The organism is Sphingomonas sp. DMC6 (genome assembly GCF_056314225.1).
This window is the reverse complement of sequence record NZ_JBQUYT010000005.1, coordinates 55,990-171,332: the sequence shown is the minus strand read 5'-3', so window position 1 is coordinate 171,332 and position 115,343 is coordinate 55,990. Positions and strand designations below refer to the sequence as shown.

The following is a 115,343-nucleotide window of genomic DNA, read 5'->3' as shown; positions in this document are numbered from 1 at the left end:
TCATCGCCAGCCAGGCGGTGATCTCGGGCGCCTTTTCGGTCACGCAACAGGCGATCCAGCTCGGCTTCGTGCCGCGCCTGCGCATCGACCACACCAGCGCCTCGACCGCGGGGCAGATCTACATCCCGATCATCAACTGGGCGCTGATGGTGATGGTTATCCTGCTGGTGCTCTCGTTCCAGACCTCGTCGAACCTCACGGCGGCCTATGGCATTGCCGTAACCGGCGCGATGCTGATCGACAATTGCCTGCTGGGCGTCGTGCTGTTCAACCTGTGGCACTGGAAGAAGCGCTATGCGATCCCGCTGCTGCTGCTCTTCTTCACGGTCGACTTCGCCTATTTCACTGCGAACCTGACCAAGGTGCCGGACGGCGGCTGGTTCCCGCTGATGGTCGGCTTCCTGGTCTTCACGCTGCTGACCACCTGGGCCAAGGGCCGCAAGCTGATGATCGAGCGGCTGCGCGAAAGCGCCATGCCGGTGCAGATCTTCATCGATTCTGCCGCCAACGCCGCTACCCGCGTGCCCGGCACGGCGGTGTTCATGACCTCCACGCCCGACGGCGTTCCGCACGCGCTGCTCCACAACCTCAAGCACAACAAGGTGCTGCACGACCGCGTCATCCTGCTGACCGTCAAGATCAGCGACGTGCCTTATGTGCCGGAGGAAAAGCGGCTGATCGTCGAGGATCTGGGCAAGGGCTTCCACCGCATGATCCTCTATTATGGCTTCATGCAGGAAGCCGATGTGCCCGCGGCGCTGAAGCGGGTCGATGCCTGTGGCGGCGAGTTCAAGATGATGGAAACCAGCTTCTTCCTCGCCCGCCAGACGCTGTTGCCGTCGCGGCGGCCGGGCATGGCGATCTGGCGCGAAAAGCTGTTCGCCTGGATGTTGCGCAACGCCGAAAGCGCGATGGAGTTCTTCCGCCTGCCCACCAACCGCGTGGTCGAACTGGGCAGCCAGGTGGAGATTTGAGCGGTGGGGGCGCGCCCCTCATTGTCACGGCCTTGTTCGGCAAGGCCGATCAGGCCTGGTTCGATGCGCTACGCCGGGCGCATTTCCCGCCCGAGCGAAACCAGCTCGACGCGCATCTGACCCTTTTCCACCATTTACCGCCCTCGGTGGCGGACGAACTGAAGCATCGCCTTACGCAGGAAACGCGCGGTCTGCGGGCGCCACAGGCGCGGGTGACGGGCCTCATGTCGCTGGGGAAGGGCGTCGCCTACCGGATCGAGGCACCCGCACTGGATGCGATTCGCGATCGCTTGCTGGATGCCTTTGCGGGACTGCTGACACCGCAGGATGCAGGGCGCTGGCGCCCGCATGTCACCATCCAAAACAAGGTGACGCTGGTGCTCGCCAAGGCGCTGCTGGGGGCATTGAGCCGCGATTTTCGCCCGCGCGAGGTAGAAATCGCCGGGCTCGCGAGCTGGTGGTATCGCGGCGGCCCGTGGGAAGCACATTCCCGCCACATGTTCGCTTGACTGGCGCGCGGGGAGGCCCTAAGCGGCGCCCTCGCTTCCGGGGCGGAGTAGCTCAGTTGGTTAGAGCAGCGGAATCATAATCCGCGTGTCGGGGGTTCAAGTCCCTCCTCCGCTACCATTCCCAAGGCGCTGATTATAAACAAAAACCGCGCAGTTGGTTGTGGGATTCAGGCGGACGCCTGAGGCGTTTTTGGGAAGATTTTTGGCAAAATCAGCCGGACTCCAGCTTGAGGATCGCCGATTCAGCCAGGCGCTGACCCCTGCTCAGATAATGGGAATCAAGGGTTCCCCTCAGCGTGCGCAGCGAAAGGCGGGTGCCGTTTTGGGTCTCCGGCGGCGTGGTGCCGAGCAAGGCGCGGGCCGCGATTTCCACACCTGCGGGTGTTGTGAAGTTTAGGAAGTTTAGGCTCACGCGCGCATGTGCGCGAGACAGCAGATCGTTGGTCCGGCAGGTGCAAAGAGCGGCGCCTTGTGTGGGCAATTCGAACAAATAGGAAACAATTTGGGATGGGCAAGGGGAACGCGGGCTGTCGGGAAATGAGGGATGGGAGCGAACCGCATTCTGAATGGGCATCGTAAAAAAGCCCTCGGTTTCATGCATCACAGGTTGGATAGGCGTGCGGATAGAACGCACTTTGAGATCCAAGCGGAACGCATGGGCATCTTGCTGCCCCCGCGGAGCTGCGCAGGGGCAAGCCGGGGCGGCGGTTGCATAAGTCAGATCCCCCAGCTAGGAAATTGCGAGTGATAATGATTCGCAAATAAGGGGGCGCGGTGAACAGACTGGTGTTAGGTGGACTGGTGGGCGTTTCGATCGCTGCCGGAAGCGCTTCGGCGCAGCAAGGGCCCGACGGGCGCACCGCAGAGCCGGCGGTGGTCGCCGGGACGGATGCCCGAACCGCGCAGGACCAGCCGAACCCGCAGGAGATCGTCGTCACGGCAGACCGGCGCAGCACGTTCAGCGCCGACTATGTCCAGGCCGGCACGTTCCGTGATTCCCGCCTGCTCGACACGCCGCTGACGGTCGCCATCCTCACTCGCTCACTGCTTGATGCGCAGCAGGTGCAGTCGCTGGGCGGAGCGATGCGCAACACGCCGGGCGTGACCGAGGCGCAGATCAACACCAGCATCTACAGCAATCTCTCGATCCGCGGGATTCCGGTCAACAATTTCACCAATGTCCGCTGGAACGGCGTGCTCCCGGTCATCAACCTCATCGAGCAGCCGATCGAGAGCAAGGACCGTATCGAAGTGCTGAAGGGGGCGGCGGGTCTCTATTACGGCTTTGCTGCTCCGTCCGGGATCATCAACCTCGTCACCGAGCGTCCGACCGCGCAGCCGGTGACCCGCTTCGCCGTCCATGGCGATGCGAACGGATCGGTGGGTGCCGATGTCGATGTGGGCCGGCGTATCGGCGATGTCGGGTTCCGCGTGAATGCAGGCAGTTCGCTGCTGCGTACCGGCGTGTCGCGTACCGATGGCGAGCGGTTCTTCACCACCGGCGCGTTCGACTGGCAGGCGAGCGAGCGGCTGAAGGTGCTGCTCGACGCGGAATATATCTACAAGACCATTTCCGAGCCGGCAGTGATCAGCCTCACCGCGGTCAAGGGCGCCATCACACTGCCGCCGATACCGCCGGCCTCGCGCAATCTTGGCGACCGCTGGATGCAGGCGCGGGGGCGTGAAACCAACCTGCTCGCGCGCATCCACTATCAGCTTGCGTCCGACTGGCGGCTCGCGCTGGCCGTGGGGCAATCCTATCTCACCCGCGACCGCGCCTTCTCGTCGTTCGGCGCCTATGATCTCGCGACGGGGAACGGGCGGCTTACCGTCGCGCAGACCAGCGGCAATGATTATACCAGCCGGGTCTATCGGGGTGACCTGTCGGGCCGCATACGAACGGGGCCGGTGGTGCACGATATTCTGGTGGGCGTCGCCTACCAGACCCGCGACGGCGCCGTGCCGACCGCCGTCCGGCGCAGCTTTGCCCAGAATCTCTATGCGCCGGTATCGATCGCGCCGCAGCCTGGCGCGCCGCGCATCATTCCGAATCCAACGCAGACGACCGATCTGGGTGTCTATCTGTTCGACCGTGCCTCGCTCGGCGAGTGGCTGCAGGCGACGATCGGCTATCGCAAGACCGAATATATCGATGAAAGCCGGATCAGCCGGCTCCGGATCACGCCCGGCACTTTCTCTTACGGAGTGCTGGTCAAGCCGGTGCGCTGGGTCAGCGTCTATGGCAATTACATCGAGGGCCTGGAGCCTGGCCCGGTCGCGCAGCAGATCGCGAACAATGCCGGTGAGATATTGCCGGCGGCGGTCAGCAAGCAGAAGGAAGCAGGGGTGAAACTGGAGCCCCTGCGCGGGCTGGTGCTGACCGGCGGCTGGTTCCGCATCAGCCGTCCTTCCGCCTATCTCAACAGCGCCAATTTCTTCGTTCAGGATGGCCAGGCGGTATATGAAGGCGGCGAATTCGGTGCGGTGGGCGAACTGACGCCGCACCTTTCGCTTTCCGCCAGCGCGATGACGCTGGATGCCACCCAGCGCTCGGGTGCCGCCAGCGTGGTCGGCAAGCGGATCGAGAATGTCGCTCGCTTTTCCGGCTCCGTCTTCCTCGAATACCGCGTGCCGCAGCTTCCCGATCTGCGCCTTTCGGCGGGCATGTTCCATGTCGGCCCCCGCGCGGTCGATGCGCTCAACCAGGCGTTCGTGCCCGGCTATGATACCTTCGATCTGGGGGCGAGCTATGGCTTCGCACTGCTCGGCAAACGCGCGACGGTGCGCGCCTATGGGCAGAATGTCACTGGCAAGCGATATTGGGCGGCCACGGGCTCCGACCTGCTCGCACCGGGCCTGCCCGCGACCGTGCGACTATCGCTCGACATCGCGCTGTGAGGCGGCGGCGGGGGCGGCGCCTAGGCGATGCCCAGCGCCTGCCGCTCAGCGTCGGTGAAGACCCTACCGCGCGTGAGAAAGCGTTTCTCGCGGCCATTGTCGAGGCTGAACATGCCCCCGCGTCCTTCGACCACGTCGAGGATCAACTGGGTGTGCGCCCAGGCCTGCCCCTGCGCCTTGCCGATATAGACCGGCACGCCGTCGACTTCGCCGAGCAGCGTGTCGCTGTCGCCGGTGATGAACTCGCCGGCCGGGTAGCACATGGGCGAGGAGCCGTCGCAACAGCCGCCCGACTGGTGAAAGAGGATCGCGCCGTGATCGGCTCTGATCTCGCGGATCAGGGCAATCGCCGCCGGCGTGGCGATCACGCGTGCGACGCTGCTCGTCCCGTCCTGCATGGCCCTTGCTCCTGCCGTGCCGAAACCGCGCAGGCGCCCGGCCCGCAAACGGACCGGGCACCCGCAGGCCGGGATCAGAAGAAGCCCAGCTTCTTCGGGCTGTAGCTGACGAGCATGTTCTTCGTCTGCTGGTAATGATCGAGCATCATCTTGTGCGTCTCGCGGCCGATGCCCGACTGCTTGTACCCGCCGAACGCGGCATGTGCCGGATAGGCGTGGTAGCAATTGGTCCATACCCGGCCCGCCTGGATGGCGCGGCCGAAGCGGTAGCAGGTGTTCGCCTCGCGGCTCCACACGCCGGCGCCCAAACCGTAGAGCGTGTCGTTGGCGATGTGCAGCGCCTCGTCCGCGTCCTTGAAGGTGGTGACGGATACGACCGGACCGAAGATTTCTTCCTGGAATATCCGCATCTTGTTGTGTCCGCGGAACACGGTCGGCTGGACATAATAGCCGCCCGCTAGTTCGCCGCCGAGGTCGGCCGCCTGGCCGCCGATCAGCAGTTCGGCACCTTCCTGCTTGCCGATGTCGATATAGGACAGGATCTTCTCGCGCTGTTCCGACGAGGCTTGCGCCCCGATCATCGTCGCGGGATCGAGCGGGCTGCCCTGCACGATCGCAGCGACGCGCTGCAGCGCCTTTTCCATGAAGCGGTCGTAGATCTTTTCGTGGATCAGCGCGCGGCTGGGGCAGGTGCAGACTTCGCCCTGGTTGAGCGCGAACATCACGAAGCCCTCGATCGCCTTGTCGAGGAAGTCGTCATCCTCGCGCGCCACGTCCTCGAAGAAGATGTTGGGCGATTTGCCGCCCAGTTCCAGCGTCACCGGGATCAGGTTCTGGCTGGCATATTGCATGATCAGCCGGCCGGTGCTCGTCTCGCCGGTAAAGGCGATCTTGGCGATGCGCGAACTGGACGCGAGCGGCTTGCCGGCCTCCAGACCGAAGCCGTTGACGATGTTGAGCACGCCGGGCGGAAGCAGGTCGCCGACGATGTCGATCCATACCATGATCGAGGCGGGCGTCTGCTCGGCCGGCTTCAGCACGATGCAGTTACCCGCGGCAAGCGCCGGCGCCATCTTCCACGCAGCCATCAGCAGCGGGAAATTCCACGGGATGATCTGGCCGACCACGCCCAGCGGCTCGTGGAAATGATAGGCTACCATATCATGATCGATCTCGCCGATCGAGCCTTCCTGCGCGCGGATAACGCCCGCGAAATAGCGGAAATGCTCGATCGCCAGCGGCACGTCGGCGGCCATGGTCTCGCGGATCGGCTTGCCGTTGTCCCATGTCTCGGCAATCGCCAGCCGCTCCAGATTTTCCTCCATCCGGTCGGCGATGCGGTTGAGAATTAGCGCGCGTTCGGCGACCGAGGTGCGGCCCCAGGCGTCCTTCGCCTTGTGCGCGGCGTCCAGCGCGGCCTCGACATCCTCCGCCTGTGAGCGGGCGATCTCGCCCACTACCTTGCCGGTGACGGGGCTGACATTCTCGAAATAGCGGCCGGCAACCGGGGCAACCCAGCGGCCGCCGATGAAATTGTCATAGCGCGCGGCGAAGGGCGCCTTGAGCCCGGTGACAAGCCGATCCTGAACGATGGCGTCCATGTGCCTCTTGATCCTCTTCCTAGCGGTGAAGGCGCCGTGGTCCGGCGTCTCTGCTGGGAGGATAAGTCCGATAATCGGTTCGGCGAAAGCCGTGGGGCGGCGATTGATCGGGGCACCTGTCTCAATCGCGAGACAGGTCGACAGCGGATTATGCTAGTGCTTGATCCCTGCCCGCGCCAGCCGCCGGTACAGCGTCGCGCGGCCCACGCCCAGCAGCCGCGCCGCCGCGCTGGCATTGCCACCGGCCCGGGCAAGTGCCTGGCGAAGGACGGTGCGGTCGCCGTCATCGAAGCCGGGAATGCTGTCCTGCCCCAGCAACTGGCCGACCGAGCGCGGCACGGCGCGTGGATCGTCGATGCCGAGACGGATTCGTGCGGCACGGGTAGCGCCGACCACCATGTCGTCCTTGTCCGCCGCGAGCAGCGCCGTGCCGCCGGAAGCATCGTCGGAAAGGAAGAGGATGCGGTGGCCGTCGAAATGGCTGCAGAAATAGTCGCGCTCGATCCGGCGCGCCGCGTCGCGGACGATCGCCGCGATCATTTCCGCCATGGCCGGACCGTGATCGTCGCGGCAGCTCGACACGTCGAGCGCCGCCACCAGCCGGCCGTGCGGATCGTGCACTGGCGCATCCATGCAGCTGATGCCGATATTGCGGGTGGCGAAATGCTGGTCGCGATGGATAACTACCGCGCGATCTTCGGCAAGGCAGGTGCCGATGCCGTTGGTGCCTTCGTGCGCTTCGTCCCAGCGCCCGCCTTCGACCAGCCCGGCATGGGCGAACCCGGCGGCGTCGCTTTCCTCCACGCGCCGGGCGAGGATCACGCCGTCGCGGTCGCTCAGCAGGACGCCACATCCGGATCGGCCGACATAGCGGAACGTCTGGTCGATCACCGGCGCCGCGATCGCCAGCAGCGCATCGTGCGCGGCGCGCCGTTCAGCGAGTGCGGTCTCGTCTAGTCGGACGCGGCCGGGATGGCGTTCGGGATCCAGACCATGGCGGAGCGCCGACCGGCACCAAGACGCGGCGATCGCCGACTGCGCAGGCAGGGCGGCGGAATGAATCGCGTCGAACACGCGATCGGCGTGTTGAGGCCCGTCGGACATCGCTTCTCCTGGCGCGATCTTCTGCCCCGTACTCGTGCTTGTCAAATCCGGGAATTTGCCAGGCGGTTACATGTCCGGCTCGCCGCGCCGCCGCTATAGGGCGAGCGCGATGGTCTGCTGGAGATGTGCCACCATTGCGGTAACGCGGGCAGGGGGATCGGGCGCGTGAACGGCGAAAACACCTGTCTCTTCCGATCCTGCATAGTTTGGCAGCACGCGCTGTAGCGCTCCTTCGGCCAATGCCTGCGCGACGTCCCAGAGCGATCGCAGCGCAATGCCGCAGCCACCGATGGCCAGCTCGCGTACCACTTCGCTTGAATTGGTCCGGACGAAGCTGATGCCCGTTTGCAGGACCGGCCCTTCCGGGCCCTGAAGACGCCAGGGAAGCTGGCTGTCGGTTGCCAGCAGCCGGTGCCGCGCAAGATCGCCGAGCGACCGGGGTTCGCCTGCGGCCTCCAGATATGCCGGGGCGGCACAAAGTACGCGCTGGCTGGTGCCGAGCCGATGTCCGATAAGCCCGGTGCCGACCCGTCCGCTGATCCGGATTGCCAGATCGTGCCGGCCACCCAACAGATCGATCAATTCGTCCGAGAGATCGATCGACAGTTCGACATCGGGATGGGCGGCTAGAAATGCCGGCAGCGTGGGAACGACATGCATTCGGCCGAACGAGGTGGGGGCGGTGATGCGCAATATTCCCCGCACCGCGCTGTGACGACCTGCGATTCGTCCCTCGGCTGCAGCCAGCGCCGCGCGGAGCGGAGCCAGCGTATCGAGCAGCTCCTTGCCCGCCGCGGTCAGTGCCAGTCTGCGGGTGGTTCGCTGTAGCAGCCGCGCGCCCAACCGCTCTTCCAGCCGCGCCAGGCGCTTCGATAGCGCTGGCGGCGACAATCCCCGTGCCCGCGCCGCGGCCGAAATGGATTCAGCAGCGAGGATGTCGAGGAACAGATCATAATCCGGATCGAACATTCGTAACTCGTGGGAATAGATGCTATAAATTATTTCCTTCTACCGCTGAAAATCCGGTCGCGCTACAAGCGTGCTCGGGCAGAGACGAGAGAGGAAGGACAATGGGCGAGATGGTGGAGCGGGCCGGACTTCGGGTTGCGCCGATTCTGGCGGACTTTGTCGAAACCCATGTGCTGCCCGGCACCGGTATCGCTGCCGACGCTTTCTGGCGTGGCGCTGCGGGCATTTTCGAACAGTTCTCCCCCCGTAACCGGGCGCTGCTGGCGACGCGCGACGCGCTTCAGACCACCATCGATGACTGGCACCGGGAGCGAGCCGGTCAACCCCATGATCCGGTCGCCTATGCCGCCTTGCTCCGCGAGATCGGCTATCTGGTGCCGGAGCCTGCGCCGTTCCGGGTCGATCCCCGAAAGGTCGATCCCGAACTGGCGTCGGTTGCCGGGCCGCAGCTGGTCGTGCCGGTGCTGAATGCGCGTTTCCTGCTCAACGCCGCCAATGCGCGCTGGGGCAGCCTGTATGATGCGCTCTATGGTACCGATGCGATTCCGGGCGCGGCAGCGGCGCTGGGCTATGATCCTGCGCGGGGGGCTCAGGTGATCGCCTGGGCCAAGGCGTTCCTTGATCGGGCGGTGCCGCTTGCGACGGGAAGCTGGGCCGATTGGGAGGGAACGGCGCCGACGCTCGCCGACCCGGCGCAACTCGTCGGGCGGGCAGGGGACTCGCTGCTCTTCGTGCGCAACGGCCTGCACATCGAAGTCGTGATCGATCGCACGCACGCGATCGGCAAGAGCGATCCGGCCGGCATCGCCGACATCGTTCTCGAAGCGGCGCTCTCGACAATTTGCGACTTCGAGGATTCGGTCGCGGCGGTTGATGCCGAGGACAAGGTGCTGGCCTATGCCAACTGGCTGGGGCTGATGCGCGGCGATCTGGAAGAGACGTTCGAGAAGGGCGGAAAAACCCTGACCCGGCGCCTGGCACCGGACCGTCACTACGTCGCCCCCGATGGCAGTGCCTTTACCCTGCCGGGGCGGTCGATGCTGCTCATCCGAAATGTCGGCCATCTGATGACCACGCCGGCCGTGCGCCTGCCCGATGGTAGCGATGCACCGGAGGGTATTCTCGACGGGATCGTCTCCTCGGCAATCGCCCTCCACGATCTGAAAGGGACCGGGCCGCTACGCAACAGCCGCGCCGGATCGGTCTATATCGTCAAGCCGAAGATGCATGGGCCGGAGGAAGCCGCCTTCGCCAACGATCTGTTCGATGCGGTGGAGGATATGCTCGGGCTCGCCCGCCATACGCTCAAGATCGGGGTGATGGACGAGGAGCGCCGCACCAGCGCCAATCTGGCGGCGTGCATCCATGCGGTGAAGGATCGTATCGTCTTCATCAACACCGGCTTCCTCGATCGCACCGGTGACGAGATCCACACGTCGATGCAGGCCGGTGCGATGCTGCGGAAAGGCGACATGAAGGCGAGCGCCTGGATCAGCGCCTATGAGGATCGCAACGTCCAGATCGGGCTGGCATGCGGGCTGGCCGGCAAGGCGCAGATCGGCAAGGGCATGTGGGCGATGCCTGACCGCATGGCCGACATGCTGGCGCATAAGATCGTTCATCCGCAGTCGGGCGCGACCACGGCCTGGGTGCCTTCGCCGACGGCCGCGACACTGCACGCCACCCATTATCACCAGATCGACGTCGCGGCCCGTCAGGCGGCGCGTGCCCGTGAGCCGGTCGCGCCGCTCGATGCACTGCTGACCATCCCGCTCGCTCAGGGGCAGAACTGGTCGGCGGAGGAGATCCGCGACGAGATCGACAACAATGCCCAGGGCATTTTGGGTTATGTCGTGCGCTGGGTGGATCAGGGCGTCGGATGCTCGAAGGTGCCCGACATCCACGATGTCGGCCTGATGGAGGATCGGGCGACGCTGCGCATTTCCAGCCAGCATCTCGCCAACTGGCTGCTCCACGGGGTGATCACGCCGGCGCAGGTCGACGAGGCGCTGCTGCGCATGGCGGCGAAGGTCGATGCGCAAAACGCCGGCGATCCGCTTTACCGGCCGATGGCGAGCGATCCGGCGGGGAGCCTGGCATTCCAGGCGGCGCGGGCGCTGGTGTTCGAGGGCGTCGACCAGCCCAGCGGGTATACCGAGCCGCTGCTTCATGCCTTTCGGGCGAAGGTGAAGGGAGTGCCGGCCACCCTCTAGGCGACCATGGTCAATCGAGCGCGACCGACAGCCTCAGGCTTCTGCCGGGGGCGGGCGTGCCGACCGCGTCCCAGCTATGCGTGTCGCCCAGATTGCGTACCGTAACCCGCAGCTTCGCATGGTTGGCGAGCCGATAGCCGACTCCCAGATCGGCCTCGACATGGCCTGCGGTAATGCGTGGCCCGGTCGGAATGGCGCTGTCATTGACATCGCTGTTACCGCGCAGTGCGACATCGGCTTGCCAGCCATGCTGTTGCCAGCCGAGCCGCAGGTTGCCGCTCCAGTCCGGGCGCCCGCGCAGCGGTGTTTCGCTATCGAGCGACAGATGCGTGATCGCACCGCCCAGCGACCAGCCTTTTCCCAGCGCCAGCGCCAGCGCGGCCTCCGCGCCCTGCGCGCCGACCCGTGCGCGGTTTACGATGCGGAACGATGCGGGATCGAAGTCGATCAGATCGTGAAAGCGGTTATCGAACAGCGTCAGGCTGACCCGACCGCCCGGTAGCGGAACTTCGATGCCGGCGTCGATACTGCGGCTCGTCTCGGGCACCAGCGCGGTATTGCCGACCAGCGGATGGCCCAGCGCGTAGAGGCTTGGCCGCTTGTACCCGCTGGCGATGTGCGCGAACAGGCTTGCTCCCGAGGGCGCGGTTTCCCATCGCACGCTACCCCGGCCGGTCCAGTTACCGTTGCCGCGCTCCAGTTTGTCGTACCGAACCGCGCCTCCCAGTGTGAGGCGGGGCGTGGCGTGCAGCACCGCTTCGGCGAAGCCGCTATGTGTCACGCGGGTAAGCGCGAATTTCACCGGCAGGGGAAAGCCGAAATTGAGCGTACCGGTGCTGCGGCCGTTTTCGCGCAGCACCGCGCCGCCCGCCGACAGCGTGAGGGGCCCAAGCTCGCCGGTGACCGCGCCGGTGCCTTCAAAGCGAACGAAGCGGTCGTGCGCCGTTGTCGCAGGAATGCCGGCCAGCACGCCCGGCGCGATTGCCGGTGCGGCACTGTCAGCATGGGCGACCGACCAGGATGCAGTCAGGCTCGGCCGGATCTTGGCTGCCGGATCCCGCGAAAGCGACAGGGCTGCTAGCGACAGATCGCTGCTGCGGTTCTCGCGCGCGCGGTTCACCGCCAGCAGCGGGCCGCCGCTATCTTCAGGGAAACGCGTGCCGCGCATGGTGCCGTAGAGCCCTATCGCCGCGAGCTTGTAACCGCCCAGTGACTGACGGGCACTGCCGAAGAGTTGGTCGCGGCGCAGCGTGCCGGCGGCATCCCCGTCGCCGCTGTCGTAATAGGCACCCGAGGCCAGGATTCCGCCCTCGCGCCAGCCGCTCGACACGCTGGCAGAGGCGCCGCCGCCATACCGGCTGTCGAGCCATCCCCGCGCACCGACGCGAATATCCTGGTTCGCCGGGGAGCGGGTGACGATCTGGACGACGCCTGAAAGCGCATCCGATCCATGAATGGCCGATTCTGCCACGCGGGACACTTCGACTCGTTCGACGATCAGCGGGTCGAGCAGCGTGAAATCGAAGGCACCGCCGGCACTGTTGGTGGGGTCGTTCAGCCGCACGCCATCGATCATAACGGCAGTGAAATTGGGTTCGCCGCCCCGTATCGTAAGAAAGGTACCGCCTGCGGGCCCCCCAGTCGAAAATGCGTGCACGCCGGGCACATCGTCGAGCGTTTCGACCAGCGACGCACTTTGGCGGCGCGCGATTGTATCAGAGCCTATGGTCGCAATGCCCGCGCTATCCCCGGCGCGGGAGGCCGTGACAAAGACATCCTCTTCCCTGTCCGAAGCGACTTGCTGCGCGCGAGCGGCAGGTGCGGCAAGAAGAACTGCGAGCGCCGCCAGGCAGTTGCTTGTTTTCAACGCCGATGCTCAGCGCATTTGCCGGGCAAGCGCCGCGAACCCGATTTCCGCCTCCGGTGCAGGCGACGCTTCGGTAAGCTCGCTGGCTTTTGGCGGTGCGTTGTCGAGGAACCGGTAGAGCAGGGCGCGCTGCCCGCGGGTCAGGTCTCGCGTTACCGGCATGTACCGAAAGTGCTCGAAATAACCGGGATCGGTGAGCTTCTTGATGATCGGCGCATAGGCTCGCACCTGCGCCTCGTCGCCCAGGCGCAGCCAGTTGTCCATGCACGGCGCTATCGCCTCCCAATAGGATAGGACATGGGCATAGACATTGTCCCAGCTGGGTTCGAGCTTCGCAAGGGCGTCATCGCCGGGAAGGACGCGCAGATACATATAGGTGTACACCTGCGGGTTGAATGCGTCCGCCGAGATCGGCACGGTCGGATTGTCGCCCGGCTCGAAGACAAAGGCGCTGACGGTCGGTGCCGTACTGTCGAGCGAGAAGCTGACCATCCCGTTCGCATCGGTTACGGCTGTAACAGGCGTGGTGCTGTTCGATCCGACCTCAATCAGGCTGACGCGAATGCCTGCGCCCGCCAGCTTGCCATATGCATAGACCTGCGCCTGCGCCAATGCCGGCTCGCCCTGGTTGACATAGAGATTGGGTGCGAGCGGGATTGCCCGGAGGGGCGCTTCGGCCAGAAGCGGTGTGGGCGTGTCGTCAATTTCTACCGAAAGAGTCAGTGCGTTCAGGTCGAGCGCGACCTGCGACACGGGGAGAGGCACATCGACGATGCCCGAGGTTGCGAGATAGGCGGCCTGGTCATAGCGGTCGGGCGTCAGTGTCGCGATCGGCACATCGCCCGCCGAGATCAGGAGATTGCCGACATTGGCCTTGTCCGGCGTCACCGTGTTCCACGGAACTGCGTTTGACAGGTCAAGCGCGATCCTGTCGCGATCCACGCGCGCCCAGGCGGTGCCGAACGGAACCTTGCCCAGCCCGTCGCCGATCGCCACCTTCTTGTTCGTGGTGACCAGTGCCCGATCGCCGGGCTCGTGCATCGGGTCCGTGTCCCGCCAGATGCCGGCCGTGCCCACCAGCAGGCTGCGCGCCGGATTGGGCTGGAACCCGCCGGCGGCGAATTTCTCCATCAGCGCCTTGGCCTGTGCTTCGACCTCCTTCGCCACTTCTTCTTTGGAGCCGGTGGCGAGCTTCAGGTCGTCATAATAGATCGTTCGATAGGTGCAGAAGCGAGTCATCAGCCCTTTGACGCCCGGTGCCTCCATACTGGCGCGCAGCGCCTGCAGGGCGGGGGAATCGAAGGCATCGATGGTCAGCGTGTCCGGATCCCAAGCGTAACAGGCCTGCCACAAGACGGAGGCGACGCCTGCGATGAACGCATTCGCGCGATTGGCACTGAAGTTGATGTAGCGGTCGCTCGACCGGCACACCGGGCTGCCGAGGATGCGGCAGCCCCCATCGATGCCGAGATGGATCGAATCGAAGAACAGTTGCGACGTATAGGGGCCATATGGCTCCGCATCGACGAGCATGCCGGCGAAATTGGCCGGCGCGCTTACGAACGGATCGGTCGTGTCCAACCCCGCACCGATGTCGACGCCCGACACGGCGCAATTGTAGAAAAACGATCGATAGGTACCCGCCGGGTTCCAGTTCTGCGTGGGAATCTGTTCGATGGCCGTCTGGCGATATTGCGCGACCTGGTTCGGGCGCAGCGCCTGCCCGTCGAGCTGCGGGTCGGCGTTCACCTCGTCATAATCGGCTTTCCAGGTGTCGTAGGTGTTGTTGTTGGTCGTAACGGGATCCCAGCTGATTTCGCCCGAGAAATAGATCCGGGGGAATTCGAGGATGCTCATGCTACCGCTCCCATATCGGCAACTTCGGTGGTGACGACCGGCTCGAACAGAAACGCCGGGCCCGCGACCAAGCCGTTGCTGAGCGGCGTGTTGAGCGCCTGCATCGCCGCCATGCGGAGATCGAACATTGCGCGTACCGCTACGCCGAGTTGGCCCTGCACTCCGCCAAAGGCCGCCTGCAGCGCGTACACCATCGCCGTGAAGGCGGCATTGCACTTCGCTTGCGCGATCTGGACCGCTTCGGATTCCCGACTGAAATCATAGCGCTCAGGATCGGTGATCGCGGGATAGGCAGCCTTCCAGTCGACGCCGAGCGGCCCGCCCCACATATAGCCGGAGCCGTTCCCGTCAGGCGAAACGTCCTTCTGGAGGACACGGTTCTTGTGGATTTCCCAGAAGCGATAATAATGGGCCAGCTCGTTCTGGAAATCGAGCGGGCTGCCTTGCGTTTCCGGGGACCTGGGCGTCCCTTCGCCTTCCGATACGATCTGGTCGATCGCGTTGCAGGCATCTTCACAGTTGTTGACCGCAAACACCTGCCCCTGGAAGAACTGTGCGTCGGTCACCTGATTGCGGTCCCGCGTCCATGCCGAGGCGGGCAGCGCCTGCAGCGCCAGCTTCAGCCGCTCGTAATAGACCCCGATTGTCACTTCCTCTTCCTCGCCGTTGCCTTTCGCGAGCAACATGCGCGGTTCGATCGGCTCAAGCGGAGTCTCGATCGCCATGCCCTGTTCCATGGCCTGCGGCGAAAAGGGGTAGAGGTGCACGACCAGGCTGCCGCCGACCGCATGGGGCAGGGTGCCCGGATAGGAGGGCGGCTGGATCTGCACCGTCCCGCCGATCGCGTTCAGGATATTGCAGGCCAGGCACATGTGGATCATCTCCTGCATGATCACCGACTGCAGGCGGGATTTGGCTGCAGCATTGGTGTCGGGCAGGATGGTGAGCGAGGCGTAGAGATATGGCGGCAAGGTCGAGAATTCGATATCGACTGCGCCCTGTACCAGCGCCTGTACGTCGGCTAGGCCGCGCGGTTCGCACCAGGAAAGCTTGATCACCCCGGGTATCTCCCCTTTGGATATCGCATGACGCCTGCAGGCGCTCCGCCCCGACATGCAATCGAGACTCCGCCTGACTTCAGGGTGCTATGGTCGCTGCGGCGTATTTTTCGTCAACTGCAATATAAACCATATTGGCTTCATCTATTGGGGTGTTTTGGATCCTCAAGTGTTATGTTTCGTGTCGACATATTCTCATAGTCCATGAAATATTTATCTTGAGAAGTATGTGAAGGCTGTGTGTGAATTCGATGAAATTAGATCGAATTTACGGGTTTGAGGGGCTTGTTGCGATAATTTCGCTATCGTTGCGGGAGGGGAAGCCGATGACCAAGGGGCTGCTATTCTCGATGATCGCGGGCTCTGTCATGGTTATGGCGGCGCCGGCTGCTGCGCAGGTCTACCAGACCTATGGCGCCCACAACCCCGCCGAGGCGAGCCCGTGCCAGGTCGAGAATTGCGTCTACAAGCGCAAAAAGGGTGAGCCGGCCGATCCGCTATGGCCTGTATACTGGCAATCGGACTGGACGATGTACCGCGTTTACGGGGACGATGCCGGCAAATATCCGCCGCCCTATCAGGGGAAGCCGCCGGCAGGCGCGACCTACCAGACTTCCTATGGCAAGACGTTTTACGACTCCACCTGGCGCGGCAAGTCCGGGGAAGGGGCGATGGAAGAGCGGTACGACGAATATTGCCTGCCGATCTTCCCGCTGGACAACCATTATTCCTGCAAATTCATATCCCTGGGCGATGTGGCTTATTTCGTTGCGGGGGAGGGGCGGCCCGCGTGGATGCCGCGCATTTGCCTGTTCTCGGGCCTCAATCATCCGCCGCGCCGCGACTTCGTATCGCACCTTCCCTACAGCAAGGAAGACAGTGCGCGCATCGGTGCGGGCGGCCAAGGTTACTCCTTCTGGGTGAGCGCGGCGAACGGATATGTGATGCAGGTAGGTGCAAGTCCGGACCTGACCGACAAGGGCGGCATTCTGTTCGGCTACGGTTTTCAGGCCAATGCTGCAGGTGAGGTGCTGCCGCAGTCCTTCTATTTTTCCGGCTACCCCCTGGCGCCCGCCAATGCGCCCTATGTCAGCCAGAACTATACCAATTTTGCCGCGACCCAGCCCAGCCCGGAAATCTGGTCTGAAGTCGCCGGTATCGACCCCGACACGCTGCCCGCCTGTCAGCTCTTCCAGCCGCCGGAAGGCGCTGGCAACGGACTCAAGGCCAGCGCCGCACCGGAAAAGCGCGCGCCCACCTGGGGCGACATCGGCCGCTGGAAACGATAGCGCCTAGCCGCGTCGCAGAGGGGGTATGCCACTAGCGGCCCTGGCGACCCTGTCCGCGGAACCGGCCGCTACGACGATAACAGCCGCATGTGGGGCGTAACTACCGCACCTCCCGTCGCAGAATCTTGCCGACGTTGGTCTTGGGCAGCGGCGTGTCGCGCAGTTCGACGACTGCCGGGATTTTGTAGCCGGTCAGCCGTTCGCGGCAATGGGCGCGGACAGCCTCAGCGGTCAGCCCTGCTTCTCGCGGATGGACGACTGCCTTGATCCGCTCGCCTTTGACCGGATCGGGTATGCCGACCACCGCGACTTCCGCCACATCCGGATGGCCGGCGATCACCGCCTCGACTTCGGCCGGATAGACGTTGAAGCCAGACACCAGGATCATGTCCTTGATGCGGTCGACGATCCGTACCGCGCCACTCGCGTCCATCACCCCGACATCGCCGGTCGCCAGCCATCCGTCCGGCGAGAGCACCGCTGCGGTCGCTTCGGGCTGCTGCCAGTATCCCCGCATCACCTGCGGGCCGCGCACGCACAGCTCGCCCGGCTCGCCGATAGCGGCCCAACTGCCGTCCAGTCGGCGCATCCGTACTTCGGTGGAAGGGACGGGGAGGCCGACCGAGCCATTGTGCCGCATCCGCTCCGGCGCCGCGAAGTCGACAGGGCGAATGCAGACGATCGGCGCGCATTCGGTGAGGCCATAGCCTTCGACCAGCGGCTTGCCGGTCAGCGCCTCCCACTGTGCAGCAATGTCCGGATGCGTGGCCATGCCCCCGGCGATGGTCAGTTCCAGCGCGGAGAAATCGCGGGCGCGGAACGCATCGTCTTCCATCAGGCTGGCGAACAGCGTGTTGACGCCGGCCAGGCCGGAGAAGCGCTCCTTGCGCAGGATCCAGGACACGCGCCGGGTATCGCGCGGGTTGGCCACCAGCACGTTGCGGCCGCCGATACCGCTGAACAGCAACAGGTTCGCCGTCAGCGAGAAGATATGGTAGAGCGGCAGCAGCGTCACATTGGTGCGCGGCCGGTCGTCCGGCAGTTGCGACATCACCCAGGCGCGCCCCTGCAGCACATTGGCGACGACATTGCGATGGGTGAGCATTGCTCCCTTTGCCACCCCCGAGGTGCCGCCGGTATATTGCAGGAAGGCCAGATCTTGCTGGTCGATCGGAACCCGGTGGAACGGCAGCCGGCGCGCGCGTCTGAGAACCGCAGGCCAGCGCATCATGCCTGCGCGCGGATAGAGCTTTGGCGCCTGCCCGGCGGCGCGCAGCATCAGCGAGACGAACCGCCCCTTCACCGGCCCCAGCATGTCGCCCATCGACGTTACCACGACATGGCGCACGTCGGTCTGTTCGCGGATCGCGGCGAAGGTGGCGGCGAACATGTCCATTACGACCAGCACCGTTGCGCCGCTGTCCCGCAACTGGTGTGCCAGCTCGCTCGCGGTGTAGAGCGGGTTGACGTTGACCACCACGGCGCCGGCGAACAGCGTACCGAACAGCGCGACCGGATATTGCAGGCAATTGGGCATCATCAGCGCGATCCGGTCGCCCTTTTTCACGCCCTGGCCCTGCAGCCACGCCGCGAATGCCTGCGCATCCAGCAGTACGGCACCATAGGTGCGTCCGGTGCCTAGGCTGACAAAGCCTTCGCGCGCCGCGTGTCGCGTTGCATCGCGCTCGAAGACATCCGCCATCGATCCTGCGGTTTCGAGCTCGGCCTCGATGGAGGCTGGGACGCCGGGGCTGTAGTGGCGCGTCCAGAAGCGTTCGGCCCAGAGCCGATCGGTGTCTTCCGATGGCTCCGGCGCGGGGCTCATTTCTCGACTACCGCCACTACGCCCTGGCCTCCGGCCGCGCAGATCGAGATCAGCCCGCGCCCGCCGCCGCGGCGGTCGATGCTCTGGGCCAGCGTGGCCAGGATGCGCCCTCCCGTCGCAGCAAAGGGGTGCCCGGCGGCGAGCGAACTGCCGTTGACGTTCAGCCTGGCCCGGTCGATCGCGCCGGGCGGCGTGGCGCGGCGCAGGCGTTCGCGCGCGAAGGCAGGGTCTTCCCATGCCGCGAGCGTGCACAGCACCTGTGCGGCAAACGCCTCGTGAATCTCGTAAAAGTCGAAATCCTGCAGCGCGATGCCAAGCTTGTCGAGCATCCGCGGCACGGCATAGGCCGGTGCCATCAGCAGTCCTTCCGCTCCGCTGGCGAAGTCCACCGCTGCGGTCTCGGCGGCGTGGAGATAGGCGAGCACCGGCAGGTCGTGCGCGCGCGCCCACTCCTCGCTGGCCAGCAGTACGGCCGCCGCGCCGTCCGTGAGCGGTGTCGAATTGCCGGCGGTGAGCGTGCCGTTCGTGCGGTCGAACACCGGGGCGAGGCGCGCCAGCTTCTCCACGCTGCTGTCCGGCCGCAAATTATTGTCGCGCGCAAGGCCGCGCCAGGGCGTGACCAGATCGTCGAAGTCGCCCCGGTCATAGGCGGCGGCCATGGCGCGGTGGCTGGCCGCTGCCAGCGCGTCCTGATCCGCGCGGGCGATGCCCCAATGTTTCGCCATCTGCTCGCAATGCTCGCCCATCGACAGCCCGGTGCGTGGCTCGGCATTGCGGGGAAGCTCCGGGCGGAAGGGCAGGTCGGGACGGATGCCTGCCAATGCCTTCAGCCGGGCGCCCATCGAGCGCGCACGATTGGCGCGCAGCAACGCCTGGCGGAACCCTTCGTTGATCGCGATCGGCGGATCGGAGGTGGTGTCGACGCCGCCGGCGATGCCGACATCGATCTGCCCCAGCGCAATCTTGTTCGCGACGAGAATTGCCGCTTCCAACCCGGTGCCGCACGCCTGTTGCACGTCATAGGCGGGGGTTTCGGGCGACAGGCTGGTCGACAGCACCGCTTCCCGCGTCAGGTTGATGTCGTGCGAATGTTTGAGCACCGCGCCGGCGGCGACTTCGCCCAGCCGCATTCCTTCCAGCCCGAAGCGCTCGACCAGCGCCTGGAGCACGACCGTCAGCATCGTCTGGTTGGAGGCATCGGCATACGCCGTGTTGGAGCGGGCGAATGGAATTCGTCGACCGCCGAGTATCGCGACGCGGCGGGGGGCGGGAATGCTAAGCACGATCGGTCTCCGGGATCGGGTGGCCGCGCGAGAGGCAGCCGATCAGGTGAAGGCGCGCACCGCTCGCGTCGCGCACCGCAAAATCGGTGGTGGCGTCGCGTCGCGTGGCGCAGAAGCTGGCGCCACCGGGCAGCAGGATCGGCGCACGGAATGAGACGTCGATGGTCATCGCGTCCGCCGGCGTGGGCGGCAGTATCAGCGCCAGTGCGCGGGCCTTGGTCCACATGCCGTGCGCGATCGGCCGGCGGAAGCCGAACAGGCGGGCGCCCAGCCACGACATGTGGATGGGGTTGCGGTCGCCGGAGAGGCGGGCATAGCGTCTTGCGACCGATGGCAGGATCGTCTCGCTCGCGATCACGTCTGTCGGTGCGGTGTTGCCCGATTGCGTCGCGAGCGGCGTGCCGAGGGCAGAGGGCGCGCCGATGCGCAGATAGCTGCTTTCGCTTCGCCACACCGTCGCGCCGTCGCGTTGTACTTCCGCCAGGATGGCGAAGGCCTGACCGCGGGGATGGGTGTGGAACGCGCCGCATCGGGCGGCGATGTCCAACCGGTCGCCGTGCGCGATGGCCGTGTGCTGCACGATCCGGTTGGCGACATGCACCAGCCCTGCCATCGGGTAGGGAAAATCGCGGCGCATCATCAGGGCCAGATGCAGTGGAAAGGCGAGTAAATGGGGGTAGCTGGGCGGCACCTCCTGTTCCGCGACGAAGCCGCACAGCGCACGATATTCCGCCACGGCGTCCGCATCGACGGTGAGGCCGGTGCGCAGCGGGCGGACCGAGGGCAGCGTCGGGCTGGCGGGCGAGCGCTTCGCCAGAGTGGCGAGGCCGGCGCGCAGCACGGCGCCCCGCGTGGGGGGCGCTGTAACGAGGGCGGTATCGACAACCGGCATTTGGGTCATGCGCCCAGCAGGCTCTGGCCGCAGACGCGGATGACTTCGCTGGTGATGCCGCCGCTGGCCGCGTCCGCGAGCCAGGCGATTGTTTCGGCAACGTCCTCCGGCTGGCCGCCCTGGCCCATGGCGTTCATGCGCCGCCCGGCTTCGCGAATCGTGAAGGGGATGGCGGCGGTCATCTGCGTCTCGATAAAGCCCGGTGCGACGGCGTTGACGGTGATGCCCAGCGGCGCCACGTCGCGTGCCAGCCGCTTCACCCAGCCGATCAGGCCTGCCTTAGACAACGCATAATTGGTCTGGCCCATATTGCCTGCGATCCCGCTGAGCGAGGATACCGCGACGATCCGCCCGTTGCGCTGGATCTGCTCGGCGGCCAGCAGAGCTGTCGTGATCCGCATCGGCGCGGCGAGGTTGACCGCCATCACGCTGTCCCAGCGGGGGGCATCCATCCGGGCGATGGTCTTGTCGCGCGTGATGCCGGCATTGTGGACGACCACATCATAGCCGCCGCGGCCGGCCGCATCCGCTGCGATGCGCTCCGGGGCGTCCGCCGCGGTTATATCAAGCGCCAAGGCGCTACCGCCCAGCCGCGCGGCCTGTTCGCGCAGCGCAGGCTGGGCTCCGGGCACGTCCAGTCCGACGACATGCGCGCCCTGACCCGCAAAACAGGCAGCGATGGCGGCGCCGATCCCGCGCGAGGCGCCCGTCACCAGCACGACCCGCTGGCGCGATGTATCGGGTGGCGGCGAGTTCGCGGCGCTGATGTGGACGACCTGCCCCGAAACATAGGCCGACCGGCCGGAGAGCAGGAATGCCAGGCTGCTCCCGAGCGCGGCGGGCGCTGCGAGCGGCACATAGACGAGTTGCACGGCGATCGCGCCCCGGGCTTCCTTGCCTAGCGAGCGGGTCAGCCCCTCCAGTCCTCGCCAGATCGCGGCGGTTTCGGCATCGGGGGCGTCCGCAGGGTCGATGGCGAACAGGAGGATGCGGCCATTCGCGGCCACCGAGCGGATATGGCCGTGGAGCAGCCGGTACAGCGCATCGGTGTCGGCAACGGTTCGGCACCCGGTCGCGTCGATCAGCAGCGCATCGAACGCAGCGCCTTCGCTTCCCTCCACCCGTGCCACGTCCAGCGCGTGCAGTTCGGCCGCCAGTTGCTGCATGATCCGTCCGTCGCCGCTGTCCGCCAGCAGCGCGGTGCGGGCCATCCGCTGCGGGTCGCGATCGATCGGGACCGGCTGGGGCAAGCCCAGCGCGCCGGTTAGCCAGTGGCCGAACCCGGAATTGGCAAAGGCGAGATAACGGTCGCTCATTCGGCCGCCTCCGCCAGCGGGATGCGGGTGCTTTCGGCTTCGCGCCGCCGCAATCCTTCAGCAAGCCCGAAGTCAGCGGCAAAATCGTCAACCTGAATCGCCAGATCGGCATGGTGCGCAAAGCGCGCGATCAGCGCCCGCTCGTTTGCATCGATAAGGCCCTTGGCTTCGGCATCGGCAGCCCATCCGCCGAGCTGGCGATAATTCTGCGGCATCCGCTGAATCTCGCCGGCGCGGATCGTGTCGCGCAGCCGCCGCTCGATTTCGGCGACGGCCGGATAGCAATCGAAAGCGACCTGCGTGGCGGCGATCGCATCGACTTCCATGCGCGGCGTCCAGCTCCCGGCCAGCAGCCGATCGCGTGAGCGGCCGTGCGCCTGCACGAGGTTGGCAACGTCGGCATCCAACCGGTCGTCGGGCCCCGCGGCGATTCCGCCGAACGGACGCACCAGTAGGCGGAGGAGGATTGCGGCAGCGCGGCTCGGATGATTGTCGATCACCCCGCGCAGCGCCGCATCCGCCCGCGCCAGCGCATCGCGTGCGGCCCAGTGGATGAAGGGAAGATCGGCCTCAGGCCGGCCGTCATCCTCGAACCGCTTCAGGATCGCCGACAGAATGAAGAGCTGCGACAGAATATCGCCCAGCCGCCCCGTGACGGTCTCGCGGCGCTTTAGTGTGCCGCCCAGCGTCGCCATCGAGATGTCCGTCGCCAGTGCAAGCGCGGTAGAGAGCCGGGTTGCGCTGCGATAATAGCGCGCCATTTCCGGAGCCGCGCCCCGTGGCTTCGCCAGCAGCAGTCGTGCCGGCGTCGCAAATGCCAGCGCCCGCGCCGCATTGCGGAACAGGAAGCCGAAATAGCCGAACAGCGCTCGATCGAACGTGACCAAGCCTTCCCGGCCCGGCGCTTCGGCCGATCGCATCAATGCAAGGATATAGGGGTGGCAGCGGATCGCGCCCTGACCGAAGATGATCAGCGTGCGGGTCATGATATTCGCGCCTTCGACGGTGATCGCGATCGGAATCTGCTGATAGGCACGCGCCAGGAAATTGCCCGGCCCCATGCACACGCCCTTGCCGCCGATCAGGTCCATGCCGTCATTGACGATGATGCGGGCGCGCTCGGTGACATGATATTTGACGATCGCCGATACGACCGAGGGTTTTTCCCCCAGGTCCAGCCCGGCGGCCGCCAGCTTCCGCGCGGCGTCGATCGCGTAGAGATGGCCGGCCATGCGTGCCAGCGGTTCCTGCGCCCCCTCGAACGCACCGATCGGCACGTTGAACTGGCGCCGGATCGCAGCATAGGCGCTGACGCTGCCGGTCGCCAGCTTCGCCATGCCGACATTGGACGACGGCAACGAGATGGCGCGCCCGGCCGCCAGGCATTCCATCAGCATCCGCCAGCCATTGCCGATCTGCTCGCGCCCGCCGATCACCATATCGATCGGCACGAACACATCGGTGCCGGAGGTAGGGCCGTTCTGGAACACGGCATTCAGTGGCCAGTGACGGCGCCCGATCTCTACGCCGGGATGGTTGCGGGGGATGAGCGCGCAGGTGATCCCCAGATCCTCCGCGCCGCCCAGCAATCGATCCGGATCATGCACGCGAAAGGCGAGGCCGAGCACGGTAGCGATGGGGGCCAGCGTGATGTAGCGCTTGTTCCAGGTGACGCGGAACCCCAGCGTCTCACGGCCCTGCCACATCTCGCGGCACACGATTCCGGTGTCGGTGAGCGAGGCCGCGTCCGACCCGGCATAGGGGTTGGTGAGCGCGAAGCACGGGATTTCCTCGCCTCGCGCCAGCCGGGGCAGATAATGGTCCTTCTGCGCCTCCGTGCCATAGTGCAGCAGCAGCTCGGCCGGGCCCAGCGAGTTGGGCACCATCACCGAAACCGCCGCTGCCGAACAGCGCGTCGACAGCTTCTGGATCACCTGGCTGTGCGCATAGGCGGAAAAGCCCAGGCCGCCATAGCGCCGGGGAATAATCATCCCCAGAAAGCCCTTTTCGCGCGCATAGGCCCAGGCTGCGGGCGGCAGATCCTGCCACACGGCAGTGCTGTCCCAGTCGTTAGCAAGATCGCAGAGATGCTCGGTCTCGACATCGAGGAAGCGCTGCTCTTCGACGCTGAGCTTTGGCGCAGGCGTCGCCAGCAGGTTGGCCCAGTCGGGGCGGCCGCCGAAAAGCTGTGCATCCCACCAGACGGTCCCGGCGTCGATCGCCGCCTGTTCGGTTGCGCTCATGCGAGGCATGACCCGGCGGAACAAGGTACGGAGCGGGCGTGCCACCGCTCTGCGGCGGAGCGGACGGACTGCGAGCAACGCGACTGGAAGCCAGAGCGCGGCGAGCACCGCCAGCGCCGCATCGCCCGCCAGCCCGGCGGCGCGGCCGGTCGCTATCCACAATGCCAGTCCCGCAGCCCAGAGCCAGGCGGGAGCCCGCACCAGCAGCAGTATAAACGCAGGAACGATCAGGGCCGCGATCCACAATGGCATGAACATAACGCTTGCTCCATTGATATTGACATCAATGTCAATATTGAGAGGTCGTCTGTCAAGCTTGTTGATGGAGTTCGATCAATCCATTGTTATAAAAATTTTATTTGGGGATGGGCTGTCGTCGGACTTTGCCTTTCGATGGCAAATCGGGGCGAATCCGATCTGGGGCCACATACGCAGTATGCCGGGCGCACCATCGGCGCGCCCGGCGGGCAGGTCAGTAGGTGAGAGTCGGCGACAGCCGCACCTGGCCGTTCACCCGGCAGGGCGAACCGCCGGCCGGGCTCGACGGAATCGTCGCGTTGCTGAAGGTCAGGATTCCGGTCGACTGGTTGTAGGTGCCGGAGAGATTGCCGAAGCAATTGCCGGTGATTCCCGTTACGCCGACATTGTTGATCGTCACGGTCGTCCCACTGGCGGAGACGGCATAGGGAGTGCCCGTGAAGCCGATCGACCCGCAAAGGCCACCGGTAAGGGCGAGGCTGGTGACGCTGGCGCTCCCGCCGGACGTCACATTTCCGCTGCCGCTCAAGCCGCAGCTGAGCGTGATCCCCTTGCTGACGGTAATTGTCGTGACATTCGTGATCGTGAACGAACCGGCCGGCGAGAAAGTCTGCGCCGATGCTTGTGAAATCAGGAACATCGCCGACGCTGCAATCGCGCCAGCCGACAAGATCTTCTTGATCATTATTCCTCTCCTTGCTTTTTCAGGCATTGCACTGCCCATCGCTGGGGGAAATATTTCCCCTTCCAACCAGACGCGACGGAAGCGTGACAGGGGGGATAGCTGCGGACTATTTCGACGCAGCAAGACCGATATGCGAAAAGACCGGGAAAGGGCAGGACGAGCGGCATGAACGATGCGCGAACCAGGCGCCGCAAGCGCAGCGCAGACGAGGCGCGTGTCGAGGGGCTGGCCGCCGCGCGCGCATTGCTGCTGTCACAGGGGCCTGCCTCGGTCACGCTGGCCAATGTCGGCCGCGCTACCGGCATGTCGCACAGCAATGTCATCCATCATTTCGGGTCGGCGGCGGGGCTGCAGGCAGCGCTGATGGAAGCGATGATCCGCGATCTCGACCGGGCACTGGGCGAGGCGGTGAGCAGTCTGGGCGTCGATGCCGATGCGCCGGCGCGGCTGGTCGGCCGGGTATTCGATGCGTTCGATGGAGGTGGTGCAGCGCAGCTCGCGGCGTGGCTGGTGCTTGCCCAGGAGCCCGGGCACCTGGAATCGCTGGGTGGAGCAGTGCGCGACCTGGTCGATGCCGTTCGCGCCCGGGTCGCGCAGGGGGAAGGCAGCGAGCAGCGTATCCGTGCCAGCATCCTGCTGATTGCCGTTTGCGCTTTTGGCGACGCACTGATCGGTCCGCATCTGCGCGGTATGCTGGGTCAGAAAGACGGTGCGATGCGCGCCTTGCTAACCCAGTTGCTGCCGGTGCTGACCGCCCCGCCCCGATAGCGGCGGGGATGGTTGCGTTCAGCGTGCGCGTCGCCAGATCTGCGTGCGGCAGAGGAAAAGGGCGATGCAGCCCTCCACCGCCAGCGTATCCGGATCGCGCAGCGTCAACGAGCCCTTGGCCGCGAGCGTGCCGGTTTCGGGGTCGTAGAGCGGGCCGCCCTTCCAGCTTTTCGGTCCGCCCGAAAAGCCATCCAGCACGGGAAGTCCTTTCACCTTGCGCGCGCGCAGCGCGGCGTCGCGATTATGGACGTCGCGCTGGTCGGGATTGGCGCGGAGCGGCGCCCCGTCGATCACGCGCCCGCACAGCGCCGCGCCGCACCGGTGGATTTCCACCATCCCGTCCTTGCGTTCGGTATGCCATTTGCCGATCAGCAGCGCATTAGGGTCCTGCTGCGCTACGCCCGACATGGGGCCGGCCAAGGCGCACGAGGCGAGGGTAAGTGCAAGCACACGCACCCCGGGGAAGACTTTCGGAAGCAACGGCAACTCCCTGGCTGATCGACCCGATCCCCGTGGCGGGGACCGGGCGTCGTCTGTTCAGAAACGCTTTGACAGGCGGAAGCCGATGATGCGCGGCTCCAGCGTGAAAACATTGGTCGTCAGGCCGGTGTCGTCCGAATTGGTGAACGCATCGGTGATCGGGGCGTCGTCGAAAAGGTTTTTGACATAGAGCTGGGCCGTCATGTTCCAGTTCGAATTTTCCACCGTCAGCGCGACATTCACGTTGTTCCACCCATGCAGTCGATCATAGGCGGTATTGTAAACCCGGGCAAAGCTGGGGCCCTGGCGATAATAGTCGCCGCGCAGCGTAAATTTCCAGGCGTCGGCGAACACGCTGTACTCGGCGCCCACATTCACCGTCACGCGCGGCGAATTCGGGAGTTCGTGGCCGCTCAGATCGGCGTAGAAGCCGCGGCCGCCATTGGGCGCGCCGCTGCGGGGATCGGCGCTGCCCAGCGTTCCGAGCGGGCTGAGAGCAGGGTTGTAGGGCAACAGCGGATTATAGGTGAACCCCAGCAGTGCGTAATATGGCGTCTGTCCCGGCGGCAGGGCGGGGTCGTAATTGCCAAGGCGGTTCGAACCGCTGCAAAGGGCCGCCAACGCGAAGGGGCCAAGCCCGCCATCCGAACCCTGCGAAAAGGGTGATGCCAGGATCGCTTCTACGGCCGCGCGGGGGGCGATGCAGTTGGAAGGAACCTGAATCCATGGCCGCACCACCACCCAATCGGGGTTTCCCTGAGTCCGGTTCATGACGTCGATAGAGCGCGCGCCGTCGGCGATGCGCGTGCGCAAATACCCCGCATTCAGGTTCATCCGGAAATTGCGCGATGGCCGCCACCAGGTCTCCAGCTCCAGACCCATGCTCGTGGCGTTGAAATTTTCGTTTAGCGAAATGCGGTCGACGATCTGCGAAACCTGATAGTTCTTATAGTCATAATAAAAGCCGGTCAGGTTGAACCCGGCCTTGCCATGGCCCAGCACGTTCTTGGTGCCGATTTCGAAGGCGTTGACATATTCGGGGGCGAAGGTCTGTGCCAATGGTTGATACAGGACGATCGACGGATCGAAATCGACGCGGGGCGGGTTGGAACCGCCGCCCTTGTAGCCATGCGAGAAGGACGCATAGACCATCGTTTCATCGGTGAAGGAAATGCGCGGTTTCCAGTCGAGTACGGCGCGACCGCTGAAGCGGCCCCATTTCTGGACGATGTCGGGTTGGGCCGGATAGCCGATCGCCGCCTTGCCGCCCGTCGAATTGGTCAGCGCAGGGCCGATGCCCAGCAACAACTGGCTGGGATAGGGCGTGCTCGTCTTGGTGTCGTCCGTGTAGCGCAGGCCGGCCGTCAGTTTCAGGGAGTTGGACAGCTTGTAATATGTTTCGCCGAACAGCGCCCAACTTTCTGTTTTCACAACATTTTTGCTGCGGAAATAATTATGTCCGTCACCGTTTATGTTGGCGAGGGAATTCGGATCGACGTAGATGCAGTCCGAAGTGTTGTCGGAGGGGCTGGTCGGCTTGCAATTGCGCGTTCCAATTGAAAGTGAGCCGTCATCAAAATTGAACTGGTTGTCGAGGTTGTAAAAATACTGTGAAATGAGGGTAAAAAAATTGCTGAATACGTAATAATCGTCTTGGGATTTAAATTTCAGGTAATTGGCGCCAAGGCTGATGTTTAGAGGCCCGTCCCAGGATGATTGCAGGCGCAGTTCCTGAGTCCATTGCTCGTTTCGCGATTGGCTGAGATCGACCGACAGGAACCGGTTGGACGGGCCAAGTTGGGGGTCGGTGAAGACTCCGCCCGGCGTAAGATTCGGCGCGATGACGGCGCCGCCAAACGGACTAATCAAATCTGGCCGCGTGGAGTTGCCGAAGATCGGGTTCGAGGCGAACCGGTTATAATCCTGGGATGAATAATAGCGATCCTGGGCATAGGCACTTTGCGAGATCAATCGCAGACCGTTGGCGATGCCAATTTCGAGATTGAGCTGGTAGAAATCGTTTCGCGCCCGGAATATTGGATCATAGCTCGTCGAAATTTCACGCAGGTTCCGCGACTGACGAAGCCCCGCATAGGGGTCAGTCAAAGGCGGCACCGCGAAATATTGGCTGCCATCGGGCAAACTGCCGATGCCGATGTTGCTGGCGAGGTAGACTTGCGGAAAGCTCGCGCCATTCGGCATGCCATATGCGGCATCGTCGTACAGCGATGCCGGCTTGCACCCCTGGCTCAGCCGGGCGCGGAGTGCGTCGGGAACCGGCGTATTGCCGATCTGGGTCGGTCCGTCGTCACGGGTGCAAAGCTGTTTGCCGCTGCGCGACCGGTTGTCGTTCTCTTCGAAATGCTGCCACAGCACGCTGGCGGTGAAGTCGCTGCTGGGCTTCCACGATGCTGAAACGCGGGTCGACCACAAATCGCGGCCGTTCACCCGTGTGTTGTTGAAGCTGTTATAATCGAACCCGTCGCGCTTGGTGTAGGCGCCTGCGCCGCGCACCGCCACGGTATCGGTAAGGGGCACGTTGATCATGCCGCTGGCCCGGCGCGTCTCGTAATTGCCGGCCTCAAGCGACAGCGATCCTTCCAGCTTGTTGGTCGGCAGTACGGGCAGCACGTTCACCACGCCTGCGGTGGCGTTGCGGCCGTACAGCGTGCCCTGCGGGCCGCGCAGCACCTCTACGCGTTCGACATCGAAGAATTCCTGCTCGAACAGGCGGTTGCGGATCAGCGGCGTGTTGTTGAAGCTGACCGCCACGGCCGGATCGGAACTGGCGGAGACGGCCTTGGTGCCCACCCCGCGGATCGAGAAATTATAGCCTGAGAAGTTGCTTTTCGAGAAAGTGACGTTGGGAATGGCGCGCAGCAGTTCGCCACCGGTCTCGATCTTCTGGCTGTCCAATGCTGCCGGCGAAAAGGCGCTGACAGCAATCGGCACGTTCTGCACTGACTCTCGCATCTTCTGTGCAGTGACGACGATGACGTTTGGGTCTGCCTGTTCCTGTGGCGCCTGGGCCAGTTCTGCCGGTGCTGTTTGCGGTTCGGCTTCGGACGTGGCGGTCACGACCACATACACCGCACCACGCTTGCGATAGGAAAGCCCGCTTCCCCGCAGCAATGCGTTCAGTGCTACTTCGACCTCGCTGGTCGCGACATAGCGTGGCGCCAGCTTTCCGCGGGTAAGCGTGGCGTCAGCCATGATCGACACGCCGCTTTGCAGGGCCAGATCGCGAAGCGCACCGGCCAGCGACTGCGCCTCGATCCGGAACGCGACAACTGGCGGAGCGGCTCTGGCCGGCTCGATCGCTCCCATGGTGGCGAGCGTGGCTGTGCCTACCAGCAGCAGATGTCGCGACACCGGCATCCAATTGCGCATATCATCCCCTCCTTTTATCGCCGCCTCCGCCCCCTCGCGTGGCGTTGCGTACGATTGTGGGAAGATAAGACGCACGCTTTCACGGGGGCGGGGGGATCGACAAAAAAATATATTCCATTTTGATCAATATATCTTTCGCATGTGCAGCATTAGCCCCTACGCCGCACCGCAAAATAATAGCAAAATGGCGCAAACTATTCTCGGGTCTCTGTATATTGACAAATAAATGGCGGCCGTGCCTCTTTGATGATGAGGGGTTGTCATGCTTAGGCTGGAGCGCATCTGTAAAGAGTATAACGCGCCGGCACGAACGCTCGCGGTGCTTGACTCCGTGACGCTTTCGGTGGAGCGCGGAGAGTTTTGCGCGATTGTGGGCCCGTCGGGTTCCGGCAAGAGCAGCTTGCTCAACATCATCGGCCTGCTGGACCGGCCGACCAACGGCGAGCTCGAAATTGGTGGCCAAGCCATCCGGTCCTGGACGCCCCACGCAACAGCCGTTTTGCGCAACCGCCTGATCGGCTTCGTCTTCCAGTCTTTTCAGCTGCTGCCGCGGCTGACGGCCTGGCAGAATGTCGCGCTGCCGCTGCAATATCGCGGTGTTCCGCGGCACGGCCGGCGCGCCCGGGCCGAGGCGATGCTGGCGCGGGTAGGGCTCGCGGCTTGGGCGGAGCATATGCCCAGCCAGCTTTCCGGCGGCCAATGCCAGCGCGTCGCCATCGCGCGGGCGCTCGTGGGCGAACCCCAGCTGCTGCTCGCCGATGAACCGACTGGCAGCCTGGATAGTGCGACCTCGCAAGAGGTGATGGCGCTACTGCGCGGCCTCAACGCAGAGCTGGACGTCACCGTGCTGATGGTGACGCATGACAGGGAGCTTGCTGCCAGCTGTCCCCGCCAGATCGCGCTGCGCGACGGACGCGTCGTCGATGGGTCGGAGGCGCGGGCGGCATGACGCGCGTTGCACCGGCGCTTCCGCAGTTTGACGCGCATCTTCCAGATACTTTGGCCGAGGCATGGACCAATTTGCGCGCGCAGGGGCGGCGCTCGGCTCTGGCGCTGCTCGGTATCCTGATCGGGACCGCGTCGATCATTGCGATGCTCAACAGCGGCCATATGGTGCAGCGGGAGTCTTTGAAGCTGTTCGCCAAGCTTGGCGTTGACATGCTGCAGATCCAGGCTGTGCCGACGGGTGACGCGCCTGTTGCGCTGTCCCGGGCGACCATCGCGGCATTGCCGGCCACCGATCCGGACGTGGTGGAGGCGATCGCCCTCGCCACCGGTCGGGCGATGGCGCGCCTGGGCAGGACGTCGGCGGACCTGGCGATTTTCGCGCCGGCACCCGCGCTCGTGCCAATGGCGGGGTTGGTCGCCGCGCGCGGGCGCCTGTTCGGCACGGTTGAAGATTGCGCCTTGTCGGTGGTGCTCGGCGCCGATGCCGCCCGCGCCCTCGCCGGACCGGCGGCAGCGGTGGGGCCGGGCAGCCTCTTGTTGCTGGGAGGCTATGGTTTCAGGGTGGTCGGTGTGCTTGCCCCGGTGACGCCGGAGACATTGGACCCCGTCAATTACAACATGGCAGCGATGATCCCGCCCGGTTGCGCCCGCCGCGTGATAGCCGGGGGCGGACCTAACGCGCTGCTGATCCGCCTGCGGCCCGGCAGCGACAGCAAGGCGGCCGGCGCGCGGATCAGTTCGCGGCTGGCGCCTGCCAACGGCACGCTGACCGTGCTGGACGCACAATCGATACTGGCGACGATGCAGGCGCAAAAGGCTGTGCACAGCCGGATGCTGATCGCGATTGGCGCCGTCTCGCTGCTCGTGGGCGGCATCGGCGTTATGAACGTGATGCTGATGACCGTGATGGAGCGGCAGCGGGAAATCGGCCTGCGTGCCGCCACCGGCGCTTCCCCGTGGGCCTTGCGCATGTTGTTCCTTACCGAGGCGGTGTTGCTCAGCATGGCGGGTGGCGTCGCCGGGTCGTTGCTGGGCGCGGGCATCAGCTACGCTATCGCGCGCGGCTCCGGCTGGGATTTCGACCTCGCACCCTGGACGCTGGCGCTTGGCCCTGCCGTGGCCGGGGGCATGGGCCTGATCTTCGGCCTCTATCCCGCGATGACCGCGGCGCGGCTCAATCCGATCGATGCATTGCGTGCGGATTGAGCGGGCCATAGCCGGCCTCGCTGCCGCCGCACTGGCGGTACCTGCGCCTGCCTTGGCCCAGCGCATTGCGCCAATAGCGCCGGTGCCTTCTCCCTCCAGCATCCGCCCGTCGCAGGTTTCGCGGCCCGTGCCGCTCAGCCTCGTGGAAGCCGTGTCGATCGGCCTGCGCGACAACCGCACGATACGTTCGGCACTTCTGGACAGAGTGGCGCAACGGTTCAGTCTGCGCGCCGCCGAGCGAAGATTTGCGCCGCGGCTCGACATTGTCGCGGACCTCTATCGCGCAGATAGTGGGGGCATGGTGAGCGGGCAGGCCGACGTTAGCGGCACGGCAAGCTGGCTCCTTCCCACCGGAGCGCAGTTGGGCTTTGTGTGGGATCGCCGCCAGCGCCTCGATCGCCGCGAAGATGCGGACACTGCCAGTCTGGTGCTGACCCAGCCCCTGCTGCGCGGAGGCGGCATCGCCGTCAATCGCGCGCCGCTTCGCATCGCCCGATTGCGGGACGCGACCAACCGGTTGGCCGTGCGCAACACGATTGCAGAGACGATCAGCAATATCGTTTTCGCCTATCGCTCGCTCCAGCGGGCGCAGGCCCAGGTCAAGCTGGCGGAGCTGGCGCTAGCGCGCACCGGTGAATTGATTGCCACGAACAAGGCGATGATCGAGGCGGGCCGGATGGCCGCGGCTGACATCGTCCAGTCGGAGGCGGATCAGGCCAACCAGCAGCGCAGCCTGTATGAGGCGCGGCAACAGCGCGTTTCGGCGCAGCTGCAGCTGCTGCAACTGCTCGCCATCGATCCTTCTACCAATATCGACGCGGCCGATCCGATTACTGCGGAGCATGTGCCGATCGACCTTGAACCGGCGATCGCCATCGCGCGTGAGGCGCGGATGGACATTCAGGCCCAGCGCTATGCAGTGGAGCAGGCGCGGGAGTCGCTGCGCATCGCCCGCAACCAGCGCCTTTGGGACGTATCGGTGGTGGTCGCAGCGACCCGTACCGCCGGGCGCGATGCTTTTAGTGGAGTGCTGCCGCCACGCACCGACAATCGCGTCGGGTTACAGCTTTCGATTCCGATCGGCGACCCGGGCCCAAAGCTGGCCGTGATAGAAGCCGACACCGGCTTGCGGACAGCCGAACTACGCCTTGAGGAGCTGGATCAGAGCGTGGAAACGCAGGTACGCGACGCGGTGCAGCGCGTCGAGGGAGCCTGGCTCGAGCTGGAATCGGCGGAACGATACAAGACGCTGGCGAAACGCGTGGTCGATATTGAGCGCGACAAGCTCGAGGCCGGGCGATCGAGCAATTTTCAGGTGCTGTCGCTTCAGGACGGGCTGCGCACGGCCGAGATCCAGGCGCTGAGCGCCACAATCGGTTATCTCGATGCGCTGACGTCGTTCGATCTCCAGATCGGTGCGACACTCGACAGCTGGAAAATCGACTGGAGGTATGAATGAAGCCCGCCCTGCGCCGCTTCGGACTGGCGCTGTGCGCCGTCACGTGCATTGGCGTGGCGGGCGCCTGGGCGTTGCGGCCCGGGCCAGGCACCGAGGCGCAGCCGGAAGGCGCCGAACAGAGTCTGCTCGTTACGCCGCGCCCGCTGGTTTCAACGCTTGTCTTCGCCGGCCGGATCGCCCCCGGCAATGCCGTCGGCATCATCGCGCCGTTCGATGGTGCGGTGCGCACGCTATCCTTCGCCTTTGGTAATCGCGTGCAGGCGGGGGAGACGCTGCTGGTACTCGACACCGAAGACGCGGCCGAGGCGCGCAGTATTGCCGAAGCGGCCGTGCTCAAGTCCGAACGTCCGGCGCGCGATCTTGCCAACTGGGCGAGCGGGCCGGAAGTCGCGGCGGCTCGCCGTCGCCTGCGCCTGGCCGAGCTGGACTTGGCGCGTTTCGAGCGCGAAGCGGAGGAAAGTCGCCGCCTGTTCGAGAAGGGACTGATCGCGCGCAATGAGAATGCCGGTGCCGAACAGCAACTGACCGCGCAGCGTATGGCCACGGCTTCGGCGCGTGAAGAGCTGGCGGATACGCTTTCCCGCGGGGATGCCGTGGCCGTGCGCGCGGCGCAGTTGGAATTGAACGTCGCACGCGATCGCCTTCGTCAGGCCGAGGCGGAGATGCGTGCGGCCGTGGTCCGCGCGCCGGTGTCCGGCGTGATGGTTCGCCCCGCCACCTCGGCCGCGCCGGCGAGCGCCGCGACGATCTATGCGGGCGGACGTGTTTCACGCGGTCAGCTCCTCGGTTTGATCGCGCGCGACGGCGGCTTGTCGGCCACATTCGATGTCGATGAAGCGGACGTAAGCGCGCTTTCGTTAGGGCAGGCCGTGACGGTCACCGGGCCCGGTTTCCCCGGGGTTTCGCTCGCCGGCCGCGTGGCGTCCATCGCCGCTGAAACTGCGGACGCGGGGACTGCCGGCAAAATTCGTTTCGTCGCGACGGCGCTCCTGGATACGCCGCCCGCCGGAAAGGCTGATCTGATACGGGTCGGCATGACGGCGGCGGTTACGGTGATCACCGGGCAGAAAGCGCGCGCGATGGTTGTGCCACCACTGGCGGTGGAAGGCAGCGCGCCGGCGGCGACGGTGCGCGTCCGCGTCGGCGGCAAGGTGGAACAGCGACCGGTGCAGCTGGGCCAGATAACCTCCGAGGGTGTCGAGATCCTCACAGGCCTCGCCCCGGGAGAAACTGTCGTGTGGCATGAAGCGCGGCCGCCGGCACAACCGGGATCGCAATGAAATGATGTCCCCTCTCTCCCCCCGATCCTCGCGCGGATGCGTCCCATGCTGGAGAGGGGCGCACAGCGTTGCAGCGCCCGATGCCGTAGCGGAACGAGGCGCGCGATGTGGGCGAGGTGGACGGGGGGCGGGGCAGATGCTGCGATGAGCGACACCTCGCGCATGCAATCCGATCTTGCGCTGTGGGTAAGTCGCCACGGTCCGGCGCTGCGCAGCTATTTCCTGCGACGGGTGGGCGAATCGGAAGCCGACGACCTGATTCAGGAAGTGTTTCTGCGCCTGCATGCCATGCGCCGCGATACGCCGATCGAAAATGTCGATCGTTTCATCTTCAAGGTCGCACGCAACATTCTGATCTCGCGTCATCGCTATCTGAAGGCGCGACATGCCTCGGCGCACACCCCCTTGACGGGTGCGAACGATCCGGTCGATGCAATCTCGCCAGAGCGCATCGCGATCGGCATCGACGAATATGAGCGGACGGTCCGCGCCATCCTCGAGCTGCCGCCGCGCGCACGTGCGGCGTTTCAGCTCCATCGATTCGAGAAAATGACCTATCAGGAAATCGCCGAGCGGATGGGAATATCGCGGGAATCGGTGAAGGAGCTTATCCATCGCGCGCTGGTCCGCCTCGCCGAACGCCTGGGGCACGACGCATGATCGGCTGGAACCGCATGCGACCGGACCGGCCCCGTCGCGAACGCGCCGCGCAGCGTTTTCTGGCTTGGCGCTCCCATGAACCGGCAATCGACGCGGCACTGCCCGGCGACGAAGATATTGCGGCGCTCGAGGAGATGAACCGCGTCTGGGCTCTGACCGGGGCGGTCGCCGGCGATCCCCGATTGCGGGAATCGCTGGGCAGCGATCTCACGCGCCTCGCACCGGAACGGCGCGCGCGGCGCTATCATGCCATCGCCGCAGCGATTGGCCTGTGCCTGCTCTTGCCTGCGGCGGGACTGGTCGCATGGCAAACGCTGGCCCCCGAGCCCCAGGTGGCGGCGGCGGCCGGGCATCATTTCTTCACCGGCGTTGGCCAGCGAACGCGGATCGTGCTTTCCGATACGTCGAGCGTATCGATCGATACCGAAAGCGCGCTGGTGATCCATATGGACGAGCACCGCCGCGCCGTGACGCTTCAGCGCGGTCGAGCCTTTTTCAAGGTCGCGAAGGACCGGGCGCGCCCCTTTGTGGTTACCGCCGGCAACAAGCAGGTGCGTGCGGTGGGCACCGCATTCGAGGTGCGGATCGACCACAACCGCGTCATCGTGACGGTTGCAGAAGGCGTGGTAGAAGTCACCGAGCGCGGACCGCGCCGCCCGGTGGAGCACGAGGCGTCAATTGAGGCAGGCAGCCAGCTGATCGCCCATGACGACAATGCGTGGGACATCGCGCAGGTGGACCTGAAGCAATCGACGAGCTGGCTGACCGGCCGCCTGTCCTTCATGGGCGAGCCGCTTGCCGATGCGGTCGAGCAGATGAACAGCTATTCGCGGCGGAAGCTGGTGTTCCGCGGCAATCATATCCCGGACGAGCGGATCGTAGGCGTGTTCCAGTCGGGTGATACCGAAGCACTGGCGCAGGCAATCGAACTCAACGGCTTCGGCCGGATCGTCGCGAACACGCCCGAGCAGATCGAGGTCCAGGCTCTCAAATAGCGGGAGTCTAGATGGGCTGGCCGAGACCGAGAAGGATGTTCTGCGAGTGCTCGCGCCGCAGCTGTTCGCCATTATCGCTGGCACGGTGCAGTGCTGGTGGTCGCGTAGAAACGGTGTTCTAATCTCGCAGCATCTCGCTGCGCACCCGGCCATAACGGAGCAGCCCCTGGAACATGCGGACACGCGCCGCACCTCGCCGGGTGTCGATCGCATTTTCCAGCGCAAGTGCCATCAGGCATTCGGCTGCTCTTGTCATCGGATCGGCGACGATGCGGGTGAGGTCGGTTTCGAATGCCGCGAAATATGCGGGTTCACCTTGCCAGCGGACCAGCGCCGCGTGCGCCTCATCCTTTGACATGTCGTGCATGTGGATGCCCAGATCTACGCGCGCGCGCGCCAGGCGAAACAGGCGCCAATGGAGATAGCCGAGTTCCCCATGCGGGTCGTTTCGATAAAGACCGGCGGTCGCGGCCATTTTTTCGGCGAATATGCCCCATCCTTCGGGAAAGCCCTGTGCATAATCGAGCCGCAGCTTGTGCGGCGCCGCGGCTCTTTCCATCGGCATTTGCAGCATGTGGCCGGGCAGCAATTCATGGGCGACTACGCTGGGTAGCGTCCATGCCGGGCGGCGGCGGATTTCTTCCAGATCTACGGTGTAGAAGCCAGGTGCATCCGGGGTGGGGAGCGTTCGGGTGCCTGGGCGCGCCTCCGCAGAAGGTCGCCGGGCGGTGACATTCCGGCACCAGGGGGGCACCCAACCGAAGCGGGGGACGAGCATGGCCGTGAATCGGGCGAGCTGGCGATTCATGTCTGCAACCGCCAGTTCGCGCCCGGCATTGTCATCGGGATAGAGGTAGCGTCCATCGCGCCATAGCGCGCTGAATTGGGCGCCGGTGGTCGTCCCTGCGATGCCGAGTCCCTGGAACAGCATCGTGGCCCGGCGCTGGCACCGGGCGATTTCGTTATCGAGTTGCAAGATTGCCGTTGTCGGGTCCGGCAGGTCTCCTAGTTTGCGACGGAGCCGCAATGCGGCGAATGCAGGCGCGCGGGGAACCTCCTCCGTCTGGCGCGGATCGATACCGAATTCGGCGTGAACCCTCGCGTCGACGGCGAGCCCTGCGCGCGCAACCAGCACGTCGCGTCTCGCGCCGGGCGGCAGACGGTTGGCGTCGAACTGCGCAAGCGCGCGCAGGGCCCGGCCCGGATCAGGGTCGGCTGCAGCGGCATCGAGTGCGTCGGCCAGCGCGTCGTGCGACGCCAGCACCAAGTGCGGCGCGAGCAGCATGGTTGCGCCGGCTGTTAGGACAGAACGCCGCCCGAGGGGCTTCATGGTACTGCCGCCAGATTATTTGCCAGCGTCACTTCGGGCTGATCCGGTGCCATCCGCACGCGGACTGACGCGACCTTCGGTGCTTCAGCGGGCAGGGTGATTGCGATCGTCGCGGTCTTGGGGGTCAGGTCGGCAGGTGCGGGGAGAGCCGGAATCGCGCTCCTGGCCAGGACCGTACCGTTCTCGCCAAGCGCTTCCAGAACGCCGCCTGGCGATGGCTGCGCTCCCAGACTGTGGACGGTGACGGTCAGGCGACGGCCCTGCAGCACCACATCATCACTGCCGATACCCAGGTCGGGGCGGGTCTCGACCGGATCGGCGGCTTGCGTGAGCGAGAAGTCGAATACGGAAAGGCCCGGTGCGAAGGTAAGCGGAACGGTGCGGTCACGCTCGATCACCAGCGTTTCGGCTGCTCCCCGCGCGATAAAGGTGCGGCCGTCATCGGGGCTCGTCCCCCGCTGCAGTGTCCAGCTACCGGCAGTGACGTTCCAGCCGGTCATCAACGCGCGCTGTTCCTGCGCATCGAGATTATAGGCGATGACGCGGAAGTGCGTGGGCGTAGCGCCGGGCAGCAGCAGCGCGATGCGCTCGGCAGCGCCCTGTTCCTCGAAGCGCCAGCTCACGGTGTTACCGGGCCATAGCTGGCCGCGACGTAGCGCGATTCCGCCTAGCCGTTCGCGCTGCAACCATTGATTCTCGCTCTCGACGCGGTCGGTCCACCAATGGCCTTCAGTCTGCATGTAGAAGCGCTGCATCTTCTCCTGGATCGATGCTTCATGAAGCGCCACCAGCGATGCAGTGTCGCCGCTCTGTTGCCAGGCGAGATAGCGGGCCCAGGGGCTGTCTCCCTTGGTGGCGCCTGTCAGCAGCGGCTGCGTCTCCGGAAGGTTGGCGCTGTTCTCGTTCATTTCGGAAAGCACGGCGGCGTCCTTTGCGGCACGTGCCACGACCGGGCGCAGATATTTCGCGTCCCCGGTGAAACGCCACGCCGCCCACGCCGTCTGCAGCGGTGTCGTCGCCCCGCCGCCGTCGCCGGCGCGCGTGGCGTCCGTGCGCCAGTTGATTTCATTGGGATAAGACCAGCGGCCATCGGCACCCTGCGTGCCATGCGCCATCCAGCCATCCATCAGGCCGGTCGCCAGCCCGCGCGCCACTGGATTGGCGTTATACAGGCCGATAAGGATCGGCGCGTGCAGCACCGTGAAGGAATAGGGCTTCTGCCATTCCCATGTCCCCTCGCGATACATGGTGCGACCGCCATACCAGTTGCTGGCGAAGTGCATGTGTCCGGCGGGGTTGGTCAGGATCACGCCGGTCAGTGCCTTCACCGTCGCCATCAGCCGCTCGATCGACTTCGGCTCGCCCCAGTTGAGATAGAGGCGCTCGGCGTCCGAATTCAGCCCTTCCTCATAGGCGTGGAGCTCGTCGGTGGTGATATAGCCCAGGCCCTTCACCCGCATGCCGTTCCTGTACACCGCATCCGAAAGTGCGCGCAGCGACGCGTTGATCTTGTCAGGCTGCACGCCCATCAGCGCCAGCCCGGGCCATTGCTCGGTCAGGTCGACATCGTCGGAAATGCCGCCGCCGAAGTCGCCATAGGCGACCTGGCGATTGTCTATCCACCAATCGACGAATTTCCGCGTCCATTGCAGATCCTCCACCTGCCGCGCGGCCCAGGCAGGGACGCCGACGGGGACGGGGGGCAGCGTCACCGGCGGCAGGTTTTCCGGGCGATAGTCGATATCGGCCCAATAGGCGCGCGCCTGGACATTGTCGGGGTCGACGCGCAGCAGGTCGCTGATGTCGGTGCGTACCCGGCGATAGAGCGCCGCGCGTTCGGATGCGGTATGCTCCTCGACCAGATAGCCCCAATTATCCTTCACCTGGTTGAACCGGTCCGCGACATGCTCCTTCAAGGCTTCGGCACGGGGCTTGAACACCAGCCGGATGCGCGCGCCGTCGAGGCTTTGCGCGCCGAACCCCGGCGCGGCGGACGCGATCGTCAGGAACAGGCTGTCGTCGGACAGGATGCGGTCGCGCAGATCGAGCCACAGGGTCCGCGCCTCGCCGGGGCGGACCGATACCGACAGGTCGATCATGTCGCGCATCGGCCAGATCGGGTCGTGTACGCGGATGTTGAGCGGGATCAGCCCGTCCTTGTCCGGCGCGAGTTTCAGCGCGGGCAGGTCGATGGCAATGCCATCCAGCCCGTCATGCAGGTTGCGCCAGCCATAGTCGAACGCGCGGGCCAGCGGCCGGTCGGGCAGCGCCTGGTTGAGATTCGACGGTATCAGCACATGGACGATAGGCGCCGCATCGCCATGGTGCACCGCCGCTTCGGTCCCGCCTGCAGCGCCCGCACCGACTGCTGCCTTGATGCCGGAAGAGGGCAGGGCGACCACGGTGGTGCGCTCGTCCGGAGCGAAGCGTCCGGCGATATAGGCGTTCAGCGGTGCCAGTGCTGCAAGCGATGGCGCGGTCGCGGCGCTGATCGTGTAACTGAGCTTGAAGCTGCCCTCCGGTTCGGTGCCGGGGCCCACATCATAGGCCCATAGCTCCTGAATCGGCTGTTCCTGCATGGCGTTCGTGAAGCGCAGCACGCCGCCGGTGCGGGGGGCGAGCGTGGTGACGCTGCGCACCACGCCTTTCGGCCGGACCGCCAGTTGCTGATAGGCCTTGCCGTCAGCCGTCCAGTCCAGCGTGCCCCAGGCCGCGCCGCGGATCTCGACTCGGTTGACGGTTTCGCCCGCCGGTATCGTCAGCGAATAGGTCTTGCCGCCTTCGACATAGACGTTCCAGTCGGGCAGCTCGAAATAATCGTCGCGGCCGGGCAGGCGGGAGCGATTATAGACGCCGGGCCAGGTCGTCTCGGCAATGCCGTCAACGCCCTTCCACATCCATTCCTTCAGATCCTTCGCATCGGCGAACTCCACCTTGCGCACCTGCGTGACGGGGGCGTCGAGGACCGGCGGGGAGGATATGTCCCACCCGTAACGGTGGAGCCATGCGGCTCGCTCTGCTGCGGCGTCGCGAGCGGGCGGGGTGCCGGGCTCGCGCTTGTCAGCCAGCGCCGCGACATCGTCCGCCGCCAGCAGATGATCGTAGATGCGAATCTCGTCGAGATCGCTGCCGCGCATGAAGTTGTAGCGGCTCTGCACCTGATGCGGGCTGATGACGCGGCCGGCCATGCCGAACTGGTCGAGCCCGCTGTCGAGATCGGCCTTCTGTTCCTTGCGTGCGACTTCATGGCCATCGACGAACAGGCGAACGCCCCGGGTTTCGTCCCAGCCAAAGGCGATATGGTGCCAGGCGTCCGGGGCGGGTGCCTTGGGCATCGTCCAGGAAACGCGCAGCCGCGACAGATTGGCGTCGGTAACGAAAGCGTCGAAGCCATGACCGTTCCAGTCGATCCGCAGGAACGCCATGTCCCAGCTCGTATGGTCGGCAAAGCCCGCGCGGAAGATCACGAAAGGCGCGATGCCCACGGGTGTGCGGGCGCGCCAGAAAAAGGCGAGCGTGCCGCGCGCCGCGCGCATGTTGCCGGGTGCGTTCCAGGCGACATAGCCATCATCCGCCCAGCGCGCCGCGCCGCCGATCGCACCATCCGGTACCACGTTCACGCCCGCCCGGAAATTGGGGACGGGATCGCCCGCCGCGACATCGGCGGTCAGGCTCTTGTCGGCGGATACGCGGAACAACAGGCCGGTCTCGTCCGGTCCCGTAGCGAGCGCGGGCTGGGGGAAGGCCGCGCAGGCGGCGAGCAGCAGGAAGCGCTTCGTCATGTCAGGCAGCATCCACGCGGGCAAGACGGGGGCTGAGCAAATGGATCGCGGCGATCGCGACCAGATAGACCGATCCGGCTACGGCGAAGATCAGCGCATAGCTGCCGGTCGTTTGCAAAACATAGCCGACCGCCTTGGCCATCATCATCCCGCCGATTCCGCCCAGCGTGCCGCCTATGCCCACCACCGATCCCACCGCCGCGCGCGGAAACATGTCGGACGGGATGGTGTAGAGATTGGCCGAGAATGCCTGATGCGCGGCCGTCGCCAGCCCCAATATCGCCACGGCCACCCACAGGTTGCCGGCATATTGCGCGAAGAAGATCGGCGTCACCAGAATCGCGCAGGCCAGCATGGTGAGCTTGCGCGCGGCATTGGCGCTGAGGCCGCGCTTCATCAACTGCGACGACGACCAGCCGCCGGCGACGCTTCCCAGATCCGAAATCAGATAAATCACCACCAGCGGCGGCCCGAAATGGACGAGATCGAGATGATAGGTCTTGGCCAGAAAGTCCGGCGTCCAGAACAGGAACAGCCACCATACCGGGTCGATCAGGATCTTGCCGATCGCATAGGCCCAGGTTTCGCGATAGCCGAGCAGGCGCAGCCATCCGATCCTTTCGGTGCCGTCGGCGGGATCGCTTTCGATATGGGCCAGCTCGCGCGGGTCCAGCCCCGCCTTTTCGCGCGGGCGGCGATACAGCGCCAGCCAGGCGACCAGCCAGACTAGGCTCGCCACGCCGGTGACGATGAAGGCCATGCGCCAGCCAAAGGCGATCGTCAGGGCTGGCACGATCAGCGGCGTGACGACTGCGCCGATATTGGCGCCGGCGTTGAAGATGCCGGTGGCAAAGGCACGCTCCCGCGCCGGGAACCATTCGCTCACCGCCTTGATGCCGGCGGGGAAATTGCCCGACTCGCCGACCCCCAGCACGAAGCGGGCCCCCGCGAATTGCAGCGCGTTGCCGGCAAAGCCGCACAGGGTGTGCCCCGCCGTCCAGATGACGAAGGCGATGCCATAGCCGATCCGCACGCCGAGCCGGTCCACCACCGTGCCGAAGCTGAGATAACCGATCGCATAGGCCGCCTGGAACCAGAAGACGACATCGGCATAGGCGGTTTCGTTCCAGCCGAGATCGCTGGAGATAACCGGCTTCAGCAGCCCGATCATCTGGCGGTCGACATAGTTGATCGCTGTCGCAGCAAACAGCAGCGCGCAGATCAGCCAGCGATAGCGCCCGATCGGGGCCGACGAATCCACGGGCGGAGTCGCGATGGCCATCTTGTCCTCTCCTTGTCCGATGCCTCTTCCGGGCACCGCTCAGGTCGTATTGGGTAGTCAGTATGCGATAATCGAGCAGGCAACGCGGTAGCGATCGTCGAACCATGCCTCTACCGCATCGCCAATGGTGACGGGGTGGACGCCGGTGACGGCACCGGTGGAGATCCACTGGCCGGCCGCCAGTGCAATGCCGCGCGCAGCCATCAGTTCGAACAGGAAGCGTGCAGCGCCGAACGGGCCGTCCAGCATCGTAGCGGCGGTCGCGGCACCTGCTTGCGTGCCGGCGATGTCCAGCGTCACCGGCCAGCGCAGGATATCGCTGTTCCGCCAGTCGGGGATCGCCGGGCCCAGCACCAGACCGTTATTGTTGCCGAAATCGGAAATGGTGACGCACGGTCCGTTGCCGTTGATGCCGACAAAGGGCGAACTCGCGATCTCGATGCCGACATGCACGGCGTCGATCAGCGCGGTCGCTTCCTCTGTCGTATAGCTGCGCTTGCCGGGATCGGGCGCGGTGCCGATCCGCAGCAGAAATTCGGCTTCGGCCGCCGCGAAGCCGCCGGCGAACACGGGCATGGCGGGCGCAGAATCGCTGCCGGGTACGACGATCTGGTCGGCAAAAATCGGGCCGGCCAGCCTATCGCTGCCTTCGACCGGCGGGTTGATCCGGCCGACCTTCCAGCCCGCGATGCGCCGGCCGGCCAGCGCTATTGCGGCATCCTGAATGGCATAGGCATCGGCAAGGAAGGGCGGAATCTCGCCGGGATAGTCCAGAAGCGGTGTCGCATCGCGCCGTGCCGCGACGAATTTCGCAGCAATTTGTGCAGCATTGTCGGTCGTTTTCGTCGCCACAGACGTGCAGCCTTTTCTGGTTCGCCAATCGGGCCGAGGTAAAGGAAACCGGTGTCAATGACAAGCAACTCGATGCCGGCGCCGTCACCGCCCTTGGCATCGCTTGGCACATGGCGATATGCATCCAGGGATGCGCAAGACCGGACAACCGACGATCAACGACGTGGCGCGGATCGCGGGCGTCTCCAAAAAGACGGTCAGCCGGGTGATCAACCGTTCGCCGTTACTCAATGACGATACGCGCAAGCGCGTCGAGGAGGTGATCGAGGGTCTGGGCTATACGCCGAATCCCCAGGCGCGTGCGCTGGCGCTGCGACGCAACTTCCTGATCGGGCTGATCCACGACAATCCCAATGCCCAGACGGTCATGAACGTGCAGCAGGGCATATTGGAAGCGCTGCAGGATACCGATTTCGCGATGGTCGTGCGGCCGGTGAACCGGGGCTCCACGACGATTCTCGACGATCTGCGCAATTTCCTCGAGCGGCAGCGGCCGTTCGGCGTGCTGCTGATGCCGCCGATCAGCGAGAATGACCAGGTTGCTCGCCTCTGCGACGAGATCGGCTGCCGCTATGTGCGCATGGGGTCGGCCGAACTTGACGATGCCGACCACATGGTCGCCTCGAACGATTGTGACGCAGTGCGCGCGGCGACCGCCTATCTGATCGAGCAGGGGCATCGCCGGATCGGGCTGGTCAGCGGGCCGCATGGCTTCCGTTCGGCCCGCGAACGGCGGCTCGGCTTCGAACAGGCGCTGGGCGATGCCGGCATCGCGCTGCCCAGGTCGATGGTCGCGGAAGGCAACTACACGTTCGAATCGGGGGTGAAGGCGGCCGACCGCCTGCTCGACGTCACGCCCCGGCCGACGGCGATCTTCTCGAGCAATGATGAGATGGCAGCGGGGGTACTCCACGCCGCGCGGCAGCGGGGGCTGGATGTGCCGCGGGACCTGTCGATCATCGGTTTCGACGACACGCCCATCGCGGCCCATGTCTGGCCGCCACTCACGACCGTACGCTGGCCGATTGCGTCGATGGCGCGCTCCGCGGCGCTGAAACTGACCGCCGGCGTTCAGGAAGGTGAGCCGGCGGTGGAGGAGCCCTCGCTGTTCCTCTCCACCCTTATCCGTCGCGCGTCGGTGGCACCGCCGGCGGCCTGACGCAGCGGGCTTGCGCGAATATCTGACACCGGTTACCAAATGCCCGGCCCTGCTGAGGGCAGATGGGCGAGAGAGGGTGATGAAGCGGCACGGAAGGCTTGATCCGGATCGGCAGTGCCATGCCTGTGACGCGGGCACCGCTGTTGCCGCGCTTGCCTCTGCTGCGATCCGCATCCCGCGTCCGACGCAATCCGATTTCCGCTTCGCCGCACTGACGGCCTGACCCCACGGAGTTCCCGATGTTCGACCGTACCTATTACGCCACGCACCCCGACATGATGGAATGCGTGTCCAATGACGAGTTGCGCGACCGCTACCTTATCCAGAACTTGTTCCGCGAAGGCGAATGCGTGCTGAACTATACCCATGCCGACCGGTTCGTGATCGGCGGGGTGGCGGTGGGCGCGACGCCGGTTGCGCTCCCGGCGCAGAGCGAGCCGCCATCGGCTGCCGGCCATCCTTTCCTTGAGCGGCGCGAGCTGGCGATCGTGAATGTCGGCGCGGTCGAAGGTACGGTGACGGTGGACGGCGAAGCCTTCACGCTGGGCAACAAGGATTGCCTCTACGTCACCATGGGTGCGCGCGAAGTCAGCTTTGCCGGACAGGATGCCCGCTTCTACCTCGCGTCCTGCCCGGCGCACAAAGCGTTCGCCACGCGCAAGCTGTCGATCGCAGACGCCAATGCGCTCGATCGCGGCTCGCTCGCCGAGTCGAACGAGCGCACCATCTATCAGCTCGTCATCCCCGGTGTGTGCGACAGCGCGCAACTGGTGATGGGGCTGACCGTGCTCAAGCCGGGCAGCGTGTGGAACACCATGCCCCCGCACATCCATGAGCGGCGCAGCGAAATCTATTTCTATTTCGAACTCGACGATCTGGGGAAGGACCGCGTGATGCACTTCATGGGCGAGGGCGAGGCAACCCGCCATATCGTGGTGCAGAATGAGGAAGCGGTGATCAGCCCGCCCTGGTCGATCCATATGGGCGCCGGAACCAAGGCCTATGCCTTTATCTGGGCGATGGCGGGCGAGAACCAGGACTATACCGACATGAACGTCCTCGACATCTGCCAGCTCGCATGATGACGGGGGCCTTCGATCTTTCCGGCAAGGTGGCCGTGGTCACCGGTGCCAATACCGGAATCGGCCAGGCGATCGCGCTGGCGCTGGCCGAAGCGGGGGCGGACATCGCCGCGGTCGGCCGCACCCCGGCGGAGGAGACCGTCGCCAAGGCCCGGTCGCTCGGCCGGCGCGCGGAAATCGTCTCCGCCGATCTCTCGTCGATCGAACCGGTCCAGCGCGTCGTCGACGAGACGGTGGAGAAGCTGGGCGGACTCGACATCCTCGTCAACAATGCCGGCATCATACGCCGCGCCGATGCAGTGGACTTCACCGAGGCGGACTGGGACGCGGTGATCGATACCAACCTGAAGTCGGTATTCTTCCTGTGCCAGGCGGCGGCGCGCCACATGATCGCGCACGGCACCGGCGGCAAAATCATCAACATCGCCTCGATGCTGACCTTCCAGGGCGGCATCCGCGTGCCGAGCTATACCGCGTCGAAGAGCGGGATTGGCGGGCTGACCAAGCTCTTGGCCAACGAATGGGCGAGCAAGGGCATCAACGTCAACGCGATCGCCCCGGGCTATATCGCCACCAACAACACTGCCGCGCTCCAGGCCGATCCGGTGCGGAACCAGGCGATCCTCGACCGTATTCCTGCAGCGCGCTGGGGCGATGCCAGCGATCTGGGCGGGGCGGCGGTGTTTCTGGCCAGCCGCGCGGCGGATTATGTTCAGGGACATATTCTTGCGGTCGATGGCGGGTGGCTTGCCAGGTGACGACCGGCCGGGCGCCTGAGCGCTACGCGGAGACGCCCGGCGCTGATCGCTGGGATCGCCGGGCCGTGCTGGGCGGCGCGGCAGCTCTTGTAGCGCTGCCAGGGCATGCGGTTGCTGCCTCGGGTGAAGCCGTTGTGCGCGCACCGGCGGGCGATTTCGTGGGGGACCGGGATGGTGTCGTCCACCGGTTCCGCGGCATCCGCTATGGCATCGCCCATCGCTTTCGCGCGCCGCAGCCCTTCGCGACCCCCGGGCAGCGCCGCGAGGCGCGCGCCTTTGGTCCTGTATGCCCGCAGCTCGGCGCTTATGGGCAGCAGGCCGAAGACTGCCTGTATCTCAATGTCTGGACCGCCGCGCCGCGTGCCGGTGCGGGGGTGCCGGTGATGGTCTATATCCATGGCGGCGCCTATTCGAACGGCAGCGTGACCGACCCGCTCAACGACGGCGCACCGCTAGCCGCACGGGGCGATGTGGTGGTGGTGACGATCAACCACCGGCTGAATGCGCTGGGTTATCTGTATCTCGCCCGGTTCGATCCGCGCTTCGCGGATAGCGGGAATGCCGGGCAGCTCGATCTGATCCTGGCGCTGCAATGGGTGCGCGACAATATCGCGGCCTTTGGCGGCGATCCGCGGCGGGTGATGGTTTTCGGCCAGTCGGGCGGCGGCGCAAAGATCGCGACGCTGATGGGGATGCCGGCAGCCGACGGCCTGTTCCACCGAGCCGCGACGATGAGCGGCCAGCAGGTCACTGCCTCCGGCCCGATGAACGCCACCGCCCGCACGCGCGCCTATCTCGCTCGGCTGGGGGTGCAGGAAGGCAATCTGCAGCCCTTGCTCGATATGCCCGTCCGTCAACTTGTCGAGGCGCTGGACACGGTCGATCCCATTCTGGGCGGATCGGTCTATTTCGGACCGGTGCTCGACATGAAATGGCTCACCCGCCATCCCTTCTGGCCGGATGCCAATCCCCAGGGGCTGTCGATTCCGCTGATCCTGGGCAATGTGCATGACGAGACGCGCGGGTTCCTTTCACCCGATTCAGAGAAGGTGCGCGGGCTCAACTGGGCGAATCTGGCGGCGCGGATCGGGCCAGAATTGAGGATCGACGTGCTACCCGATTGGGTGGTGGCGCAGTATCGCGACCACTATCCTGACTGGTCGCCGACCGAGATATTTTATGCGGCGACGACGGCAGGGCGGAGCTGGCGCGGGCAGGTAATCGAGGCGGAGGCGCGGGCGCGGGCAGGGACCCCTGCCTGGGTCTATCAGCTCGATTTCACGTCGCGTACAGATCCGCGCCGCGGCGCCTTTCACACGCTCGATATTCCGCTGGTATTCGGCACGCTGGGCGCTGCGGGTTCGCAGACCGGTACTGGCCCCGACGCGCAGGCAGTCTCCGAGGCGATGCAGGCGCGCTTCGTGCGTTTTGCCGCCACTGGCAATCCGGATTTGACCGGCGCGGCGGGCTGGCTCCGCTACACCCTCGACAGCCGCACGACGATGATTTTCGACGTGCAAAGTCGTGTCGAAAACGATCCAAGGCGCTGGCAGCGCGAACTGTTCGCGCGCATTCCCTATATCCAGCCCGGTACCTGAAAAACACAGTAGCTCGTCTGTTCGCGCCGATGCGAATTTGGCGTTGACACCGGTTACCTATTTGCGACAGAACAGGCCGCAGATCGGAAACAACCGACGATTGCGCGCCGGCATCGAGCCCACATTGCTGTGGAGCGCCGCAGCCAGCGCGACATCCTGCGTTGCGGCTCGGCCGGGCGCGTTAGGGAGAGGGATTTGCGGATGAATACCCTATCGACTGTGGTACTTGGCAATCATTCGGCGCTGAAGCGGAGTGTGTCTGCTGGCGCGCTGGTGCTGGGCCTCGCCTTTTCCGGAACGGCACTGGCGGATGATGATCCCAAAGTGCCGGCAGTGCCTGTAAAGACACCGGTGTCTACTCTGCAGCAGGCGGCGCAGCAGGCACCCGCCGCAACGGACCAGCAATCGGACGATTCGTCGTCGCAGGAAGTGATCGTCACGGGATTTCGCCGCTCGCTCGAACAGGCGCTGAGCCTGAAGCGCCAGTCGGTCGGCTCGGTCGATGCGATCGTGGCGGAAGATGTCGCCAAATTCCCCGATCAGAACCTGGCCGAATCGCTACAGCGTATCCCAGGCGTGGCCATCACCCGCGACGGCGGCGAAGGACGCCAGATCACCGTGCGTGGCCTGGGCGGCCAGTTCACCGTCACGCGCGTAAACGGACTGCCGGCACAGGCCAGTTCCATGCTGGCGGGTTCGGGCGGATCGAACAACCGCGACCGCAGTTTCGACTTCAACGTCTTCGCATCGGAGCTGTTCAGCTCGCTCGTCGTCCACAAGACCGCGGAGCCCTCGCTCGACGAGGGCTCGCTCGGCGCGATCGTCGATCTCAACACCGGTCATCCGCTGGGCGGCAAGCCGGGGCTGAGCCTGCTCGCCTCGGCGGCGGCTTCCTATAACGACCTGTCGAAGAAGGCGACGCCGCGACTGGCCGGGCTGGTTGGCTGGCACAATGCCGATGGCACTTTCGGCATCAACGGCTCGGTCGCCTATTCGCGGGGCAAGACCCTGGAACTTGGCAACAACACTACGCGCTGGGCGCAGGGGGCGTTTCAGTCGGTCACGGTGAACGGGACGAAGACCAATTGCTTTGCAGGCAATAACTACCTTCGTTCCACAGTATGCGATCAGGCGACGCTCGCCTTCCACCCGCGCATTCCACGTTATGGCGTGATCACCCATGATCGCGAGCGGATCGGCGTTACCGGCGCAATCGAATGGCAGCCGAGTGAGCGTACCCATCTCGAAATCGACGGGCTCTGGTCGCGGTACCATGAGGAACGCACCGAGAAATGGGCAGAAATCCTGTTCCGCTCAAACGAGAAGAGTATCGCGGTTATCAACCCGGTCTATGACTCGAATAACAATCTGATCAAGGGCACGTTCAACAACGCGTATGACCGGCAGGAAAATTACCGGCAGATCCAGAACGACAGTTTCTATCAGATCAGCGGAACGCTGACGCAGGAAGTCGGCGAGAAACTGAAGCTCACCGCGGTCGGCGGTCTGTCGCGCAGCGTGCAGGATATCCCGCTCGCCACGACGCTGATGATCGATAACAAGAGCGCCCAGAACTATAGCTACGACTATACGAACATGCGTTCGCCGGCGCTGACCTTCGGCACCGATGTCACCAACCCCGCGAACTTCCAGCTCGCCGAAATCCGCGATGCGCCGACCCGCACCGTCAACCAGTTCAAGACGGCGAAGCTCGACGCGGAATATGCCGTGACCGACGAATTCACGGTGCGGACGGGCGGCTTCTATCGGCGGTTCGGCTTCGATACCCGCGGCGGCAATCGCAACACGCTGGTCTGCCCGACCAACGGCAAGCCCGATGCGGTGCTGGGAACGCTGAACTGTTCCGCAACCGTCTATGGCTTCCCGCTCACGTCGAACATGGTGGACACCGTCAATCTCGGCAATGCCGGGCAGCCGGCTGGCACCACGTCGAGCTTCATCGTAGCCGATCTGCCCGTGGGAACGGCCTTTACCAATCTCTACAACCGCCCGATCTTGCCCGATGTCAGCAACACCCGGTCGGTGACGGAAAAGGACAGCGGCTTTTACCTGCAGTTCGATGCGAAATCCGAATTGCTGGGGCTGCGCTATGCCTTTGCCGGCGGCGTGCGCTATGCCCATACGCAGCAGAGCTCGACGGGCCTGCAGACGGTGAGCGGCAATGTCGTGCCTGCGACGGTACAGCGCGGCTATAATGACTGGCTGCCGTCGGCGAACCTCAACCTGTTCCCGCACCGTGACATCGTGCTGCGCTTTGCCGCAGCCAAGGTGATGACGCGGCCGTCGCTCGGCAACCTCACGCCGGGCGGGTCGGTGGACAGCTTCAACTACAAGATCAGCTTCGGCAATCCGTTCCTCAATCCCTACCGGGCGACCAACCTGGATGCGGCGTTCGAATGGTATTTCGCCCGCGGCTCGCTCCTGTCAGTCGCCTATTTCCATAAGGATGTCGCGAGCTTCCCGGTTTCGACGGTGACGACCGGCACCTTCGCCTCGACCGGCCTGCCAACGTCGATCCTGTCGCCGGGGTCGCCCGCTGCGCAGAATCCGGAGGGGCAGCCCTGGACCATCAGCACCATCGGCAACGGCGCAGGTGCGACGTTGCAGGGCGTCGAGCTCGGGCTGCAGGCACCGTTCCGCTTCCTGCCGGGGTTCCTGTCGAACTTCGGCACGATTCTGAACGCAACGCTGACCACTTCCAGCGCGAACTACAGCGTCAGCGGGCCGGCGACGACGATCACCAACAGCGGCGGCGTGACGCTGACGACGATCCCGTCCTATTCGTCGACCTTCTTCGGCCTGTCGAAGCGCACCTATAACGCCACGCTCTATTACGAGCAGGGGCCGGTGCAGGCACGCGTCAGCTATAGCTACCGGTCGCAATATAACGATCAGAACAGCGCCACCGGCAACATCTTCGAGGGCTTTGCGCCTTATTCCAGCCTGGACGCGGCGCTGCGGCTGCAGGTGACCAAGCGGCTGGAATTGTCGGTCGACGGCGTCAATCTGCTCGACCGCTATACCTATCATTTCACGGATGCCGCCGCACAGCGGAACTACGAATATTATCACACCGGCCGCACCATCGTGGTGGGCGCGCGCTTCAAGCTCTGAGGTCGGGGGCCGGTGGCGCGGGGCGGCCTCGCACGGAGATTGCCTGATCGGGTGATCTCCGCTGCCCCGCGGCTTTTCGATCGGTCCGGCGCAGGGCTTTACTCTTCAGGTGCCGGGGATGTCCGGTCCACCCGGGCAAAGCCGAACCAGGCGATATAGAGATAGGCAAGCAGGGGAACAGCAAAGGCGAATGCGAGGCCGGTATGATCGGCGATACTGCCGGTCATCAGTGGCAAGACAGCGCCGCCTCCGATGGCGAAGTTCAGCAGGCCGGATATGGTCGCCGGCGGCACCGGCGATCGTTCGAGGGTAAGGCTGAAGATCGTCGGGAACATGATGGCATTGCAAAGTCCCACCGCCAGGAGACACGGGCCGGCAATCTGTCCCGGCGTTGCCAGTGCAATCGCACAGAGCGCGGCAGCGGCGACGCCGGCGGTACCCAGCAGCCGGCCGGCGGGTAGTAAACGCAGCAGGGCGCTGCCCACAAATCGTCCTACCAGTGCGCCGCCCCAGTAGAAGTTGGCGACCATGGCGGCAGCCGCGGCCAGCGACAGTCCCATGCCCTGCGGCTGGGCCAGGAACAGGATCAGCGTGCTGCCGATCGACACTTCCGCACCGACATAAGCAGCGATTCCGATCGCGCCGCGGATCGCCCAGCGGGAGCGCAGCGCGGCCAGGCGCGGGGCGGATGTCGCAGCGGAGGGGGGGATGGACACGGAAGGCGCGGCAAGGCCAGGCAGCAGCAACAGCACGGCCAGTATCGCCGCGATCAGCAGATAGGCTTGGCCGATCGCAGCCATGCCGACGGCAGGACTGGCAATGGCATCCCGCCCGAAAGCCGCGCCGGCCAGGACGACCCGTGCGCCGAAATGGACGCCGCAAACCACCCCCAGCGCGTTGAAGGCGTGGGCAAGGGTCAGACGGAAATGGCTGCGGGCGGGCGACCCCAATGCAGCCGCGAGCGGATTGGCTGCGACCTGCAACACCGTCACACCGCCGGCGACGACGAAGATTGCGGCGAGCACCAGCGCGAACGCGGTGATACAGCGGCCCAACTGCATCGCCAGACATCCCGCGATCATCAGCGCCAGCGCGACCTGCATCGTGCGGATCGGCCCAAATCGGGCAAGCAGTCGCGCCGCTGGCAGCGACACCACCGTAAACGCCGCGAAGGAGGCGAGCTGCGTCGTGAGTGCAGCCGTATACCCAAGACCGAATACGCGCTGCACCGCGGCGACCAGCGGGTCGTTATTGGCGGAAACAAATCCCCAGCCAAAGAACATCGCCACCACGCATGCGAAGGCAAAACGCGGGCGGTGGCGCGTCACCGGTCTCAAGCGTGCGGTCGCCAGCGGAACGTTGCGGCGGCGCCGGCGGGCAGATGATAGCGAAACTGGCGGCCATCGGCGGCAACGATCATCGTTCGATCCGCAGCAGCGGCATTGAAGGCGAGCAGCACGCGGCTGCCGTCCGGATTCAGCCAGGCGACGGTCTCGATCTGGTCCTTCTCGCTGGTCGAGGCGATCCGCCACGCGCCCGGCGCGACGAAGCGGGAGGCGTGGCCCAGCGCATAATATTCGGGGTTGCGCGTCACCGCACCGCTATGGCTGTCGATCGTAACCACGCCGCGGCAATCGCTGCAGCCGCCCAGATGCGGGCCGTGGTTCTCGTCGAGCGCCAGGTTCCAAAGCACTGTACCGCGCGCCCAGTTGCGCGTGGCGCCGATCACCAGCGTCCGTACCGTCCAGGTCCAGCTGTCGGGCCACGCTTTCGACCATTCGCCGCCCGCGCACTCCGTCATGAACACGTCCTTGTCGGGAAAGCGGTCGTGCACCTTGCTCTGGGCGGCGACATTGCCGGCATAGCAATGCCAGGCGATCCCCGCGACGTACCGGGCGGCGGCGGGGTCGGCGAGCACGCCCAGCGGGTGTTCGGGCTTGTCCCAATTATGATCCCAGTCGAGGATTTTGGTCTTGAGCCCCGCCCGGGCAAATTCCGGTCCGACATGATCGCGGATAATCCGCGCGCGTTGCGTTGCGCTAAGCCGCATGCCGGGATAGTCGCCGGGCTCGAAATCGGGCTCGTTCTGGATGCTCAGATAATCAATCCTGCCGACACGGGCAGCGAAGCCTTCCACGGTGCGCCGCAAATAGGTGGCGAAGGGCGCATAGGCATCTTCGCGCAGCGTGCCTTTGATCAGCGAAGCGCTGGTCTTCATCCAGGCGGGCGCGCTCCAGGGTGAAAGCATCAGCGCCAGTCGCGGATTGATGGCCCGCGCGGCCGCGATGGTCGGCAGCACATCGGCTTCTGCGGGTGCGATCGAGAAATGGGCCAGTGAGGGGTCACGCTCGCCTGCTGGCACATCGTCATAGCTATAGTGGCGCTGCGAAAAGTCCGATGCGCCGATCGTCACGCGCGTGAACCCCAGCCCGATGCCCGGCGCGGGTCCGAACAGTTCGTGCATCAGCGCGCTGCGCTGAGCGTCGTTCAATCGGTGCTGGATCAGCCAGGCGGAGGCATCGGTAATCGCGGCGCCGAAGCCGACCATGCGCTGATAGCGCCGGCGGGGATCGACTGTGATGCGGCTGCCGCGCGCCGTCGCAGTCTCGAACCGCAGCTTTGGCTGACGGGCGAGCAGCGCCGACTGGTCCACCCGCGTGAGCCACAGCTCCACCCGGTCCGCTGCCGGGCGCGCCGCCGCAGGGGTCGCTACACTCAGGGTAAGGGCGCTGAGCGCCAGCAGGATGCGCATCACTTCATTCCTCGCTCGGGCTCAGGCGGCGCAGTACTTCGCCACGAAAGCCGAATGGTCGGGCATCACGGCGACGCATTTTTCGATCACCGTTTCGATGTTGCCGAGAAAACCGGCGATTTCCGCATCGCTGCGGATGTCGACCAGCGGGTCGTGCGTGCGCGGAATCACGCCCTGGCCCAGGAACACCTGGATCCAGCTCTCCTCGGTGAACAGTTCCTCGTCCTCGCGGAAGACGCGGCCATTGGCCGCGAACAAGTCGATCTTGTGCTGCAGCGTGTCCGGCACCGGCATCGCCCGGCAATGACGCCAGAATGGCGTATCGTCGCGCTCGGTGGCCTTGTAGTGCAGGATGATGAAGTCGCGGACCCGCTCATATTCGAAGTCGGTCTGGCGGTTGAATTCGGCGATGGTGGCGGGATCGAAGCCGGCATCGGGGAGCAGCTTCACCAGCCGGATGATCGAGGACTGGATCAGATGCAGGCTGGTCGATTCCAGCGGTTCGAGAAATCCCGCCGCCAGCCCGATCGCCACGCAGTTGCGGTTCCAGACCTTGCGCCGCTTGCCGGTGGTGAAGCGGATGCGGTTCGGCTCGGCCAGCGGAGCGCCGTCGAGATTGGCGAGCAGCATCCGTTCCGCTTCGGCATCGTCGATCCAGCCGCTGGCATAGACATGCCCGTTGCCGGTCCGATGCTGCAGCGGTATGCGCCATTGCCAACCGGCGGTGCGTGCCGTGGCGCGGGTATAGGGCAGCAGCGGTTCCGTGCGCACGCACGGCACGGCGATGGCGCGATCGCATGGCAGCCAGTGCGTCCAGTCGTCATAGCCGGTCTGTAATGCCTGTTCGATCAGCAGCCCGCGAAAGCCCGAACAGTCGAGGAACAGGTCAGCCGCGACGATCGTGCCGTCCTCCAGCGTCACGGATTCGATGAAGCCGTTGTCGCTACGCAATGCAACCCGGGTCACCTTGCCTTCATGGCGGCGGACACCGTGGCGTTCGGCGATCTCCCGCAAATAGCGGGCATAAAGGCTGGCGTCGAAGTGGAAGGCATGGGCGATATGCCCGATAGGCGATTCCGCCATGCGCGGATCGGCGCGCATGAACCGGTTGGCGAGGGCCGCCGCCGTGTTGATCGAATAGCGGGCGAAATCGGCGGCGCGGCCCTGCGCCCGGGCCTTCAGCCAATATTGGTGGCAGCGCAGCCAGCCGAGATCCTGCCCGATCACGCCGAAGCCGTGGATATAGCTTTCCCCCAGTCGCAGCCAGTCGGTGAACTGGATGCCCAGCTTGAAGGTGCCCTGCGTCCGGCGGAGAAAGTCGTTCTCGTCCAGCCCGATCAGTTCATTGTATTTCTTGATCGCCGGGATCGTCGCTTCGCCGACCCCAACCGTGCCGATCTCGTCCGATTCGATCAGCACGATCTCGTACAGGCCCTGGAACAATGTGCCGAGCAGGGCAGCGGTCATCCACCCGGCCGATCCGCCGCCGACGATCAGGATACGCTTTAGCTGCTGCATGATTTTGCCGTCCTCTCCCGGCTTTATCGTTCGCAGGTCGCAGGCGTGTCTGGCAAGGGAAGGGGAGCAGTTCGCTTCGGATGGGCATAGCGCAGACCATAGCCGCGGGCGAACTGGACGATCTGCCCCGGTCCCTCGCCGGTCGAGCAGGCGGACCCCGGCCAGGCAAAGGACAAGGTGCCGGAAAAGTCATAGCGGCCGCCTACGAGCAGATCGGCCAGACCTTCGCCTTCGGTGCCGGGCAGGAAGGCTGCGACAAAAGCGTCGGACAGATTGATCAGGTCGTTGGCATATGCGGGGCGGCCCGAATAGAGCACCGAAACCACCGGCACACCCTTGCCGGAGACGGTCTGCAGTGCGGCGAGGTCGGCCGGATAGCGGGCGCTGTGGCCGACGGGAGCCGGAAAACGGACATCGCCCTTATATTCTGCATAAGGGCTCTCCCCCAGCACCGCGACGACCGCGTCGAACCGCTTGACGTCTACGTCCCGACCATCGGCGACATAGGTTACGTTGGCGTCGCCCAGCGCCTGGCGCAGCGCCGCCAGCAAGGTGGTGCCGCCGCGGAAATCGGCGTTGCTGTTCTCGGTCCCTTGCCAGGTCAGCGACCAGCCGCCGCTCTGGTTTGCAAGGCTGTCGGCGCTGGCGCCGACCACCAGCACATGCTTGCCCCGCGCAAGCGGCAGGGCGCCGTTGTTCTTCAGCAGCACGACCGACTTGCGCACCGCCGCACGCGCAAGGTCGCGCGCGTCGAGCGCGGCGGCATTGCCGCTGAACCGGCTGGCCGTGGGGGCATGATCGAACAGGCCGGAACGCAGTTTGACGCGCAGAATCCGCGTAACCGCATCGTCGATCCGCGCCTGCGCGATCCGCCCGGCGCACACGTCGGCTACAGTATTGGCGATAAAGGCTTTCCAGTCCTGCGGCACCATCACCATGTCGATGCCGGCGTTGATCGCCTGCGGGCAATGATCCTTGGCACAGCCGGGTACCTGTTCGATACCGTTCCAGTCAGACACGACGAACCCGTCAAAGCCCAGCTGTTCCTTCAGCATTTCGGTCAGCAACGGGCGGCTGCCGTGCATCTTGCCATAGTCCTTGCCGGCGGCAACGTCGTTCCAGCTGTTGTACGAGGCCATCACCGTCTGCACGTCCGCAGCGATGGCCGGGGTATAGCCGGCGGCATGCACGCGCATCATGTGCTCGCGGGTGGCGCGGCTCTCGCCCTGGTCGACGCCCTGAAAGGTGCCGCCATCGCCCAGGAAGTGCTTGGCCGTGGCGATCACGTCGCCATCGCCTTTCAGGCTGCCCTGCAGGCCCTTGACCATTGCACGGGCATAGGCCGCGACGATCGCCGGATCGCTCGAATAGCTTTCATAGCTTCGGCCCCAGCGGCGGTTCTCGCCCACCGCCAGCGTCGGCGCGAATACCCAGGTGATGCCGGTGGCGCGGACCTGCCTTGCGGTTGCGTGGCCAATCCGCTCGACGAGCGCGGTGTCGTGCGCCGCACCCAGGCCGATATTGTGGGGAAACAGCGTCGCACCGGCGACATTGCCGTGCCCATGCACCGCATCGGTTCCCCAGATTACCGGGATCTGCACCGCCATGTCGGTGGTCATCGAGGCGCGGTAATAGGCATCCGAAAGCGCCGTCCAGGCGGTTAGCGCGGCATCCTTGCGATCACCGGGCCAGGCGCCGCCGCCGTTCAGGACCGATCCGATATAATAGCGCCGCACCTCGTCCGGCGTGATGTAACGGATGTCGGGCTGGGTCATCTGCCCGATCTTCTGTTCCAGCGTCATGCCCGCCAGAATGGTGGCAATACGCTTTTCGAGCGCCGCGTCGGCCGTGCGGGGTGCGTGCAGCGCCGGCGCCGGGTGTTTCGGGAAGGGGGCCGCAGCCGTACAGCCTGCGATCAGGGGAAAAACTGTCAGCAGGGTTCGCAACCGCATCCTGGCCTCACTTGCATGCCGGCGCGGTGCCGGTCTGTTTGGGAAGAAAAAGGGGGGAGGCGGGCTGGATTTGCCAGCGCTCCCCCAAATGCCGGTTCGGGCAAGGGGTTGGGGACTCAGGGTGCCTCAGAACCGGTAGTTGAAGCCGAGCAGGAACTGCCGCCCGTATTTTTCATAGGTTTCCAGCACGGTGCCGCCGCTGGACGTGTGCGTACCGCCCGAATCCATGCCCAGCCGCGTGCGATAGGGCGAGTTGGTCAGGTTGTTCACCTGGAACAACACGCCCAGCCCGTTCAGCGTGCCCTTGTCGAAGGTATAGCCGATCTGTGCGTCCACCTGCTTGTCGGCCAGGATCTCGGTATAGCCGCGCGTCGCGAACAACTGCACGACTTCGCCCTTGAACGCGGAGCGGTACCGCTGGCTGATCCGCGCCTGGAAGCCGCCATTCTCGTAATAGGCGGTCAGGTTGTAGATGGTGCCCGACAGGCCCGGGATGCGAACCTCCTGGCCATTGTCCGCCGGATTTAGGTCGGATTCGGTCAGCGACAGGCTGCCGATCAGGCCCAGCCCGCGTAGCGGCCGCACCACCGTTCCGAAATCGAAGGCGCCGCTGAATTCCACGCCCTTGATCGTCCCGCCATTGCCGTTGGCGGGCAGGGTGATCTGCCCGATCGGGCTGACAATCACGCCCGGCGGGATCGACGTTGCGGTGCTGGGCAGCGGGATGCCGGAGAAATTGAACAGGTCGGTGCGCTGGTAGATGTAGGTGTGCAGCTTCTTGTAGAAGCCGGCGATCGAGAAATAGGTCGTCTTGTCGACATACCATTCATAGGCAACGTCCAGCGCATCGGCCCGCCACGGCTTCAGATTGGGGTTGCCGCCCGATGCCGACCAGGGATTCACCGTCTGCCCCGGCGCGCAGCCCGGCCCGCTGGAGCAGACCAGCGCGTTGAAGCTGGGCGTAACGTTGGCCCGCATTTCGTCCATGCGCGGCCGCGCCATGGTCTTGGAAGCCGCGAAGCGCAGGCGGTGTCCGCCGCCCAGTTCCCAGATCAGGTTCAGGCTGGGCAGCACGTCGGTATAGGTCGCGCCCGCCCGGCGCATCACCGGCGTGATCGGCTTGCCGGGTTCCAGCCCGTTGATGACGACGCCGGTCGATTCCTGCTGTTGCTGCACCACCTGCACACCGGCATTGCCGCGCACCGGCCCGATCTTGAAATCAGCGCGGACGAAGCCGGTCAGCAGCTCTTCGGTGATGTCCCAGTTCTTGTCGAAATAATTGGCGTCGAGGATCGGCGCGCGCTGGTAATATACGTCGAGCGCGCGGTCGAGATCGACGCTCAGCACATTGCCCAGTCCGGCAAAGCCCAGCGACGTGGGCGAGACCAGATATTGCGGGTCGACCAGCACCTGCTGGCGTCCGTTCTTCAGGAACAGGTCGTAATCGCCGACGCGCTTGCTCTTTTCGCGGTGCGTGAAGTTCACGCCGGCGCTGAGCTTGGTCAGGAAACCGTCGAAGCTGTGGTCGAGCTTCAGGTCGATCGCGTAGATGCTTTCCTTCACCTTCGGGAAACGGATCGCGCCGTCATGGGCCCAGCCGCCCCAAGGCGCACGGTCGCCAAGCGACACCTTCGACGCATCGGCATAGTTCAGCCCGGCGCCATAGGTGGGATAGCCATCGTCCGGCACGCTGAAGCTGATCTTGTCATAAGTGCGCCCGACGTCCGGCGTGGCCGAGGTGACGCCGCCCGTGCCCAGGCCATAGCCGGCATAGGTCTCCAGGATCTGCTCGTTGCGCTTGTTGTTGGAATAGGAAAGATCGGCGACGAAGTTGGTGCGATCATCCAGCTTGAACGCATTGTTCCAGCCGGCCGAGAAAATCTCGTCGTCGCGCTTGTTCAGGTCGTTGCGGATGATCGGGACGGCATTGTTGACGGTGCCGCTCGCCGCGAACAGGGAACCGCCGCGCGTGTCGGTCTGTACGCCGGTAAAGGTCGCATTGTCTGCCCAGCCGTTCGAGAACCACTGCGCGCCGCGGGTCGTCTCCTGCTGGTGAAACTTGGAATAATAGAGGTCGAGCGTGGAATGGACATTCTCGCTCGGTTGCCATTCGACGATGGCGATGCCGGCGTCGCGCCGGTTCAGACGCGAGGTGGCGAAGACTTCCTGGCCATTGAGGATCAGGGCGTTGGCGGCAGAGGCCGGCTGTACCGTCGTCGGGCTGACGCTGCCGAACGTGTCGTAGCCATAGGCCTTGAAATGCTGGTTCTTCGACGGTGAATCGAGATGGGCATAGCCCAGCGCAATGCCGAGCGTGCCATTGGCGAACTGGTCGATATAGCTGGCGCTGCCGCGGAAGCCCCAGTTGCGGAGATCGGCGTTCGCCTTGCTGCCTTCGGTCAGTTCGCCGCGCAGGTTGAGCGCTACGGCGCGCTTGCCGAACGCCAGCGGCCGCACCGTGCGCAGGTCCGCGGTGCCGGACAGGCCCATGCCAGAGACGGCAGCGTCAGGCGTCTTGTAGATAACGACGCTGGACAGCAGTTCGGACGGATATTGGTCGAACTCGACTGCGCGGTTGTCGCCCGAGCTCGCCTGCGGCCGGCCGTTGAGCAGGGTGGTGGTGAAGTCGGGCGCAAGGCCGCGAATCGAAATCACCTGCGCGCGACCGTTGACGCGCTGCGCGGCGAGGCCGGGCAGGCGGGCGATCGATTCGGCGATCGACACGTCGGGCAGCTTGCCGATGTCCTCGGCCGACACCGCCTCTACGATCGAGGTTTCCTGCCGCTTGATGTTGATGGCGTTCTGCAGGCCGGCGCGCAGGCCGACGACGACGACTTCCTGCCCTTGCTCGTCCTGCGTTGCGGGCGCGGTATCACCCGGCGCTGTCTGTGCCCACGCCTCGCCCGGTATCGCGGCGGCCAGCGCCAGCGTGGATATGCCAAGCCCCAGATTCTGTTTGGTGCGGCGCGCGCCTCGCGCCCGGCGACGATCCGCCATCATGTTCCCCTCTCCTGTCCCCGGCACAAGGTGCCTTTTTTGGTGCTCACGACTGGAAGCGCTTCCAGTCGGTACGCCGCGGAGGGGGTGTTTGTCAATCGGCAATGGCAGCGAAGGGTCTTCTCGCGGATCAGGCTGCCGGCGAGGCAACCGATTCCCGGAGCACCAGATGGTGTTCGATCAGGTCGTGGCCGGGCTCCACCTGGCCGCTGCCGCGACGAAGCGCTTCGGCCAGCCGCTCGACCGCGCGTGCGGCCATCCGGCGGATTGGCTGGTGGATGGTGGTAAGCGGCGGCCATACGCACGCGGCAACCGAAGCGTCGTCAAACCCGAGGACGGACAATTCACCGGGGAGTGACAGGCCCATGCGATGCGCGGCGAACATCGCGCCCACGGCCATGTCGTCATTGGCACACACCAGCGCGGTGGGGCGGTTCGCGCCTTCCAGCAGCGCTTGCGCCAGTTCGGCGCCCGAGCGGAAGCTGAAATCCCCGCGCAGCGGCGTGACGCTGTCGGGTGCGATGCCAGCTTCGACAAGTGCGCGCTGAAATCCCGCAAACCGCGCTTCGGCGGCAAGATGGCCGGCAATGCCGAGAAGATAGCCGAAGCGGCGATGTCCCGCCTGGATCGCATGGCGGGTTATTTCGAAGCCCGCCGCCTCTTCGTCGAAGCCGACGCTGGGGAGCAGGGCGCACACCGCGTCGCTGGGGGAGATGCACACGACGGGGCAGCGATGTTCGATCAGCCGATCCGCCAGCTGCAGATCGTCAGACAGCGGCGGTGCCAGCACGATGCCGGCGCTGCGCCGCGACAGGAACAGCTCGATGACCTTATCGCCGCGCCGGTCATCCTCTGCCTGCACATTGACGGTCGAAAGCTCGAACCCTGCGGCCGCCGCGGCGCGCAGTGCGCCGAGTTCGAGGGCCGAGAAATAATAGGAATTGGGCGCAGAATCGAGCGCGATGCAGTTGACGAGGGTCAGGACATTGCTCGTCCGGCTGGCGAGGTTTCGCGCCAGCGGGTTCGCGCGATAATCGAGGCGCTGGGCCGCATCCATCACTCGCGCGCGAACGGCGGGACTGACATTCGCCTGTCCGTTCAGCGCGCGGGACGCAGTTGCCCTGCCGACGCCGGCGAGTGCCGCGACATCGTCGATGGTCGCGCGGGCAGTTGCAGGTTCGGGAAACCGATAGTCGCGCGGACCGGGGGGGGAATGCTGCGTCATGATCTGCGCAAGCGTTGGCACAAGCGGGGGTGGAACGACAAGCTCCGACCGCTCGGTCTTCTGCTGCATATGGCGACTGGCTGATTGCGCCAGACGCCGCGCCGATCGGATAAAGATAACCGGAGTTCAGGAATGTGCGGGCAGGCGCAAAGCGGGGCTGCATTGAGGTTGCGTTGCAATGAAAGACTAAACTATGATTTTTCTAATTCAGGGCATGTAGCATGAGCCAACTCGCAAACGACGAACACACATTGGCCGAGGTTCGTCGTCAAATCCGGGTGCTGACGAGCGGCGTTTTTGGCATGCGGGGCGATGCCGAGCTCTCTGAGATCGTCGAAATAGCCGCTTCATCGATGGGTTTCCCTTTCGCCGCCGTGTCCATTGTCGACCGGTCCAGGCTGTGGCTTGCGGTCGCCTATGGCTTTGATCCACGCGAGTTCGCGCGGCCTGACAGCTTTTGCGACGCGGCTATCCAGGTACCCGGCTTTGCGCCCTTGTGCGTGGCGGATGCCTGGCGCGAGCCTCGATTCAAATTTGCGCCAGCGGTGATCGAAATGAACGTGCGCGCCTATTATGCGGCGCCCCTGGTTACGGGGGATGGCTTCGCGCTGGGCACGTTATGTCTGTTGGACCAGAAGCCACGGACGGTAGACGCGCCCTCGCTTGAGCTGCTGGCTTCTCTTGCCTGCAACGCTTCGGCGGTCATCGATCGGGAGTCCAACGCGCTGGCGCACGCGCAATATGCCATCGCAGAGCTTTCCAACCGTATCCGCCTCGCAATCGCTAATGAGGATGAAACGACGGTGGAACTGCTCGACCAGGAACTCCGCCGCCTTGAGGCGAGGCTGGCGCCCGACTGGCAATCGGAATCTGCTGCAGAGGGTGCGTATCGCTGAGCAGCCACAGCGATACGCATTCTCAGTAAGCCTATTCTGCGCCACAAGCGCTAATGGCCGGCAGCTTTCGCGGCGCTGCCGGCCATCCTCGCTTGTGAAGCGCGCTTTAGAACGTCACCTCTGCGGTGATGCGATAGCTACGCCCGAATACCGCGTCGAATTCCTTGTTCGTGCTGAACTCGGGAACCGGTCCGGCATAGGTCACGCCCATGTTGAACGGGTTGTTGACGATCGCCCGCAACCGGAAATGGTCGTTGACCATCAGGCCGGCAGAGGTGTTGACCATCCAGTAGGGCGAGACATTGTAATATTGATAGTTGCTCGCCGGGTTGTTGGGGTTCACCTTGGTCGGGCCGTCATAGATGACCGTCCAGGACCAGTCGAAGCGCTTGGTCTGCCAGTCGATCGTCGACGTCACCGCGTCCGCCGGTTCGCCGATCGCATCATGGGCATATTGCAAGCTGCCGGTGCCGACCACCGACTGGTTTTTGAACTCGTGCAGATAGTTGGAGCTCAGGTTCAGGACACCGGCGCTGTCGGGAAGGCCGAGGCTGCTGAGCCGCAGGGCATATTGTGCCGAGAGCTGCGCGGCACGGTAGTTCTGAGACGCAATGTTCAGGTAGGTGTCGGTGAAGCTGGTGATCTGGTGGGTCGTCGGGTCGCGCGTGAACTGGGAGCAGAAGGGCGAATTCGGATAGCTCGCCGAGTCATAGCAGGCCTGCATGATGCTCTGGATGCCCGGCTGGACGATCTCGTTTTTGATGTCGATGTGGATATAGTCGGCCGTCAGTACGAAGCCGGGCAGGAACGGCGCCGCATAGGTTCCGCCGACCGTCCAGCTATTTGCGATCTCGTTGTTCAGCTTGGGGTTGCCACCGCCCAGTCCCTGGACGGTCGCATTGGAGATCGCCGAGGTGAAGCCGGCGGGAACACCTGCCGCCGCGCAGTTCTTTGCGCGGGTTGCGGGGTTTGAGCCGCCGTTGATGAACAGCGAATCGCAAGGATCGTTACCCGATTCGAACACCGTTGCGACAGGCGCGAAGGCTTCGGTCACCGACGGCGCACGGAACGACCGCGTGAAGTTACCGCGAAGCGTCAGACCCTTGACAGGCGACCAGTTGCCACCGCCGGTATAGGACCAGAAGCCACCGTTCAGCGAGTTGTCGGTATAGCGTGCCGCACCGTTCAGCGTGAGCTCTCGCAACAGCGGAATGTGCATGTCGGGCGAGAGCACCGGCAGGGTAACTTCGGTGAAGCCTTCATGCGTGTAATAGGAACCGCTGACCGGCGCGATCACCGCATATTGGCTATAGGGGCCCGAGAAGAAGGTGCCGGCATTGAAGGCCTGGCTCTCCCGGCGGATTTCGCCGCCGATCACTGCGTTCAGGTCACCCGCCGGCAGATGTGCCAACGAGCCCTTGATGTCGACCACTGCGTCGAACTGCTTGTTGACCTGGCGGCTGATGGCCGGTGCGTTGATGTAATTCAGTGCCGCCTGGCTGACATTGCCCGTGCCGAAGAGGTTGAGCGGCGCGCACGTGCTGCTGAGCGTCGCGATGGGGGCGTTGGTATAGCCGGGCGCGCACGTGATCTGGCCGTTCGGGCCGACCACCGCGTTCAGCGCGTTCTGGATGTTCTGCCAGACCAGGCCTGGCTGGCTCGAAGTCGTGTTGACCTGCCCGTAGGTGACAGTGCCTTCCCAGGTGAATTTGTGCGTGCCCAGCGAGAAGTCGCCATCTAGGCCGGCGACGCCGCGCGCCAGCGAGGATTGGGTGGTGAAGCCGCCGTTAAACAGGTCGGTGTTCGCACGGGCGAGATAGAACTGGTTGGTCGGCTGTCCCGCCGCCGCCAGCGAAGCCTGGATCGTCGCCTGGTCGGCGGGGCTCAGGAACGGGTTGCTGGAAGAGATCGCGTAGTTGGCATAGGGCAGTCCGGCGCCCCCGGGGCCCGAGAAAAGTGCGGTGTTGTACAGGGGCTGGGACGCAGTGTTGCTCGCGGTATTGCGGCTGGCCCAGGCTTCCGCGTGGAAGCGGATATGATCGCTGAAATCATAATGCCCCATCAAGACGCCCTGGATGCGTTCGCTCTTGGTCAGCAAATTACCAAAGTCGCCGATCCGGAACCCGTCACCGCCGGCCTCGTCGGTAAAGCTTCCCACTGGCGTGCCGTGCTGGAACGGAACGAGCTGCCCCGCCTTGTTGAACACAAGCGCCTGGCCGGCTGCATTGGTGATTGCTTGGTACGGTGCACCGAAAATCGGGTCCGCCGGCCCGCCTGCGGAAAGGCGGTTGAACGGGACGTTGTCGATGGCGGTCGGAAGGCCCGTGTTGGTGACCACGGAGAAACGATCGCCGCCGAAATAGGCAATGTTTTGGGGCCCCGTCTGACTGGTGGTCTTGCCGAGGAACGGCGCATCGGCGCCGGTCACGAACCGCGAGGCGGTGAGCATGCCGTCCTGGTGGTCATAATAGGCGTTGAGCGTGATGTTGCCGCGCCCGTCGCCGAAGTTCTTGCCGACCAGCACCGACACGTTGCTGTCCGCGCCGTCGCCCTTTGCGGAGATGCCGTTGCTGCCCGTGACGTCAAGCCCCTCGAAATTCTTCTTCAGGATGACGTTGACTGTGCCCGCAATCGCATCGGAACCATAGATCGGCGCGCCGCCGACCGAGACGACGTCGATGCGATCGACCAGCGCCGGCGCAATCTGGCCGAGGTCGACCGGGGTGCCCACCGAGGCGCCGAACACGCTGGAGGTCGCGCCGGATATAAAGCGTGAGCCGTTGACCAGCGTCAGGGTGCGCTGGGAGCCGAGATTGTAGAGGTTACTGAACGATTGGCCGGCGCTAAAGCTGCTCTGGCCGCCGATCGTGCTGTTAGCTGGTATACCGAACTGCGGCATGTTGGTCAGCGCCTGGCTGATCTGCGTGAAACCCTGCTTGGCGATGCTGTCGCCGGTGATTGCGACGACGGGCTGGTCTGCCACCTTCTTTCCCGTGCGGGTTCCGGTAACGATGACTTCGTCCTGCGCACCCTGAACGCCGGACGCGGCGGTGTTGGTGGTTGGTGCGGAAGTATCATCCTGCCCCGCGCTATTGGCGGGGCGATCCTGTGCGCTGGCAGGCGCAATGGCAACGAACGCCATCGCGAGAGCGGAGCTGGCCACTAGGAGTGTGCGACAATTGGGTAACATCCGGGCGCCTTTCTTTGATTTGCTGGCGTCAGGATCAAATTCCGATCGGTTGGTGTCCAATCAAAAATCAGATTGTGAATGATTCTTGCTCGAAACCGTTGCATTTTCGAGACAGTTTCTGACACGATCTAGAAACAAATTGAAATAATTACTTTTTTTATGCGATGAATTGTATTTCATTTACTGGTTTGATTCATTGGTGATCATATTTAGTTATTGAAATGTGAATTAAGAGATTTTTAAATATATTTAAGAATTAGTGTGCATGTTCAACCTATTTTTCATCAAGAGCCACTGCAGGTGGGGCTGTTCGATGTGTCGTGCGAAGATGAAGGGCAAAGATTTCGAATGACGGAATCACCCCACGGGGCGGACTGACTTTCCCAAGTCGGCGTGGTCTGCGGTGGTTTGCTGATACGGACACTAAAAGGCTTCGTGAGGCTTCCTCGCTTCACCTCGACAAATTGCTCAGGCCACTTGTACCCCGTCAGCACCACTGGAATAGATTTGAGGTTGTGAGTTGAGGAGGATCTGGGCTTCGTCGCAGTGACGAAGGAACGAAGATGAAGCCGAGTTCCTCCAACGTGAAATTGCCGGCGAAGGCCCCTGGGGAGCAGGTGGTGAAGGACATTCGGCGGCAGACGCGGCGCCACTTTTCGGCCGAGGACAAGATCCGGATCGTGCTCGAGGGCCTGCGCGGCGAGGACAGCGTCGCCGAGCTGTGCCGCAAGGGAGGCATTGCCCAGAGCCTGTATTACACCTGGTCGAAGGAGTTCATGGAAGCGGGCAAGCGCCGTCTTGCTGGCGACACTGCCCGCGCCGCGACCACCGGCGAGGTGCAGGATCTGCGCCGCGAAGCCCGCGCCCTGAAGGAATGCGTTGCCGACCTGACACTCGAAAACCGTCTGCTGAAAAAGCATGATCGCGGATGGGGGCGACGACGAAAGAGGTATCCCGCATCCGAAAAGCTAGAGATCATCAGGATCGTCGAGCAGTCGCGCCTGTCCGCCAAGCGGACGCTGGATCAGCTCGGCATCGCACGGCGGACATTCTACCGCTGGTACGACCGCTACCTCGACGGCGGGCCAGAAGCCTTGGAGGACCGGCCATCGGCGCCGAGCAGGGTGTGGAACCGCATCGGCGACGACATCCAGGGCCAGATCGTCGAGATGGCGCTGGAGCATAGCGAGTTGTCCCCGCGCGAACTGGCGGTGCGCTTTACCGATGAACGTCAGTACTTTGTCTCCGAGCCCACGGTCTACCGGCTGCTCAGCGACAACGGCCCCTGCTACATCGTGAGTAGCCCCTAGATTTCTGGACGCCTTGGATCCTAATTTTGAGGACAGTAGGCGACGATGGGGAAGCCCAATTTCAGCGATGGATTCAAGCGTGACGCGGTGGCCCAGATCACCGAGCGCGGCTATCCGGTAGCGGAGGTTTCGCAGCGTCTGGGCGTCAGCCAGCACTCGCTGTATTCGTGGAAGCGGCAGCTGGCGAAGGCGGGGTCAGGCGATGCCGGCAAGGATGCGGAGATCCGCCAGCTGAAGCGCGAGCTGGCCCGGGTGACCGAGGAGCGCGACATCCTAAAAAAAGCCACCGCGTATTTCGCTCGGGATGCAAAGTGAGATACGCGTTCATTGCCGAGCATCGCAATTGTTTTGGCGTGCGGGCGATGTGCCGGTGCCTAGCCGTGCAGCCAAGTGGCTTTTATGCGTGGCAAAAGAGCCCGCTGAGCCCGCGGGCTCGGGAAGATGCTCGGCAGACGGAGCTGCTCCGGCGGGCGTGGAACGACAGCGGCAGGGTCTATGGCTACCGCAAGCTGCACGACGACCTGTTGGATCACGGCGAGACCTGCTGCCCGAACCGGGTCGCCAGATTGACCAGGCTGGCGGTCATCAAGGCGCAGATCGGCTACAAGCGCAGGCCCGGCAGCCATGGCGGCAAGTCGTCCCTGGCGGTCGACAACACGCTGGATCGCCAGTTCGACGTGGCTGCGCCAGACCGGGCCTGGGTGACAGACATCACCTACATTCGCACCCTGGAAGGCTTCGCCTATCTGGCGGTCGTGATCGACCTGTACTCCTGCCGCGTGGTGGGCGGAGCAGCCAAAGGTTCCGGCGATGCGGAGCATCGTTGGAAAGGCTGCGGAGGGTGGTCGATGCAGAGCCGGCAGACCACCGATCTGGTGCTGCAGGCACTGCACATGGCGGTATGGCGCCGTCAGCCGAGGCACGGGGTGTTGATCCATTCGGACCAGGGCGTGCAGTTCACCAGCATGGACTGGGCTGCCTTCCTACGCGCGCACAATCTTGAGCACTCGATGAGCCGCCGTGGCAACTGCCATGACAATGCCGTCGCGGAGAGTTTCTTCTCCTCGCTCAAGCGGGAGCGCATCCGGCGTCGACCGTACAAAACCCGCGAGGAAGCCCGGCAGGACGTGTTCGATTACATCGAGATGTTCTACAACCCGGTGCGCAACCAGGTCAGGAACGGGATGCTGTCGCCCGTCCAGTTCGAACGGCAGCAGGTTCTGAAGGCGGAAGGCGTCTAGAAAACTAGGGGCTACTCAGCATCCTGCTGGAGAACTACTTCCTGCCCGGTGACCTGGAGGCCCAGATCCAAGCGTTCGTCGAGCACTACAACCACCAGCGCTTCCACGAGAGCCTGGCCAACGTGACACCCGCCGACGCCTACTGCGGCAGGGCGGCCGCCATCATCAAACAGCGCGAAAGGGTGAAGCGACAGACCCTCGAATATCGGCGCTTGCTGCACTGCAAGCTCGCCGCCTAACATCAACCCCAAGACGAGGCCCGCTCTCCGCTAATTTACGTCCCCATCTGCGCCAAATGTCCTGACGACGGACATGCCGCGCGCCTGGGGCGGCTTTCTGGTCGGGGTCGCACTACTGTCATCGCTGCTTTCCGGTATCCTTGCTCATCCGTGCATTTTCCGCGACGCCTTCCATCTCCGACTCGGCGGTTCGCCGCGATTGCAGGAGGCGGATCTGCACAATCGTATCGGTGTCTGGGCGCTGCCCTTCCACCTGATCGTGTCGCTCAGCGGAGCGTTGCTGGGCCTGTCGACAGTGATCATTGCCGTGCTGGGCATGGTTGCATTTCAGGGCGACACCGCAAAAGTCTATGCCCTGTTCCGCACGCCGCGCCTGGCGGAGGATGCCAGGCCGGCGCCCCCGCTCGACCTGCGCCCGATGCTGGCGGACGCCGCTCGGCGCGTACCTGCTGGGCAAATCGACTATCTTCGGATCGAGCATCCCACCCGCCGCGACGCCAGCGTAGAACTGCAGGTGGCGGACGGATCGCAGCGCATCGCCGATACCGATGCCTATGGTTATGACCGCAGTGGCCGGATCTATCATGCCAAACGCGCGGCGGAGAACCACCTTGGCGGCCAGATACTCGGATCGTTGGGGCGCTGCATTTCGGCTGGTTCGCCGGGCCGGTGGTGAAAATCGCCTATGGCGGGTTGGGGCTGGGGCTGGCCTATCTGGCGTCGGGCGGCGTTTTTTTGTGGATAGCCAGGCGTCGCGATCGTGGGCGGCCGGTACCGGGATGGGAACGCATCTGGACTGATTTGGCCTGGGGCCAGCCGCTTGCGCTTGCCGCCGGCGCGCTGGGTGCCGTCGCGGCGCCCACGATGACGGCGTTGCCGCTGCTCGCTTGGGCCGTGACGAGCCTGGAGATGCTGGCGGCGCCGCTGCTCGCGCGGATAGGGCGCGGCGGTACCGGCGTGGTGCTGGCGGCGCTGGTCCATGGCGGATGGGGTGCAGCGGACTGGATGGTGCCGATGGTCAACCTTGTACCGGTCTCGGTTTGCGTGGTGCTCGCAATCGGAGCGCGGCGTGCGCCGTTCGCCGACCGTCGCGAACTACCGCTCACGTCGTGATCCGCATCCGATCAATGCAGTGTGACGATGAGCCCGTCGCGGAGCCAGTTGCCCAGCCAACTGCCGGCGATCGCTGCGCTTCCCTCGTCGCCATATTCGGCAGCCAGCGCTGCGCAGAGTGCGCCGAAGGACATCCCCTCCTGCAACTGGCATATCGCATGCGCTTCGGCTTGCCCGGTCGTCCGGAAGCTGGGATTGAAGCCGTCGCGCCAAAGCAAGACGACGCCCGGCGCCGGCAGCCGCTGCGCGGCGGGTGGGGGCGTTTCTGCCGTCAGCGACTGCCACAGCGCGCTCGCGTTGGTGCGGACCGGCAGCAGGGTCAGGCTCGGAACGAAGCCCAAGCGGGCGGCTTCCCAGTTCACCACGCCCAGCGCTTCCCCCATAATCGGCGTGACATCCGGCGTAGTGAAGCTATTGGCCAGACCCCACTCGATCTGCGCCAGTTCGGCGCACTCGGGATCGTCCGGGTAGAGCGCGGCGATGGTGCCGGCGAAATCGGCACCATAGACGTCCAGTGTCCAGCTGTGGGGTGGGGACGCTTCGATATGCTGCGCAGCGGCAGCCAGAAACGCAACCTTGCCCAGCCAGCGTTGCAGCTGGGGAAAGCTGTTCTCCAGCGCGGCGATGAGTTGGCTGCGATAGTTGTTGAGGTAGATGTCGAGACCGGCCCGGCTTCCCAGCCGGGCTGCGGCGTCGGCGCATTCCGCGTGCAGCCATCGCCCGAAGGTCGCCTGCAGGGTCGCCAGCCTCATGCCGCAAGCTCCAGCGCGGCGATGGCGCGCGCGCGATCGAGTTCGGCCAGCAACTCGGCCAGGGGAGGAATGGCGTCGTCGCGCTCGATCATCGTCGCGACAGGCCCCACGTGCCCCAGCGCTTCGGCATAGAGCGCCCAGACGGGATCGGGTACCGGCTGGTCGTGGGTGTCGATCAGTAATGTTTCCCCATGGCTGTGCCCGGCGAGATGGATCTGCCGCACCCGTGCCATGGGAATGCCGGAGAGATAGGTGCGGGCGTCGAAGCCGTGATTGGTTGCGCTGACGAACACATTGTTGACGTCGAGCAGCAGCTCGCAGCCGGTGCGGGCGCACAGTGCGTCCAGAAACGTCCACTCGGTCATGTCCGCGTCGTCAAAGGCAACGTAGCTCGAAGGGTTCTCGATCAGAATCGTGCGGCCGAGCGCAGTCTGTGCGGCATCGACATTGTCGCACACGATCTGCAGCGCTTCCTCCGTGTAGGGCAGGGGGAGCAGGTCATGCGACTGGAAGCCGCCGAAGCGCGTCCAGCAGAGATGGTCCGATACGAACAGCGGCTCGATGGCGTCGACCAATTCGCGCAGACGCAACAGATAATCTTGGTCCACCCCGTCGGCCGAGCCGATGGACATCGATACGCCGTGCAGCGCTACGGGATGGCGTTCCCGAACCCGCCGCAGTATGTCGCGCGGGCGGCCGCCGGGGACCATGAAGTTCTCGGAGATGACTTCCACGAAATCGACCGGAACCGGCACAGCGGGTTCCAGAAAATCGGCATAATGCGGCTTGCGCAGCCCGAGGCCGAAGCGGTGCGGGTGGGTCATGCCCCTGCTCCTGAAAACAGGGCGGCCCGGCGGAGAGGCCGGGCCGCCGGCCGCATCACTTCGGTTCGGTCAGGCTGCCGCCCTGCGCCTTGCAGGCCTTGGCGGAAACGGCCTTGAAGCCCTGGCCCTTGCAGCTGTTCTGGCCCTTGCAGTCGTTGCGCGCGGTCTTGCAGTCGGACGTACCCTTGCAACTGTTGATGCCATAGCAATGGACGACCTTGCCGGCAGGGGCCGGGGCGGCGGCGACACTGGCGCCGGACAGGGCGATGAGCGCGGCGGTGGCGGCGATGCTGGCGCCGGTCTGGATCGAGATCATGTGGAGGCTCCCTTGGAGAGGTTGGTGCCGGTTCGGCCTCCCCGATACGTCGCCGGTCGGACGGCGGTTACACGCTCACCAGCGCAATACGCGCGGCCCCAGCAGCGCTCCCAGTCCGGCTGCCAGCAGGATGCCCAGCGTGTACCAGGTGAGCACGAACACCGCGGCGAACTCGTCGCAGTGCAGGCAGTAGATGGTCGCCGCCCAGGCGCCTGCCGCCAGCCCGGCGGCAGCACCGGCTGCACGCAGATTGGTCGGGGCCAGCTTGCGGAACGACCAGAGCAGGCCGAGAAAGATCGGGATTGCCAGCAGCAGAACACGCCACGGGCAGATGTTCCAGCTGCCGCCCAGCCACATCGAGAGCCAGTCGCGCAACGGCGTCCGGGACATTTCCTCGATCGCCAGCGCGGCTAGCAGCAGGATTGGTAGCGCCAGCGGCCACAGCACGCGCAGCGATCCGCCGCTTGGCCGCGCCAGCCGCATGGTAGCCGCCACGGCGATGAACCCGAGCGACAGCGTGTAGGCCCATTTCATCCAGAAGGAGAAGCCGAACATCGCCTGAGGAAAGTCCGGCCGCATGCCGAACAGGGCGAAGACCAGCCCGATGCTCACCACGCCGCCGCCGGCGATACCCAGGGCGATGCGTCGGCCGATGAAACGCGGCGGTACCGGCGGAACATGCGCGGCAAGCGTGTCGATCAGCCGGTCGGTGCTGATTGCGGTTTCCTCCTCGGGGGTCATCCTTCGTGCCCCCGCAGCCGCGCAGCAAGCGCCTTGAGTCCGCGATGCACCGAAATCTTGACGTCGGACTGGCCAATCTGTGCGCCATCGGCCGCCTCGGCCACACTAAGCCCCTCAATATGTGTGTCGCGAATGGCGCGGGCCTGCTTGGGCGACAGGCCGGAAAGCAGCCGGTCTACATCCACCCGTGCGCCGATTGCGTCTTCGAACCCCTCGGTGACCAGGATCGCCTCGACATCCTCGATGGGAATGGAAACACGTCGGCGGCGGAAATGGTCGATCAGGCGATAGCGCGCCACCGCATAGAGCCAAGCAGTGAACGGCCGATCGCGATCATAGGTGCCGCGCTTGGTGTGAATGGCAATCAGCGTTTCCTGCACCAGGTCCTCAATATCCTCGTCGCCGCGCATCCGACGACGGAAAAAGCTGCGCAGCAAAGGCACCAGCGCGCGCAGCAATGCCGCATGCGCTGCGGCATTGCCGTCGAGTCCCGCCGTCATCCATGCGCGTAGCGCTGCTTCGGTATGCCGCATTCCCACTCCCTGCCCGGGCGATACGCAGCTGGTCGCGGGAAGGTTACACCCGCTGCACAAAAAGGAAACTGCAGGCCGAACGTAACTGCGCCTGTAACCGCGGGCCGTTTGGTGCCGTACGGCGGCAGGTGACCCGACGCCTTCGCTTTTCCGGGGCACCGCGCTGCGGCTGCCCTTCGTCGGATGCCGCTGCCCGAGAGGCCAACCAGGGAGAATTTCGATGATCAAGACCTCCGCCGCCCTTGCTGCCACCGTCGCGCTGGGCATCGCCGCCACCAGTGCCCAGGCGCAGCAGCCGAAGATGGAAAAATGCTACGGCGTCGCGCTCGCCGGAAAGAATGACTGCAAGGCAGGCGCCGGCACCAGCTGCGCCGGCACCGCGACCAAAAACTATCAGGGCAATGCCTGGAAGCTGGTCAAGGCAGGCACCTGCACTTCGATCAAGACTCCGAAGGGCAACGGCTCGCTGACCCCCAAGGCGTAAGCCGCAATGCCCGGCCGGATCCCTGGCCGGGCACCCCCTATATCTGGAGCCTGCCATGCAATCCTTTGCTGCCCTTTATGCCAGCGCTGGCAGCCTCGCCGCGCGATTGCTTCCGCTTTCGTTCCTGCTGCTCGTCGCGCGACTCGGCATTGCCGCAATCTTCTTCCTCTCCGGCCGCACCAAGGTAGAGGGCTGGCTGACGATCACCGATTCCACCTATGAGCTCTTCCGTACCGACTATGCGCTGCCCTTCGCGCCGCCGGTGCTCGCCGCGCATCTCGCGACCTACTCGGAGCATTTCTTCCCGATCCTGCTCGTCCTAGGCCTCTTCACCCGGCCGGCGGCCCTCGCGCTGCTGGGGATGACGACGGTGATCGAAGTCTTCGTCTATCCCGACGCATGGCCGACGCATCTCAGCTGGGCCGGGCTGCTGCTGCCACTGATTGCCGCCGGACCGGGCGCCTGGTCGCTGGATGCACTGATCGGCCTGGAAGCGCGGCGAATGCCAGCGGATAAAGCATGAGCGGCCTTGGGGAGTTGTTATCTCCGAGCGCTGTCGTTTGACCGCGCGCTGAAGGGCGCCCGCATGTCCGGATAAAGAATTCTATGGCTGTCGCGGGAGGCGGCATCGTTCCCTGAAGGGTCCGTTTAAGGCAGTTGCTTGACATTATCTGCGTAATCGTTTGCTTTCTGCCGCGACGCATATTGGGAGAGGGTAAATGGCGGCTACCACGCGGCGCGACATGCTGGGTCTTTGCGGCGCACTGGCGCTGGCGACGCGCGCGGGCACGGTGCGCGCATCGGAGACACGCGAGGGGGCCGGGCGCGATCCGCTTGCGCATGTCGCTCCCGAACTGCGCGAGGGGGCGAAGACGGTGCTCAAAATGGGCGCTGCAATCAGCCCGATGACCGATGCGAAGCTGCCGATGTTGCGCAGCCTCGGCGACCAGATGGCGCCCTCGCTGCTCGCGGATGTGCCGGTGGCGACTTATGTCGTGCCGGTATCGCGCAGCATTCCGGACGTGACGGTATATGCGATCAACGCGCGCCCCGGCACTGCGCGCCCGGCGATCTTGCACACCCATGGCGGCGGCATGGTCGCCGGCTCGGCAAAGAGTGAGCGGCGCTATCTGCAGGGCATCGCCAAGGCACTCGACTGCGTGATCGTGTCGGTCGAATACAGCCTGGCACCGGAGGCACGCTGGACGCGCTCAACCGAGGAAAATTATGCGGGGCTCCGCTGGTTGCATCGCGAGGCGGCGATGCTGGGCGTTGATAGTGCGCGCATTGCGGTGATGGGGGAAAGCGCGGGCGGGGGCCATGCCGCACTGCTGGCGATCCGTGCCCGCGACCGGGGTGAAGTGCCGCTGGTGCTGCAGGCGTTGGTCTATCCGATGCTCGACGACCGGACCGGTAGCAGCGTGACGCCGCCCTGGTTTATCGGCGCTGTCGGCTGGGATGTGCAGGCCAACCGCTTCGGATGGCAGGCGTTTCTGGGCGCTGCGCCCGGTGGTGCCAGCGTGCCGGCTGCGGCAGTGCCGGCGCGGCTCGCCGATCCGACGGGACTGGCGCCGGCCTTTATCGCGGTTGGCGGCATCGACCTGTTCGTCGCCGAAGACATCGAATATGCGCGCCGCCTGACTCTGGCGGGTGTCCCGACCGAATTGCTGGTTGCACCTGGCGCCTTCCATGGCTTCGATCGGGTCGCGGAAAATGCGGCGCTGTCGCGGGCGTTCATCGCCGCCAAGATGACCGCCCTTCGCCGCGCGTTCGGGCTGCCAGATGCGCCTGCCTGAAACGCCTTGTTCCGTGAGACTGCGAAGCTAGAGTTTCGCGCAGGAACAGGGAACAAGCGTGCGCGTCAAAAATCTCAAGGAATTCGCCGAACTCGCCGGCGTCTCGACCGCGACCGCCTCGCGCGCGCTTACCGGATTGGGGCGGGTGAGCGACGATACCCGGCAGCGTATCGTCGCGCTTGCCGATCGTCTGGGCTATCAGCCCAATGTTATCGCCCGCAACCTGCGGACCCGGCGTACCATGGCGGTGGGCGTGCTGGTGCCGCTGGGGCATGACCGGCTCCAGCATCTGTCTGACCCGTTCTTCAGCACGATGACCGGCTATCTGGCAGATGCGCTGGCCGATCATGACTATGACTTGATGCTGTCGCGTATTCTGCCGCGCGACGAGCGCTGGCTCGAGCAGTATATCGGACGCGGCCGGGTCGACGGCATCCTCATCATCGGCCAGTCCGACCAGCGGCATGTGATCGATATCGTGTCGCGACGATATCTACCGATGGTGGTCTGGGGCGCGCATTTCCCCGATCAGCATTATTGCGCGGTGGGTTCGAACAATCTGGCGGGCGGGGCGCTGGCCGCAGAGCATCTGATCGCGCGCGGATGCCGCCGCATTGCCTTTGCCGGTCCTACCGGCAGCCCGGAATTTGCGCAGCGGCTGGAAGGGGTGCGGGGTGCACTTGCGACAGCCGGACTGGCGCCGCCGGTCGAACTGCCGACCCATCACGAACCTACTGCGGCCTATGCGGATCTCTCGGCGCTTCTCGCGAAGATCGGCCAGGTTCCCGACGGGATCGTCGCCGGCTCGGACGTGACGGCATCGGCGGTGCTGCGCGTTCTCGCGGAGCGGGGCTGGACAGTGCCGCACGATGTGCGCGTGGTCGGCTATGACGGCCTTCCGCTGGGCGCGCATCTCTCGCCCCCGCTCACCACGGTGGACCAGCAATTGTCCCACGGCGCCGCATTGATGGTCGAATTGCTGCTCGATCGGATTGTCGGTGTTGCCACCCCGTCGCAACTGATCGAGCCCCGCCTCGTCATCCGCAGCTCAAGCTAAGGCTACGCGCGCGCCGTCGAAGGCAAGCGTGAAGAAGGGCGAGGGGTACCCGCCAAAGCATCCGCGCCGCTCAGCTCCCGGCTGAATGACCGCGGGATTGGCGACGCCGGGCAAGTCGACAAAGCTGTTCGCACGCCCGTCGCCCAATACCCACCAGCTATAGGCCTGCGCCGGTGCGTCTGGGGGATTGCCGGCAACGAGGCCGGTTTCATTCACAGGGGTGAACGGCCCGAACGGGCTGTCGCCTGCCATCGCATAGAGACCGGTGGGGCCCGCTGGGCCATCGGCAGCAAACACCTTCCTCTGTGTCGACCAGAACAGATAATAGCGCTCGTCGAAGATGCGCAGGTGCGGTCGCTCCAGCTCGTTGTTCAGCCCGCCGGCGGAAACGATCGGCGGGAGCAGGCGCCATTGTTCGAGCGTGTCGTCGATCGCTTCGGCCATACCGATAACGCCGTTCCACGCTGATGCGGATGCAGCACAGGATGCCGTGAACAGCAGGTAGTGGCGACCGTCCGCGGGATCGCGGAACAGCGCAGGATCGCGAAATCCCTTGATGGTGCCGGCCGCGCCTTCCGTCTGGTCGGCACGCATGTACCAATGTTCGTCGGCAATGACCGATTCGATCGGGCCCCGCCAATCGCGCAGCTGCGGCACGCCGGCGTGCATGCGAAGCGTCGCGCTTGCCTGAAACAGGCGCTGTTCGAAACTGCGGCCGGGCTGTCCGCGTCGCCCCGCCGCGGTGAAGAAGATAGTGAGCCGCGCCGTGGCCGGATCGAAGCGCGCACTGCCTGACCATTCGCGCGATCCGGGTGTGTATCCGTCGGGAAACACCGGCCCGGCCAGCCGCCATCGCCCCGCGCGCTCGACGAGGAAATGGATGCGTGCATGGTCATGACGCTCCTCGGGGTCGGGCGCTGCCGGTGCAGCCAGCACCATCCACAGCGTCGCATCGTCGAACGCGACCGGATTCCCATCGGCGGTTTCGACGGGCCACATGTCCCACAGGTCCATGCCGGGTACGCGGCGCTCCGCCTCGAGCGGCAGCACAGGCAGCGTTGTGCCGGGGTCTTGAACGATGGCGGCGACATGCGTTGCGGTCCAGCGGGCGGGCTGCGCCAGCGCTGTCGTTTCGTGTCGCATTACCCCTGCCGTCATTCGCCTCTCCCGGGTGCAATTGCACTTTTTGCTGGATTTCCGATCGCGCCGACCATAAGCGTGCGTAAACGATTGCGCAACGGCGCAACGCACATGCCGCTCGACACGCGGTTATTGGGAGAGTGAACGCCATGAATTCGCGAAACCTGTTTCTTGCATCCACTGCGCTGGTCGTGCTCGCCGCCCCGGCGGCGGCGCAGACGGCAACTGGCGCGGTACCCGCTTCGACCGAGCCGACCGCGACCGGCCAGGCACCAGACGCTGGCGATGTCGGCGACATCATCATCACAGCCCAGAAGAGCAGCGAAAGCATTACCCGCGCCCCTGTTGCAGTGAGCGTGGTGCCGCAGGCGTTGCTCGATCGTCAGGGGCTAACCACGGCCGAACAGCTTGCCACCACCGCACCGACGCTGAAGCTGTCGCAGAACGGCTTCGCCATTCGCGGTATCGGCAGCAATAACGGCTTCAGCGGTTATTCGACGGTCGCGACCCAGTTCGACGGCATCTACAATCCGTCGGCCGCGGCCTTGACGCTGGGCATGTTCGACCTTGCCGCAGTGGAGGTGCTGCGCGGGCCACAGGGCACGGTCTATGGTCGAAACGCCACTGCGGGCGTCGTCAACATCAACACTGCCGATCCGGGCAAGCGGTTCGGCGGCAGCGCCAGTTTCCAGATCGGCCGCTTCAGCGATGTGCGCGCACAGGCCGCCATCGATCTGCCGGTCAGCGACACGTTGGCGGTTCGCATCGCCGGCTTCCGTCAGGTGAGCGACGGTTACGGCCCTCAATATCGCGCCGACCGGTTCGACAGCGCCGATCTGCTGGGTGCCCGCGTAACGGCCCTGTGGCATGTCACGCCCAGCCTTACCTGGCGTCTGTCGGGCAGCTTCGGCGAGAATAACGGGACGACCCCGGGCATCTTCCTGCGGAACTACAATTATTATCCCCAGGCCAATCTGAAGACCGGCGCTTTCGGCCCGGTCACGATCGTGCCGTCGGACGCCATCAACCCCGGCCTCGATCAGGTCAGCGCGAACGAACAACGGTTGCGCAGCTACGATGCCCGTTCGCGGCTGGTGTGGGATGCAGCGCCGGGCCTCAGCCTGACGTACCTCGCCGGCTTCTCGCGCCTGAAGAACAACGGCGTTACGGCCGCTACGGGCGTGTTCTCGCAGGAATATATCGGCAATCGCCTCGACTCCTGGTCGCATGAGCTCGACATCAACTACCAGACCGGCCCCCTGAAGCTGGTCGCCGGGGGCTATCTCTACAAGGATACCCAGTCGGCCGGCACCCGGTTGCTCCATGCCGGCAATACCGCGCCGGCACCCTTCAACACGGTGTACAATATCTTCGGCGCGAAGGTGGCCGGCACCGGCAACCAGATTTCGACGATCGACGCGGTCGACGTGGTCAACACCTATTCCGATGTCGGCAGCCGGTCCAAGGCGCTGTTCGGCCAGGCTACGTTCGAGGCAGTGCGCGGCGTTCGCCTGATCGCCGGCCTGCGCTCGACCTGGGATACGGCGGTGGATCGCGAGCAGCAGCTGGTCTGCCCCGGCAACAGCTTCACCCGCACCAAAATCAGCGCGAACACCTGCCCGACCTTCGCCCTTGCCTATACGGACGACCGCAATCGTCCGGAGGCGACGTTCAGCAAGGTCAATTGGAAGCTGGGCGTGGATGCTGACCTGACCGAGAATGTGCTGGGCTATGCCACTGTCTCCACCGGCTATCGGGCAGGCGGATTGCAGCCGAGCAGCAACCCGGTTGGCTATCGCCAATATGCGCCCGAAACCGTGACCAACTATGAAGTGGGCGTGCGTGCCAACCTGCTCGACCGGCGGCTCTTCCTGGGGCTGACCGTCTATCAGATGGATTATGACGGGCTGCAGGTTTCGTCGATCATCGTCGATCCGGTGCAGGGGCCGATTCCGGTGACGACCAATGCCGCCAAGGCGCGCATCCGTGGCATCGAGCTGGAGACGAGCTTCAAGCCGACGCACGCAGATCGCCTGTCCGGCTATGTCTCGCTGCTCGATGCGAAGTTCCGCGATTTCCGCAATGCGCCGGACAATCTCCACTCGGCCGACACCATGTACAATATCTTCGCGCCGATTCTGGGCTTTGCGCCCATTCCCGCAGCGATCGGCAACTATTCGGGCAACGAACTGCCCAACGCGCCGGGGCTCAGCGGCCGGATCAGCTACAGCCACGATTTCACCCTGGCTTCGGGCTGGAAACTTACCCCGAGCATCGACTTCTATGGCCAGACCCGCAGCTTCGCGACGGCCGACAACGTCGTGCAGGGGCGCCTGCCGGGCTATACCAAAACCGACCTGAACCTGCAGCTCTCGTCGCCGGATGATGGCGTGTTCTTCAACCTCTTCCTGTACAATGCCGAGGATCGTCGTATTCCGGTGAATGTGGTTCCGGTGTGGAGTTCCACCACCGCAAGCTATGCAGCACCGCGAACCTATGGCGCACGGTTTGGATTTCGATTCTGAGGCATGAAACGGGACGGGAGTGGCATATGCCGGGAACGGAGGGCCGGATCGACCGCAGGGCATTGCTGCTGGGGGCAGGGGCAATGACGTTGACTGCCGCCGCCGATCCCCGGCCGCCACTCCATATTCCTGCGGGTGGCGGTCCGCTGCCCGCTGCCTGGACTGCAGCGGATCGGATAGCGCTGTGGGAGGGGCTGCCCCCGAACGGGCCGTTCCAACCGCAGCCACGCACGGAACGGCGCGATCCGACGTTCATCTCCGACGTAGCGACGCCCGATCTGCACGTGTTTCGACCCGCGCACCCGAACGGACGGGCGCTGCTCGTGATTCCGGGCGGCGCGTACAGTTTCGTCTCGATCCGCAACGAGGGCGTCGATGTCGCCCGCGTCTTCACCGGCCGCGGCTATACGGTCTTCGTGCTCACCTATCGCCTGCCCGGTGAAGGCTGGCAGGGGCGTGCCGATGTGCCGCTGCAGGATGCGCAGCGGGCGATGCGCTGCATCCGCGCCCGGGCGCACCAGTATGGCATCGCTCCCGATGCAGTGGCGGTGCTGGGCTTTTCCGCCGGCGGCCATCTCGCGGCATCGCTGCTCACCGGCTATGACGAGCAGGTCTATGCACCGCGCGATGCGGCAGATCGCGAAAGCGCCCGGCCGGCGTGCGGCGGGCTGATCTATCCCGTCATCGCCGTCACGCCGCCGCTTACGCACGCCTTGTCGGCGCAGTTGCTGCTTGGCCCCGATCCGGCGCCGGTGCTGATCGAGCGGCGATCGCCCGCGCTCCACGTAACCGGGGCGACACCGCCCACCTTCCTCGCCCATTCGCTCGACGATCCTGCAGTTCCCTGGCAGAACACGCAGGTTTTCATGACCGCGTTGGTCGCCGCGAAGGTTCGGGTGGAAACGCATCTCTTCGAAGAGGGCGGCCATGGTTACGGCATCGGCCCGGACAACGCCCCGGCGGGCACCTGGGCACAGCTCTTCGCCACATGGCTGGAACGAACGCTGGCCTGAGCCATAATGATCGTCGAGATGAAGCCGTGCCGGCTCTCACGACCTTTACGCCGAGCTTCCCCGTTATCCGATAAGTCTTTTTAAATTGACCGAATTATCGGAAGGCGCCAACCCGCTCCGAAAACCTGGCGCGTCGGTAAGTGTACCAGTGCTGGTCCGATTTACGTCGTACTATCTTGGCCGGACCAAGGGATTTCGCGCTTTCCCAGTCGATCCAGCGAATTCAGCCAAAGGAAGCCATTAGGTTCCCGAGACATCGAAATTAGGAAATGGCAGGGGAGCTCGGATTCGAACCGAGGGCCTTCGGTTTTGGAGACCGACGCTCTAACCAGCTGAGCTACACCCCTGTGCGGTGAGCGGCTTTAGCCGCTGGTTCGGCTACGGGCAAGAGGGTGCGGTGCCATTTCTGCTTTGCGCGGCGTTGCGCTCAGGCGGCGATGCTGTCGCGCTGGCCGGTGAGCGCGCGGACTTCCTCTACGGGGAGAGGGCGGCCGAAATAATAACCCTGTACCTTCGAGCAGCCGAGCTTCTGTACCATTTGATGCTGGTCTTCGGTCTCGACGCCTTCGGCTGTGGTCGCCATGCCTAGGCTGTCGGCAAGCGCCACCACGGCGCGAATGATGGCGATCGATTCCTTGTTGCCACGGGCTGCGCTCTGCACGAAGCCGCGGTCGATCTTGATCGAGCTGAAACGGGTATGGGCCAGATAACCGAGCGAGGAATAGCCGGTGCCGAAATCGTCCAGGCTCAGCCGCACGCCCAAATCCAGGATCTTTTCCAGCACGCGCACCGCCACGGTGCCCTCACGCATGAAGACGCTTTCGGTAACTTCCAGCTCGAGGCGCTCGGGCGGTAGTCCCGACTTTGCCAGCGCATTGGCGACGACATTGACGAAGGCGGGATTGTGGAGTTGCTCCGGGCTTACATTCACGGCGATGCGGGCCGGGAACGCCCAGCGCACTGCTTCGGCGCAGGCGGTGCGCAATACCCATTCGCCGATGGGCGCGATCAGTCGCGCTTCTTCGGCAAGCGGCACGAACTTTTCGGGCGAGATCGGCCCCAGTTCGGGGTGCGTCCAGCGCAGCAGCGCCTCGAACCCGGCGAGTGCGCCCGTGCGGGTATCGACCACCGGCTGGTAGGTGAGGTGCATCTGGCCCTGTTCGACGGCCGCGCGCAGGGCGATTTCGAGTACGCGCCGTTCTTCGGCCGCTAGGTGGAGTTGCGGTTCATAGGCGTGGAAAACGCCGCCGCCGACATCCTTGGAACGGTAGAGCGCCAGGTCGGCCGAACGGATCAGCATTTCCGCCGTGCGGCCGTCGCGCGGGCCGATCGCGAGACCGACCGAGGCGCCTATATAAAGCGTGTGCTGGTCGACCTCATAGGGGCGCGACAAGCTGTCGATGATGGTCTGGGCGAGCTGTTCGACGCGCGAGGAATCACTGGCGTCGCGCACCACCACGGCGAATTCATCGCCGCCCAGCCGGCCGATGATCTCGTTTTCGCTCATCAACTGCTTCAGCCGTTCGGATACGCGGCTGAGAAGCCTGTCGCCCACCGGATGGCCCAGCGTATCGTTGACTGCCTTGAAGCGGTCGAGATCGATCATCATGAAGGCGCAGCGCGAGCCCCATTTCTCCGCCTCGGACATCGCGCGCGCCAGCCATTCGTTGATGTGCAGCCGGTTGGGCAGGCCGGTCAGCGTGTCGAACCGCGCCATACGGTTGATCTTGTCAGCCGAACGGCGTTGTTCCGTCACGTCCGAGCCGACACCGCGGAAGCCGATGAAGATGTTGCTTTCGTCGAAACGCGGGCTGGCGGAAATTTCCCACCAGCGCTCTTCACCCTCGACATAGACCGGTAACAACACGTCGCGGAACGGCTCACGCCCCTTCAGCTTTTCGGCGAGCTGGCGCAGGCCGGTCGCGAAGTTGCCGGTTTCCCAGGTGGGGCCTGCCAGCACCTGCAGGAAGGGCATGCCGTTGATCGTCTTAGGATCGACGCCCAGTGAGAGGGCAAAGCGCGGATTGGCCCGGACAACGCGGCGTTGCGCGTCGATTTCCCAAAGCCAGTCCGAACCCGCATCCTCGAATTCGCGGAGCAGCAGGCTTACCGTATGGTCGCGTTCTGCCAGCGCCAGCTCCCCGGCGCGGATCACGACCAGCGCCTTGCCGCGTGCGAAGGTCGCCATGCCGAGCAGCAGCGTGAACAATGCGGCGGCGGCGGCAAGGACCGGCGAAGGGATCAGCGCAAGCGTTACCGCCACCGAGGTCCCGATGATGCTGATGAATAAAATGGTGGCGAGCGGCAGCGCGGCCATAGCGACGGCGGAAGCCGTCATCAGCAGCGACAATACCACCCACAGCCCCAGCGCAGCTTCGTCCGTCGCGCTGACGCCGAAGACGAGCGGCGCAATCGACCAGACGGTGCCGAGCGCGATGCCATCGATCGCTGTGCCGCGCACCTCCTGGATGGTGGCGGTCACGGCGTTGCCATAGCGCGATGAAAGCCGACGAAAGGCCACCGAAGTCGCGATGGCCGCGACCAGCGCGCTCCAGCTTGCGAGCTGCCACAGCGGCACCAGGCGCGCGAGAGTCAGCGTCGTCATCGCCGCGCCGATCACATTGGCCGCCAGCATGAACAGCGCCAGCTGCCGCCCTGCATTGAGCTGGGCGGCGCGGATGGGGCCCCATTCGGCCGTGTCTGCGGGGTCGCGCAGGCCCAGCAGGGCGAGCACGTCGATATGGGGGCGATGAAACTGCGAGGTCGTCTGGCTGGTCACGTGCCGGCAATAGCCCGGCGGAAGTTAGCGACTGGTTAGAAGCCAAGCGATTTTGGTTAAATTCGTCCGTTTTGGACGGTGTTTCGTTCCGCCCCCGACCGAAACGGGGGCGGAACGGGTTCAGGCGGCGATCGCGTAGGGCTTGATCTCGCCGTTCAGATAGAGGTTGCGCGCCTTGGCGCGGCTGAGCTTGCCGGAGCTGGTGCGCGGCAGGGTGCGGGGCGGCACCAGTTCGACCACGCAGTTCATGCCGGTGACCGAACGGACGCGCTCGCGGATCTCGTCGCGCAGGCGCAGCCGCTCCTGCTCGTCGGAGGTGCGGCACTGGACCAGCACCGCCGGCGTTTCCTCACCACCCGGCGTGGTAATCGCGAAAGCGGCGATGTCGCCCTGCTTGAAGCCCGGCAGTTGCTCGACCGCCCATTCGATGTCCTGCGGCCAATGGTTCTTGCCGTTGACGATGATCATGTCCTTGGCGCGGCCGACGATATAGACGTAACCGTCTGAGATGTAACCCATATCGCCGGTGTCGAGCCAGCCGTCGACCAGGCAGGCGTCGGTCGCTTCCTGATCGCGGAAATAGCCGACCATTACCGACGGGCCCCTGCACCAGACCTTGCCGATCGCCTTTTCGGGAAGCGGCGTGCCGTCTTCCTCGCGGATTTCGATCTGCATGTCGCGGGCAGGCTTGCCGCAATTGACGACGGCGCGAAAACGCTGCGGGCGGTCGGCGCGCGAGGTGCCACCCGAAAGCTGCGTTTCCTCGACCAGCTCGACGACGATCCCTTCGCCCGGCGGCATGATCGACACCGCCAGCGTGGCTTCGGCCAGGCCATAGCTCGGCAGGAAGGCGCTGGCCTTGAAGCCGGCGTCGGCAAAGGCATCGACGAAGCGCTGCATCACGTCCGGACGGATCATGTCGGCGCCATTACCGGCGATGCGCCAGCGGCTGAGGTCGAAGCGGTCGCTCGCCTTGGTCTGGCTCGACATGCGGCGCGCGCAGATGTCGTAGCCGAAGGTCGGCGAATAGGAGATGCTGTTGCCCGGATTGCGGCTGATCAGATCGAGCCAGGCAAGCGGGCGGCGCGCGAAATCCTCGGTCTTCAGATAGTCCGTCGATACCTGATTGGCGACGACCGACAGGAAGCAACCGACCAGGCCCATGTCGTGATACCAGGGCAGCCACGAGACGCAGCGGTCGCCGGGGCCGACCTCCATGCCGTGGCTATGCGCAGCCAGGTTATTGAGCAGCGCATGGTGGGTGATCGCCACGCCATGCGGAAAGCGGGTCGAGCCGCTCGAATATTGCAGATAGGCGATGTCGTCCGGCTTGGCCTGGGGCAGCGGCGCCTCGGGGGCGGCGCGTTCGCCGAACATGGCCCAATCGTTGGCCTGAACATTGGTCAGGCGCGCGGCTTCCGCGCACATCACGCCGATTTCGGGTGGGTAGATCAGCAGTGCCGGGTCGCAGCTCTGCAACTGAACATGTAGCTGGTCGATATAGGACTGCGCGCCGCCAAAGCTCGTCGGCAGCGGCAGCGGCACCGGCCAGGCGCCGGCATAGACGACGCCGAAGAAAAGCGAAGCGAACTCCGGGCCGGTCTCTGCGATCAGCGCCACCCGATCGAGCGGCTTGATGCCGGCCGCGATCAGCCGGCGCGCCTGGGCGAGAGCATCCTGGCGGAGCTGTGCGAAGCTGTAGGGCAGGGCGAGATTGCCGCGTGCATCGTGAAAGTTCAGCCCGCGCGCGCCCTGGGCGGCATAATCAAGCGCAGCGCCCAGCGTTTCGAAATCGGCGAAGCGGCGCGGGAGCTGGTCGTCCGTGGGCGTGGGCGTGAGGAGTGCCTTGTCCACCGTTGCGAGTGATCCCGTTTCGTCCAATACCATTCTTTGTCTCGAGCCCCTGTGAGGTAGCAGTCCGTCTTGCCCCCGTCACGCATATGTTAGCGTCCGGCTCTGCTACGCAGTATCGTTCAAAATCGGTTGGCAGTGTGGCACAATCATGGCGCATGCCACCTAGCCACCGCCCCAAGCCGCCACTGGAGCCTGCCGACCTCGACCGTCTGGCCCTGCGTTATGTCGAGCGTTTCGCGACGACCCGTGCGCGGCTGACGGCCTATCTTGCCCGCAAGATACGCGAACGCGGCTGGGCAGGGGGGAGCGCGGCCGATCCTGAGGCGGTGGCCGAGCGGATGGCGGAACGCGGCTATATCGACGATCGCGCTTTTGCCGAGGCGCGGGTGCGGTCCATGGCACGGCGCGGCCTGGGCGTCCGCCGGGTCGAGGCGACGCTGCGCCATGACGGCATCGAGGCGGAAGACAGCGCCGCGCTGGCCGAGGCCATCGCAGACGGCGCCGTCGCGAGCGCGTTCGCCTTCGCCCGGCGCAAGCGGATCGGGCCCTATGCGGCGGAACTGGCGGACAGGCCGCTGCGCGAGAAGCAACTGGCGGCCATGCTGCGTGCCGGCCACCCGCTTGATCTGGCACGTAGAATTGTCGGAATGGCACCCGGCGAAGAGGTCGAAGACCTGCCCAATCCGGGACTCCGGTGACAATAACAAAGCAATTCCCAACTTCGACAATGCTGTGTTAATGTTACGTGGTTGGGGGAAATTGAAGAATGCGTGCTGAGCATCAGCTTGCGTCAAACCACTATGCGGTCGCACCAAAGGACGGGGCGCAGTTCGAAACCGTGGCCGAGGAAGAAGGCCAGGTTTATTGGGGCGTAATCAAGTGGTTCGACGTGACCCGGGGTTTCGGGTTCCTTGTCGCGGACGATAGTGCCGTCGGCGACATTTTGATACATTTTTCGGTGCTGCAGGATCATGGCCGGCGCAGCCTGCCGGAGGGCGCGCGGGTCGAGTGCGTCGCGGTGCAGCGGCAGCGGGGGCTGCAGGCGCGCGAAATCCTCTCCATTGACCTGAGTGAAGCAGTCGAACCGGTAAAGCGGAGCAGCGATCGCGGCGAGCGGCTGAAGCTGATCGAGGATGCGGGGCCGTTCGAGCCCGTGGCAGTGAAGTGGTTCAACCGGCTGAAGGGGTACGGATTTCTCGTGCGCGCCAGCGATACTGCGGATATATTCGTCCATATGGAGACGCTGCGTCGTGCCGGTATCGAGGAAGTCGAGCCCGGCCAGCCGCTCAAGGCACGCATCGTCGCGGGCGAAAAAGGGCCGCTGGCTGTAGCGGTCGAAAGGACCGATTGAAGCGATGATCTCTACTGGCATGTGGCGTGCGGCATTGGCTGCCGCGGGGTTATTCGTCTCCACCGCATGCCAGGGGCAAGCCGAACGGCCCGCCAGTGCCGCGGCGGAATCGGTCAAGCCGAAACTGGCGTTGACGATAGAGACGCATGGCGGTCCGCGCCAGTTCACGGTGGAGCGCGCCGAAACCCCCGCCGAGCAGGAGCGGGGGCTGATGTTCCGCACCAACATTCCGGCCGATGGCGGCATGTTGTTCTACCCCTATCCCGCTGATGGCGGTGGCCCGCGCGAGGCGAGCTTCTGGATGAAGAATACGCCCAGCGCGCTGGACCTGATCTTCATTCGGCGGGACAGGACGATCGCGCGCATCGCCGCCAATGCCGCCCCCTTTTCCGAGACGCCGATCAAGTCCGGCGAGCCGGTTGCCGCCGTGCTGGAGATCAATGGCGGGCGCGCCGCTGCGCTGGGCATCGCGGCCGGGGATCATGTGCGCTGGGACGGCCAGGGCAACTGAGAACGCTGCGCGCTCTTGCGAGGGCGTTCTTTTCGATATAATGGTGATATCATCATTATGCGGAGGGCTTCGCGATGTACGGGCTGCGGTTTGCGGGAATTGTGGTATTTGCGCTGCTGACGGTCAGCACGCCCGCATCGGCACAGACAGTCGCCGGCTCCAATACCCCCATCGAGGCGCCGGGGCCTGAGGGACCGCTGGCCGGGACGTTTCTTGACGCGGGCAAGGCCAGCCCCGTGGTGTTGATCATTCCCGGTTCCGGCCCGACCAACCGCGACGGCGGCACGGCGCAATCCTATCGTCTGCTCGCCGAAGCGCTGGCGGCGCGCGGCATCGGCAGCGTACGGATCGACAAGCGCGGCCTGTTCGGCAGCAAGGCGGCGCTGGCGAATCCCAATGCCGTGACGATTTCGGAATATGCGACGGATGTTCATAGCTGGGCACGTGCCATTCGCGCGAAGACCGGTGCGCGATGCGTGTGGGTTGCCGGGCATAGCGAAGGCGGCCTTGTTGCGCTGAAGGCAGCGCAAACACCTGCCGATCTGTGCGGGCTGATACTCATGGCGAGTCCCGGGCGCCCCATCGGCGACCTGCTGGCCGAGCAATTGCGTGCGGCCGGGCTGGGCACCGCCGATCTGGCCGCGGCGGATTCGATCCTGGCGTCGCTCAAGGCGGGCAAGCGAGTCGAGGCGAGCGCGGTGCCGCCCATGCTGATGTCACTCTTTCATCCCGCTGTGCAGGGCTATTTGATCGATTTCCTGGCCTATGATCCGGCGCGTCTGGCGGCTTCCTATCGCGGGCCGTTGCTGATCGTGCGTGGTACGCGCGACATTCAGGTCCAGCAGGCCGACGTCGATGCACTCCATGCTGCCCGCCCCGACGCGCCGCTGCTGCAGCCCGAGGGAATGACGCACGTGTTGAAACACACCGATGGCGAGGATCGGGCGTCGAACCTGAAAACCTATTTCGACCTCGGTTTGCCGCTTCAGGCCGGGCTGGCGGATGGCATCGCGGCCTTTGTGAAGGCGCATCCGTCGCACTGAATGCAGCAGACTGTTGCCCGGCGCCGCGCTTGGCGGTATCGGCGGGCCATGGGACTTCCTTTTCCGATCTTCACCTGGTGGAACGGCGCCACCTTCGGCACGCTCATGGGCCTGCGCGGCAAGAAGCGCGTAGGTGAGGATGCCGAGGGCAATGTCTATTATGAAGGCGGGCGTGACCCGAACGGGATTCCGCGCCGCTGGGTGATCTACAAGGGCGCGAACGACGCCAGCCGCATTCCGCCGGACTGGTTCAGCTGGCTGCACCACCAGATTGCCGATGTGCCCGATCAGGCCCTGCCGCCGGTCCGCGCATGGCAGAAGCCGTGGGAGCCCAATCAGACGGGCACCGAGCTGGCCTATCGTCCACCCGGTGCACTCGAAAAGGGTGCACATCGCGCGCGCGCCACCGGCGATTACGAGGCGTGGACGCCCGACGCATGAAGCTTGCCGCGGCGGCGCTGCTGGCGCTGGCGCTCGGCGCCTGTTCGGGCGGCGCCGGCAAGCCGCCGGGTGGCGATAATGCGGGCGATGAACTGGTAATCACCGGCGCGGCGGACAATGGTGCCGCCGGTGCGGAAGTGATTTCGGTCGGCCCCGATTCTGCCACGGCCAATGCCGCCGCCACGCCGATGAAGGACCGCGTTGCGGTGCTGGGCGTGCTCAACAAGCGTAACGGTGCCGAACGCGAGATCCGCCTGAAGCCAGGCGAGGCCGCGCGCATCGACGGTGACGTGACGGTGCGGCTGCGCGCCTGCGACCGCACGGCGCCCTGGGAGCAGGATCATCTGACCGGCGCCTTTGTGCAGGTAGATGTGCGTCGGCAGGACCGGCGCTGGTATCGCATCTTTTCCGGCTGGCTCTACAAGGAGCAGCCGGCGCTGAACGTGGTGCAGCACCCGATCTACGATGTGTGGCCCAAGAGCTGCGAGATGACTTTCCGCGACAGCGGGCCGGATACGGTACCGGCGGGCACGCCTTCAGTCGCGGGATCGTCGAGCGCGAAAAAGTCGCCGTCGACCGATGGCGATCCGAATGCCACACCGGCCGAGGAAGCGCCTAGCGCAGCGTCCAGCAACGCGACATAGTCGTCGCGGGGAATCTCGATCGCGCCCATCGAGGCGAGATGATCGGTGATGAACTGGCAGTCGAGCAGGCGAAAGCCGCCGGCTTTCAGTCGCGCCACCAGATAGGCCAGCGCGACCTTTGAGGCGTCGCGTACGCGCGTCACCATCGATTCGCCGAAAAAAGCGCGCCCCAGTGCCAGGCCGTACAGGCCGCCGGCCAGCCGATCACCATCCCAGCACTCGATCGAATGGGCAAAGCCCAGCCGGTGCAGTTCCAGAAACACGCGCTCGATCGGGCCGCTGATCCAGGTATCGGGCCGGTCGGGCACGCTTTCGGCGCACAGCCGCAGGATTTCACCAAAGGCGGCGTCGGCCGTGACGCGGAAACGTTCCGACTGGATCGTCTTTCGCAGCGAACGCGAGAGGCGGAAGCCGTCGAGCGGCAGCACGCCGCGCAGCTTGGGTTCCACCCAATAGACACTGCTGGCAGTACGGTGATCGGCCATGGGAAAGACGCCCATCGCATAGGCGCGCAGCACCAGCCCAGGATCGAGCGCTTGTTCCGGTGCGTGCGGCCGGCTCACTTCGCTCCGCTGCGCCGCGCGAGGCGCTGCTCGATCGACTGCCAGATATCGGCAAATGCACGCGCGGCGGCGGTGCGCGGCGCGAAGGCGCCCACCGGCAGGCGCCGCGCGGCGACCGATTCGATCACACTCGCCATCGGAATGACCGGCCAGTCGGCGTGCCGCTCGACAGCCTCGACATGCAGGCGCCGGCGGCGATCGACCATGGCATGCACGGGCATCAGCGGCACTTTCGATCCCCTGGCAGCAAGATGTGCCTCCACTTCGGCAAAGGCACGTTCGGAAAGCGGGGAGGGAACGACCGGGACGACGATCAGGTCCGCGGCGCGCATCACCTGCTCGCTGGTTTCGGTCAGCCCCGGCGGGCAATCGAGCAGGATGCGGTCATAGTCGGCGGCCAGATCGGCGAGCAGCTTCTGCAGCCGCTTCTTCTTGTCCAGATCGTGGAAGAACTGGTCGAGCCCGCGTAGCGAGGTATCGGCGGGCAGCAGTTCCAGCCGGGCGAAGTGTGTGGGGAGGATCAGCCGGTCGGCCGCCACATCGCGCGAGAAGATCGCTTGCGCCTGGCGCGAGGGGGCCTGGTCGTTGCCGAGCAGGAATGTGGAAGCCGCTTGCGGATCGAGATCCCAGAGCAAGGTGCGCCGCGCCGATCGTTCGGCGGATGCCCATGCCAGATTCACCGCCAGGGTGGTTTTGCCCACACCGCCCTTCAGGCTGTAGATCGCAATCGTGGCCACGCGCTGCTTCCTCCTCTGGCTGCAACGCATACAGCAAAAAGGCCCGACGGGAATCCCGCCGGGCCGATTTCTTGCAGCAAATTGCGAAAGGGGCCCGGTTCAGGCCTTGCAGGTGTGTGTCGAACCGTCGGCCAGCGTGATCGTCGCGGCCTTGGCATTGCCGGCCACCTTGTAGCCGCCTTCGCCGACATAGGGCTGGCCCGCTTCCGGTGCCTTGAGCAGGATGGACTTCATCGAGTCCTTCTTCTCGCGCAGGGTGGCCATCTTGTCGCCGTTGAAGAAGTCGACGAACAGCAGGGTGTTGCCCGGCTGGCAGCGGAAAGTGACGCTGGCAGCGATCGTGGGCGGCGCTTCCTTCGGCGCGGCGTTGGCGAGCTGCGAGGCCATCGGGTCCGGCGAGCGGCTGTCCACTACTTCGGGCTTGTTGTTGCAGGCGGCAAGCGCAAGCAGCGCTGCGGCGGAAAGGGCGAGGGGGAGGCGGTTGTTCATAGCGGGGTGTGCTTTTCCTTAGGACGCAACAATCGTCAAGGGGAATCCCGGATATAAGGTCACAGCTCTTTGTGCGCCGCAACGGGAATGTTATAATGTTGCCCTTTTGGGCATATCCAAGGCTATTCTGGGTTTCTCCGTTACGTAGAACGCAACAATTGCGAAACCTCCCGCGATGCGAAATGGCGAGCTACTCCTTGTCTCTGACCGGTGAATTGTCCGCCGGGGCCGACTTGACGTTGCCCGGTGCGCCCGTGCAGGGAGCGGCAGGGAGACTGGCGATGAAATCCGTGCTTTCGCTATTGGCGCCTTTGGTTCTGTTGGCCGGTTGTTCGTCGCACGATGAGGCGGACGAAGCGGACAATGCTGCCCGGCGCCTGACGATCAAGCCCGGGCCCGTCTTTGCTGGTTTCGACTTGTCGAAGCCGCTCCGGTTGCGTGGAAGTGACCCAAAATGGGAACTCGATCTGGCGCCCGGCCGCATTCAGTATCGCGCGGCGGGCGGTGCCGAGACGCCCTATTATCCGGTCTCCCCGCGGCTGGAACAGGGCAAGGCACTCTATCCCACCCAGACGCCGGCGGGCGAGCCGGTCACCATCACGCTGATGGCAAATGCCTGTCCGGGCGTGGCTGGCAAGTCGCTGTCCGCCGAGCTGCGGATAGGGGTGCGCCGTTTCGCAGGATGCGCAACTCCGCTCCCCATCGAACAAATCCGCTATGATATGTACAACGAGGCGGAAGCGGTGCCTTATAACGCTGCGCCCTGAATGGGGTTGAGGGATCGAAAATGACAAAGCGGGTCGTGCGAACTGCAATTGCTTGGCTGATGGCGTGTGCGGCGATGATGCCGGCCGCGAGCCATGCACAAGGCGTTACGCCGCCTGCGTCGCCGTGGCTGCCGGGCGGTGGGGAACAGATTGCGCTTTGGCCCAAGGGCCTCGCGATCCTGCGCCCCGAAGTGACCGGCCCGGAAAAGGTGATGGCGGGGACCAGTCCCGTTGCGGGACGGCCCTGGACCTATCTCACCAATGTGTCGCGGCCGACCATGACGATCTTTCCGCCCAAGGGAAAGAATAGCGGCGTCGCGGTAATGGTGTTTCCCGGCGGCGGCTATCAAGGGCTGGCGGTCGATCTGGAAGGCACCGAAGTCTGCGATTGGCTGACCGGCCAGGGCATTACCTGCGTGCTGCTCAAATATCGGACGCCGCAGGACTGGCACAAGGGCGGCAAGGAACGCGCGCCGAAGGTCCAGCTCGCGCTGCAGGACGCGCAGCGGGCGATGGGGCTGTTGCGGCAGCGGGCATCGACGCTGCGGATCAATCCTCGCAAGATCGGCGTCATCGGTTTTTCCGCTGGCGGGCATCTGGTGGCGGCGGTCAGCAATGCCGAGACCCGCAGCTATGCTGCCGTTGATGCGGCAGACCGGGAATCGTCGCGGCCGGATTTCGCGATCGCGCTCTATCCCGGCCATTTATGGGCGGGGCAGGGGCTGGGGCTGCAGCCCTGGAACGTGATCAGCCGCGCAGCGCCCCCGACCTTCCTGCTCCAGGCCATGAACGACCCGGTCGATGATGTGCATAACGCCGTTGCCTATGCGATGGCGCTTCGCGCCGCGAAGGTACCGGTGGAGTTGCACCTTTATGCCGAAGGCGGTCATGCCTTCGGGGTGCGCCCGACCAAATTCCCCGTCTCCGGCTGGCCCAGGCTGGTTGAGGCTTGGCTTCGCACTATCCACATGCTGTAAAGCGTGCGGCGCCGGCGGCGCTAGCAGCTGATCGGTAGCGTGAAGGTGAAGGTGGCGCCGCCACCCGGCGTTTCGCTCACCCAGATCTGACCGCCATGGCCTTCCACCAGGCTGTGCGAAATGGCCAGCCCCAGCCCCATGCCGTGACGGGCGCTGGCAAGGCCGGGCTGGAACAGAATTTCGCGCAATTCGGGCGCCACACCCGGACCATTGTCGGCAACGCTGATTTCCACTTCGCGGCTGCTGTGGAGTGCTGCGCGCACCTGAACGCGCGCATGCGGGCGGCCATGCGTCGCCTGAGTGGCATTACGCAGCAGATTGGCGAGCACCTGGACGATCTGGACATGATCGAACTGGGCGTACGCAGCGCCGTCGCCGATTTCCACCTGGATGTCGGGCAGGCGGACGCCGGATGCCGCGCGCACCAGGCTCACTGCCTCACCGATGACCGGTGCCAGTTCGCGATGCTCGAGCACCACGTCACTATGACGCACCATGCGGCGGATGCGTCGGATGATTTCGCCGGCGCGCTGCAACTGCGCTTCCGCCGCTACGGTAAGCTCTCTCGCGCGCGCGCCCGTCTCGGAACTCAACCGGATCGCTGCGAGATAATTGACGGCGGCCGATAGCGGCTGATTGAGTTCGTGCGCGACAGTCGCAGCGATGGCGCCCAGCGCGCTCGCGCGGGTCAGTTCCAGTACCTGCCGCTCCATTTCGACGCGCTCCGCCAGCAGCCGTTCGCGTTCGGCAATCCTTGCGCGCAACTCCTGGTCCACCCCGATATGATGCTTCGCTAGCGCAACATAGCTGCACAGCGTCTGGAGAAACCCGACCTCGGCCTCCTCGAAGCGGGGGGTCTTGCGCCGCCCGAAGCCGAGCGTGCCCAGCAACTCGCCGCCGTGAACCAGCGGCATGCAAACAAAGGCATTGATTCCCATCCGGCGCACGAATTCGTCGCGCGGATTCTCCGAATCCTGAATGTTGTCGGCAATGATGGGTTGCCGGCTGGCGGCGACATGACCGCAAATGGCAAAGCCCAGCGGAACCCGGGCGCCTGCCTCGGCCTCGTCCACGCTAAGCCCGCCATGGGCGACCAGCGCAAGATCGGCAGCATGATGATAATCATAGTGAAAGAACACATCGAGACGAAGCTCGGTGCGGATCATCGTGAAGACCCGTTCGAGCGCGTCCGCCATCTCGTGCGCTTCGAGAAGATCAGCGGCAGACGCGGAGAGAAGTTCGAGCAGGCGCGGGTGGCGCAGTTCTTCTATCGCTGGCGTAGGGCCCGACATGTCCGGTTCGAGAGGTGCGACGCGGTGATCGGGCATCTTGTTCTTTGTGTGAAAGTTGGCGGAGGCTAGTTACCGCTGATGCGCTGCAACATTACGTATTCCTCCTTAGGATGGTTGCGCAAAAACCTGCGAACGCTTTGCATTAACATGCTAATGCAAAGTGTTAGTGCTTTTTGGTCACCTCGGTGAGCGCCGACCAAGCGGGCATTTTTCCTGCAATTCCCACCGTATGCAACGGGCTGGACGAGGGCAGCGCGATAATCCGGTATCGCTCGGTCAGCGAACCGAGCTGGCGCACGCCGTGACGATGTGCCGTCGCGCCATTGAAGGCGATGGCACGCAGGGCGGGAAGTTGCGTGGCCAGCCCGGCCAGATCGTGCGGCTCTATTTCGCGCAGTGCGGCGTCGGTGCTGCCCGGGCGGGTTGCGCTCGCGACGACGTCCCACAGGCCGATATGCGCGGCGAGCAGCGCGGCCAGACGCTCGGGATAGGACAGTGGTACCAGGTCGCGTCCTGCCGCGGGCGAGATCAACTGCCAGAACTGATTCTGCGGATGCGCATAATAACGTTGTGCCGCCAGCGACCGTTCGCCCGGCAGCGAACCCAGCACCAGCAGCCGGACCTCCGCATCGATTACGGGTGGAAAGCTGTATTTGCGGGGCTGTGGTTCGGTCATCGTCGCGCCAGTAGCGCAGCTTGCGGCGCCGCGTAAGCGATGTATAGTTTCGCCATGGCCCGTACGATCACCCATTATCGGGATTTCTGGCCCTATTATCTGCGCGAGCATGCAAAGCCTGCGACAAGGCGCCTGCATTATATCGGAACTGCGCTCACCTTTGCCGCGCTGGTGGCTGGCCTGTTGCTCAACCGCTGGTGGTTCGCCGCGATCCCGCTGGCCGGATATGGCTTTGCCTGGGGTGCGCATTTCGGCGTCGAGCGCAACCGCCCGGCGACCTTCACCTATCCGTTGTGGTCACTGGCCTCGGACTACCGGATGTTCTTCCTGTGGCTGACCGGGCGGCTGGGTCCGCACCTGAAGCAGGCAGGGCTCGTCCAGACTGTCGACCAATAGACCGCTCTGCCGCGATTGAGCGGCGATCGCCTCCTATGCTGGAGTTTCGACGATGCCCGAGCTGAATGGCGTTACGCCCTATTTCGAGGTCTTTGACATGATCTCGTCGGTATCGTTCTATCGGGATCAGCTTGGCTTCAACCTGCTATATGCGTCGCCGGAGGTTGAAACGAACGAAGGCCGTTTTTCCCATTTCGTGAGGCTGGGCCGCGGGAGCGTGCAAATCATGCTGAATACGGCATATGATTCCAATGAGCGCCCGGCTGGCCGGCATGAGCCGCGTTGGCAAGGCACCCGACATACGTGCCTCTACATCGGCTGTGACGACGTATCGGCATTGTACGCTGAGATAACGGCGCGGGGGGTGAAGGCCGCGTCGCCCGAAATAACCGGGTATGGAATGCTCGCATTTTCCGTGGCTGATCCGGATGGGTACGGGCTCACCTTCCTTCAACCCGTCTAAGCCGAGATGACGAGCGGAGCGGCGGGTTCCCTCGGGGGCGGCGCTTCGACCTACAGCGCAAGGATCGTCCCGGCGCAAACCCGGTCGAGCGCGCGGCGCAGCGGGCTGGCGGGGTAGGGCAATGCCTCTCCGAGCAGAATCAGGTCGGCCGCACCGTCATGTTCGGCGGCCAGCGCGCCGATCGGCTCCGCCAGTTCGAACACCAGCTCGGTGCTGGGGTGTTTCAGCATCGCGGCCGCTCGCCGAGCGTGGCGGATCAGGCGCGGTGCGACATCGACACCGCGCCCCTCGATCGACACGAAACCGAGTTTGCGCGCGTACCGCAGCGTCTCCATCAACTGCCGGCCGTCACCGCAGGCCAGATCGAGGATACGGATCGACCGATGCCCATGGGTGCGCCAGTCAACCAGCGCCTGCTCGATCCGCCTCTGGGGCAGAGAAGTGGCGGGCCGATCGGCGCGTTCGGCAGAGCGATGCAACAGCGTGCTGAAATAGTGGCCGGGAATCATGCGGTGCCTCATCATGCCGCGCGTCGGCGCGGCTCATGCGCGGGATCTAGGCGGTGGCAGCGTTAAGCTTCGAGAGGGGAAACAAGGCCACCGCATAAAGTTTTCGCAAAGGCGAAGCCGCGCTTTCCCAGCAGCTATCAAGCGTTGCTTGCGCGGTACGGCCCCCAACGCCTATCTGGCGATCATGCATGGTACCAAGGACAGCCTCGCGCTGATCGGCAACACCCCGCTCGTGCGCCTGAAGGGCCCCAGCGAGGCGACCGGTTGCGACATCTTCGCCAAGTGCGAGTTCGCCAACCCCGGCGCCTCGGTGAAGGATCGCGCGGCGCTGTATATCGTCAAGGATGCGGAAGAGCAGGGCACGCTCGCGCCGGGCGGCACGATCGTCGAGGGCACGGCGGGCAATACCGGCATCGGTCTCGCGCTGGTCGCAAATGCCAAGGGCTATCGCACGATCATCGTGATGCCGGAGACGCAGTCGCGCGAAAAGATGGATACCCTGCGCGCGCTGGGGGCCGAGCTCGTGCTGGTACCAGCCGCGCCCTACGCCAATCCTGGGCATTTCGTGCACACCAGCCGCCGGATCGCCGAGGAAACCCCGAACGCGATCTGGGCAAACCAGTTCGACAATATCGCCAATCGTCGCGCGCATATCTGCGGTACGGCCGAAGAGATCTGGGAGCAGATGGAAGGCCGGATCGACGGCTTTACCTGCGCGGCCGGCACCGGCGGCACTATCGCGGGGGTCGGATTGGGCCTCAAGGCGAAGGATGAAAACGTCACTATCGCGCTCAGCGACCCGCATGGTGCCGCACTGTACGAATATTATGCGTGCGGCGAATTGCGCGCCGAAGGTTCGTCGGTTGCGGAAGGCATCGGCCAGGGCCGCATCACCGGCAATCTGGAGGGGGCGCCGATCGACACCCAGTTCCGCATCAGCGACGAAGAGGGGCTGGAGTGGGTGCGGCGGTTGCTGGCGGAGGAGGGGCTCTGCCTCGGTCTTTCGTCCGGCATCAACGTTGCGGGGGCGGTGCGGCTGGCGCGCATGCTGGGGCCGGGGAAGCGGATCGCGACGATCCTCTGCGACACCGGCTTTCGCTACCTCTCGACGCTCTACAACCCTGTATGGCTAAGGGAAAAGGGGCTCCCCGTTCCCCCCTGGCTGGCGCGCGATTAAGCACGCCCTCGACAAACGCGGGCTTGCGCGTTACATTTATGCCACAGTGACCAAAATCGGATCGCATCAGGATCGTGGCCAGGCGATGCAGCGCGTGCAGGTCGGTGTCACCGGCTTGGCGGTTGTCGTGATGGTCATCGGTATCTTCTCGGTCGTCTATTCCTCGGCGAGCCGGGAGGAGGCCGTGTCGGCTGTCGGGGCGGCGAACCAGTCGGTGGTCGCCAATCTTTCCGGTACCGCCAATAGCAGCATCGACAAGAGCAAGGACGAGCCGCTTGCCGAGCTGGGCGTGGCACCCGGCACGGATACGACTGCGCCGGCCGCAGCCGGGCAAAATTCGGGAAACAAAGGCGCCCGTCCACGCTGAGCCGCAAGCGCTGCGAAGCGCACCGGACGCCGCCTCACCAAAGACCGTAACGCACAATCGCCGCGGGCCAGCACGGGCCGCGGACCCACCGGATGCGGGCGTCGCCGGGATTTTCGGGGAAAAGCCCCCACCGGCTCAGGAAATGCACCTAAATGCCGCCGCAGCGCCGCTCTGGCGACGAACCATATATAGAACAAATGGGGGTCATATAAAGATTATGGACTGTATTTGGGGCTAAGTGGGGCAAAATCCCCTTCTATCCCCTAACTTCCCGTTGCTTCCCGGCGTCAATTGTGCTTAAAAGAGAGCGTTAAAGGGGGGCACACCCTTTCTCTCCGTTTCAGCTTCGTAACTGGCGCGGGCGACCGCGATTCCGGTGGCGGGAGGGGTGTGCCCGGCTCGGGGTTGGGTGTGGCGGACAGGGAGCTCTTCGAAGGATTTGCGCTCCAGGCGGTCGACCAGAAAGGTCGTGTCGCCATACCCTCAGACCTGCGTGCTGCAGTCGAGCGCAATTCCGAAGTGCGCCAGATCGTTGTTGGCCTGCACGGCTTCGATGCGTGCCTTTCTGCGCATGACCTTGGCTGGTCCAAGGAGAAGTACGAGCGCATCGACCGGCAGGAGCAGCAGGCAATCGATCGCGGCGACCAGCCCGACGGGCGCGCCAAGCGTCGTGCCTTCGGTCAGGTCGAGCGTGCGCCGTTCGACGATAGCGGCCGCTTCGTCATTCCGCCTTTCTTTCGCGCCAAGGCAAAGATCGGCAAGTTCGCCTTCTTCGTGGGCAATGCCGACACGTTCGACATCTGGGCGCCCGAAGTGCTGCTGGCCGATCCCGAAGCGGATCCGGGCCTGAAGGAAATCTGCGAGTTCCTGATGCAGTCGAAGGGGGTGAAGCTGTGAGCGACGCCCCGCACATTCCCGTGCTGCGCGACGAAGTGATCGATGCGCTCGCCATTGTGCCTGGCGAGCGGCATGTCGATGCGACGTTCGGGGCCGGTGGCTATACGCGCGCCATGCTGGGCAAAGGGGCGGCGGTTGTGGCGTTCGACCGCGATCCGACGGCGATTGTCGGCGGCCAGGCGCTGGTGGCCGAGGCGGCGGGTCGGCTGGAACTGGTCGAGGCGCCGTTCAGCCGGATGGCGCAGGAACTGGAAGCGCGCGCGCTTGCGCCGGTCGATGGCGTGACGATGGATATCGGTGTTTCGTCGATGCAGCTCGATCAGGCCGAGCGCGGCTTCTCGTTCCAGCAGGACGGGCCACTCGACATGCGCATGGCGGCCGACGGGGAGAGCGCGGCCGACTGGTTGAACAGCGCCGACGAAGGCGAGATCGCCGATGTGCTGTTCCACTATGGCGAGGAACCGCGTGCGCGCCGGGTGGCGAAGGCGATCGTCGCGGCGCGCCCGCTGGCGCGCACCGGCGAGCTGGCGGCGGTGGTTCGCAAGGCGCTGGGCTATCGCCCGCATGACAAGAAGGATCCTGCAACCCGCACCTTCCAGGCGGTGCGCATCCACATCAACCGCGAGCTGGACGAGCTGGCCGAGGGGCTGGCCGCGGCGGAGCGGCTGTTGAAGCCGGGCGGCCGGCTGGCGGTGGTGACGTTCCACAGCCTGGAGGACCGGCTGGTCAAGCGCTTCCTGCGCGAACGCAGCGGCGGCGAGCCTGCCGGTTCGCGCCATCGCCCGGCGGTCGGTCCGCGGGCGGAACCGAGTTTTGAAGCTCCCGCCAAGGCCGTGCGCCCCGGCGAGGAGGAAGTGGCGCGTAATCCGCGCGCCCGGTCTGCGACGCTGCGTGTTGCGCGGCGGACAGCCGCGGCGCCGTGGCCGAGTGAAGGAGTGGCGTGATGGCGGTACATGGCTTCAAGGGACTTGGCTGGTTCATTTGCGGCGTGATCGTGGCGCCGGCCTGCTACATGGTCACCTCGCACGGGGCGGCCGAGCGGGCGCATCTGAAGGCCGTCGAAACGGCGATCATCCAGGCACGCCGCGATATTCGCGGGCTGGAGACCGAATTCGACACGCGCGCCAACCTGGCCCAGATCGAGCGCTGGAACGGAGATGTTCTGGCGATGAACGCGCCTGCGCCGCAGCAATATCTGGCGAGCGTCAGCGGTCTGGCCGCGCTCGACCATCAGCAGGCAGAGGGCGTAAAGGTCGAAACCGCCGCGCTGGTGATTCCGGCTGGCGCATCTCCGGTGCATGCTGTCGCACCGGTGGTGGCCCAGAATGTCACGAACGGGCAGGGGGCTGCTGCGCCGGCTCGTCACGTTGCTTCGGCGGATGACGGGCAGGGCAAGGAACTCCAGGGGCTGATGCATAAGGTTGCGCGTTCGAAGTTGGCAATGGCTGACCGGCCCGTGCTCAGCGCCTCGACGATCGACGATCTGCGCCGCGTCGCCCAGCGCGAGCAACTGGCCCTGCGTTGACGGTTGTCGTTGCCCCGCCGGCGCGCACCCGCGCCTCGGGCGGTGCCCGGCAGGCGATGGTCGCCGTTGCGCAACTGCGCCTGATGATCCTTGCGCTGCTGTTCGGTGCGGCAACCCTAGGCATCATGCTTAAGCTCGGGTTTCTGGCGCTTTCGGCCGGGCCGGCGGCCACGCGCGACCTGAGTGCCGCGCTGCTTCCGGCGCGCGGCGACATCGTCGACCGCAACGGCACGCCGCTTGCCCGCAGCATCGATGCCTGGACGATCGCGATCCACCCCAATCAGGTGATTGGCGACAAGGGGCAGCTAGCCCAGAAGCTTGCCGAGCTGATCCCGGAGCGCACCGCCGGCCAATATTATGCGCTGCTCAACTCGGGCAGCAGCTTTGCCTTCCTGAAGCGCCGGGCGCTGCCCGAACTGGTCAACGCGATGAACGCGCTGGGCGAGCCGGCTATCGAGTTCCAGCGCGAGACGGAGCGGCTTTATCCCCAGTCGGAGATGGCAGCGCATGTGCTCGGCTATCTCGACGGCAACGGACATGGCGTGGCGGGCATGGAGAAGGTGCTCGACGCGCAACTGAGCGACCCCGCGCGGCGCGGCCAGCCGGTGACATTGTCACTCGATTCGCGCGTGCAGGCGGCGCTTGAGAGTGAGCTGGGCCATGCGATGGCCGATCTGCAGGCGCGCGGTGCCGCCGGAATCGTGCTCGACGTGCATACCGGGGAAGTGGTTGCGATGACCTCGCTGCCCAGCTTCAATCCCAATTCCCTCGACGGCCCGCCGCCGCGCAACAATGTGACGCAGAGCGTGTACGAACTGGGATCGACCTTCAAGCCGATCGCCATCGCTGCGGCGATCGATTCCGGAACGATCACCTCCATGTCGCGCCGGTTCGACGCGACTGAACCGATGAAGATCGGCCGCTTCACCATCCATGACGATCCGGGCGACGAGCAGTTTCGCTGGCTCAACATCCCGGAAACGCTGATCTATTCGTCGAACATCGCCACCGCCCGGATCGCCGACGAACTCGGCGCGGCGAAGATTCAGGACATGTTCCGTCGTCTCGGTTTCGACCAGCGCCCGGACATCCAGATCCGCGCAGTGCGGCCGCTCTGGCCGAGTAGCTGGGGGCGCATCACCGTGATGACCACAGCCTATGGTCATGGCATCGCGGTCACGCCGCTACACCTTGCCAACGCCTATGCAGCCCTGGTGAACGGCGGCATCTGGCGCCCGGCGACGCTGATGAAAGTGGACCCGGCGCACCCTCCGGCTGGCAAGCGCGTGATCCAGGAATCGACCAGCTTCCGCATGCGGCAGCTGCTGCGCCTGATCGTGCTCAAGGGTACCGGCCGCAAGGGCGAGGCGCCCGGCTATCGCGTCGCCGGCAAGACCGGCACGGCCGAGGCGGCGAGCGAAGGCGGCTATGACAAGCATCGCAACGTCTCCACCTTCGCGGCGGCTTTCCCGATCGACGCACCGCGCTATGTGGTGGTTGCGATGCTCGACTCACCCAAGGCGAACGCCCATACCCCCCGAACCACTGCCGCGTGGACAGTGGCACCTGTCGTCTCGCGCGTGATTGCGCGCACCGGTGCGATCATGGGGATCGCCCCCGACAATGCCCGCGATATCGACGAGAGCGAACTGCTGCCGCTGCTCGCCGCGTCGCCCGAGCCGGGGGCTGGCACCGAATGAAGCTGGGAACCCTGACCGGCGGTGACGAAGGCGCGATCGTCACCGGCTTTGCCATCGATCACCGCAAGGTCGCGCCGGGCACGATTTTCGGCGCCTTCGAAGGCACGCGCGTGAATGGCGAGGATTTCATTCCCGCCGCCGTGCAAGCGGGCGCAATTGCCGTCGTCGCGCGGCCCGAGGCGAAGGTCGAGGGGGCGGTCCACATTGCTGATGCCAATCCGCGGGCGCGCTTCGCCCGGCTTGCGGCACAGTTCTTTGCGCCGTTTCCGCCGGTGACGGCAGCAGTCACCGGCACCAACGGCAAGACCTCCACCGTCGAGATGACGCGCCAGCTCTGGCGCATGGCGGGCTTCCATGCCGCATCGATCGGCACGCTCGGCGTTACAACGGCGGACGAACGCGTCGCGACCGGCCTCACCACGCCCGACATCGTCACCTTCCTGTCGAACGTCGCCGGCCTCGCGCGCGAGGGCGTGAGCCATGTCGCGTTCGAGGCCTCTTCGCACGGCCTGTCGCAATATCGGACGGAGGGGTTGCCGGTGCGCGCGGCGGCGTTCACCAATCTCAGCCGCGATCACCTCGACTACCATGGCGACATGGCTGCCTATTTCTGCGCGAAGATGCGGCTGTTCGCCGATGTGCTAGATATGGACGGCACGGCGGTGGTGTGGGCCGACGATCCTTATGCACCGCAGGTCGAGGAACTCGCCCGGATGCGCGGGAACCGGCTGATCACTGTGGGGGAGCATGGCAAGACGTTGCGGCTTGCTGGGCGCACCCCCTCGCTGCTCGGACAGGCGCTCGATATCGAGGCCGAGGGCAAGACGCACAAGGTGATGCTGCCGTTGATCGGTGCCTATCAGGCGGCCAATGCGCTGACCGCAGCCGGGCTGGTGATTGCAACCGGCGGCGATGTCGCTGCCACGCTCGCCAATCTGGCGCGGTTGCAGCCGGTGCGCGGACGGCTGGAACGCGCGGTGATCACGGCGGCGGGGGCGCCGGTCTATGTCGATTATGCTCATACGCCAGACGCGCTGGAGGCGGCGATCGCTGCGCTGAAGCCACATACCGACGGACGCCTGATCCTGGTGTTCGGCGCGGGTGGCGACCGCGACGCCGGCAAGCGCGAGCTGATGGGCCGTGCGGCGGCGGCGGGTGCCGACGTCGCGATCGTGACCGACGACAATCCGCGCACCGAGGATCCGGCGGCGATCCGCGCCGAAATCCTGAAGGGCGCGCCGGATGCCACCGAGATCGGCGACCGTCGCGAAGCGATCCGCGCCGCGGTGCAGATGGCCGGCCCGCAGGATATCGTGCTGGTCGCCGGCAAGGGGCATGAACAAGGGCAGATTGTGGGCGAGCTGGTATTGCCGTTCGACGATGTGACCGTGGCCCGGGAATGCGCCGCGTGAGGGGGCTGTTACGGTCTTTGCCAGGAAGGCGGGGTGATCGCGTTGGGCGCCATCGCGCCCCTCCCTGCATTGCAGGGAGGGGGCGGGGGTGGGTCCGCCGCCGTCAGGCGGCGGGACTCGCTTTCGACCAGGTACCTAGAGTTTTCGTAGCGCGCAGACGCGCGCACCCACCCCTTTATCCCCTCCCTTTCAGGGAGGGGAAACCATGTGTTCGAGGCTTCCTTCCCCAAATGCGGTTGCTATCCCTTGCAAGGAGAGAGATTTTTGTGGCGCTTGCGGTGCGGGAGACCGCGCGATGAGCGGCCACCTCTGGACCTCCGCCGAAATTGCCGCCGCGACGGGTGGCGCGGCTTCGTCCGACTTTGCTGTCTTCGGTGTTGCCTTCGACTCCCGCGAGGTCGGCCCCGGCGACCTGTTCCTCGCGCTGAAGGGCGAGAGCACCGACGGGCACCGCTTCCTCGATCAGGCCTTCGCGCAGGGTGCGGCGGGTGCGGTGGTATCCGAACCGACGGCGCATCCGCATGTGCTGGTGCCCGACACCATGGCCGCGCTGAACGCGCTCGGCACGGCATCGCGGGCGCGGTCGGCGGCGAAAATCATCGGCGTGACCGGATCGGTCGGCAAGACCGGTACCAAGGAGGCGCTGTTCGCCGCGCTCGACCGGATCGACCCCGGCTGTGCGCATCGGTCGGTGAAGAGCTACAACAACCATACCGGCGTGCCACTCAGCCTCGCCCGGATGCCGCGCACGGCGCGCTTCGGCGTGCTGGAAATGGGCATGAACCATGCCGGCGAGCTTGCCCAGTTGACCCGGCTGGTGCGGCCGCATGTCGCCATCGTCACGGCGATCGCGCCCGCGCATCTCGGCTTTTTCGACAGCGTCGAAGGGATTGCCGACGCCAAGGGCGAAATCTTTCAGGGGCTGGAGCCGGGCGGTACCGCGATCGTGCCGTTCGACAGCACGCATCGCGACCGGTTGCTGGCGGCGGCGCGGCCCTATGCATCGCGGATCGTCACTTTCGGGCTGGGCGAGGGAGCGGACTATCGCGCGATGGACATTGTTCGCGCGCGCAATGGCGGTAATCATGTGCTGGCCCGCTTCGGCAACCGCGAGCTGAGCTGCACCTTGTCCCAGCCCGGTGACCACTGGGTTTCCAATGCGATGGCCATTCTGGCTGCGGTCGACGCGGTCGGCGGTGATCTGGAACTGGCGGGGCTCGCCATGGCCGAAATGGGCGGCCTTGCCGGGCGCGGCGCGCGGCTGACCGTGCCGGTGGGCGACGGCAGCGCGCTGGTGATCGACGAAAGCTACAACGCTAACCCCTCGTCGGTGCGGGCAACGCTGGCCGTGCTGGCGCAGGAACCCGGTCGCAAGCTGGCGGTGCTGGGCGAGATGCGCGAGCTGGGCGTGCACTCCGACGCGCTGCATGCCGAACTGGCCGATCCGGTCGTGGCGGCAGGCGTATCGCGTGCCATTCTGGTTGGCGATGCGATGGCCCCGCTTGCACGCGCGCTTGAGGGGCGGATCGATTTCGTCCATGTGCGCGATGCCGCAGCTGCGAAGGCCGAGCTGGAATCCATGCTCGCCGCCGGGGACGCGGTGCTCATAAAGGGGTCGAACGGCGTACGGTTGGCGACGGTCGTCGCGGCGCTGGCGGAAAGGCAAACATGCTCTATCTGATCGCAGAGCAGCTGGGCTTCCCCGGCGTTCTGAATCTCTTCCGGTATCTGTCGTTCCGCACTGGCGGGGCGGTGGCAACGGCGTTGCTGATCGGCCTGCTGATCGGGCCGAAATTTATCGGCTGGCTGCGGCTGCGTCAGGGCAAGGGCCAGCCGATCCGCACTGACGGGCCGCAGAGCCACCTCGCCAAGCGCGGCACGCCGACGATGGGCGGGCTGATGATCCTGACCAGCCTGACACTGTCGCTGCTGATCTGGATGGATCTGCGTAACGCCTTTGTGTGGGCGTGCATGTTCGTGACGCTCGGCTTCGGCATGATCGGTTTCCTTGACGATTACGACAAGGTGCGGAAGCAGAAGACTGCCGGCGTATCGGGCAAGGTGCGGTTGCTGGGCGAATTCATCATCGCGGGCATTGCCAGCGGCATCATCATCTTCGCACAGGGCAATACCCAGCTCTACGTGCCCTTCTTCAGCTGGGTGCACCCCAATCTCGGCTATTTCTACATTGCCTTTGCCGCCTTCACGATCGTGGCGTTCGGGAATGCCGTGAACCTGACCGACGGGCTGGACGGGCTGGCGACGATGCCGGTGGTGATCGCAGGCATGGCGTTCATGCTGATTGCCTATCTGGCCGGTAACAAGATCTACGCCACCTATCTGGGCATTCCGCACGTGCCGGGCGCGGGCGACCTCGCGATCTTCTGCGGCGCGATGATCGGGGCGGGGCTTGCCTTCCTGTGGTTCAATGCGCCGCCCGCAGCAGTGTTCATGGGCGATACCGGCAGCCTGGCGCTGGGCGGGGCGATCGGCACCATTGCCGTCACCACCCACCATGAACTGGTGCTGGGCATCATCGGCGGCCTGTTCGTGATGGAGGCGCTGAGCGTCATCATCCAGGTGTTCTTCTACAAGCGCACCGGCAAGCGCGTGTTCAAGATGGCGCCGATCCATCATCATTTCGAACAGCTTGGCTGGTCGGAGCCGACCGTGGTGATCCGTTTCTGGATCATCGCCTTCGTGCTGGCGCTGGCCGGTCTGGCGACGCTGAAGCTGCGGTGATCACCAGCCCCGCCTGGCGCGGCAAACGCTTCGCGGTGCTCGGGCTCGCACGCTCGGGCGCCGCGACCGTGCGCGCGCTGCTGGCCAGCGGGGCGAACGTGCTGGCGTGGGATTCGAACGAGGCGGCGCGGGAGGCACTGTCTCCCTTCCCCCGCTTATGGGGAGAGGGGCGGGGAGATGGGCCTGTCGGCGGGGCTCCCGATATGCCCCTCTCCCCTGAAGGGGAGAGGGAGTTGGTGCTTGCCGATCCCCTCGAATCCGATCTCACCGGCTATACCGGCATGGTCGTGTCTCCCGGTGTGCCGGTCAACCGCCACCCGATCGCGCCGCATGCGCACGCGGCCGGCGTGCCGCTGATCGGCGACATCGAACTGTTTGCGCAGGCGCGCGCCGATCTGCCGCCGCACCGCGTGGTCGGGATCACCGGCACCAACGGCAAGTCGACCACCACCGCGCTGATCCACCACATCATCGAGATGGCGGGCATTCCGACCCGGCTCGGCGGCAATATCGGCCTGCCGATCCTTGGCCAGGAACCGCTCCCCGAAGGCGGTATCTATGTACTGGAGCTGTCGAGCTACCAGATCGACCTGACCCACAGCCTCGACTGCGATGTCGCGGTGCTGCTCAACATCACCCCCGACCATCTCGACCGCTATGACGGCGGCATGAAGTACTATGCGCGGGCAAAAGAGCGTCTTTTCACGATGCAGAGTGCCGGCCACGCGGCGATTATCGGAATTTCCGATGCTTGGTCGGCAGGTGTTGCGAAGGAGTTGGCTTGGTCCGGCCGTGTAGGCGATGTGACCAAGATCGCCCCCGGTGTATGCATGGACCAGTCGCGCTGGCCGGCGCTGCAGGGGCCGCATAATGCCCAGAATGCGCTTGCCGCGATCGCCACGTGCGAGGCGCTGGGGATCGACCGCGCGGCGATCGACAAGGGACTCGAGACCTTTCCCGGCCTGCCGCACCGGATGGAGCGTGTCGCAACCCGAAACGGCGTCACCTTCGTCAACGACAGTAAGGCGACCAACCCGGAATCGACGGCCCCGGCGCTTGCGGCATTTTCGCGCATCCACTGGATTCTGGGCGGCGTCGCCAAGACCGACAATCTGGAGGCGTGCCGTCCCGGTTTCGGCCAGGTCGTGCGTGCCTATACGATCGGCGAGGCGGAGCCGCTGTTCGCGCGGCTGCTCGAAGGCGAAATGCCTGTCGAGCAATCGGGAACCCTGGAAGCGGCAGTACGGGCGGCGGCGGCGCAGGCCGCGCCTGGCGACACGGTTTTGCTATCGCCCGCCTGTGCCTCGTTCGACCAGTTCCGCGATTTCGAGGCGCGGGGCGATGCCTTTCGCGCCGCGGTGGAGGCGCTCGGGTGAGCCGGGCGGCCGAAGACGCGGGTGAAATCAAGGGCGGCCTACCGCGCATTCCCAGCCAATTGAACCGTGCCAGCCGCTCGCGCGCGGGCATGTGGTTCTGGGAAGTCGACCGCGTGCTGCTGCTGCTTGCTATGCTGCTGATCGCGATCGGGCTGGTGGCGGTGGCGGCGGCATCGCCGGCGACCGCGCGCCGCTATTCCGACGCGACGCACATCATGCAGCCGATGTATTATTTCTGGCGCCAGTTGATGTGGGTGTGCGTGTGTGTGCCCGTGCTTATCGTCGTGTCGATGCTGCCGACCAGGCTGGCGCGGCGGCTGTCGTTGGTGGGTGCGGTGTTCTTTCTGGTGCTGATGGCGCTGCTGCCGTTCGTGGGCCATGAAGTGAACGGCGCCAAGCGCTGGATCAACATGGGCATTTCGGACCTGCAGCCGTCCGAATTCCTGAAGCCGCTGTTCATCGTGTCGACTGCGTGGATATTGTCGTTCCGTGCCAAGGATCCGCAGTTGCCGGTGATGATCGTCACAGGTGCGCTGACCGCGCTGATCGGCGTGCTCCTGATGCTCCAGCCCGATTTCGGCCAGACCATCGTGTTCGGCGTCGTCTGGGTGATCCTGCTGATGATCTCGGGCATCTCGCCCGGGGCGATCGCCAGCCTGGGCGGGGTGGCGGTGGCCGGGGTGGTGACCGCCTATATCTTCTATGGCACCGCCCGCACCCGCATCGACAATTTCCTGTTCCCGACCAAGGAAGCCGCGCTGGCCGATCGCTATCAGGTGGAAATGGCGCATGACACGCTGACCGCAGGCGGCCTCTTCGGCGCGGGGCCGGGCAGCGGCCAGGCCAAGTTCCGGCTGCCCGAGGGGCATACCGACTATATCTTCGCGGTCATCGGCGAGGAGTTCGGGCTGATCGCCTGTGCGGTGATCCTGCTGCTCTATCTCGCCATCGTCATCCGCGTGCTGATGAAGCTGCTCGACGAGGAAGACCCGTTCCGACTGCTGGCGGCAGCGGGGCTCGCCGCACAGTTCGGCGTGCAGGCGCTGATCAACATGGCGGTCAACACCGGCATCGCCCCGTCGAAGGGCATGACGCTGCCGTTCATCAGCTATGGCGGCTCATCGATGATCGCGCTTTCGATCGGCTATGGCCTGCTGCTCGCTTTCACGCGGCGAAACCCGTATCTGAAGCGCTCGCCCTATTCAGGCCGCTGGAGCAAAGCATGACCGAACCGCGCAGTTACGTCCTCGCAGCTGGTGGCACCGGCGGGCATATGGTGCCCGCGGCCGCGCTGGCGGCGGAGCTGGCCGCCCGTGGCCATCATGTCGCGCTGGTCAGCGACGATCGCGGCGTGCGCTTTCCCGGCCTGTTCGAGGATGTCGAAACGCATGTGCTGCCGGCCGGTCGGCTGGGCGGCGGCGTGCTCGGCTATGTCAAGGCGGCACGCAAGATGGTGGCGGGCCGGGCGATGGCGCTGAAGCTCTATCGCGAAATGATGCCCTCTGCCGTTATCGGGTTCGGCGGCTATCCGGCGTTTCCGGCGCTGCTGGCGGCGTTCAGCGCGCGCATCCCGACGATCGTCCACGAGCAGAATGCGGTGCTCGGCCGCGTCAACCGGCTGGTGGCGGGGCGTGTCGATGCGATCGCCACTTCTTATGAACAGACCGAGCGGCTGAAGCCCGGCTGGGAGGCCAAGACGCATCTGGTCGGCAATCCGGTGCGCGAGGCGGTGCTGGCGCTGCGCAGCCGGCCCTATCCGATCCTGGAGGAAGACGGCATCTTCCGCGTGCTGGTGACCGGCGGCAGCCAGGGCGCCTCGATACTCAGCCAGGTGGTGCCCGACGGGCTCGCGCTGTTGCCGGTGCATTTCCGCCGCCGGTTGCAGGTGACGCATCAGGCGCGCGTCGAGGATGTCGAGACGGTCCGCGCCAAATATGCCGCGCATGAAATTCCGGCGGAGATCGCCACCTATCTGCCCGATCTCCCCGAGCGGCTGGCCTGGGCGCATCTGGTGATTGCGCGAGCAGGGGCGTCGACCATTTCGGAGCTGACCGCCGCCGGGCGCCCCGCGATCCTGGTGCCGCTGCCCAGCGCCACCGACGATCACCAGACCGCGAATGCGCGCGAGATCACCGCTGCCGGCGGCGCACGTACGATCCCGCAACGCAGCTTTACCGCGACTGAGCTTGCCAAGCAGATGCAGAAGCTGGGCCTCGAGCCGCAGGCGCTGGAAAATGCCGCCGCCCGCGCGCGCGCCTGCGGCCGGCCCAACGCCGCCAGAGACCTGGCCGACCTCGTCGAATCGATCCACGCACCGGAGGCGCCCGCCGGGCTCCGCCGCACCACGCTCCAGGGAAGGCCAGCTTACGCATGAAGGGCGTCGCCACCGACATCGGGACCATTCATTTCGTCGGCATCGGCGGCATCGGCATGTCCGGTATCGCCGAGGTGATGCACAATCTCGGCTACAAGGTGCAGGGTTCCGACGTCGCGGACAGCTATGTCGTGCAGGGCTTGCGCGACCGCGGCATTCCGGTCGCTATCGGTCATGATGCGGAAAATCTGGGCGATGCCGCGGTGGTGGTGGTCTCTACCGCGATCGTGCGGACCAATCCCGAAGTCGAAGCCGCCTATCAGCGCCGTATTCCCGTGGTGCGGCGTGCGGAAATGCTCGCCGAACTGATGCGGCTGAAATCGACGGTGGCGGTCGCGGGCACGCACGGCAAGACCACGACGACCTCGATGGTCGCGGCGCTGCTCGATGCTGGCGGGGTGGACCCCACCGTCATCAATGGCGGGATCATCAACCAGTACGGCTCGAATGCCCGGCTGGGCGACAGCGACTGGATGGTCGTGGAAGCGGACGAGAGCGACGGCAGCTTCCTGCGGCTCGACGGCACCTATGCGATCGTCACCAATATCGATCCCGAGCATCTCGACCATTATGGCTCGTTCGAGAAGGTGAAGGCGGCGTTCGTCGAGTTTGTCGAGAATGTGCCCTTCTATGGCGCGGCATTGTTGTGCCTCGACCATCCGGAAGTGCAGGCGATCATCCCGCGCGTGCGCGACCGGCGGATCGTCACTTATGGCTTTGCGGCGAGCGCCGATGTGCGTGGGGTGAACGTGACGCCGCACGCCGGCGGCAACCGCTTCGAGGCGATCATCCGCCATCGCGACGGCACGACGCGCTCGATCGAGAATATCGAGCTGCCGATGCCGGGCCGACACAATGTGCAGAACGCCCTGGCGGCGATCGGCGTGGCGCTGGAACTGGGCATTCCCGACGCGACGATCCAGCAGGGTTTCGCCAAGTTCGGCGGCGTCAAGCGGCGCTTCACCAAGGTGGGCGAAGTCGCGGGCGCGACCGTCATCGACGATTACGGCCATCACCCGGTGGAAATCCGCGCGGTGCTGGCGGCGGCGCGTGAAAGCGCGCGCGGCCGCGTGATCGCCGTGGTGCAGCCGCACCGCTATACCCGCCTCAGCAATCTGATGGACGAGTTCGCCCAGGCCTTTAACGACGCCGACATGGTTTATGTCGCCCCGGTCTATCCGGCAGGCGAGGCGCCGATCGAGGGCGTGCACGCCGATGCGCTGGTCGAGAATATCTCACGGCGCGGTCACCGAGCGGTGGCATCCACGACCGACGCGGCGGCGCTCGCGCAGGCGCTCGCCGGCGTGGTGCGTGCGGATGACATGGTCGTGTGCCTGGGAGCAGGGGACATCACGAAATGGGCCGCGGGTCTGGCGCCTGCCATTGCGGCCGCGCGGGGGGATGCGTGACGCTTCCCCCGGCCCGTGGAAAACTGACTCCGAACGCCCCGCTGGCGCCGCTCGTATGGTTCAAGAGCGGCGGCGCAGCGGAGTGGCTGTTTGAGCCGGCCGATACCGATGATCTTGCCGCGTTCCTAGCTGCGCTCGACCCGGCGGTGCCGGTGATGGGGCTCGGCCTCGGCTCGAACATGATCGTGCGCGATGGCGGCGTGCCGGGGGTGGTAATCCGGCTCGGCAAGGCGTTCGCCGCCGTCGAGCAGGTCGACGAGACCAGCCTGCGCTGCGGCGGGGGTGCCTCGGGCATTCTCGTTTCGTCCAAGGCGCGCGACTGGGGCATCGGCGGTGTCGAGTTCCTGCGCTCTATCCCCGGCACTGTCGGCGGCTTCGTCCGGATGAACGGCGGCGCATATGGCCGCGAGACCTGCGACATTCTCGTCGAGTGCGAAGTCGTGCTCCGCTCGGGCGAGCGGCGCGTGCTGGCCAATGCCGATCTCGGCTACACCTATCGCCACAGCAGTCTGCCCGAGGGCGCGGTCGTGGTGAGCGCCACCTTCCGCGGCTTCCCCAAGGCGCCCGACGACATCCAGGCCGAGATGGACCGCATCGCCGCCGCGCGCGAGGAATCGCAGCCGCTGCGATCGAAGACCGGCGGCTCGACCTTCAAGAACCCGGAGGGCCACAAGGCCTGGGCGCTGGTCGATGCGGCCGGCTGCCGGGGCTTGCGCCGCGGCGATGCGCAGGTGAGCGAGAAGCATTGCAACTTCCTCCTCAATCTGGGGGAAGCCACCAGCGCCGATATTGAGGCGCTGGGCGAGGACGTCCGCGCGCGGGTCAAGGCGCAGTCGGGCGTGGAACTGGAATGGGAGATTCAGCGGGTGGGAGTGGCGAAGTGAGTGTGGTCTATCAATCCTCCCCCGCCAGGGGGAGGTGGCACGCGCAGCGTGACGGAGGGGGAGGAGCCCCCTCCGCCCGTCGTGCGTCCGCCCCCTCCGTCGCCTTCGGCGCCACCTCCCCCTGGCGGGGGAGGATTGCATGAGCTTCCACATCGCCGTGCTGATGGGCGGCTGGTCTGCCGAGCGCGAGGTGTCGCTGATGTCGGGAGGCGGCGTCGCGGATGCGCTGGAGAGCCTGGGGCACCGCGTCACCCGGATCGACATGGACCGCGACGTCGCCGCGCGCCTCGCCGAGGCTAGGCCGGACGTGGTGTTCAACGCACTACATGGCACCCCGGGCGAGGATGGCAGCGTGCAGGGCATGCTCGACCTGATGGGCATCCGCTATACGCATAGCGGCATGGTCACCTCGGTCATCGCGATCGACAAGCAGCTTACCAAGCAGGCGCTGGTGCCGCACGGCATCCCGATGCCCGGCGGGCGGATGGTATCGCGCGAGGAGCTGTATCGGCACGATCCTCTGCCGCGCCCCTACGTCCTGAAGCCGGTGAACGAAGGCTCGTCGGTCGGCGTCGCAATCGTCACCGCCGAGGGCAATTACGGCAACCCGATCAGCCCGGACGCGCGCGGCCCTTGGCAGGAATTCGAGGAACTGCTCGCCGAGCCGTTCATCCGTGGGCGCGAGCTGACCACCGCCGTGCTGGGCGATCAGGCGCTGGGCGTGACCGAGTTGAAGCCCAAAAGCGGCTTCTACGACTATGACGCCAAATATACCGACGGCCTGACCGAGCATGTCTTTCCGGCGCAGATTCCGGACGAGATCGCCGAGGCGTGCAAGCAGATCGCGCTCGATGCGCATCGCCTGCTCGGGTGCAAGGGTGCCTCGCGCGCCGATTTTCGCTGGGACGATACGCAGGGCGTCGACGGCCTGTTCCTGCTCGAGGTGAATACCCAGCCCGGCATGACGCCGCTGAGCCTGGTGCCCGAACAGGCGCGCCATCTGGGCATCGACTATGCTACGCTGGTGCAGCGTATCGTCGAGGAGGCATTGTGAGCCGTAGGCCCGCCCAGCAACAGCGTGCGACGACCCGGCGGGGCGCCAAGCCGAAGCCGCGCGGCGGCAATGCGCGGCGGGCAAAGCGGCCGAGCGTGCTCGATCAGGCAATGGCGGGCCTGCCGTTCAGCCCGGCGACGCTGCACCGCATCGTCACCTGGAGCATCGTGGGTACGGTGGGCGCCGGCGTGCTGGTGCTCGCAACCATGGCGGGCATTCCCCAGATGATCGGCGTCGGCTTTGCCCAGGCGGTGGGCGATGCCGGGCTGAAGGTTGACGAGATCCAGATCGACGGCCTGAAGCGGATGGACCGCGCGACCGTCTATGAGCAGGTGCTCGATCAGGATTCGCGGGCGATGCCGCTGGTCAATCTGGCCGATGTGCGCCAGCGGCTGCTGAAATTCCCCTGGGTGCAGGATGCGCGCGTGTCGCGGCGGCTGCCCAATACGCTGCACATCTATATCGTCGAGCGCCAGCCGGCGGCGGTTTGGCAGAACCATGGGCAGTTGATGCTGATCGACCCGACTGGCGTGCCGCTGGAACCGGTGTCGCCGGATGCGATGCCCGACCTGCCGCTGCTGATCGGCGATGGCGCCAACACGCAGGAGCCTGCGCGCAAGCGACTGCTGGACACGCAGCCGGCGCTGAAGCCGCTGGTCAAGGCCGCGACCTGGGTGGGCAATCGCCGCTGGGACGTCGTGTTCAATTCAGGCGAGAAGCTGCAACTGCCCGAAGGCGACGATGAAGCGGCAGCGGCGCTGAAGAAATTCGTGAATATCGACGCGCGTGACCGGTTGCTCGGCAAGGGCTATCTGGGGTTTGACATGCGCGATCCGAGCAAGTTGGTAGTACGGCGTCAGGGCGTGGTGGGAACGCCCGTGCCGGCAGCGTCGCCCGCGCCATCGCCAGTGCCCGAAAGCGGTACAGCGAAGGCAGCGGGAACACAGGGGTAAAGAGGGGCAGGGAAATGGCCAAGGTTGCACCGGAAGGACTGATCACCGCGCTGGATGTGGGATCGTCCAAGGTATCGGCGCTGATCGCGCAGCGCGGCGATGACGGCGAACTCATTGTGCTCGGCACCGGCCAGCGCGAGAGCCGCGGCGTCAAGCGCGGCTATGTCGCCGACATGCACGCCACCGAAATCGCCATACGCGAGGCCGTGGAACAGGCGGAGCGGATTGCCGGCTTCAACATTGAGGATGTGTGGGTCAGCTTCTCCGCAGGCGGTCTGGTTTCCAGCGTCGTCAAACTGGAAGCCGATCTGGGCGGCCACCGCGTCGAGCAGGCGGACATCGACGAACTGCTCAAGGCAGGGCGCGAAGCGATCGATCCGCAGGGCAAGATGGTGCTCCATGCCCAGCCGACGCGCTACACGGTTGATGGTCTTTCGGGGGTGAAGCGGCCGCTGGGCCTGCACGCTGATCGGCTGGGAGTCGACATCCATGTCGTGTCGACCGACGGGTCGCCGGTGCGCAATCTCGACCTATGCGTCCGCTCGGCGCATCTGGAAGTGCGCTCGATCATCGCGGCGCCGGTCGCGACCGGGCTTGCCTGCCTCACAGATGAGGAGCGCGAACTGGGGGTGGCGCTGGTCGAAATTGGTGCGGCGGTCACCAACGTGTCGGTGTTCGTGCAGGGTGTGCTGGCCGGGCTGGCGTCGATTTCGATGGGGTCCGCCGACATTACCGACGATATCGCCTCGGCCTTTGGCACGCCGCGTGCCTGGGCGGAGCGGACGAAATGCTTCCACGGCTCGGCGAATCTTAGCCCGCGCGACAATCACGAGATGATTGAAGTCGTGCCGATCGCGCCGGAAGAGGGCACGGATGGTCCGCGCATCACCCGCGCCGCGCTGAACACGGTGATCCGTCAGCGGCTGGAGCGGCTGATCGGCGAAATCCAGAAAGAACTGAAGAA

Annotated in this window: 94 protein-coding genes, 2 tRNA genes and 3 pseudogenes (2 of these 99 only partly in view); 57 read left to right on the top strand and 42 right to left on the bottom strand. The window is 65.1% G+C overall.

What is annotated here, in order from left to right:
- From ACT53M_RS13690 to ACT53M_RS13680, 3 genes are all read left to right on the top strand, one after another.
- On the top strand, window positions 1-974 hold the 3' portion of the coding sequence (locus tag ACT53M_RS13690; RefSeq protein WP_476234019.1) for a potassium transporter Kup. It extends 958 nt beyond the left edge of the window; 974 of the gene's 1,932 nt are visible here — the last part of the coding sequence; the start codon falls outside the window, past its left edge; it ends in the stop codon at window positions 972-974.
- Complete coding sequence (locus tag ACT53M_RS13685; protein WP_476234018.1) at window positions 971-1,483, top strand: 2'-5' RNA ligase family protein; 513 nt, start codon at window positions 971-973, stop codon at window positions 1,481-1,483. The genes ACT53M_RS13690 and ACT53M_RS13685 overlap by 4 nt, the downstream gene beginning before the upstream one ends.
- A 41-nt stretch (window positions 1,484-1,524) precedes the next feature.
- Window positions 1,525-1,601, top strand: a tRNA-Met gene (locus ACT53M_RS13680).
- Window positions 1,602-1,694: 93 nt separating this feature from the next.
- On the opposite strand, the gene ACT53M_RS13675 is transcribed toward ACT53M_RS13680, so the two are convergent.
- A complete protein-coding gene (locus ACT53M_RS13675; protein ID WP_476234016.1) occupies window positions 1,695-2,084 on the bottom strand; it encodes a hypothetical protein in 390 nt (129 codons plus the stop codon).
- 173 nt (window positions 2,085-2,257) lie between these two features.
- Between ACT53M_RS13675 and ACT53M_RS13670 the strand changes: the two genes are divergently transcribed.
- Window positions 2,258-4,381: a TonB-dependent siderophore receptor gene (locus tag ACT53M_RS13670; RefSeq protein WP_476234014.1), complete on the top strand. Its 2,124-nt coding sequence runs from the start codon at window positions 2,258-2,260 to the stop codon at window positions 4,379-4,381.
- Window positions 4,382-4,401: 20 nt separating this feature from the next.
- Here ACT53M_RS13670 and ACT53M_RS13665 read toward each other — a convergent pair whose 3' ends face one another.
- The 4 genes from ACT53M_RS13665 to ACT53M_RS13650 all read right to left on the bottom strand — a co-directional run bounded on the left by ACT53M_RS13665 (window position 4,402) and on the right by ACT53M_RS13650 (window position 8,453).
- Window positions 4,402-4,779 (bottom strand): DUF779 domain-containing protein, encoded by a 378-nt coding sequence (locus tag ACT53M_RS13665; protein ID WP_476234012.1) that lies wholly within the window; start codon window positions 4,777-4,779, stop codon window positions 4,402-4,404.
- 74 nt (window positions 4,780-4,853) lie between these two features.
- A complete protein-coding gene (adh, locus tag ACT53M_RS13660) occupies window positions 4,854-6,380 on the bottom strand; it encodes an aldehyde dehydrogenase (RefSeq protein ID WP_476234010.1) in 1,527 nt (508 codons plus the stop codon).
- A 153-nt stretch (window positions 6,381-6,533) separates the two neighbouring features.
- A complete protein-coding gene (locus ACT53M_RS13655; protein WP_476234009.1) occupies window positions 6,534-7,484 on the bottom strand; it encodes a GAF domain-containing protein in 951 nt (316 codons plus the stop codon).
- A gap of 93 nt (window positions 7,485-7,577) precedes the next feature.
- Window positions 7,578-8,453: a LysR family transcriptional regulator gene (locus ACT53M_RS13650; RefSeq protein WP_476234008.1), complete on the bottom strand. Its 876-nt coding sequence runs from the start codon at window positions 8,451-8,453 to the stop codon at window positions 7,578-7,580.
- A 101-nt stretch (window positions 8,454-8,554) separates the two neighbouring features.
- Here ACT53M_RS13650 and ACT53M_RS13645 point away from each other — a divergent pair, with 101 nt between their 5' ends.
- Window positions 8,555-10,666, top strand: a complete 2,112-nt coding sequence (locus tag ACT53M_RS13645; RefSeq protein ID WP_476234007.1) for a malate synthase G — start codon at window positions 8,555-8,557, stop codon at window positions 10,664-10,666.
- Window positions 10,667-10,676: 10 nt separating this feature from the next.
- Here ACT53M_RS13645 and ACT53M_RS13640 read toward each other — a convergent pair whose 3' ends face one another.
- From ACT53M_RS13640 to ACT53M_RS13630, 3 genes are read right to left on the bottom strand one after another with little or no spacing between them, the layout of a single operon-like run.
- Window positions 10,677-12,533 carry a TonB-dependent receptor plug domain-containing protein gene (locus tag ACT53M_RS13640; RefSeq protein ID WP_476234006.1) on the bottom strand — a complete coding sequence of 619 codons (1,857 nt, stop codon included), beginning with the start codon at window positions 12,531-12,533 and terminating at the stop codon, window positions 10,677-10,679.
- A 9-nt stretch (window positions 12,534-12,542) separates the two neighbouring features.
- On the bottom strand, window positions 12,543-14,390 hold the full coding sequence (locus ACT53M_RS13635; protein ID WP_476234005.1) for a hypothetical protein: 1,848 nt from the start codon (window positions 14,388-14,390) through the stop codon (window positions 12,543-12,545).
- A complete protein-coding gene (locus ACT53M_RS13630) occupies window positions 14,387-15,448 on the bottom strand; it encodes a ferritin-like domain-containing protein (protein ID WP_476234004.1) in 1,062 nt (353 codons plus the stop codon). Before ACT53M_RS13630 ends, ACT53M_RS13635 begins: the two co-directional genes overlap by 4 nt.
- Before the next feature lie 326 nt (window positions 15,449-15,774).
- On the opposite strand from ACT53M_RS13630, the gene ACT53M_RS13625 reads away from it, so the two are divergent.
- Window positions 15,775-16,737: a hypothetical protein gene (locus ACT53M_RS13625; RefSeq protein ID WP_476234002.1), complete on the top strand. Its 963-nt coding sequence runs from the start codon at window positions 15,775-15,777 to the stop codon at window positions 16,735-16,737.
- A gap of 100 nt (window positions 16,738-16,837) precedes the next feature.
- Here ACT53M_RS13625 and ACT53M_RS13620 read toward each other — a convergent pair whose 3' ends face one another.
- The 6 genes from ACT53M_RS13620 to ACT53M_RS13595 all read right to left on the bottom strand — a co-directional run bounded on the left by ACT53M_RS13620 (window position 16,838) and on the right by ACT53M_RS13595 (window position 25,239).
- Window positions 16,838-18,562, bottom strand: coding sequence for an AMP-binding protein (locus tag ACT53M_RS13620; RefSeq protein ID WP_476234001.1), 1,725 nt, complete (start codon window positions 18,560-18,562; stop codon window positions 16,838-16,840).
- The gene (locus tag ACT53M_RS13615) at window positions 18,559-19,845 is read right to left on the bottom strand and encodes an acetyl-CoA C-acetyltransferase (protein WP_476234000.1); all 1,287 of its coding nucleotides are present in this window, start codon (window positions 19,843-19,845) and stop codon (window positions 18,559-18,561) included. The genes ACT53M_RS13620 and ACT53M_RS13615 overlap by 4 nt, the downstream gene beginning before the upstream one ends.
- Window positions 19,838-20,746, bottom strand: coding sequence for a MaoC family dehydratase (locus ACT53M_RS13610; protein ID WP_476233998.1), 909 nt, complete (start codon window positions 20,744-20,746; stop codon window positions 19,838-19,840). Before ACT53M_RS13610 ends, ACT53M_RS13615 begins: the two co-directional genes overlap by 8 nt.
- A complete protein-coding gene (locus ACT53M_RS13605; RefSeq protein ID WP_476233996.1) occupies window positions 20,743-22,053 on the bottom strand; it encodes a 3-oxoacyl-ACP reductase in 1,311 nt (436 codons plus the stop codon). Before ACT53M_RS13605 ends, ACT53M_RS13610 begins: the two co-directional genes overlap by 4 nt.
- Window positions 22,050-24,554, bottom strand: coding sequence for an acyl-CoA dehydrogenase (locus tag ACT53M_RS13600; RefSeq protein WP_476233994.1), 2,505 nt, complete (start codon window positions 24,552-24,554; stop codon window positions 22,050-22,052). The genes ACT53M_RS13605 and ACT53M_RS13600 overlap by 4 nt, the downstream gene beginning before the upstream one ends.
- A 214-nt stretch (window positions 24,555-24,768) precedes the next feature.
- Window positions 24,769-25,239, bottom strand: a complete 471-nt coding sequence (locus tag ACT53M_RS13595) for a hypothetical protein (protein ID WP_476233993.1) — start codon at window positions 25,237-25,239, stop codon at window positions 24,769-24,771.
- Window positions 25,240-25,404: 165 nt separating this feature from the next.
- Between ACT53M_RS13595 and ACT53M_RS13590 the strand changes: the two genes are divergently transcribed.
- Complete coding sequence (locus ACT53M_RS13590; protein ID WP_476233990.1) at window positions 25,405-26,007, top strand: TetR/AcrR family transcriptional regulator; 603 nt, start codon at window positions 25,405-25,407, stop codon at window positions 26,005-26,007.
- Between the two features lie 18 nt (window positions 26,008-26,025).
- Here the strand turns inward: ACT53M_RS13590 and ACT53M_RS13585 are convergent, their stop codons facing one another.
- Together ACT53M_RS13585 and ACT53M_RS13580 are read right to left on the bottom strand one after the other, a co-directional pair.
- Complete coding sequence (locus ACT53M_RS13585; protein WP_476233987.1) at window positions 26,026-26,415, bottom strand: DUF2147 domain-containing protein; 390 nt, start codon at window positions 26,413-26,415, stop codon at window positions 26,026-26,028.
- A 129-nt stretch (window positions 26,416-26,544) separates the two neighbouring features.
- Complete coding sequence (locus ACT53M_RS13580; protein ID WP_476233985.1) at window positions 26,545-29,877, bottom strand: TonB-dependent receptor; 3,333 nt, start codon at window positions 29,875-29,877, stop codon at window positions 26,545-26,547.
- A 262-nt stretch (window positions 29,878-30,139) separates the two neighbouring features.
- Here ACT53M_RS13580 and ACT53M_RS13575 point away from each other — a divergent pair, with 262 nt between their 5' ends.
- The 6 genes from ACT53M_RS13575 to ACT53M_RS13550 all read left to right on the top strand — a co-directional run bounded on the left by ACT53M_RS13575 (window position 30,140) and on the right by ACT53M_RS13550 (window position 36,425).
- Complete coding sequence (locus tag ACT53M_RS13575; protein ID WP_476233983.1) at window positions 30,140-30,826, top strand: ABC transporter ATP-binding protein; 687 nt, start codon at window positions 30,140-30,142, stop codon at window positions 30,824-30,826.
- A complete protein-coding gene (locus ACT53M_RS13570) occupies window positions 30,823-32,031 on the top strand; it encodes an ABC transporter permease (protein WP_476233982.1) in 1,209 nt (402 codons plus the stop codon). Before ACT53M_RS13575 ends, ACT53M_RS13570 begins: the two co-directional genes overlap by 4 nt.
- Entirely contained in the window at window positions 32,021-33,490 is a 1,470-nt protein-coding gene (locus ACT53M_RS13565; protein WP_476233981.1) for a TolC family protein, read from the top strand. The genes ACT53M_RS13570 and ACT53M_RS13565 overlap by 11 nt, the downstream gene beginning before the upstream one ends.
- Entirely contained in the window at window positions 33,487-34,770 is a 1,284-nt protein-coding gene (locus ACT53M_RS13560; RefSeq protein ID WP_476233979.1) for an efflux RND transporter periplasmic adaptor subunit, read from the top strand. Before ACT53M_RS13565 ends, ACT53M_RS13560 begins: the two co-directional genes overlap by 4 nt.
- A 144-nt stretch (window positions 34,771-34,914) precedes the next feature.
- Window positions 34,915-35,430, top strand: a complete 516-nt coding sequence (locus tag ACT53M_RS13555; protein ID WP_476233976.1) for an RNA polymerase sigma factor — start codon at window positions 34,915-34,917, stop codon at window positions 35,428-35,430.
- Entirely contained in the window at window positions 35,427-36,425 is a 999-nt protein-coding gene (locus ACT53M_RS13550) for a FecR family protein (protein WP_476233974.1), read from the top strand. The genes ACT53M_RS13555 and ACT53M_RS13550 overlap by 4 nt, the downstream gene beginning before the upstream one ends.
- Before the next feature lie 118 nt (window positions 36,426-36,543).
- Here the strand turns inward: ACT53M_RS13550 and ACT53M_RS13545 are convergent, their stop codons facing one another.
- The 4 genes from ACT53M_RS13545 to ACT53M_RS13530 are packed head-to-tail and all read right to left on the bottom strand — an operon-like array spanning window position 36,544 to window position 43,671.
- Window positions 36,544-37,710, bottom strand: a complete 1,167-nt coding sequence (locus tag ACT53M_RS13545) for a DUF885 family protein (protein ID WP_476233972.1) — start codon at window positions 37,708-37,710, stop codon at window positions 36,544-36,546.
- 41 nt (window positions 37,711-37,751) lie between these two features.
- Window positions 37,752-41,537, bottom strand: a complete 3,786-nt coding sequence (locus tag ACT53M_RS13540; protein ID WP_476233971.1) for a LamG-like jellyroll fold domain-containing protein — start codon at window positions 41,535-41,537, stop codon at window positions 37,752-37,754.
- A 1-nt stretch (window position 41,538) separates the two neighbouring features.
- Window positions 41,539-42,819 carry an MFS transporter gene (locus ACT53M_RS13535; RefSeq protein WP_476233970.1) on the bottom strand — a complete coding sequence of 427 codons (1,281 nt, stop codon included), beginning with the start codon at window positions 42,817-42,819 and terminating at the stop codon, window positions 41,539-41,541.
- 57 nt (window positions 42,820-42,876) lie between these two features.
- Window positions 42,877-43,671, bottom strand: coding sequence for a 2-keto-4-pentenoate hydratase (locus tag ACT53M_RS13530; RefSeq protein WP_476233968.1), 795 nt, complete (start codon window positions 43,669-43,671; stop codon window positions 42,877-42,879).
- Between the two features lie 130 nt (window positions 43,672-43,801).
- On the opposite strand from ACT53M_RS13530, the gene ACT53M_RS13525 reads away from it, so the two are divergent.
- The 5 genes from ACT53M_RS13525 (at window position 43,802) to ACT53M_RS13505 (ending at window position 51,403) form a co-directional block, all read left to right on the top strand.
- Window positions 43,802-44,830, top strand: a complete 1,029-nt coding sequence (locus ACT53M_RS13525; RefSeq protein WP_476233967.1) for a LacI family DNA-binding transcriptional regulator — start codon at window positions 43,802-43,804, stop codon at window positions 44,828-44,830.
- A gap of 239 nt (window positions 44,831-45,069) precedes the next feature.
- Entirely contained in the window at window positions 45,070-45,912 is an 843-nt protein-coding gene (gene kduI, locus ACT53M_RS13520) for a 5-dehydro-4-deoxy-D-glucuronate isomerase (RefSeq protein ID WP_476233965.1), read from the top strand.
- On the top strand, window positions 45,912-46,670 hold the full coding sequence (kduD, locus tag ACT53M_RS13515) for a 2-dehydro-3-deoxy-D-gluconate 5-dehydrogenase KduD (RefSeq protein WP_476234169.1): 759 nt from the start codon (window positions 45,912-45,914) through the stop codon (window positions 46,668-46,670). Before kduI ends, kduD begins: the two co-directional genes overlap by 1 nt.
- The gene (locus ACT53M_RS13510; RefSeq protein ID WP_476233963.1) at window positions 46,667-48,268 is read left to right on the top strand and encodes a carboxylesterase/lipase family protein; all 1,602 of its coding nucleotides are present in this window, start codon (window positions 46,667-46,669) and stop codon (window positions 48,266-48,268) included. The genes kduD and ACT53M_RS13510 overlap by 4 nt, the downstream gene beginning before the upstream one ends.
- A gap of 201 nt (window positions 48,269-48,469) precedes the next feature.
- Window positions 48,470-51,403, top strand: a complete 2,934-nt coding sequence (locus ACT53M_RS13505) for a TonB-dependent receptor (RefSeq protein WP_476233962.1) — start codon at window positions 48,470-48,472, stop codon at window positions 51,401-51,403.
- Window positions 51,404-51,501: 98 nt separating this feature from the next.
- On the opposite strand, the gene ACT53M_RS13500 is transcribed toward ACT53M_RS13505, so the two are convergent.
- The 6 genes from ACT53M_RS13500 to ACT53M_RS13475 form a co-directional block, all read right to left on the bottom strand.
- Window positions 51,502-52,731: an MFS transporter gene (locus ACT53M_RS13500; RefSeq protein ID WP_476233961.1), complete on the bottom strand. Its 1,230-nt coding sequence runs from the start codon at window positions 52,729-52,731 to the stop codon at window positions 51,502-51,504.
- Window positions 52,732-52,736: 5 nt separating this feature from the next.
- Window positions 52,737-54,155, bottom strand: coding sequence for a glycoside hydrolase family 30 protein (locus tag ACT53M_RS13495; RefSeq protein ID WP_476233960.1), 1,419 nt, complete (start codon window positions 54,153-54,155; stop codon window positions 52,737-52,739).
- Between the two features lie 21 nt (window positions 54,156-54,176).
- A complete protein-coding gene (locus ACT53M_RS13490; RefSeq protein WP_476233958.1) occupies window positions 54,177-55,673 on the bottom strand; it encodes a tryptophan halogenase family protein in 1,497 nt (498 codons plus the stop codon).
- Window positions 55,674-55,696: 23 nt separating this feature from the next.
- Entirely contained in the window at window positions 55,697-57,625 is a 1,929-nt protein-coding gene (locus tag ACT53M_RS13485; RefSeq protein ID WP_476233957.1) for a glycoside hydrolase family 3 protein, read from the bottom strand.
- 126 nt (window positions 57,626-57,751) lie between these two features.
- Entirely contained in the window at window positions 57,752-60,625 is a 2,874-nt protein-coding gene (locus ACT53M_RS13480) for a TonB-dependent receptor (RefSeq protein WP_476233955.1), read from the bottom strand.
- 127 nt (window positions 60,626-60,752) lie between these two features.
- Window positions 60,753-61,847: a LacI family DNA-binding transcriptional regulator gene (locus ACT53M_RS13475; RefSeq protein ID WP_476233953.1), complete on the bottom strand. Its 1,095-nt coding sequence runs from the start codon at window positions 61,845-61,847 to the stop codon at window positions 60,753-60,755.
- 221 nt (window positions 61,848-62,068) lie between these two features.
- On the opposite strand from ACT53M_RS13475, the gene ACT53M_RS13470 reads away from it, so the two are divergent.
- Window positions 62,069-62,743: a GAF domain-containing protein gene (locus tag ACT53M_RS13470; protein WP_476233952.1), complete on the top strand. Its 675-nt coding sequence runs from the start codon at window positions 62,069-62,071 to the stop codon at window positions 62,741-62,743.
- 106 nt (window positions 62,744-62,849) lie between these two features.
- On the opposite strand, the gene ACT53M_RS13465 is transcribed toward ACT53M_RS13470, so the two are convergent.
- The gene (locus ACT53M_RS13465; protein WP_476233951.1) at window positions 62,850-65,885 is read right to left on the bottom strand and encodes a TonB-dependent receptor domain-containing protein; all 3,036 of its coding nucleotides are present in this window, start codon (window positions 65,883-65,885) and stop codon (window positions 62,850-62,852) included.
- A gap of 611 nt (window positions 65,886-66,496) precedes the next feature.
- On the opposite strand from ACT53M_RS13465, the pseudogene ACT53M_RS13460 reads away from it, so the two are divergent.
- The 5 genes and pseudogenes from ACT53M_RS13460 to ACT53M_RS13440 all read left to right on the top strand — a co-directional run.
- Window positions 66,497-67,231 (top strand): annotated as a pseudogene (locus ACT53M_RS13460) (transposase); the annotation flags it as partial.
- Between the two features lie 57 nt (window positions 67,232-67,288).
- A protein-coding gene (locus ACT53M_RS13455; RefSeq protein WP_476233950.1) for an IS3 family transposase occupies window positions 67,289-68,484 on the top strand; the annotation gives its coding sequence in 2 pieces (ribosomal slippage) (window positions 67,289-67,529 and window positions 67,529-68,484; 1,197 coding nt in all).
- A gap of 20 nt (window positions 68,485-68,504) precedes the next feature.
- A pseudogene (locus ACT53M_RS13450) lies at window positions 68,505-68,723 on the top strand (integrase core domain-containing protein); the annotation flags it as partial.
- A gap of 73 nt (window positions 68,724-68,796) precedes the next feature.
- Window positions 68,797-69,399: a PepSY domain-containing protein gene (locus ACT53M_RS13445; protein WP_476233949.1), complete on the top strand. Its 603-nt coding sequence runs from the start codon at window positions 68,797-68,799 to the stop codon at window positions 69,397-69,399.
- Window positions 69,396-69,836 (top strand): hypothetical protein, encoded by a 441-nt coding sequence (locus tag ACT53M_RS13440; RefSeq protein WP_476233948.1) that lies wholly within the window; start codon window positions 69,396-69,398, stop codon window positions 69,834-69,836. Before ACT53M_RS13445 ends, ACT53M_RS13440 begins: the two co-directional genes overlap by 4 nt.
- Window positions 69,837-69,847: 11 nt before the next feature.
- Here the strand turns inward: ACT53M_RS13440 and ACT53M_RS13435 are convergent, their stop codons facing one another.
- The 5 genes from ACT53M_RS13435 to ACT53M_RS13415 all read right to left on the bottom strand — a co-directional run bounded on the left by ACT53M_RS13435 (window position 69,848) and on the right by ACT53M_RS13415 (window position 73,002).
- Window positions 69,848-70,588, bottom strand: a complete 741-nt coding sequence (locus ACT53M_RS13435; RefSeq protein WP_476233947.1) for an HvfC/BufC family peptide modification chaperone — start codon at window positions 70,586-70,588, stop codon at window positions 69,848-69,850.
- Window positions 70,585-71,412 carry an MNIO family bufferin maturase gene (gene bufB, locus ACT53M_RS13430; RefSeq protein ID WP_476233945.1) on the bottom strand — a complete coding sequence of 276 codons (828 nt, stop codon included), beginning with the start codon at window positions 71,410-71,412 and terminating at the stop codon, window positions 70,585-70,587. The genes ACT53M_RS13435 and bufB overlap by 4 nt, the downstream gene beginning before the upstream one ends.
- A gap of 55 nt (window positions 71,413-71,467) precedes the next feature.
- On the bottom strand, window positions 71,468-71,728 hold the full coding sequence (gene bufA2, locus ACT53M_RS13425) for a BufA2 family periplasmic bufferin-type metallophore (RefSeq protein ID WP_476233944.1): 261 nt from the start codon (window positions 71,726-71,728) through the stop codon (window positions 71,468-71,470).
- A gap of 75 nt (window positions 71,729-71,803) precedes the next feature.
- The gene (locus ACT53M_RS13420; RefSeq protein WP_476233943.1) at window positions 71,804-72,469 is read right to left on the bottom strand and encodes a DUF1109 domain-containing protein; all 666 of its coding nucleotides are present in this window, start codon (window positions 72,467-72,469) and stop codon (window positions 71,804-71,806) included.
- Window positions 72,466-73,002: a sigma-70 family RNA polymerase sigma factor gene (locus ACT53M_RS13415; protein WP_476233942.1), complete on the bottom strand. Its 537-nt coding sequence runs from the start codon at window positions 73,000-73,002 to the stop codon at window positions 72,466-72,468. Before ACT53M_RS13415 ends, ACT53M_RS13420 begins: the two co-directional genes overlap by 4 nt.
- Window positions 73,003-73,222: 220 nt before the next feature.
- Here ACT53M_RS13415 and ACT53M_RS13410 point away from each other — a divergent pair, with 220 nt between their 5' ends.
- From ACT53M_RS13410 to ACT53M_RS13395, 4 genes are all read left to right on the top strand, one after another.
- Complete coding sequence (locus tag ACT53M_RS13410; protein WP_476233941.1) at window positions 73,223-73,486, top strand: BufA1 family periplasmic bufferin-type metallophore; 264 nt, start codon at window positions 73,223-73,225, stop codon at window positions 73,484-73,486.
- Between the two features lie 55 nt (window positions 73,487-73,541).
- Window positions 73,542-74,009, top strand: a complete 468-nt coding sequence (locus tag ACT53M_RS13405; RefSeq protein WP_476233940.1) for a DoxX family protein — start codon at window positions 73,542-73,544, stop codon at window positions 74,007-74,009.
- A gap of 196 nt (window positions 74,010-74,205) precedes the next feature.
- The gene (locus ACT53M_RS13400) at window positions 74,206-75,282 is read left to right on the top strand and encodes an alpha/beta hydrolase (protein ID WP_476233939.1); all 1,077 of its coding nucleotides are present in this window, start codon (window positions 74,206-74,208) and stop codon (window positions 75,280-75,282) included.
- Between the two features lie 58 nt (window positions 75,283-75,340).
- A complete protein-coding gene (locus ACT53M_RS13395; RefSeq protein WP_476233938.1) occupies window positions 75,341-76,339 on the top strand; it encodes a LacI family DNA-binding transcriptional regulator in 999 nt (332 codons plus the stop codon).
- On the opposite strand, the gene ACT53M_RS13390 is transcribed toward ACT53M_RS13395, so the two are convergent.
- Window positions 76,331-77,482 (bottom strand): glycoside hydrolase family 68 protein, encoded by a 1,152-nt coding sequence (locus ACT53M_RS13390; protein ID WP_476233937.1) that lies wholly within the window; start codon window positions 77,480-77,482, stop codon window positions 76,331-76,333. The genes ACT53M_RS13395 and ACT53M_RS13390 overlap by 9 nt on opposite strands.
- Before the next feature lie 146 nt (window positions 77,483-77,628).
- Here ACT53M_RS13390 and ACT53M_RS13385 point away from each other — a divergent pair, with 146 nt between their 5' ends.
- The gene (locus ACT53M_RS13385) at window positions 77,629-80,004 is read left to right on the top strand and encodes a TonB-dependent receptor (protein ID WP_476233936.1); all 2,376 of its coding nucleotides are present in this window, start codon (window positions 77,629-77,631) and stop codon (window positions 80,002-80,004) included.
- 26 nt (window positions 80,005-80,030) lie between these two features.
- Window positions 80,031-81,017: an alpha/beta hydrolase gene (locus ACT53M_RS13380; protein ID WP_476233935.1), complete on the top strand. Its 987-nt coding sequence runs from the start codon at window positions 80,031-80,033 to the stop codon at window positions 81,015-81,017.
- A 270-nt stretch (window positions 81,018-81,287) separates the two neighbouring features.
- Here ACT53M_RS13380 and ACT53M_RS13375 read toward each other — a convergent pair.
- From ACT53M_RS13375 to ACT53M_RS13365, 3 genes are all read right to left on the bottom strand, one after another.
- Window positions 81,288-81,364, bottom strand: a tRNA-Trp gene (locus ACT53M_RS13375).
- Between the two features lie 80 nt (window positions 81,365-81,444).
- Window positions 81,445-83,796, bottom strand: coding sequence for an EAL domain-containing protein (locus tag ACT53M_RS13370; RefSeq protein ID WP_476233934.1), 2,352 nt, complete (start codon window positions 83,794-83,796; stop codon window positions 81,445-81,447).
- Between the two features lie 120 nt (window positions 83,797-83,916).
- Complete coding sequence (locus tag ACT53M_RS13365) at window positions 83,917-85,683, bottom strand: fatty acyl-AMP ligase (protein ID WP_476233933.1); 1,767 nt, start codon at window positions 85,681-85,683, stop codon at window positions 83,917-83,919.
- A 122-nt stretch (window positions 85,684-85,805) separates the two neighbouring features.
- Here ACT53M_RS13365 and ACT53M_RS13360 point away from each other — a divergent pair, with 122 nt between their 5' ends.
- The 6 genes and pseudogenes from ACT53M_RS13360 to ACT53M_RS13335 form a co-directional block, all read left to right on the top strand.
- Complete coding sequence (locus tag ACT53M_RS13360; RefSeq protein ID WP_476233932.1) at window positions 85,806-86,348, top strand: regulatory protein RecX; 543 nt, start codon at window positions 85,806-85,808, stop codon at window positions 86,346-86,348.
- 68 nt (window positions 86,349-86,416) lie between these two features.
- Window positions 86,417-87,001 carry a cold-shock protein gene (locus ACT53M_RS13355; RefSeq protein WP_476233931.1) on the top strand — a complete coding sequence of 195 codons (585 nt, stop codon included), beginning with the start codon at window positions 86,417-86,419 and terminating at the stop codon, window positions 86,999-87,001.
- A 4-nt stretch (window positions 87,002-87,005) separates the two neighbouring features.
- Entirely contained in the window at window positions 87,006-87,512 is a 507-nt protein-coding gene (locus tag ACT53M_RS13350) for a DUF192 domain-containing protein (RefSeq protein ID WP_476233930.1), read from the top strand.
- Window positions 87,513-87,613: 101 nt separating this feature from the next.
- Window positions 87,614-88,555, top strand: a complete 942-nt coding sequence (locus ACT53M_RS13345; RefSeq protein ID WP_476233929.1) for an alpha/beta hydrolase — start codon at window positions 87,614-87,616, stop codon at window positions 88,553-88,555.
- Between the two features lie 48 nt (window positions 88,556-88,603).
- Window positions 88,604-88,996, top strand: a complete 393-nt coding sequence (locus ACT53M_RS13340) for an NADH:ubiquinone oxidoreductase subunit NDUFA12 (protein ID WP_476228145.1) — start codon at window positions 88,604-88,606, stop codon at window positions 88,994-88,996.
- Window positions 88,993-89,421: pseudogene (locus tag ACT53M_RS13335) on the top strand (DUF2155 domain-containing protein); the annotation flags it as partial. The gene ACT53M_RS13340 and the pseudogene ACT53M_RS13335, both read left to right, overlap by 4 nt.
- 35 nt (window positions 89,422-89,456) lie before the next feature.
- On the opposite strand, the gene aat reads toward ACT53M_RS13335, so the two are convergent.
- The 3 genes from aat to ACT53M_RS13320 all read right to left on the bottom strand — a co-directional run bounded on the left by aat (window position 89,457) and on the right by ACT53M_RS13320 (window position 91,429).
- Window positions 89,457-90,140 carry a leucyl/phenylalanyl-tRNA--protein transferase gene (aat, locus tag ACT53M_RS13330; RefSeq protein WP_476234168.1) on the bottom strand — a complete coding sequence of 228 codons (684 nt, stop codon included), beginning with the start codon at window positions 90,138-90,140 and terminating at the stop codon, window positions 89,457-89,459.
- A gap of 59 nt (window positions 90,141-90,199) precedes the next feature.
- The gene (locus tag ACT53M_RS13325) at window positions 90,200-90,940 is read right to left on the bottom strand and encodes a ParA family protein (protein ID WP_476228144.1); all 741 of its coding nucleotides are present in this window, start codon (window positions 90,938-90,940) and stop codon (window positions 90,200-90,202) included.
- Window positions 90,941-91,039: 99 nt separating this feature from the next.
- Window positions 91,040-91,429 (bottom strand): hypothetical protein, encoded by a 390-nt coding sequence (locus tag ACT53M_RS13320; protein ID WP_476228143.1) that lies wholly within the window; start codon window positions 91,427-91,429, stop codon window positions 91,040-91,042.
- Window positions 91,430-91,710: 281 nt separating this feature from the next.
- On the opposite strand from ACT53M_RS13320, the gene ACT53M_RS13315 reads away from it, so the two are divergent.
- Entirely contained in the window at window positions 91,711-92,196 is a 486-nt protein-coding gene (locus ACT53M_RS13315; protein WP_476233928.1) for a hypothetical protein, read from the top strand.
- A 20-nt stretch (window positions 92,197-92,216) separates the two neighbouring features.
- A complete protein-coding gene (locus ACT53M_RS13310) occupies window positions 92,217-93,173 on the top strand; it encodes an alpha/beta hydrolase (RefSeq protein WP_476233927.1) in 957 nt (318 codons plus the stop codon).
- Window positions 93,174-93,193: 20 nt separating this feature from the next.
- On the opposite strand, the gene ACT53M_RS13305 is transcribed toward ACT53M_RS13310, so the two are convergent.
- Together ACT53M_RS13305 and ACT53M_RS13300 are read right to left on the bottom strand one after the other, a co-directional pair.
- Window positions 93,194-94,501, bottom strand: a complete 1,308-nt coding sequence (locus ACT53M_RS13305; RefSeq protein ID WP_476233926.1) for a sensor histidine kinase — start codon at window positions 94,499-94,501, stop codon at window positions 93,194-93,196.
- A gap of 127 nt (window positions 94,502-94,628) precedes the next feature.
- Window positions 94,629-95,141, bottom strand: coding sequence for a DNA-deoxyinosine glycosylase (locus ACT53M_RS13300; protein ID WP_476233925.1), 513 nt, complete (start codon window positions 95,139-95,141; stop codon window positions 94,629-94,631).
- A 54-nt stretch (window positions 95,142-95,195) separates the two neighbouring features.
- On the opposite strand from ACT53M_RS13300, the gene ACT53M_RS13295 reads away from it, so the two are divergent.
- Both ACT53M_RS13295 and ACT53M_RS13290 read left to right on the top strand, forming a co-directional pair.
- Window positions 95,196-95,537: an Mpo1-like protein gene (locus ACT53M_RS13295; RefSeq protein ID WP_476233924.1), complete on the top strand. Its 342-nt coding sequence runs from the start codon at window positions 95,196-95,198 to the stop codon at window positions 95,535-95,537.
- Between the two features lie 52 nt (window positions 95,538-95,589).
- A complete protein-coding gene (locus tag ACT53M_RS13290; RefSeq protein WP_476233923.1) occupies window positions 95,590-96,000 on the top strand; it encodes a VOC family protein in 411 nt (136 codons plus the stop codon).
- A 50-nt stretch (window positions 96,001-96,050) separates the two neighbouring features.
- Here ACT53M_RS13290 and ACT53M_RS13285 read toward each other — a convergent pair whose 3' ends face one another.
- Window positions 96,051-96,509: a class I SAM-dependent methyltransferase gene (locus ACT53M_RS13285; protein ID WP_476233922.1), complete on the bottom strand. Its 459-nt coding sequence runs from the start codon at window positions 96,507-96,509 to the stop codon at window positions 96,051-96,053.
- Between the two features lie 184 nt (window positions 96,510-96,693).
- Here ACT53M_RS13285 and ACT53M_RS13280 point away from each other — a divergent pair, with 184 nt between their 5' ends.
- The 17 genes from ACT53M_RS13280 to ftsA form a co-directional block, all read left to right on the top strand.
- Complete coding sequence (locus ACT53M_RS13280) at window positions 96,694-97,686, top strand: cysteine synthase A (RefSeq protein WP_476234167.1); 993 nt, start codon at window positions 96,694-96,696, stop codon at window positions 97,684-97,686.
- A 46-nt stretch (window positions 97,687-97,732) separates the two neighbouring features.
- The gene (locus tag ACT53M_RS13275; protein WP_476233921.1) at window positions 97,733-98,053 is read left to right on the top strand and encodes a hypothetical protein; all 321 of its coding nucleotides are present in this window, start codon (window positions 97,733-97,735) and stop codon (window positions 98,051-98,053) included.
- Between the two features lie 411 nt (window positions 98,054-98,464).
- A complete protein-coding gene (locus ACT53M_RS13270) occupies window positions 98,465-98,950 on the top strand; it encodes a division/cell wall cluster transcriptional repressor MraZ (protein ID WP_476228134.1) in 486 nt (161 codons plus the stop codon).
- Entirely contained in the window at window positions 98,947-99,894 is a 948-nt protein-coding gene (gene rsmH, locus ACT53M_RS13265) for a 16S rRNA (cytosine(1402)-N(4))-methyltransferase RsmH (RefSeq protein ID WP_476233920.1), read from the top strand. Before ACT53M_RS13270 ends, rsmH begins: the two co-directional genes overlap by 4 nt.
- Complete coding sequence (locus ACT53M_RS13260; protein ID WP_476233919.1) at window positions 99,894-100,475, top strand: hypothetical protein; 582 nt, start codon at window positions 99,894-99,896, stop codon at window positions 100,473-100,475. Before rsmH ends, ACT53M_RS13260 begins: the two co-directional genes overlap by 1 nt.
- Window positions 100,472-102,175, top strand: coding sequence for a peptidoglycan D,D-transpeptidase FtsI family protein (locus ACT53M_RS13255; RefSeq protein ID WP_476233918.1), 1,704 nt, complete (start codon window positions 100,472-100,474; stop codon window positions 102,173-102,175). Before ACT53M_RS13260 ends, ACT53M_RS13255 begins: the two co-directional genes overlap by 4 nt.
- Entirely contained in the window at window positions 102,172-103,587 is a 1,416-nt protein-coding gene (locus tag ACT53M_RS13250) for a UDP-N-acetylmuramoyl-L-alanyl-D-glutamate--2,6-diaminopimelate ligase (protein WP_476233917.1), read from the top strand. The genes ACT53M_RS13255 and ACT53M_RS13250 overlap by 4 nt, the downstream gene beginning before the upstream one ends.
- 295 nt (window positions 103,588-103,882) lie before the next feature.
- Window positions 103,883-105,268, top strand: coding sequence for a UDP-N-acetylmuramoyl-tripeptide--D-alanyl-D-alanine ligase (locus tag ACT53M_RS13245; RefSeq protein WP_476233916.1), 1,386 nt, complete (start codon window positions 103,883-103,885; stop codon window positions 105,266-105,268).
- On the top strand, window positions 105,256-106,329 hold the full coding sequence (gene mraY / locus ACT53M_RS13240; RefSeq protein ID WP_476228128.1) for a phospho-N-acetylmuramoyl-pentapeptide-transferase: 1,074 nt from the start codon (window positions 105,256-105,258) through the stop codon (window positions 106,327-106,329). Before ACT53M_RS13245 ends, mraY begins: the two co-directional genes overlap by 13 nt.
- The gene (gene murD, locus ACT53M_RS13235) at window positions 106,326-107,705 is read left to right on the top strand and encodes a UDP-N-acetylmuramoyl-L-alanine--D-glutamate ligase (RefSeq protein ID WP_476233915.1); all 1,380 of its coding nucleotides are present in this window, start codon (window positions 106,326-106,328) and stop codon (window positions 107,703-107,705) included. The genes mraY and murD overlap by 4 nt, the downstream gene beginning before the upstream one ends.
- Before the next feature lie 89 nt (window positions 107,706-107,794).
- Window positions 107,795-108,931, top strand: coding sequence for an FtsW/RodA/SpoVE family cell cycle protein (locus ACT53M_RS13230; RefSeq protein WP_476234165.1), 1,137 nt, complete (start codon window positions 107,795-107,797; stop codon window positions 108,929-108,931).
- Window positions 108,928-110,079: an undecaprenyldiphospho-muramoylpentapeptide beta-N-acetylglucosaminyltransferase gene (gene murG, locus ACT53M_RS13225; RefSeq protein ID WP_476233914.1), complete on the top strand. Its 1,152-nt coding sequence runs from the start codon at window positions 108,928-108,930 to the stop codon at window positions 110,077-110,079. The genes ACT53M_RS13230 and murG overlap by 4 nt, the downstream gene beginning before the upstream one ends.
- Window positions 110,076-111,488 carry a UDP-N-acetylmuramate--L-alanine ligase gene (gene murC, locus ACT53M_RS13220; RefSeq protein WP_476233913.1) on the top strand — a complete coding sequence of 471 codons (1,413 nt, stop codon included), beginning with the start codon at window positions 110,076-110,078 and terminating at the stop codon, window positions 111,486-111,488. The genes murG and murC overlap by 4 nt, the downstream gene beginning before the upstream one ends.
- A complete protein-coding gene (murB, locus tag ACT53M_RS13215) occupies window positions 111,485-112,372 on the top strand; it encodes a UDP-N-acetylmuramate dehydrogenase (RefSeq protein WP_476233912.1) in 888 nt (295 codons plus the stop codon). The genes murC and murB overlap by 4 nt, the downstream gene beginning before the upstream one ends.
- 139 nt (window positions 112,373-112,511) lie before the next feature.
- Window positions 112,512-113,426, top strand: a complete 915-nt coding sequence (locus ACT53M_RS13210; RefSeq protein WP_476233911.1) for a D-alanine--D-alanine ligase — start codon at window positions 112,512-112,514, stop codon at window positions 113,424-113,426.
- Window positions 113,423-114,379 carry a cell division protein FtsQ/DivIB gene (locus ACT53M_RS13205; RefSeq protein WP_476233910.1) on the top strand — a complete coding sequence of 319 codons (957 nt, stop codon included), beginning with the start codon at window positions 113,423-113,425 and terminating at the stop codon, window positions 114,377-114,379. The genes ACT53M_RS13210 and ACT53M_RS13205 overlap by 4 nt, the downstream gene beginning before the upstream one ends.
- A gap of 14 nt (window positions 114,380-114,393) precedes the next feature.
- A protein-coding gene (gene ftsA, locus ACT53M_RS13200; RefSeq protein WP_476233909.1) for a cell division protein FtsA crosses the window boundary here: on the top strand, window positions 114,394-115,343 show its 5' portion. It continues 313 nt past the right edge of the window; only the first 950 of its 1,263 coding nucleotides appear in the window; its start codon is at window positions 114,394-114,396; its stop codon lies beyond the right edge, outside the window.

What these genes read in the sequence shown, in the direction of transcription:
- ACT53M_RS13675 (WP_476234016.1), bottom strand. Translation starts at nt 2,084, where the DNA reads ATGCATGAAACCGAGGGCTTTTTTACGATGCCCATTCAGAATGCGGTT.
- ACT53M_RS13665 (WP_476234012.1), bottom strand. Translation starts at nt 4,779, where the DNA reads ATGCAGGACGGGACGAGCAGCGTCGCACGCGTGATCGCCACGCCGGCG.
- adh (WP_476234010.1), bottom strand. Translation starts at nt 6,380, where the DNA reads ATGGACGCCATCGTTCAGGATCGGCTTGTCACCGGGCTCAAGGCGCCC.
- ACT53M_RS13655 (WP_476234009.1), bottom strand. Translation starts at nt 7,484, where the DNA reads ATGTCCGACGGGCCTCAACACGCCGATCGCGTGTTCGACGCGATTCAT.
- ACT53M_RS13650 (WP_476234008.1), bottom strand. Translation starts at nt 8,453, where the DNA reads ATGTTCGATCCGGATTATGATCTGTTCCTCGACATCCTCGCTGCTGAA.
- ACT53M_RS13645 (WP_476234007.1), top strand. Translation starts at nt 8,555, where the DNA reads ATGGGCGAGATGGTGGAGCGGGCCGGACTTCGGGTTGCGCCGATTCTG.
- ACT53M_RS13635 (WP_476234005.1), bottom strand. Translation starts at nt 14,390, where the DNA reads ATGAGCATCCTCGAATTCCCCCGGATCTATTTCTCGGGCGAAATCAGC.
- ACT53M_RS13625 (WP_476234002.1), top strand. Translation starts at nt 15,775, where the DNA reads ATGACCAAGGGGCTGCTATTCTCGATGATCGCGGGCTCTGTCATGGTT.
- ACT53M_RS13620 (WP_476234001.1), bottom strand. Translation starts at nt 18,562, where the DNA reads ATGAGCCCCGCGCCGGAGCCATCGGAAGACACCGATCGGCTCTGGGCC.
- ACT53M_RS13610 (WP_476233998.1), bottom strand. Translation starts at nt 20,746, where the DNA reads ATGACCCAAATGCCGGTTGTCGATACCGCCCTCGTTACAGCGCCCCCC.
- ACT53M_RS13605 (WP_476233996.1), bottom strand. Translation starts at nt 22,053, where the DNA reads ATGAGCGACCGTTATCTCGCCTTTGCCAATTCCGGGTTCGGCCACTGG.
- ACT53M_RS13600 (WP_476233994.1), bottom strand. Translation starts at nt 24,554, where the DNA reads ATGTTCATGCCATTGTGGATCGCGGCCCTGATCGTTCCTGCGTTTATA.
- ACT53M_RS13595 (WP_476233993.1), bottom strand. Translation starts at nt 25,239, where the DNA reads ATGATCAAGAAGATCTTGTCGGCTGGCGCGATTGCAGCGTCGGCGATG.
- ACT53M_RS13590 (WP_476233990.1), top strand. Translation starts at nt 25,405, where the DNA reads ATGAACGATGCGCGAACCAGGCGCCGCAAGCGCAGCGCAGACGAGGCG.
- ACT53M_RS13585 (WP_476233987.1), bottom strand. Translation starts at nt 26,415, where the DNA reads ATGTCGGGCGTAGCGCAGCAGGACCCTAATGCGCTGCTGATCGGCAAA.
- ACT53M_RS13580 (WP_476233985.1), bottom strand. Translation starts at nt 29,877, where the DNA reads ATGCGCAATTGGATGCCGGTGTCGCGACATCTGCTGCTGGTAGGCACA.
- ACT53M_RS13575 (WP_476233983.1), top strand. Translation starts at nt 30,140, where the DNA reads ATGCTTAGGCTGGAGCGCATCTGTAAAGAGTATAACGCGCCGGCACGA.
- ACT53M_RS13570 (WP_476233982.1), top strand. Translation starts at nt 30,823, where the DNA reads ATGACGCGCGTTGCACCGGCGCTTCCGCAGTTTGACGCGCATCTTCCA.
- ACT53M_RS13560 (WP_476233979.1), top strand. Translation starts at nt 33,487, where the DNA reads ATGAAGCCCGCCCTGCGCCGCTTCGGACTGGCGCTGTGCGCCGTCACG.
- ACT53M_RS13555 (WP_476233976.1), top strand. Translation starts at nt 34,915, where the DNA reads ATGAGCGACACCTCGCGCATGCAATCCGATCTTGCGCTGTGGGTAAGT.
- ACT53M_RS13550 (WP_476233974.1), top strand. Translation starts at nt 35,427, where the DNA reads ATGATCGGCTGGAACCGCATGCGACCGGACCGGCCCCGTCGCGAACGC.
- ACT53M_RS13545 (WP_476233972.1), bottom strand. Translation starts at nt 37,710, where the DNA reads ATGCTGCTCGCGCCGCACTTGGTGCTGGCGTCGCACGACGCGCTGGCC.
- ACT53M_RS13540 (WP_476233971.1), bottom strand. Translation starts at nt 41,537, where the DNA reads ATGACGAAGCGCTTCCTGCTGCTCGCCGCCTGCGCGGCCTTCCCCCAG.
- ACT53M_RS13535 (WP_476233970.1), bottom strand. Translation starts at nt 42,819, where the DNA reads ATGGCCATCGCGACTCCGCCCGTGGATTCGTCGGCCCCGATCGGGCGC.
- ACT53M_RS13525 (WP_476233967.1), top strand. Translation starts at nt 43,802, where the DNA reads ATGCGCAAGACCGGACAACCGACGATCAACGACGTGGCGCGGATCGCG.
- kduI (WP_476233965.1), top strand. Translation starts at nt 45,070, where the DNA reads ATGTTCGACCGTACCTATTACGCCACGCACCCCGACATGATGGAATGC.
- kduD (WP_476234169.1), top strand. Translation starts at nt 45,912, where the DNA reads ATGACGGGGGCCTTCGATCTTTCCGGCAAGGTGGCCGTGGTCACCGGT.
- ACT53M_RS13505 (WP_476233962.1), top strand. Translation starts at nt 48,470, where the DNA reads ATGAATACCCTATCGACTGTGGTACTTGGCAATCATTCGGCGCTGAAG.
- ACT53M_RS13495 (WP_476233960.1), bottom strand. Translation starts at nt 54,155, where the DNA reads ATGCGCATCCTGCTGGCGCTCAGCGCCCTTACCCTGAGTGTAGCGACC.
- ACT53M_RS13490 (WP_476233958.1), bottom strand. Translation starts at nt 55,673, where the DNA reads ATGCAGCAGCTAAAGCGTATCCTGATCGTCGGCGGCGGATCGGCCGGG.
- ACT53M_RS13485 (WP_476233957.1), bottom strand. Translation starts at nt 57,625, where the DNA reads ATGCGGTTGCGAACCCTGCTGACAGTTTTTCCCCTGATCGCAGGCTGT.
- ACT53M_RS13480 (WP_476233955.1), bottom strand. Translation starts at nt 60,625, where the DNA reads ATGATGGCGGATCGTCGCCGGGCGCGAGGCGCGCGCCGCACCAAACAG.
- ACT53M_RS13475 (WP_476233953.1), bottom strand. Translation starts at nt 61,847, where the DNA reads ATGACGCAGCATTCCCCCCCCGGTCCGCGCGACTATCGGTTTCCCGAA.
- ACT53M_RS13470 (WP_476233952.1), top strand. Translation starts at nt 62,069, where the DNA reads ATGAGCCAACTCGCAAACGACGAACACACATTGGCCGAGGTTCGTCGT.
- ACT53M_RS13465 (WP_476233951.1), bottom strand. Translation starts at nt 65,885, where the DNA reads ATGGCGTTCGTTGCCATTGCGCCTGCCAGCGCACAGGATCGCCCCGCC.
- ACT53M_RS13445 (WP_476233949.1), top strand. Translation starts at nt 68,797, where the DNA reads ATGCCGCGCGCCTGGGGCGGCTTTCTGGTCGGGGTCGCACTACTGTCA.
- ACT53M_RS13435 (WP_476233947.1), bottom strand. Translation starts at nt 70,588, where the DNA reads ATGAGGCTGGCGACCCTGCAGGCGACCTTCGGGCGATGGCTGCACGCG.
- bufB (WP_476233945.1), bottom strand. Translation starts at nt 71,412, where the DNA reads ATGACCCACCCGCACCGCTTCGGCCTCGGGCTGCGCAAGCCGCATTAT.
- bufA2 (WP_476233944.1), bottom strand. Translation starts at nt 71,728, where the DNA reads ATGATCTCGATCCAGACCGGCGCCAGCATCGCCGCCACCGCCGCGCTC.
- ACT53M_RS13420 (WP_476233943.1), bottom strand. Translation starts at nt 72,469, where the DNA reads ATGACCCCCGAGGAGGAAACCGCAATCAGCACCGACCGGCTGATCGAC.
- ACT53M_RS13415 (WP_476233942.1), bottom strand. Translation starts at nt 73,002, where the DNA reads ATGCGGCATACCGAAGCAGCGCTACGCGCATGGATGACGGCGGGACTC.
- ACT53M_RS13410 (WP_476233941.1), top strand. Translation starts at nt 73,223, where the DNA reads ATGATCAAGACCTCCGCCGCCCTTGCTGCCACCGTCGCGCTGGGCATC.
- ACT53M_RS13405 (WP_476233940.1), top strand. Translation starts at nt 73,542, where the DNA reads ATGCAATCCTTTGCTGCCCTTTATGCCAGCGCTGGCAGCCTCGCCGCG.
- ACT53M_RS13400 (WP_476233939.1), top strand. Translation starts at nt 74,206, where the DNA reads ATGGCGGCTACCACGCGGCGCGACATGCTGGGTCTTTGCGGCGCACTG.
- ACT53M_RS13390 (WP_476233937.1), bottom strand. Translation starts at nt 77,482, where the DNA reads ATGCGACACGAAACGACAGCGCTGGCGCAGCCCGCCCGCTGGACCGCA.
- ACT53M_RS13385 (WP_476233936.1), top strand. Translation starts at nt 77,629, where the DNA reads ATGAATTCGCGAAACCTGTTTCTTGCATCCACTGCGCTGGTCGTGCTC.
- ACT53M_RS13380 (WP_476233935.1), top strand. Translation starts at nt 80,031, where the DNA reads ATGCCGGGAACGGAGGGCCGGATCGACCGCAGGGCATTGCTGCTGGGG.
- ACT53M_RS13365 (WP_476233933.1), bottom strand. Translation starts at nt 85,683, where the DNA reads ATGGTATTGGACGAAACGGGATCACTCGCAACGGTGGACAAGGCACTC.
- ACT53M_RS13360 (WP_476233932.1), top strand. Translation starts at nt 85,806, where the DNA reads ATGCCACCTAGCCACCGCCCCAAGCCGCCACTGGAGCCTGCCGACCTC.
- ACT53M_RS13355 (WP_476233931.1), top strand. Translation starts at nt 86,417, where the DNA reads ATGCGTGCTGAGCATCAGCTTGCGTCAAACCACTATGCGGTCGCACCA.
- ACT53M_RS13350 (WP_476233930.1), top strand. Translation starts at nt 87,006, where the DNA reads ATGATCTCTACTGGCATGTGGCGTGCGGCATTGGCTGCCGCGGGGTTA.
- ACT53M_RS13340 (WP_476228145.1), top strand. Translation starts at nt 88,604, where the DNA reads ATGGGACTTCCTTTTCCGATCTTCACCTGGTGGAACGGCGCCACCTTC.
- aat (WP_476234168.1), bottom strand. Translation starts at nt 90,140, where the DNA reads ATGGGCGTCTTTCCCATGGCCGATCACCGTACTGCCAGCAGTGTCTAT.
- ACT53M_RS13320 (WP_476228143.1), bottom strand. Translation starts at nt 91,429, where the DNA reads ATGAACAACCGCCTCCCCCTCGCCCTTTCCGCCGCAGCGCTGCTTGCG.
- ACT53M_RS13315 (WP_476233928.1), top strand. Translation starts at nt 91,711, where the DNA reads ATGAAATCCGTGCTTTCGCTATTGGCGCCTTTGGTTCTGTTGGCCGGT.
- ACT53M_RS13310 (WP_476233927.1), top strand. Translation starts at nt 92,217, where the DNA reads ATGACAAAGCGGGTCGTGCGAACTGCAATTGCTTGGCTGATGGCGTGT.
- ACT53M_RS13305 (WP_476233926.1), bottom strand. Translation starts at nt 94,501, where the DNA reads ATGCCCGATCACCGCGTCGCACCTCTCGAACCGGACATGTCGGGCCCT.
- ACT53M_RS13300 (WP_476233925.1), bottom strand. Translation starts at nt 95,141, where the DNA reads ATGACCGAACCACAGCCCCGCAAATACAGCTTTCCACCCGTAATCGAT.
- ACT53M_RS13295 (WP_476233924.1), top strand. Translation starts at nt 95,196, where the DNA reads ATGGCCCGTACGATCACCCATTATCGGGATTTCTGGCCCTATTATCTG.
- ACT53M_RS13290 (WP_476233923.1), top strand. Translation starts at nt 95,590, where the DNA reads ATGCCCGAGCTGAATGGCGTTACGCCCTATTTCGAGGTCTTTGACATG.
- ACT53M_RS13285 (WP_476233922.1), bottom strand. Translation starts at nt 96,509, where the DNA reads ATGATTCCCGGCCACTATTTCAGCACGCTGTTGCATCGCTCTGCCGAA.
- ACT53M_RS13280 (WP_476234167.1), top strand. Translation starts at nt 96,694, where the DNA reads ATGCATGGTACCAAGGACAGCCTCGCGCTGATCGGCAACACCCCGCTC.
- ACT53M_RS13260 (WP_476233919.1), top strand. Translation starts at nt 99,894, where the DNA reads ATGGCGGTACATGGCTTCAAGGGACTTGGCTGGTTCATTTGCGGCGTG.
- ACT53M_RS13250 (WP_476233917.1), top strand. Translation starts at nt 102,172, where the DNA reads ATGAAGCTGGGAACCCTGACCGGCGGTGACGAAGGCGCGATCGTCACC.
- ACT53M_RS13245 (WP_476233916.1), top strand. Translation starts at nt 103,883, where the DNA reads ATGAGCGGCCACCTCTGGACCTCCGCCGAAATTGCCGCCGCGACGGGT.
- mraY (WP_476228128.1), top strand. Translation starts at nt 105,256, where the DNA reads ATGCTCTATCTGATCGCAGAGCAGCTGGGCTTCCCCGGCGTTCTGAAT.
- ACT53M_RS13230 (WP_476234165.1), top strand. Translation starts at nt 107,795, where the DNA reads ATGTGGTTCTGGGAAGTCGACCGCGTGCTGCTGCTGCTTGCTATGCTG.
- murG (WP_476233914.1), top strand. Translation starts at nt 108,928, where the DNA reads ATGACCGAACCGCGCAGTTACGTCCTCGCAGCTGGTGGCACCGGCGGG.
- murC (WP_476233913.1), top strand. Translation starts at nt 110,076, where the DNA reads ATGAAGGGCGTCGCCACCGACATCGGGACCATTCATTTCGTCGGCATC.
- ACT53M_RS13210 (WP_476233911.1), top strand. Translation starts at nt 112,512, where the DNA reads ATGAGCTTCCACATCGCCGTGCTGATGGGCGGCTGGTCTGCCGAGCGC.